Here is a 115,343-nt window from a genome sequence, read left to right as displayed (position 1 = left end):
AATCTGCTGCGTTTTGTAGTTCGGTTCTAGTCACATAAAGGTGACCTAGATCTAACACCAAACCCAGCATCCCTACGAGCAACACTAAGCAGATTGCAACGATTAACGCTACTGCACCTCGCTGGCGTTGCATGCCATGCGGATTACATTTTATATGCTTGCTCATGTGGCTCTCCTTCGCTGCCCAGTGGGCGTCAAAGCCTTACCTTGTCCCACTACTACTTGTACTACCACTTCCAGCACCACCACCAGTGTTACCAACCCCAATATTAAATACGTTGGTGGTAGCAGGTGGCTGCGTAAAGGATTTATGGTACCTATCTACCGCTGCATCTGCAGCCGCACCGTCTATGCCATAGACAGCTTCATTAGTCATTGACGCATCTGGGTTGATTGTCTGCTGCGCTTTCGCCGCATTTACCGCCTCACCAAAATGCTCATCCAGTACTGGCGTTTTACTGGTGGCGCAACCCACCATCGTGGCAGATGCGATCAAGGCAGATAGAATGTATTTCAATGTTGAGGTGTGCATGACTATCTCCTTATTTCATTTCAAAGCCATCTTTAGCACCACTTTGCTCTGGCGCTGCCGTATTAGGCTGAGGTGCAGGGGCACTTTGTGCTGGGCTGTCTTCTGCTGCTGGCTCAGCTGGTTTACCTTCTAACTTACCGTTCAAGAAGAACTCTGCTTTGCTTGGTGGGGTAAAGTTATCAGTAGGTAACGCAAAGTTAGGTGGTAGTGGTTTAACCAAGCGCGGTGTCACTACGAACAACAGCTCAGTTTTATCTTCTTGGAAAGAACTACTGCGGAACAATGCCCCAATAATTGGAATATCACCCAAAATAGGGAAGCGTCTCACACTTTCAGTCACGTTATTTTTAATTAAACCGGCAATGGCAAAGCTTTGCCCATCACGGAGTTGCACCGTGGTAGATACACGTCTTACAGTAAATGACGGGAATACACTACCGCCCACTGTAGTACCACCTTGTGTAAGCTCTGAAACCTCTGGTGCTACCCTTAGGTTAATCATCCCTTCTTCAAGCACGGTTGGTGTAAATTTAAGGCCAACACCAAAATCACGCTCCTCCAAGGTAAGTACAGAAGCACCGCCGCCTGTATTGTTTTGCGGTACAGGGATAAAGATTTTACCGCCTGCCAAAAAGCTGCCTTCTTGACCACTAATAGCAATAATATTAGGCTCAGCTAAAATCTTGACGACACCATCTTTATTTTCAGCGTCAATTTTAATTGCAGTATTGCCCTTCGTAATGGTCAACAAACCACCGGGAGATAATGGATCAGCACCAGTAAGGCTTAAAAACCCTGAGGCAATCGCATAGGCCACACCACCATTCACACGAGAAGCTCCAAATGATGCGCCTAATTTATCTACCAAGCTTTTTGACACTTCAGCCATTTTCACTTCAAGCATCACCTGTTGTGGCGCTGCTATCTGTAGCATATTAATGACTTTTTTCTCTTTATCTTTGCCGCCATATGCCTCTGCCAGCGCCATGGCTTTATCTGCTTTCACCGCATCACTTACCGTGCCGCTCAGTACCAGAGACTCAGCCGCAGTGCTTACTTTAATGCCTTTTTCATTAGGCATGATTTGCTGCAATTTTGATTGTAAGGATGAGGCATCCATCGCTGTGGTCACGGCAACCACCCTTACATCCATTACTGCAGACTGACCAGACTTATCCAAGATAATCACCATGGTTGAGCCTATGGCTTTGGCGTGCAGTACCACCTCTCGAGGACTGGTGACGTCTACCTGTACAATTTTGTCATCATCTACCTTCACACGTTGCAAGTTCACCCCTGCAGGTAACCTCACCAAGTGCGATTGCCCTAAAGACAGCTCAACGCTAGGCACAATCTCCGTAGAGGATGGCGTAAGTCTAGCTACCTTTTTAGGCGTTACCGCAGCTACCAAGATATTCTGCATAGTTGCTTGAGGCTCGGCTGCATGTAGCGGTGCTATTGAAAGTAGCGTCATGCCTAGCATAGCAGCCAGAAGATTACTGACACAGAACCTTAATTGGCTGTGTAAAAACTGATCACGTTTGATCTTGTGCTTGTTCATCTCATTTCTCCCTGACAATATGCCGTTTCTCTTTCAAATTTCGATACGAGCTAGGTTTTGCTTAAGTATTGACTTAACTCATCACCACTTTCTCGATCTCACTGTGTTTTGAAACTAAGCGCTTCCATTCATAGATGTTTCATTACTTACACTGACTACATTCACAGTTTTACTGAACCGATGGTTTAAACTCCTCAACGGTTTTGGTCGCGCCACGCACCACCTCAACCTGCTCATAGCTTTGTTTCTGCATTACAGGTTTACGTACTGCAGATTTTTTCACTACATGTTTAACTGGAGTTTTAACAACAGGCTGTTCTGCCGCTGCCGCCATGAGTGGAGCGGGTGGTTCATCTACACGATTAAGCAAGTTTTTCTTGGTTGATCCCTCTGTAGTCACCACGTTCTTATCAGTCTGATTACGCAAAACCAGTGACAAAGTACCAACACTACGTGCCAAATCTAATTTCTCAGCTTGTGCTGGCGTTACCTCAAGGGTTACTGCATTCACCACTTTTGGTTTTGTTTCATCTCGGTTTTGCTCTTGCGCTACAGCCAATACCATAATGTGCTCAAGTACAATTTTTGAAATGCTCTTGTTCACGTTTTCAGCTCTCACGCTTTCATCTTCAGTATTCACTACAATGTCTACATAGTTACCAGGCAATGCAAAGCCTGCCACACCCACCACATCATTCACTCTGACGGTCATTGCACGGTTTCCCTCAGCAATCACCGCAGACAAACCACCGGTTGCACCAAGTGGAGCCAATTTAGACTCCAGCACAGGCTCGCCTTGTAATAAGCTGGTTTTTACTACCCTCGCATCTAAAGTTTTAATATCATCAGCCGCACCAAGGGGTACGCTGCCTCTTGGCCAATCTGCCAACTTAAGCATTTGCGGTGTAAGCGGTGTGCCTAAATCAATATTTATGGCAGCCACAACCACTTTGCTAGAAGCTACCGTAGCAGCTTGTTGAGAGATCCAGCGTGAGGCTAACACTACAGCGCCTAACCCTATGCCGACTGAAACCACAATCATCAAAAATGCTCTTGGATTTTTCATCTGTCATCCCCTTTATTTTCTGTTCTCATCAACATATCGTGACGCATTCATACATTAATCGTGGGCAAAATAGTTGTTCCAGGCCCAATCCAGCAACTCTCTACTCATCACTGCTGGTTTACCTTCATATCGTGCAATATCTCTAAGCTGCTCCAATATGTCTCTAGGAATACAGGCAAATAGTGGCCTGCCTGTCTTGTAGTGATGTTCATGCAACAGATAATTAAACCCCTCTTCACTGAAAGGAATATTAGTTTCCTCGCAAACCTGTTGCGCAATTACGCGATATTCGTCCTCGCTTAATGGTCCAACATAAATTTTGTAGCCAAGCCGGCGCAAAAACGCTTCATCGGTGAGCTTGCTAGGGGCTAAGTTAGTGGAGAACACCACAATCACATCAAATGGCAACATGAATTTTTTTCCGGTATGTAACGCTAAGTAATCCACATGGCGGTCTAGCGGCACAATCCAGCGATTCATAATATCGACAGCAGGTGTCAACTGGCGTCCCAAGTCGTCAATAATCAGCAACCCATTATTAGCCTTCACTTGTGGCGGTGCCTGATAAAAGCGAGCGCTCTCATCAAAATCTAAATCCAGCATGGATAGCGTCAATTCACCGCCTGTTTTAATCACGGGACGGTGACATGTCACCCAACGCTGATCAGACATCACACGACGATCTAACCCCAGCCCACCAACTTCATCGGCTGGCACAGACGGGCGATGGGTGAGCGGATCGAATACCTGTATTACCTCGTTATCCACGACAATGGCATGCGGTATTGCTACGTCACCTGATAACAATTTGGCTAGATGCTCTGCGATAAATGTTTTACCGCTGCCAGCGGGCCCGTATACAAAGATTGCCCGGCCGGAGTTCATGGCTGCGCCAAACTGTTTGAGTAATCCTTCTTTAATGACTAAGCCATCAAAAATTCTTAATAGATTCGGCCGAGTCACTTGCATATTGACAATAGACTGTTGACGCACTTGCTTGATATAGGCCAACAAACTGACGGGAGCTGCACCTACATATTGATTTTTACGTAAATAATCTTCTGCCCGTAATCTACCTAACTCCGTTAGGTTGTAGGCAATCGCAGTTTCAGCCTCACTGCTACGCACGGCCTCACACATGCGCTCTGTGCGCATAAAGGCGAGCAATGGCTCAAGTACTGCAACTGGAAGTTTTGCGTAATAAACCAGATCCATCAATCGCATCTGGCCACGTAAGAATAGTGCTTTTGTTAATAGCTCTACAATGAACTGAAAGCCTAGACCCGTTTCGTCAATAGTACTAGGCTGCATGGGAACCAGTGTCTGACGGCGCTCCTCATGCGCTTCCCTCTTATATTCTGTCATGCCTATTGTCATGATTTCATTCACTTTTTCGGTTAGTTTTATTTGTTTATTTTTGTATTATCTTTATTCTTTTGGGGTTACACCCCACTTAACCAATACGTAAACTCAGATACTTAATAGCGCTTATCCACTCTCCATGAACTTATACTCATGAACACCAACCATCATGACTACAAGCGCTGCCAAATCAAGTAAGCAAAGGTGCCTAAACTAATCGCCACTGCATAAGGCAACTTTCCTACTGAAACTGGTAAATCATTCATCAATGGTGCCTGCCCTGTACTCAACTTAACGGCACTTCCGTAAAAAATCAGTTTAATGTTTTGCAACATAGGCCTTAGCTGTTTTGACCACATCACCACCAATATCGCCATCACACCACCTGTAACCAATGTGGCTAACACAGCACCTAAAACATCATTGGGACCCAAAAAAGCGCCAACCATCCCCATCAACTTCACGTCACCGGCACCCATCGCACGTAACCAGTAGAGTGGTAGAAACAAACCCATCCCTACCGCCACCCCTTTTAATGCCGCCAACCAACCCAAAGCACCTGGAATCTGCGAATTAAAGCCCCAGCCTTCAGGTAAAATTCCGTTTAAAACCACACCGAAAAACATGCCTGCAAACACCAATTTGTTTGAGATGCGATGGCTGCTAATATCCTGCTTTGCCGCCAATAACATCAGCACCAACATGGGCACTAACGCTAACAATCCCATCAGCTTCGGTGTCATTTTTATCTCTCTTTTACTCAATAAACCTTGCAAACTGACTACAATGGTTAGCAACCGTGGTCTTGATTAATGCCTGATATCACCCTTGTACAGACCGGACAACACCTCAAGACCACAATTGCCTCCCTATACTGTTACCCACTAAGGACAAGCAGCAGGAGCACCACCGAGGGCAGTTGCAACAGACCTGAAGGTTTCGCACACACGGGTACCTGTTGTTGTTACTGCAGCGATAATCACGACTGCAATCAATGCCGCAATCAATGCATACTCAATAGCAGTAACGCCTTCTTCATCGTTAATAAAACGCTGTACACCTAAATATAGCTTTTTCATTTTAAAACTCCTTTTTATTGAAAAACACGTCATACAAAACTACCAATCGCTTACTGCTCTCTTGTGCTTTTTCACTTTAAGGGTAAATTCCCTAGTGCTTATTATTCTTTTATCAGCTTGATTCATTTGCCGATATGCGTAATCTACTGCAATTGATTAACGACTAATATACGAGCGAACCCTTAGTCTTTTAGAGGGTGTTTAAATTAAAAACCCTTCCATTTCTTTAGCTGGCTCATAAGCTTGTTCATATTTTTAATCACGCAACTCCCCTTTAAATGCAGGATGAACATGAAAAACTCATGCACACAAGAATCAACCCGTCTATACCAACATACCCACGCCAACACAGCTTCGCCCGCGGCTCTCTCTACTAAGGGCAAGCTGCTGGTGCACCGCCTAACATTGTTGCAACATCTCTGAAAGTCTCACAAACACGCGTACCTGCTGCTGTAACTGCCAGGATAATTACCAGCGCAATCAGTAAGGCAATCAAGGAATACTCGATAGAAGTAACACCTTCTTCATCGTTGATAAATCGCTGCATACCTAAATATAGCTTTTTCATTTTAAATCTCCTCTCAATCAAAAAAACAAAGCTGCGTCGATTGGCAACTGCTTCAGTTTAATTATTAAGTACTTATTATTTAGTGGCTTAGCCAGCCTGGCTGCCAAGTGTTCAATCTACTGCAATCAAATAGCGACTCATATACGAGCAAACCCTTAGTCTATTAGTGGGCATTAACAGGCACACACCCTTTTGTTTTTAATCTATAATCATTGACATAGCCGTGTTAGATGCGTCTTGTTAAAGGACTTTTCTTGGCCGATCCATTACAAAGTTTAAGTTTTCAAACGCTGTTTGATGCAGTAGCTGATGCTATGCTGCTCATTAGCGACACAGGCAAAGTGACAGAGGCCAACACAGCCGCACTCTCGCTACTGGGCTACACAGCACAAGAGATTATTGGCCTCAAAGTTGAAGTACTTGTCCCCAAGCGCTATAAAGCCCAGCATCTCAGACACCGAACAAAGTTCATACAAAACCCAGAAAAACGGCCGATGGGTAGTGGTAACGAGCTTGCTGTTTTAACAAAAGAAGGCAAAGAGTTAGAGGTAGACATCGGCCTAAGCCCGATCAACTATCAAGAAAAACCCTATACATTGGTTACCTTTTATACGGTAGCTAAACGCAAAAGCGTAGAGCAAGCCCTACGGATTAGTGAAGAAAGCTTAAGGCTTGCAAAAAAAGCAGCGGGACTCGTTGCTTTTGATTTTGACGCAGACCTTAAAATGCGTGATGCAAATGAGCAGCTAATCGCATATTGGGGAACAGAGCCAAGTAACACCGAGCAAAAATCAGAAAAAAACAACAACACTGCAACGCCAACGATTCACCCAGAGGACAGTGCGATTAGAGCATCAGCCATCCTCCATGCGATAGACCCAACAGGCGATGGTGAGTTTAAGGCGGAGTACCGCATTATTAACCCGACTACCGGTGACTTGCGTTGGATATCTGCCACAGGACGCGCCCACTTTAGAGATGGGCACGCTACTAGACTATTGGGCGTAGTAAGAGACATTACCGAGCAAAAAGTACTCGAAAAAAAACTACAAGACCAACATGCCGAAACTGAAACACTGTTCGCCAAAGAAGTGGCGACACAAACCGCATCAGCCATTGCGCACGAAATCAACCAGCCATTAACTGCCATTTCGGCTTACAGCGAAGTTGCATTACACGCGCTGAAGCAAAAGGTCATAGACTCAGCTAGTCTCAAACGCGCACTTGAAGGCTGTGTAGCACAAGCACAGCGTGCGGGTAGCAGCCTACATGAGCTGCTTTCGTTTCTGCATAAAGGCGAGATGATACGAGAGCAGTTAGACATTAACAATGTGGTCAAAGAGGCACTCTTAGTCGCAAAAAGTTATGGTTACTCTGATTTCCAACCTGTGCTGCAATTAGAAAACAACATAAGACTCGTGCTCGGTAACAAAACTCAAGTGCTCAAGATACTCGTCAACTTGCTAAGAAACGCGGTAGAAGCAATGCGCGAGGCAGAGATAGCATCCTCTGAAATCAGCATTACCGTACGCACTAATGCAAATATCAACATGGCACACGTCACGGTGCAGGATGTTGGCCCGGGCTTAAATCATGAGGTTGCCAAACATATTTTTGAGCCATTTTTCACCACAAAAGCTAAAGGAATTGGTATGGGGCTTGCCATTAGCCGAACCTTGGCGGAAGCGAATGGCGGGCAGCTCTGGTTAGATCCTGATGTTAGAGTAGGTGCAACATTTCACTTTACCCTCCCATTTTCATCATGAAAACTACTCCTCCTACCGTTTACATTATTGATGACGAGCCCGCAATTCGTGACTCATTAGCCCTCATGATTGCGCAAGAGAATATCCCTGTGATGACATTTGAAAGCGCTCAGGCATTTTTAGAGGCCTGCCCGCAAGAGTGTTCAGGCTGTGCAATTATTGATTACAGAATGCCTGAGATGGACGGGCTAGAGCTACAAGCTGAGCTGGCTAAGCGTGATATTTCCCTACCCATTATCTTTTTAACAGGCCATGGCAATATTCCAACCAGCGTTAAAGCGATGAAGGCTGGCGCCATTGACTTTTTAACCAAGCCAGTCCGCCGTGAAAAACTCATCAGCGTGGTCATCGCTGCCATGATGGAATCAGAAAAAACACTCGCAGAAAATGCTAGCTACAAAGAAGCGGTGAAATGCATAGCAAGCCTGACCGAGCGAGAGTACGATGTCATGCTACTAGCGATTCAAGGGCACCACAACAAAGACATAGCACGTCAGCTTGGCATTAGTCACCGCACTGTGGAGATCCATAAATCTAATATCATGCATAAAACCGGCGCAAATCATGTGCTTGATTTAGCACGCATCGCCCATAAAAGTGGTTTAAAAGAGTAGGCCTTTGTTACTAACCTAGGGCTAAATAACAACCATTTTTTATCATTTAAGCTTAAGCCGCTAGCGTAAGTAGAGGGTCACTTAGGCTACATGGAGCACTATCTGTAAGCATTATCTCAAAGTCATCTATTGGCAGCGGTTTACTAAAGTAATACCCTTGGTAATGATCGCAACCATAATTCCGCAGGAAAGCAAGCTGCGCGTCAGTTTCAACCCCTTCAGCAATAATGTCTAGGTTCAATGCACGAGCCATCGCGATAATCGTAAGTATGATTGTTCTATCACTACTATCACTCGTAATCTCGCGTACAAAAGACTGATCAATCTTAAGTTGTGATAACGGTAGTTTTTTTAGATATTGCAATGATGAATAGCCCGTACCAAAATCATCTAATGAAAAGCGAATTTTCATGGCATTCAGCTCATTCATTTTAGTAATGATGTCATTAATGTTATCGACCAACATGCTTTCGGTAAGCTCAATCTTTAGCATAGATGGGTTGATATGATGACGCGCGATGGATTTGCGCACTTGTTCCACAAAATTTACTTGATTGAATTGCTTTGCACTCACGTTAACAGCCAACTCAATGTGGCTGGTGACTGCGTTTTTTTGCCAAATTGCCAGTTGAGCACAAGCCGTATCTAGCACCCATGCGCCTATCGGCACGATAAGCCCTGTTTCTTCAGCCAAAGGAATAAAGTGGGCGGGAGAAATCATGCCGCGCTCTGGGTGTTTCCAGCGAATTAATGCCTCAGCACCTACTGGTAGCCCTGTGCTATCAACTTGCACTTGATAATGTAGCTGAAACTGCTTTTCATTAAGTGCTTTGCGCAGGTCTCTTTCAAGTGCTACCCGGCTATTAATCGTGTCTTGCATCACTGGATCAAAAAATCGAATCATATTCCGACCAGCTTTTTTGGCTTGATACATTGCAATATCTGCCTGTTTCAGCAAGTCCTCTTCCGTCTGTGTTTGACTATCTAACATAGCCACACCGATGCTGAGCGTGCTGATATACTCATTACCATTCAGCAGATAGGGCTGATTCAATCTATTTAATAACTTCTCGCCGACGGCTTCTGTTTGTCCTGCAGCCTCAATGAGGTCTTCATTTAGCCCTTCCAACAGCACAACAAACTCGTCCCCACCGATGCGTGCAACGGTGTCGCCTTCTCGCACAGCGCTCTTCAGGCGGCTAGCCACCTGTTGCAACAGCATATCTCCAATATGATGACCTTGCGTGTCATTAAGCGTTTTAAAGTAATCCAGATCAAGAAACAAAAGCGCACTTTTACGCCCTAAGCTCTTGCTGGCCGTAACAGCCTTGGATAATCTATCCACAAAAAAGCGTCTATTAGGCAATGTGGTAAGCGGATCATAAAAAGCCAACAGGTGATTTTTCTCATCCACCGCTTTACGCTGGGTAATATCGGTAAGAATGGAAATATAACTTTCAGGTTTACCGTTGCTATTCATAAATGGAACGATTGTCGTATCCATCCAATACAACTGCCCGCCCTTGGTGCGATTGCATATTTCATGATGCCAGGTCTCACCTTTAGCGACTGTACGGTACATTTCCTTAAAAAACCCTTTAGGATGCTGACCAGAATTCATGATGGAATGATTCTGGCCAATTAACTCATCCTGAGCATAACCACTAATCTCACAGAATTTAGCATTGGCATAGGTAATGCGCCCCTGAATATCGGTCACGACCACATGCGCGTGCTTATCTAATGCAAATTTCTGATACTTGAGTTCCGTTAATGCGGATTTCCAGTAATCCTCAGCCCGTTGGCGCAGAGAAACCTCTTTACGTAAACCTTTATGTGTCTTCAAGAAAATAGACACACCAAGCAGCAAACTGACCAACATGACAATTTCAGAAGCCAAGCCACTAAGACTGGCATACTTTTGCTGCTGCTGTGAAGATTTTTGTAGACTACTATCAAACTCACGTAATCGTTCAATCATGATGGCATATAAGTGATTAATTTCACCATCTGACACTATCGATATAGTGGGGCCTAACAAATTTAGCCCACCCTTATTGATCAATGACTTATTTGACTCCTGAATAAATGTTTCTAATGCAGTGCGTATCACCACTACTTGCCTCTGCTGAGCTGGGTTATCAGCAGTAAGCTTTTGCATCTGGATAAGATTATCTAAGATATGCTCCAGCGTATTACTCACCCCCTTTGTAGCACTTTCATTGCCAGGCAACAGACTGGGCTTAAAACTTTCATTCTGGACAATTGGTATCGTTTGAATATTTTTTGATAGATTTAGTAAGGTGTACGTTCGTTTTAGCATGGCGCTATCAGATTTACTTTTATCTATGCTATGCACCATTGCTACAATTGAGATACACACTAGCGCTAGTGGCAGTAAAGTTTTGTTCTTAAAGTTAATTATTTTATGCATCGCTGATTCAAACCTTTCAAACTTCATCACCAATTGTTTAATACTGCTCTAGCTGTATCGTGACGCTACAACTTTACTGTTACGTTCTTAGTCAGCCAGCGACTATGCAATTACGGCCTACGCTAACTAAGAGAAATACCATCAACTACCACATTCATCTCTGCTAGGCTTTGCTTAACAATAGGCACAGCCAAGATGCTATATACTATTTATTTCAATAAAATGAATGAATTAGTTTTACTTGCAAATAACTTCGACAAATAAAAAAAGGTGTCTGATAACAAACCAACGCCCAATTCATCAGGAGTTAATTTCTTATCAAGACACCTTTGCCTTGTGCTACCTATTAATACGAGCCAGCTTTGACTCTAAACTTAAACTTTATCTCACTACATTCTTAACAGTCAGATCCTTTGTTAGCCCTCTATATACAATCACCTAGCATCCGGATTAATTCACTTAACGAAAAGATAATTTTCAGAATGTAAATACATATAAGCAATCATCATGCCAGCTGGAAACTTAACGGCTATTCCAGTGAGATTACTTAATAAAACCTCAATACTGGTAGGGAATATGCGTAATTTAATCAGTTTTGCATGCACGCCCAATATGCACCTACATTACCTAAAGCACCAAAAAAGTGCGGTTTATGGAGCTGCTGCTATTAGCGATAGGCGCATTTCAGGTTTTAAGTATCACCTATAGCTGGATATCAAGAGCCAATTGGGGACTGGATCTATTGATTCTAAAGTTAGCGCCACTTCAAATATCTCATACCAAAAAATACTTCATATCCAAATTTAGCCAACTGTTGCCGCACCCATTAATATTTAAAACATTACGCAGACATAAAACAGTTTATTTATACGTGTTCGCGCGGATTACCTAATATATTTATTCTTGGTAGTGTGATCAAAACAAATACTAAAACACACTATATCCTAGTGGTAATTGGGGATCTGCAGAAATGGCCATGCTCGAAGTGGAAATGAGCCTTTATGAAGCGATATTAGCTAGGCGCTCTGTGCGTAGCTACTCAACACAAAAGCTAGAAAAAGAAACGATTCCAAGCCTGCTGGAGGCAGCAATACGTGCGCCTACAGCCATGCATGGAGAGCCTTGGGGCTTTGTCATCATACAAAATAAAAAAACACTGAAAGAACTATCTGATCAAGCCAAAGCCATGTTACTCACTAGCAAGGACTCTGACCAACCACAGCCATCAGTTAAGTTTTTTGAGCAATTAGTTAATCAGGATTTTAATATTTTCTATAACGCAGGCACGCTCATCTTAATTTGCTGCAACACCATATTAACTGCGTCTGAAGCGGACTGTTGGTTAGCAGCTGAAAACCTGATATTGGCAGCATGTGCCATGGGCTTGGGCACATGTATTATTGGCTGCGCCACCCCTATTCTAAATTTATCAGAGGTTAAAACCAAACTAGGCATTGCTAGTGAATTTACAGTAGTTGCACCGATTATTGTCGGCTATCCCAGCGATACGCCAGTGCGCAGTTCACGTAAACATCCTAGAATTTTGGCAAATATTCAAACTAATTAAATGCACAAAATTTAGTCAATCTGATGAGTAACGCAAGTTAAGCCATAAGTAATGCAAATGGAGAGGATGTAAATAAAAATGTACAAACAAATTCTCTGCCCGATAGACGGAAGCAACACTTCAAACTGCGGTATGGTAGAAGCGATTAACCTTGCCAAGGTCCATCATGCAAAACTTAGATTCTTGCATGTGGTTGATACTTATTTCCCCATTTTGGATGCCAATGGCGACCTCAATGTGTTGTACCTAGCAGATATTCAACGTAGCCAAGGTGAAAAGATACTAAAAGCCGCTGAAGATAGCGCGCTACAATCTGGCGTATCTGCCGACAGCAAAATCATAGAAAGCATAGGTGAACGTGTATCAACGCTGATTATTAAACAAGTAGAAGAATGGCCTGCAGATTTAATTGTGATGGGGACACACGGCTTACGTGGGTTTGCGCGCTTTATGATGGGCAGTGATGCCGATGCTGTTATTAAACAAAGCCATGTACCGGTACTGTTGGTTAAAACAAACACATAGTTATTCATCTCAACAAAATATTTAACGATAATTGAAGGGAAATATCATGACTATCCGCACAGTTTGTAATCACGAAGTAATCACCGTAAAAGAAGATGCAACGGTATTTGAAGCTGCACAATTAATGCGTAACCATCATGTAGGCGATGTTGTTGTCGTTAAAGAGAATCAGGGTAAATTAACGCCAGTAGGCATCGTTACTGATCGTGACTTAGTGATAGAAGTCGTCGCCACCGCATTAGATTGCAAAGTGATTACCGTTAGCGACATTATGGTTAGGCACTTATCAGTTTTAGAAGAAAGTGCTGGGGTATTTGAAACCATACAAACCATGACTTCAAAAGGCGTACGAAGACTACCCACTGTGGACGACACAGGTGTGTTAACTGGCATAATAACGCTGGATGATTTATTAGTATTGCTCTCAAAAGAAATGGGGACACTGACCAAATTAATCTCTCGCGAACTTAAAAATGAGGCCGCGACCAGACGTTAAACAGGACTAAATCTAGTAGATACTAGGCACATCTCTGTACTAGCCGCTAAAGCTGGCTTGCTACTATCCGTTTTAACGAGTTCACGCATATTTCAGGTAAAATAGCGCTTTTAAATCAAATCTATCAAAACATGTCATCGCTTCAAGACGAAATCTCCCGCCGCCGTACTTTTGCTATTATTTCTCACCCCGATGCTGGTAAAACCACACTGACCGAAAAACTACTTTGGTTTGGTGGTGCAATTCAGGTAGCCGGTGAGGTGCGCGGCCGCAAGGCAGCCCGTCACGCGACGTCAGACTGGATGGAACTTGAGAAACAACGCGGTATTTCTGTGACTTCATCAGTGATGCAGTTCCCTTACCGTGAGCACATGATTAACCTGCTCGATACCCCAGGCCATGATGACTTTTCTGAAGATACTTATCGTACATTAACCGCAGTGGACTCTGCGGTGATGGTGATTGACTCTGTAAACGGCGTGGAAGCGCAAACCATTAAACTGTTAAATGTGTGTCGCATGCGTGACACACCGATTATCACGTTTATCAACAAACTAGACCGTGAAAGCCGCCCACCCATTGAGTTGCTCGATGAAATTGAAACCACGCTCGGTATGGAATGTGCACCGATGACATGGCCAATCGGCATGGGTAAAGGCTTCCGCGGTGTTTATCATTTGTATAACGACGAAATCTCGTTCTTTGATCCACGTGCGGAAAAAGGCACCTCTGAAACCATTAAAGGCTTAGATAACCCACGCGTAGATGAGTTATTAGGTCGTCAAGCTGAGGAATTGCGTATTGATATTGAGCTTGTGCGTGGTGCATCCCATGAGTTTAATAAAGAGCGTTATCTAAACGGCAAACAAACACCAGTGTTCTTTGGCTCTGCCATTAACAACTTTGGCGTGCAATCATTGCTGGATGCCGTAGTAGATTTATCTCCACCGCCACAATCTCGCAACACGGCAAGCCGCCCTGTAGAAGCCAATGAAGGTAAGTTCTCAGGCTTTGTGTTTAAGATTCAAGCCAACATGGACCCGAAACACCGTGACCGTATTGCGTTCTTGCGTGTATGTTCCGGCCGTTTTGAGCGTGGCATGAAGGTGAAGCAAGTTGCCACAGGCAAAACATTGAGCGTAAACAATGCCATCACATTTATGGCGCAAGACCGTACCACCATGGATGAGGCGTACTCTGGCGACATTATTGGTATTCCAAACCACGGCACCGTGAAGTTAGGCGACACCTTCAGTGAAGGCGAAAACCTTAAGTTCACGGGTATTCCATCATTTGCCCCAGAGTTTTTCCGCCGTGCGCGCATTAAGAACCCGATGAAAATGAAGCAACTGCAAATTGGCCTAAAACAGTTAGCTGAAGAAGGTGCTGCACAACTGTTCCGACCTCTGCTTTCAAACGACTTGATTTTAGGTGCGGTTGGTATGTTGCAGTTTGAGGTGGTCGCCCATCGTTTGGAGCATGAATACAGTGTAGACATGGTGTTTGAACCATACGATTGCTACACCGCACGCTGGTTACGCGGCTCTGACGCAGATTTAAAAACCATTGCAGATAAATATGGCTTTAACGTGGCGTTAGATGGTGCCGATGATTATGTGTACTTAGCGCCTAACCGCGTTAACCTGCAAATGGCACAAGAACGCTATCCGGATATTCAATTTTTGGAAACACGTGAAATTGCCTAACTCTAGCTCCAAAGCAGCCTCAAAATAGCCTTGATCATGATGAGATGGTGCACAAACATCTTCTCATCACGGCTGAAGCTATATTGGAAAGCGTAACATCATGACACTGTGCCCATGCGATAGCGGTAAACCTTACCATCTATGCTGTGAGGTTTACCATCTTGGCACCCCTGCCCCCACTGCAGAAGCACTTATGCGCTCACGTTATAGTGCCTATGCGCTTGTAAGCAGCAAGCCTGATTTAAAAGATTACCTACTGCGCACTTGGCACCCAGACTCACGCCCGCAAGACCTGAATCTAGAGGGTGACGAGACAATCAAATGGCTAGGCTTGCAAGTGAAGCGCCATCAAAACTTAGATGCTGAAAATGCAACTGTCTCGTTTGTTGCGCGTTACAAATATGCCAACAACTTGGGTGGAAAAGCTGAAAGACTACAGGAAACCAGTCGTTTCAAACGGATTGATCATTGCTGGTTTTACCTAGATGGTGATTATCAGTAATCAACACGTATCCGCGATATTGGGGAGTCACCACTTACCTAAACCCTGCAGAGGCTAGAAGGTAGCAGCTTTAATTCACACAATCGTCATCAATGTGAAATAAAAACATCACCTTAACTTCACATTCAAATACTATGATGCACCTTATTACGCGCTTATCCCATTGTATGTCGATGGCGGCGCTCACATGAGATCATCATCATGGTGTATGAAAAATCCACGCGTGGTTTTAATGAGTTTGCAAGCAACCAACGTACATTAAGTGTGCGGGAGCGCCAAGTATTATTACTGGTGAATGGTGTACGTAATCTGGATGATCTGAACAAGTTTTTTAAGCAGGAGCAACTGCTAGACACGATTAAAAAACTGGAATCTGAAGGTTATATTCAACGTCCGCAGGATCAGCAAGCACAGCAAGCCATGCCTGTCGCTCCGCACACATCTACAATTACACTTTCTTTACTTGAAGCAGCAGACCAAGCCGCGCCAATCTGTCCGACAAAGCTGACTGCAGTAAAAAGCATACTGATAGAAGCCACCGATGATTATCTCGGCATGATGGGGCGAGCGATTAAGACTAAAATTGAAAATTGCGAGAATGAAACCAGCTTAAGACAATGTATCTCAAGCTGGCATATGGCAATGCGAGAATCTAAACTTGGGCGAGAATCTGCCAGCTTTTTAATGGAGCAAATTCACCAAACTCTAGAGGGAAATATCATTGACGCAACAAGTAGCGCACAACCCCAGCATTAAATCTGCGAGGGTTCGCTATCCACTCAGTAAGCGCTATGACTTAAGCGATCATTAAGCGTTTTCAAATGCCTCACACAACTGGCTTAGCAACTGACCAAAAATTGGCAATACGTCTTCTACACCATGTGGGCTATCATCATCTGTGCCAGCCACCACCAGTGCAATCACCAATTTATCGACATTCTCTCTAAATTGCGTCCAGTGCTCAGCCTCTGCATCCGCGATTAATTGGAATTTACTTAAACCTGACTCTACAATTTCAATTAACTCGGCATCTGGCAAACCTGCAAACAGGGTTTTTGCAATGGTAATTTGTGCTGTTGAAAAATCTGGTGTTATATTTTCTTGCGCTAATGGCACGGTAAAGAATGCATAGCTTAGTAACGCAAATGCTTGATATACACTCAACATATCAAAATTGTCACTACGCTCAGCTAGGGGTGAGCGGTCAGCAGATTGAATCGCCTTAAACGTCACATAGCAGCTCAAGTAATCGGCTGCATTCAATGCATCGTATTCATCTAAATTGGTATTAGGTGTTTCGTCATCGCGATGCGTGGCCGCCAAGCACAATGCATGCATAAGCTTTAAGCGTTGTGAATACGTCATTTCCATTTGGGGTCCTTATTAATCTTAAACAAAATAAACTGCTATTAATACTGCTGTTAATCAAGTGCAGGTATTGCTTCTAGCATTTCATGCAATACCAACCATCGTTCTTCTGCGGTTTCTAATTGCTGCGTTAAAGCTGCTTGCGTTTTTAACAGTGCTTGCAAAGCTGATTTATCTGCACTGGTGTAGAGCTCAGTATCATTCAACTGCTCGTCACACACTTTTTTATCGGTTTGCCACTGTGCCATATTGCGCTCAATTTGCTCAAGCTCTTTCAGCAAGGGGCGGCGCTCAGCGATTCTGGCCTGACGCTCGGCTTTGTTCAGTGCGCGGTCATTTTTATTAGGTTTATCTGTGGCAACTGCTTGAGTGGCTTGCTTTTCTTTTAAGCGCTGCTCATTTAACCATTGGCTGTAATCTTCTAAATCACCATCAAATGGCGCTGCCTTGCCATCTGCCACCAAGACAAATTCGTCGCATGTCGCACGTAGCAAGGCGCGATCATGTGACACCAGTATCACGCCACCTTCAAAGTCTTGCAAGGCAAGCGTTAGCGCATGGCGCATTTCAAGGTCTAAATGGTTGGTCGGCTCATCAAGTAATAGTAAGTTCGGGCGAGTCCAAATCAACAATGCCAATGCTAGGCGTGACTTTTCACCGCCAGAAAAATTAGCACAGGGCGACCTTGCCATATCACCTTTAAAGTCAAAACCACCTAAATAATTCAGGTGCTCCTGCTCGCGCGTGAGCGGGTCTAGCTTCATCATGTGCTGTAACGGTGAATCATCCGGACGCAATTGTTCCAGTTGATGCTGTGCAAAGTAGCCAATATTCAGGTCTTTGCCTTCTACACGCTTACCGTTTAATGGCGCTAACTCATGCGCCAATAATTTAATCAGCGTAGTTTTACCTGCGCCATTTTTGCCAAGTAAGCCAATACGCTCGCCCGGTCTGATGGCTAACTCTATATTGCTAATCAAAGGCTTATCGTGATAGCCCACACTCATACCATCCAGCACGAGCAAAGGGTCTGGCGCGGCGACGGGCGCTCTAAACTCAAAACCAAATTGTGAGTCTACATGCGCAGCAGAAATCATTTCCATACGCTCAAGTGCTTTAATGCGGCTTTGTGCCTGACGCGCCTTGGTGGCCTGCACGCGGAAACGGTCAATATAGCTTTGTAAATGGGCAACTTTGCGCTGCTGCTTTTCAAACATGGCTTGTTGCAACGCAAGCTTCTCTGCACGTTGACGCTCAAAATCCGAGTACCCACCACGGTACAGTGTCAATGTTTGCTGCTCAATATGTGCAATATGGTTCACAATCGCATCTAAGAAATCTCTATCATGCGAAATCAATAACAACGTGCCACGATAGCTCTGCAACCAGCCTTCTAGCCAAATCACCGCATCCAAGTCCAAGTGATTGGTAGGCTCATCTAGCAATAGCAGGTCTGAGCGACACATCAATGCACGCGCTAGATTCAAACGCACACGCCAACCACCAGAAAACGTAGATACAGGCTGCTGTAGTGCTGCCTGACTAAAGCCCAAGCCATTTAACAGTTCCGAGGCGCGCGCCTTTGCACTGTAGCCTTCAATATCGGTTAGGCGTTGATGTAACTCAGCAATCAGTTCGCCTTGATGGTTAGCCTCTGCTGCAACCAAGGCAACTTCAATTTCACGCAACTCAACATCGCCATCCAGCACAAACTCAATAGCAGGCATAGCTAACGCGGGAGTTTCCTGTGCAACATGCGCCACCACCCAGCTTGCTGGCATTTCCAAATCACCCAGCTCAGGATGCACCTCACCACGTAGCATAGCAAATAGAGAGGATTTCCCAGCGCCATTGGCGCCAGTTAAACCAACCTTATGACCCGGGTGCAGCTGCATGGATGCGCCTTGAATTAAAACTTTAAGGCCGCGTGTTAATGTAAGTTGTTTAAATTGAATCAAGTGATAACCATATGAATTAAATTGAGCCAAACAGGTCAACATGCGTTTGGCTTAATGCATGCATTTAAGGTAGCGAGAATGTGACTATTCACAATCTCTAACCGACTAAACCAGTTATTCTAAATGATTAACGTGCATAGTCTTAAACACTCTTTTATTTTTAAGCCATATTTGTAGGGATTTACCTAGTTTTACAACTGCATCACCTTGAATATCAATCAATACTGTCAATATTCAAGTAAAATGTGCGGTCTAAACATTTAACAATAAAACCCACATAATCAATGGTTAAAAAATCTCTACTTTGGGTTTACCGGGCGCTACTCTGGCTAGTTGGCATTTCAGCCGTTATCGTGCTGGCTATTGCACTAACGATTCATTTCTGGCTGATGCCAAATATCGGCCAGCATAAAGATGAAATCGCCGGTTTTGCCAGTAAATCTGCCAAGCAAAAAATCACTATTGGCGATATTAAAGCTGACTGGCAAGGAATCAATCCGCACTTACTGCTGAGTCACATTGATATTTTCGACACACAAAATCGCATCGCCTTACAATTAAAAACGATTGATGTGCGTTTGTCTTGGCTAAGCGTACCACTACTAGAGCCGCATTTAGCCGAGCTTATTATCCGCGAGCCAGCACTCACAGTACGCCGCAATACCGAAGGTGAAATCTTTGTAGCGGGCATCAGCATGGCTGGAGAATCCAACCCCGACTTAACCAACTGGCTATTAAGGCAGAATAAATTAGCCATCACTAATGCCAAAGTACTATGGCTGGACGAACTTAGACACGCACCTGAGCTAAGCCTAAACCAACTGAACGTAGAAGTCCTCAGCCCACCTTGGAGGAGCTTGATTCGGAACCATAGCTTCACAGTGAGCGCATTGCCATCCATAGGTAGCCGCTACCCGTTGCAAGTCACTGGTAGTTTTTATGGCAGCGATGTTCGCCAAACGCAAAACTGGCATGGCAATTTACACGTACAACTCAAAAATGCAGATTTAGCTGCTTACAAAACTTGGGTTGACTACCCTGTTGACCTTAAATCTGGCATCGGCAGCACCAATGTTGTGATTGATTTCTCACACCATCAGGTGCAATCCATCAACAGCCATGTTGCATTAGCAAACATTCAGTTACAAACTAAGCATCACCTTGCGCCACTGGTGTTAGACAAACTATCTGGCAATATCATTTGGAAAAATCTAAGCAAAAGCCCACTACTCGGCATATCGACTAAATTTGGCCAGTCGTTAAATGTGAGTGTACTCAACGCCAGTGCGGTTAACGGCCTTAATCTGAAAGACGTTACAGCAAACTACACGCAGACGGCAGACGGCAAACAAGACTTTAATTTAGCTATGCCTAACCTAGCGTTGGCTAATATTCAAGCAAACTTGTCGCAATTACCACTCCCTGAGCAACTCATTGCGCCGATCAGCGCTATTAACCCACAAGGTGAGCTTACAGACCTGAATCTGGTGTGGCAGGCACAAAACAACATCACCAAAAGTTACCAAGTAACTACCAAGTTTAATCATTTAACAACAAATGCCTACCTGCAGATACCAGGCTTTGGCAATTTGTCTGGTGAATTTAAGGCTAATCAAAAATCAGGGTCACTACTAATAGATAGCAAACAAGCGCATGTGGATGCAAAAGGCACATTACGCTGGCCTATCCCATTCGATACGCTTGAGGGAAAGATCACATGGAACATCAACCCTAATAACACCAAAATTGACGTTAATGCATTAACCATGAGTAGCCCGCATTTATCAGGCACCCTGAATGCAAGCTATCTCATGGACGGTAAAAAAGGTGGCTACCTAGACTTAAAAGGTAAGTTCAATAACGGCAATGCCAAATATGCCAAATTTTATTACCCTAACATGCTGGGGGAAGCCACCATTAACTGGTTAGATACTTCCATACTAGAGGGCAAGGCTAACGATATTAATGTAACCGTTAAAGGCAGGTTAGCTGACTTCCCTTTTGTGGATAGTAAAAACCACCAAGACCCGAAACTGGGGATATTCCGCGTTACCGCCAAGGTGACCGATGCGCTTTTAGAGTACGGTACAGGCTGGCCCGTGATTGAGAAACTAGGCCTAGACCTGCTGTTTGAAGGCAACCGCATGGAACTCAATGCACACACTGGGCACATATTCGGTAATCAAATTATTAAGAACAAAACCACCATCGCCCAATTGGATGCTGACTACCCTATTCTCAATGTGCAATCCGAGTTACAAGGCCCTGTAAGTGAAGGCATTGTTTTTGTAAATAAAAGCCCGGTACACACGCTCACTGAAGGCTTTACCGACACGCTTAAAACCAGCGGCAACGGCAAACTTGGCTTAGGCTTAAGCATCCCGCTTGCTGACGTGGATGCATCTAAATATAAAGGCATTTACCAAATTACCAACGGCAAAATGGAAAGTGAAGACATTCCAACACTGACACAAATTAACGGTAATTTAGAGTTCACAGAAGCTAGCCTAAGCGCTAAAAACATTAAGGCCTACGCGTTCGGCTCCCCACTTGCTTTTAATTTAAGCTCAGGTAAAGACAAATCCGTACGTGTGCAGGTAAAAGGCAAACTAAGTGACAGTAGCGTCAAACAGATGCTAACAGACCACTCATTGGCAAAAGCGAATGATTACATCAGCGGCAGCACCGAATGGCTAGGCGATATATTGATCCAGAAGCCGCGTGTCAGCATTGGCATCCGCTCTGATTTAGTTGGCATTGCCTCAGGTTTGCCTGCTCCATTTGATAAAAATGCCAATCAGCCACTCAGTTTACGTGTCGATAAAAAAATAGACACCAACAGCAGTTCTCTTTTTGTCAATATTGGCAATAAAGCTGGCGCAAAAATCACCAGCATTTTGAAAGACGGCAAGTTTGAGCTTAACAATGCCAATATCCAGCTTGGCGGCGACGTTAAAGTGGAATCTCCCGTCAGTAATGAATCAGGCAAACCAGCAGGCATTGCACTAAGCGGTAATTTAGATTATCTGAACGCAGATGCATGGCGTTATGTAGCAAAAAATCTTGCAGACTCGTCTAGTCAATCGGTGAAGTTGCCTATTCAAAAGGTAGCAGTCTCGATTAAGGCGCTCGATATTTTTAACCGTCGCCTTAACCAAGTCAATATTACCGAACTGAATACCGAAGATAATTTACGCATTACGCTGCAAAGCAAAGAAATTACTGGCAACTTACAATGGATTGACCAGAAAAATGGCAAGCTAATTGCGCGATTAAGTAACTTCACTATCCCAGAAACTGCGCCAGACCAACTATCTGCAGCAAGTAATGTGACGGACAATAAAAACTTAAAACAATTTACCAAGTTAGAACAGGACTACCCTGCGCTAGACATTACTGCCGATAACTTTGTGTTTCAGAAAAAGAATCTGGGTAGTTTAGAGCTGATTGCTTACCCTGAGAATGACAACTGGGATATCCAAAAAATCAAATTTAACACGCCAGAAGGCACGATAAGCGCAGAGGGGCAATGGAACAATTGGGTAAGAAACGCCAACACATCCCTCAATGTCCGCTGGGACATTAAAGATCTTGGGAAAACGCTGGCGAGACTGGGTTATGCAGAAACGATTATGGACGGCGAAGGCAAGCTCACTGGGCAACTGCGTTGGCCAGGTAGCCCACACCAATTTGATACTACGCGCCTCAGCGGCGAACTGAAGTTTGACGTGCGTAAAGGCCAGATTTTACAAGTGCAGCCAGGCGTGGGTAGACTGCTAGGCTTACTCAGCCTGCAAAGTTTGCCACGGCGCCTGACATTAGATTTTAGAGACTTATTTAGCAATGGCTTTGCTTTTGACAAAATCAATGCAACCGTTAAAATTGACCAAGGCATGATGCGCAGCGACAACTTTAAAATGGCTGGCCCGGCGGCAGATGTGCGCATTAAAGGTGAAATCAGCATCCCGAAGGAGACGCAACATCTTTTTGTTAACGTTTCGCCGAGGATTAGTGATAGCATTTCGCTTGCTGCATTGGCTGGTGGGCCACTAGTAGGGGCCGTAGCGTTTTTAGCCCAAAAGGTGTTGAAAGACCCTTTGAATAAAATTGCATCGACTGATTACGAAATCATTGGCACTTGGGATACCCCACAGGAAGTGAAGCCTGAAGATGAGTCGAAAAAGAGCCAGAACAACCCGCTCATTAATTAGTTAATAAACAAGCCAGTGCATCGGCTTTAAGAAGAATTTAAAACTATTTGGATATTACATGGCTATCACCTCTCGCGTTACCACAACCAAAGCAAAACTCAGCAGCCAAAATTCCGCCAAAGGCATTATCAAAATGGCAGCGATTCAAATGGCGTCTGGCCCTCATGTCAGTGCCAACTTAAGCGAAGCTGAACGTCTGATTGAAATTGCCGCTAACCAAGGGGCTAAATTAATTGTACTGCCTGAGTACTTTGCCATCATGGGCTTGAAAGAATCTGACAAAGTCACCGCTCGTGAAGAAGAAGGCAAAGGCCCGATTCAAGACTTTTTAAGCAAAATTGCAAAAAAACATAAAATCTGGTTAATTGGCGGCTCAGTGCCTTTAGTCTGCAATGTTCCCAATAAAGTACGCAATAGCTGCTTGGTTTATGACGACAAAGGCAAACAAGTTGCGCGCTACGATAAAATCCATCTGTTTGGCCTAAAACTAGGCAATGAGCATTACACAGAAGAAAAAACGATTGAAGCCGGCGATACGGTTAAAGTGATTGATAGCCCATTTGGCAAAATTGGCCTATCAATCTGCTACGACCTACGCTTCCCTGAGCTCTATAGAGCCATGGGCGAGGTAAACATTATTGTGGTGCCTTCTGCATTTACCGACACTACAGGTAAAGCCCACTGGGAAAGCTTAATCCGTGCGCGTGCGATTGAAAACTTAAGCTACGTGATTGCGCCGGCACAAGGTGGCTACCATATATCAGGTCGTGAAACTCACGGTAATAGCATGATTGTAGACCCATGGGGTGTGGTGCTGGATAGATTGCCGCGCGGTTCAGGGGTTGTCATGGCAACCATGAACCCAACTTACCAAGAAAGTTTAAGAAAAAGTTTGCCTGCGCTGAAACATCGCACCATTAAGGTTGTCGGACAACAATAGCTTCAAGCATCAAATTTACCCGTTACGTTGCAAATGAATACCTCTGCAACGTAACGCTAGGTATTAAAATAACTAGACCATGAACACCCTGCCCCATTTGCGATAGTGGTTGCATGATAGATATTCATTAGATAGCCAACCTAATAGCTTATTGCCTTATAAACTCAAGTATTTACCGAATTCTTTTTGAAAAGAAACCCATGAAAACGCAAGAACCACAAACTAACGCCAATCTCATTAAAGGTTCACATTTTGATGCAGCAACAGAGGCGTTGCTTGCACCGGCTAACCTTGATGTAGCGAAACTGCAAAACGTCCTCGCTGATATGATGTCGCATCAAATCGACTATGCCGACTTGTACTTTCAATATAGCCGTAGCGAAAGCTGGGGGCTGGAAGAAGGACAGGTTAAATCGGGTAACTTTTCCATAGACCAAGGCGTAGGCGTGCGTGCAGTGAGCGGTGAAAAAACCGCTTTTGCTTACTCAGATGATATTAATTTAAAAGCGTTGCTAGAAGCCGCTAAAGCGACTAAATCCATCTCTAGCTTAGGTAATGAACAAACTGCCAGCGCGATTATCAAGCCACAATCGCCACAGTTATATTTACCGCACGACCCGATTGCATCACTCTCCGCAGATGCAAAGGTAAAGTTATTAGAGCATTTAGAATCAATCGCAAGAAAGTTAGACCCACGCATTACACAAGTGACGGCATCAATTGCCGGTGAATATGAAGTGGTCATGGTGGCACGCCATGATGGCGTGATGGCGGCAGACATTCGCCCTTTAGTACGGGTTGGCATTAACGTGATTGCCGAAAGCAATGGCCGTCGCGAGCAAGGCTCCGCAGGCGGTGGTGGCCGCTTTGATTACAGCTACTTCACCGATGAAATTTTGCAAGAGTATGCGCAAAAAGCTGTGCATCAAGCAATAGTTAACTTAGATGCACGCCCTGCACCCGCTGGCAGCATGACCGTAGTTTTAGGTGCAGGCTGGCCAGGGATTTTATTACATGAGGCGATCGGTCACGGTTTGGAAGGCGACTTTAACCGCAAAGGCAGCTCTGCATTTAGCAATATGATTGGGCAGCAAGTGGCGGCAAAAGGCATCACAATTGTGGATGATGGCACGATTGCAGACCGCCGTGGCTCACTAAGTGTGGATGATGAAGGCAACCCTACCAATAAAACCGTATTGATTGAAGACGGCATCTTGCGTGGCTATATTCAAGATACACTCAATGCACGCCTGATGAATATGCCGCTAACAGGCAATGCGCGCCGCGAAAGTTATGCACATGTACCAATGCCACGCATGACCAACACTTATATGCTTAATGGCACAATACCACCTGAAGAAATCATTAAATCAGTGAAAAAAGGTTTGTACGCAGCTAATTTTGGCGGCGGTCAAGTAGACATTACCAGCGGCAAGTTTGTTTTTAGCGCGGCAGAAGCCTACATGATTGAGGATGGCAAAATCACTTACCCAGTGAAAGGCGCAACCCTGATTGGCAATGGCCCCGAGGTGCTAAAGCGCGTTTCCATGATTGGTAACGACATGGCACTGGATTCAGGCGTTGGCACTTGTGGTAAAGAGGGGCAAAGCGTACCGGTTGGCGTTGGGCAGCCTACCCTTAAAATTGACGGCTTAACGGTCGGCGGTACTGCCTAAATTAACGCAGATTTAATAACGCAGAATTTATATCGATTACGCCCTAACAGCCGTTATAATCTGCCCTTTTTCATCGCAATAAAATCATAAGCTCATGACGCAGAACACCCTGCCAATTCCCAATAAAGGCCAAGCCAATCGGCTAACACTTGCAAACAGTGGCGAGGATGCGTTTGCACTGGCGATGTTAGCAACAGCATCAAAAGCGCAAAAACCGCACCAGCCATTAGTGATTATCACGGCTGGCGGCTTTGATGCGCAAAGGCTGTTAGAAGAGATTCCGTATTTTGCGCCAGATTTAGCCGTGCACTTATTGCCGGATTGGGAAACACTGCCTTATGACCAATTTTCACCGCACCCTGACTTAATTTCAGACCGCCTCACTACGCTTTATCACATTGCACAGAACGCTTTTGATGTTGTGATTGTGCCGCTGGCAACCGCGCTGATTCGCTTAAGCCCCAAGGCTTATTTAAGTGCCAATACCTTTATGCTCAAAAAAGGGCAGACACTGGATATTGAAGCACTGAGATTACAATGCGCAGAAGCGGGCTATCATCATGTGACACAAGTGATCTCACATGGGGAGTTTAGTGTACGTGGTGGCTTGGTAGATTTATTCCCAATGGGCTCAGCGCTACCCTACCGTATTGATCTGTTTGACGATGAAATTGAAACCATCCGCACTTTTGATGTGGACACACAGCGCAGCCTATATCCAGTACCAGAAATCAGGCTACTGCCTGCACGTGAATTTCCACTAGATGAAGCAGGCATCGCCTTGTTCCGCAGTCAGTTCCGCGAAACGTTTGAAGGTGACCCGCAACGTGCAAAAATCTATAAAGACGTAAGTAAAGGTATCGCCTCAGGTGGCATTGAGTGGTATTTACCTTTGTTCTTTGAACAAACAGCCACCTTGCTAGATTATTTAGCGCCAGACAGCCTGCTATGTCTGCATGGTGATTTAGATTTAAGTGCGCAACAGTTCTGGCGCGAGGCACAATCGCGCTACCGCACTTTGGCACACGATGCCGAGCGCCCGTTACTACCGCCAGAAAATCTGCTGATTAAAACTGAAGACTTTTTCAGTACTACGCATACATTTGCCAGAGTGGTGCTCACTACAGGTAATACCGACACCAGCAAACCCACAAGCGCCCTACCAGCTCTCGATATTGAACGCCGCGCAGAACGACCTTTACATAAGCTGACCGAATTCATCAGTCAATTTAAGGGCCGCATCCTCATTGTGGCTGAAAGCCTGGGGCGTCGTGAAACCATGGCGCAATTGTTTGCAGAGCATGGTTTAAAAATCGCCATCTGTGAAACTTGGGCTGAATTTCAAGCCAGCGATGCACATGTGATGCTAGGTGTCAGCACCCTGCATCGTGGTGTGGTGTTTAGTGATAACCATGCACAGTCAATTGCCGTTATCACCGAAGCCGAGCTCTATGCTGCCACCGTGCGCCAACAGCGCCGCCGTGAAAAAGAAAAAGCCCGCAGCACAGAAGGCATGCTCAAAGATTTATCCGAGCTGCGCATCAACGACCCGGTAGTGCACGAACAGCACGGTGTAGGCCGCTATAAAGGTTTAATGAACCTTGACCTAGGCGAAGGTGAAACTGAGTTCTTGCTACTAGAGTATTACGGTGACGATAAACTGTATGTGCCGGTCTCGCAGCTATTTCTTATCTCGCGTTACTCTGGTGGCCCACCGGAATCTGCACCATTACACCGCTTAGGCAGCGGCAGCTGGGAAAAAGCCAAGAAAAAAGCGCTTAAACAAATCCGTGATACGGCGGCAGAGTTACTTAATCTGTACGCACAACGTGCGGCCAGACGTGGCCATGCATTTACCTTAAGCCTGCAAGATTACGAAGCATTCTGCGAAGGCTTTCCGTTTGAAGAAACTGCAGACCAGCTTGAAGCCATTGAAAATGTGATTAAAGACATGCAATCCGGTCGCCCGATGGATAGGCTGGTATGTGGTGACGTTGGCTTTGGTAAAACTGAGGTTGCATTACGCGCAGCATTTGTTGCGGTGATGGGTGGGCGTCAGGTGGCGGTATTGGTACCAACTACTCTGCTAGCCGAGCAGCACTTTAATAACTTTAGTGACCGCTTTGCCGAGTGGCCTATCAAAATTGCAGAAATTTCACGTTTCAGAACCGCAAAAGAGCAAGCTGAAGCCTTACGTGGGCTAGAAGCTGGTGAAATTGATATTATTATCGGTACCCACCGCTTGATTCAAAAAGACGTGAAGTTCAAAAACTTAGGTTTGGCGATTCTTGATGAAGAGCACCGTTTTGGCGTACGCCAAAAAGAGCAACTCAAAGCATTGCGTGCTGAGGTAGACGTGCTGACACTCACAGCAACCCCGATTCCGCGTACCTTAAGCATGGCGATGGAAGGCTTGCGTGAGTTTAGTGTGATTGCCACCCCACCGCAAAAACGCTTAAGTATTAAAACATTCCATACCGAATACTCAGAAGGCATTATCCGTGAAGCGGTAACCCGTGAGTTTAAACGCGGCGGTCAGGTTTACTTCCTGCATAATGAAGTAGATACGATACACTCCATGCGCGAAAAACTTGAGCGTATTCTGCCCGATGCACGCATTGCCGTTGCACACGGGCAGCTACGCGAGCGCGAGCTAGAGCATGTCATGCGTGATTTCTATCATCAACGCTACAACCTACTACTTTGCACCACCATTATTGAAACCGGTATTGATGTGCCAACCGCCAACACCATTATCATGAATAAAGCTGATATGTTTGGTTTGGCGCAAATGCACCAATTACGTGGCCGTGTTGGGCGCTCACACCATCAGGCTTATGCTTACCTGCTAACAGAAGCCGGACGTAAAATTACGGTACAGGCGCAAAAACGCTTAGATGCAATTCAGCTAATGGAAGACCTGGGCGCGGGTTTCCACCTAGCGATGCACGATTTAGAGATTCGCGGTGCAGGTGAATTGCTAGGTGATTCACAAAGCGGTGAAATGCAGGAAATCGGCTTTAATTTATATGCCGATATGTTAAACCATGCGGTGAAGCAACTAAAAGCCGGCAAAGAACCAGACTTAAATGCGCCACTAGGCGTCACCACAGAAATCAACCTGCACACCCCTGCACTACTCACTAATGAATATTGCCCTGATGTGCATGAACGGTTGGTCATCTATAAACGCCTAGCCAACTGTAACGATGACGATAGCTTAGACAACCTGCAAGAAGAGCTAATTGACCGCTTTGGCTTACTGCCTGAGCAAGGTGAGGCTTTGATGGCATGCCACCGCCTACGTATCGCCGCAAAACCGCTGGGGATTATTAAAATTGATGCATCGGATGCGGCAATTCAATTACAGTTTAATCCTAGAGCCGATATAGACCCGTTAAAACTGGTTAACTTGCTGCAGCGCGATAAAAGATGCCGTATGAACGGGCCAGATAAACTGAGAGTTTCTATCGCCTTAGAAGCCATTAACCTACGTGCCGACTTTGTGAAAAGCCTGCTCAAGGAATTTGTATAAAACACTTGGCGCGCTTATTTAGAAACACCTAAGCGTGCCAACGCCTTAACTACAAAGCATACTAGCCTCAGCCACTACGCCTCCATCAGCTTAACTGTCATATAAACTTCATTTAATATGGCTTGATTCTGATTATGATAGCGACTAAAAATCGCCATAAAAACATACAACTAAACCTTGTATCTATATCAAATCGCTTTACAATACTTGCATATGTAGGCAAAGGCTTAGTGTAGTGAATCAGTTTTTCCGAAAAAAATCCTCCAGATTAGATTTAATTGTATTACGCATTGTCGGCATTTACCTTGCATTCGGCTTGGCGTGGATATTTGCAACAGACTCTGCGCTGTTTAGTCTGATTTCAAGTTATGAAGAGTTTTCGATACTGAACACCTATAAAGGTGTCGCCTTTATTTTTATCACCGCGCTGCTTCTTTATTCACTTTTCCGCAGAACCTTAAAACAACAACAATCCATAGAGCAATCACTGCAAGCAAGTGAAGAACGCTGGAAGTTTGCACTGGAAGGTTCAGGTGATGGCGTATGGGATTGGGACTTACCAAGTGACCATGTGTTTCGCTCTGCACGCTGGAGCCAAATTTACGGCTATGCCGAGAATGAAATCACCCCCACTGCAGCCGCGGGTAGAGAGCTAGTTCACCCTGACGACTTAGCAATCCTTATTAGTGATGTTCAAAATTACTTCTCAGGCAAGAGTGACGTCTATATTTCTGAGTTCCGCCTACGCTGCAAAGATGGCTCTTGGAAATGGACATTGGCCCGCGGCATGACGGTGAGCAGTTCTGCAGATGGCAAACCACTAAGAATGATTGGTACTCACTCCGACATTACCAACCGCAAAAACTCAGAAGCACAAGTTACCCATTTAGCCCACTATGACCAATTAACCGGTTTACCTAATCGCGTGCTGTTTCTTGATCGATTTAAACAAGATATTAAAAAAGCACAGCGCACCGGGCAAATTGTGACGCTCATGTTTTTAGATTTAGACAAGTTCAAAGAAGTAAACGACTCTCTTGGGCACGATATTGGCGATATGCTGCTAAAAGACGTAGCGCTACGTTTGGAAAGCTGCGTGCGTGAATCTGACACCGTAGCACGCATGGGGGGCGATGAGTTCACCATTATTCTTAACGATATTAGCAGCCAAGTGAATATCGAGCGCATCGCACAAGACATTTTAAATAAACTGACAACACCATTTCACTTAGGTGACGAAGTTATCCATGTGAGCACTAGTATTGGCATTAGCAACTATCCAAAAGATGGCACCGAGGTAGAACTGCTGCTCAAAAATGCAGACCAAGCCATGTACGTGGCAAAAGAGCAAGGACGTAATCGCTACCAATACTTCACACCTATCATGCAAGAAGAAGCACTAAAACGTATGCGCTTAATCAGCGACTTATGGGGTGCTTTAAATGACAATCAGTTCAGAGTGTACTACCAACCAATTGTGGACCTTGCAACCGGCGCTGTTTATAAAGCAGAAGCACTGATCCGCTGGCAACACCCAACGCGTGGTTTAGTGAGCCCTGATGAGTTTATCCCAGTGGCTGAAGATACTGGCTTAATTGTAGATATTGGTGATTGGCTGTTTAATGAGGTTGCCACCCAAACTATAAAATGGAAGCAACGTTATCCTAACCTGCAAGTGAGCGTCAATAAATCACCGGTGCAATTTAGAAGCGTGCACGACAATTGCACCAATTGGATTGAGCAGTTAAAACTTTTGGGATTGTCTGGCGAAAGTTTTATTGTCGAGATTACAGAGGGCTTGCTACTAGATGCCAGAGACTCTGTGATTAACCAGTTGAACGCATTTAGAGAAGCAGGTATGAAAATCGCCATTGATGACTTTGGCACAGGCTATTCATCACTCGCTTATCTACGAAAGTTCGATATTGATTTCGTCAAGATTGATCGATCTTTCACCTCAAACATCACCCCGAATTCAAGTGACATGGTGTTATGCGAGGCAATTATAGAAATGTCGCACAAACTTGGCATGCAAGTCATTGCCGAAGGCGTTGAAACCGATGAGCAACGTGACTTGCTACGCAACGCTGGCTGTGATTTTGCCCAAGGCTATTTATACTCAAAACCAGTGACGGCCGACCAATTTGAAAGTCTTTTGGAAGCTACGCAATCCAATTTCTCATTAAACTGATTTAACGCTTTCAGTCAGCTTATTAATCGCATCAGGCTCTCCGCGCACTTTAAAAAACGCACCTTCATGGTCGGAAGTTTCGGCTAACACTTGGCAAGTTGCATAAATATCTTTGCGTAGCTGCTGTGCTTCCCAAGGCAAGAATAGTTCAGCCTCGATTTGACCCTGCTGATAAAACGCGACAATCTTTTTATGTAACTGCGCTACATCATCAGGCCGTTTTGCACTCATCACTACGCAATCTGGGTAACGGCTTTGCAAAGTAAGCGTTAATGCTGCCTGTGCCGCATCATCACCCACAAAATCAATTTTATTGAACACTTTAATACGTGGCACTTCATCTGCGCCAATCTCGGCAAGCACATGATTGGTCACTTCAAGTTGGCGCTCAAACCCTGGGTCACTGGCATCAATTACATGCAGTAATAACGATGCATCTAGTGCTTCATCTAGCGTTGACTTAAACGAAGCCACCAAGCCATGCGGCAAGTTTTTAATAAAGCCAACCGTATCGCTCACCAGAATACGCGGGATGCTCTCTGGGTAAAGTGCGCGCACTGTGGTATCCAGTGTGGCAAATAGCTTATTAGCGACCAGTACCTCACTGCCTGTCAGCGCTCGCATCATGGTAGATTTACCAGCATTGGTGTAGCCAACCAGTGCCACGCCTGCCATCCCTTGGCGCCCTTGCCTGCGCGCACGCTGCGTTTTACGCTCTGCTTCCATCGCTAGAATATCTTGCTGCAACTCAGCAATACGGTCGCGGATTTTACGTCTATCCAATTCAGTATGTGATTCACCAGCACCGCGGCCGCCTTCACCACTACGCTGCCTACCTTGTGGACCTGCTAGTTTTGCCGCCTCACGCAAGCGTGGTGCCATATAGCCCAAACGCGCAATTTCAACTTGCGCACGCGCTGCGCGTGAGCGGGCATTGCGATGAAAAATCTCCAGAATCACCATGGTGCGGTCCATCACCTCACAGCCCACTTCTTTTTCAAGATTACGCGCTTGTGACGGCGAGATTTCGTGGTCAACCAGTACGGTGTCGATTTCCCAATCGTTGATATTAGGCGGCGCTTTATCAAACTCCACATCATATGACTCATGGTTCACAAAAGCGCGTACCTCTTCGCGCTTGCCTTCACCAAGATAGGCCTTGATATCAAATCCGGCACGCTTCTGCACAAAGGTTTTCACTACATCATAGCCTAAGGTTTTTGCAAGCTCGCGCAGCTCGGTTAACGAGGCTTCAAACTCTGCATCACTTACATTAGGTAATTGAACAGCGGCGACCAGCGCGAGATTTGAGCGCTCTTTAACTTCTTTTTGCATTAGGTGATTGGGGTATAAATTAATTGAGGACAGATAGTACCTTAAAAGTGCGATCTAACCTTGTGGAGTTTACAGTTAAGTGCCAAAAAACTTCATTAAAACAAAGCCATTAAGTGCATGTTGCACTCACATGGTTAGCGCATATCTAAGGCATCTATCGGCTCATGAAAGGCAAAGCCTAAGGCACTGGCCACTGGTAGATTGGTTACTTTGCCTTGATGGATATTCAAGCCATTTCTCAAGTCCTCATCATCACGCAGCGCCTGCAAACCATTATCTGCCAGTGCAATCACATAAGGCAATGTGGCATTGTTAAGCGCATAAGCTGAGGTACGCGGCACTGAGCCTGGCATGTTTGCCACACAATAATGAATCACACCATCCACAACATAAGTCGGGGCGTCATGTGTGGTGGGGTGGGCTGTTTCACAGCAACCGCCCTGATCAATCGCTACATCCACAATCACACTGCCGGGTTTCATCCGTGCCACCATTTCATGCGTAATCAACTTAGGCGCTGATGCACCTGGAATCAACACCGCACCAATCACTAGGTCTGCCATGATGCAGTGTTGTTCAATCGCAGCGGCTGTTGAGCATACGGTATGCAAGCGATGGCCGAATTGCTTTTGCAGTTTGCGCAGCACATCAATATTACGGTCTAGCACTGTCACATTAGCCCCCATGCCAAGTGCCACATCTATTGCATGCAGCCCCACTACGCCGCCACCAAGTACGGTGACTTGCGCTGGCGCCACCCCGGGTATGCCGCCTAACAATACGCCTAAGCCACCATGCGTTTTTTCAAGGAAATAAGCACCCGCCTGCACCGCAAGCCTGCCTGCCACCTCAGACATTGGTGCTAATAATGGTAACCCTCCCTTGCCGGTTACCGTTTCATAAGCAATACAGGTTGCACCAGAATCGATGAGGTCACTCGCCTGTTGCGGATCTGGCGCGAGATGTAAATAAGTAAAAAGCATCTGCCCAGCTTGCAACCATTGCCGCTCTATGGTTTGCGGCTCTTTGACTTTAACAATCAGTTCAGCACTTTTAAATACATCTTGCGCGGCTTGTATGATGGTTGCGCCAGCTGCCGCATAATGCGCGTCTGAGGCACTGATACCGATACCGGCGCCCGCCTCCACTACTACTTCATGACCACGAGAGACGAGCTCGCGTACATTTTCTGGCACTAGGCCTACACGATACTCTTGTGCTTTTATTTCTTTAGGTACGCCAATCAACATGAGCTTACACTCCCAATCATTTTTTGATGATACGGCCAACAGTCACAACGCACGTGCTAAGTGCTAAGTGCTAATGAACCGATTATGGGTGATTATTTATATAATAACCAGCTTACCTATACTTAAAAACAAAATTGCTTTCTTAATCGGGTAAGTTTCATGAGCAAATAACACGGCGTAGTTTTCCAACTGAGTACGATACTGCGCAGCTATCTCGTTAAGTTCACTTTCTGTCATATTAGGCACTAAACTCACCGACTTGTAATCAACAATCCAGCGAGTGTCATCCTCTACAAAGGTACGGTCTATCACATAGCTTTTCACTGCATCTTGCTGACGGCGTGTAATGGCTAGCTCAGACGCAGCTCCCGACCTTGCCTGTAGCACCCACTGGCCATCCGTACTGTTAAGCGTTTGCAGCAGTATACGTTGCACCGCTGCTGCCCCATCAGTAGCCGCTTGTGTAGCATGCCCTTGCTGGCGTAGCCAATGCTGCATCGCAGGTTCAAGTGTTGCAAGGCGAGCTGTCGTCCAGTTTGATACGCCTTGTTGTGCCATCATCTCCATGTAACGATGCGCTAAAGTACCCATGTCTGCATCCAAACTACTATGGTAGCTAGGCTTTACATTAGGTTTAGCATAGGTAGGCGGTGCCTTGCCTGTTTGTAGCAGTAAAGGCACAGCTGGCTGTACAAGCCTTACCAATTGCGGCGTAAAGTTTGCAATATCATCTGGCACCTGCTGCTCAGATGCCAATTGCGGGTCAGACTCAAATATCGGGGCAACGCTAGCCCATAACAAATCCAAATACGTATTTTTAGTGGGGCTAATCTCACCCTTGGCATTCTGGTTGGCGATACCAAACAGGTGCAGCTTGCGCTCTACCCGCGTTGCTGCCACGTAGAGCACACGTGCTGACTCATTAGCGTCACGCGCCTTCTCACGCGACTCTAAATAATCATACGGGCTCACTTTATCTTTATCGCGCGCACCTTTAGGGATATAAGGTGCAGCGAGCAACTCATGGCTGTCATCTGTTTTTACCTCTTCCCACAGCACTAACGGCTTGTCAGTATTATTGCCACCGGTTGGTGCGCCTAATCCTAAAAGAATCACGGTATCAAATTCCAACCCTTTGGACTTATGTATCGTCATCATTTGCAGATGCTCACCGTGACTATCTGGCGCGGCAAACAGCTTGGTGATTTCACTTTCCATGCGCTCTGGTGAAAATTGATTGCTACGGTCCAGGCCATCTAAACATGCAAAAAATGCCTGCACATCCACTACATCTGCCGCATCCCACAAGCAATCCGTACCGTTTAGCATCAGCCACACGCCTCTAATCCAGCGGCTCACACTCATGCGGCCTTGGCTTGCATAGGCCTCAGCCAATACCTCACGTATATGCAGCAGGCGCGCTTGCCCATCTGCAGATAAGCCGCTGACAACGTCATTATCTTGCATCAGCGACCAAATCGTACGGTGATGGTCACGCCCAGCCAGCTCATATAAATCATGCAAAGTTAAACCACACCAAGGCGCACGCAAAATAGCCAGCCAATGCACTCGATCTGCGCGATGATGCAATGCATGCATCAGAGAGAGCAAGTCCTGCACAATCTGCCGACCCTCCAACGCCTCAATATCTACTGCCTGAAACGGAATATCCTGGTGATCACGCCTTAATCGGCTTACTAAATGCGACAAGTGTTTTTTGGACCTGACCAGCACTGCAATTTTTTGCTCTGGGTGATGGCTACGTACCTGCTGAATAATACGAATCACTGCTTCTGCCTCGCGCTGCGCGGCGGCTTCGTAGTTTTCGTCCACCTGCTTAATCAGTGGATGCACCACCACGCCAGCTTCAGGCATTTCCTGTTTGGTCGCGATAAATGGCCGGTAATGAATCGCACCCTGCGTCACTTCATCTTGCATGGGGAATATCGGCGCAAAGGTCTGGTTGATCCAATCAATTATGGCAGGGCAAGAGCGATTGTTACGATATAACTGCAAACGCTCTAAGTAAATATTGCCAATACCGTTCACCGCGGCATCAATAAACAGGCCTACATTGGCTTTACGAAAGCGGTAGATAGACTGCATCGGGTCACCCACTGCAAACAAAGTACGTCCATCGTCAAATTGCCAGCCCAGCGTTAACTGCTCTATCAATGCCACTTGGCTAGGGCTTGTGTCCTGAAACTCATCCACTAACAAATGCTGAATTTGATAATCCAGCTTTAACGCCAGCTCAGTTGGCTCACCCAGATGATCAGATAACGCATGGGTCGCACGCTGTGCAATCTCTACAAAATCGACCTCGCCCGCACGCTGAAACACCAGCCACAACTCTGCAACCGCCAGCGTGAGTAATTTGGAGAGCGTAGTAATAATTTGCCAGCTTGCGTTCTCGTTACTTAAATCAGGCAAAGATTTAACACGATATAAAGCTGGCACATCCTCAACCGCATAAATAATTTCCATCAATGCGCTTTTTTGCGCACGGCCTTCATCAGTGGCCGGAAACCCAACTTTCACATTTAAACCGCCCTCTTTACGAGGCTCGCCGGTCGCGGTCAGCAATAGCTCAGCTAACGCACACCACATGGGCAATGCTTCTTGCTTTTGTGCCAGCGGTGTTTCCCAATCCACCAGTAAGGCGATGGGATGATCACAAGGCAAGTTTGACGCAGCAAAACGTGCTGTCGGCATTAATAAATGCTGCAATCTAAATGGCACGGCTTGTGCCGCCACTTCCAGCTCCTGCTCTACCAAGTAGCGTAAAGTTTGCTGCAATTGCTCGGCATCCACTTCATGTTGGGCATGATGTAGCCATTGATCGCGTTTTTCCAGCATTTTAATCAGCAGATTTTTAAGCTGATTCATATCATTATCGACATAACGTAACGCTGTTTTCACTAAATCGCCATGTTCGGTGCCGTTAACCAAGGCAAGTGCCTGCTCAGCAGCTTGCGCATACAGCACGCCGGCATCTGTGGTCACCTGAGGCTGTGCCCCAAAGCGGCTCATCAGTGGCATCTGCCGCGCTAAATGCGCACATAGGCTATCAATGGTAAAAATGCGTAAGCGAGATGGGTTTTCAATCAACTGCCAGTTTTTTTGGCTAGATTGCTGCAGCGCCTTTAGGCTCAGGTCATAAGTAATTTGCTTATGTGCCTGCGTGGGCATTTCTTTGCTATCAGCTTTTAACAAGCTATCCAGAATACGCAAGCGCATTTCCGCCGCAGCCTTGTTGGTAAAAGTAATTGCAATAATCTCTTCCGGCGCATTGACTGTTTGCAATAGCTTTAAATAGCGCTGGGTGAGTAGTTCCGTCTTCCCCGCACCGGCTGGCGCTTCTACAATAAAAGAAGATAAATCCAGTGCGCGTAAGCGGTTTTGTGCGTCAAGTTCCAGCACTTCTGCCGCGGTATTGTTGGCTTGGCCTACATTCATTAAGCACCACCCTGTGTATCCGCAGCCTGAAACCGCTCAAATTGCAATTGACGCTCAGGCAGCCTGAGCAGGGTTGTCACTTCACAATACATCAGATCCGATGCATCGCTAAAACGCGTTGCCGCTTCACCGGCTTTGAGTTCCAGCGCGATGTCTTCAATAGACGCTTTCCAATGATTTAACAAATGTGGCCAATCTACAAAATTTTGGGTAAAAGCCGGTTTACGCTTGGCTTGCTCAGTTTCAAAATTAACCTCGCCTACTCCGGTAAATGCATGATCGGCAGTTTTCACCATGCCAAAATAGATACCGGCAACAGGGTTGGTATTGTCAGCGTAAAAACTGGCATAGATGGGTAGTTGCGGCTCTGTAATGCGGTCTTCACCCCAGTTTTTGGTTTTAGGTGTTTGCCCGGTTTTATAGTCAATAAATTCTAAACCGCCATTTTCCAGCTGATGCACCCGGTCAATTTTCAAGGTCACTTCAATCCCGCAAATTTGTACGATTTTAGTCACTTCACACCCTACGATTTTAAACACTACACCACGCTCTTTTTCAAACTGCAGCCAATCGCCAACCAGACTCAAAAGCCGCTCATGCTCCAGCTCAAGTATCGCAGCAGATGCAACGTCAGTCTTAGCCGCAAAATCTTCTAAAGTTAAGCTCACCGCCTGCTTTAACGCTAAGGTGAAATCATCTGCGCTCATATCGCGTAAATCGGCAAAGTGGCGTTTATTCCAAAATCGCTCCAGTACGTCATGCACTAATGAACCGCGCATGATGCTATCTAAACCGTTAGTTGGTATTTTGAGCGCCTTCGCGCCTAAGCGATATTGATAAAACGCCCATGCAGGGCAAATTGCTTGTGCTTTCAGCAAGCCAGTACCGCCCGAAACATGGTCACCCTCTTGCACAATCGGCGCCATGTGGTCATCCATATGCACTAAAGTTTCATGTGCTTTAAGACTTAACTGCTCAGCTAGCGTTTCAGCTAGGCTGACATCAGCATCCAGCATCGGAATATTTTGCATCAATGGTGACGCACGGAGCTGGCTCTCCCCTGCCGTACGGCTGCTGGAGAAAACAATCTGCCGCGCAGAATACAATAAGCGGTGATGTATCGTGGCCGCAAACGTTGCCTGAATACTGTCATCCGCATTGGGTAAACCTGCTAAGCGCTGAATAAACGCTGGTAACAATGGATTAGGGCGTGCCGGAGGCGGCCAGATATGGTCATTCATATGCATGCACCAAATAGCATCGACTGGTGCACTCAGCCCCTCCATAATCCCCAATATCTGAATCGCAGGCGTTTGCTCAGTTTCTGGCTGAAACACTTGGTTAGTACATATTTGCTGCAAATATGCCACCGCCTGATTCGCAGAAATACGCCGTCCCAATACATCCAACTGCGCCAGTTGCTGCAATGCCTTTTGCCATGCATTAATCGCCTGATACTCCAAACTGCTAATTGTGCGCTCACCCGGCCAACCTAAATGCTCAAGTAGCGTATCTAACACTTCACCCCATTGCGCAGCGTGCGCCAGCTTGCTTGGCACTGCTGCCATCACCGCGTTAAGGTCATGCAACAGCTGCGTTAAGTTCAGGCCATCGTCATGCTGCTTCTGTGCAAACGTAATAAAATTAGCCATCGTAAACTGCGCAGGAAGTTTCTCACGCATCCTTGCGTCAAGCAGTGCGCGCGCATCGGCTTCTTGCTGGCTTGCAGACCAAAATGGAGAAAGTAACATGGCAGAAACATCTGCATAGGCTAACTGATAAGCCGTCACCATCCGCAATAGATGCAATGCGGCCTGCACCACAGGCTGCTGTGCCAGCGGCGTACCTAAAGAAAAATTATAGCGACGTGGTATCGCGGCCAAACTTGAGCGCACACTCTCAGGGTAAAGCACGTCATCCAGTAAGTCTGCCAGCTGGTTTCTCACCTCACTCAAGCGTGGCGTCACAATGGCAATAACAGCATCAGGTTGTGCGGCCAAATATTGTGCTGCCCATGCCACCGCGGCACGGCACTCCGCGTCGTCATGCTCTAAGCACACATACTGTGCTTGCGCGGCCTCACTGGCGGTGGTCACGTAATCTTCAATCAACACTCCACGCTGCATTAAAATCTCACGCAAGTGCTTTTCCTGCGGCGCAGTTTGGTCAAAACCAGCAAACGCGATGCTAGATGGCAACACACTGCTCGCGTTAGCTAACTGAGATAGTTGCCAATCTAAATAACGCACACTTTCCAGTGCATTTAGCTCACTGCAACGCGCCTGAAACGCCTGCTGCCACAATAAAAACTGGCGACACTCTTCCGCCTGATGCTCAGTTGGCACATGCAAATGCCAAGCCACCACGTAGCGGTTGGCCTCGATCGCGGCCTTAGCTAAGCCTGACACATCAAACAACTCACCAAAGGCATTTCTTTTCAGTGACTGCGTAATCACCTCTTCCCACAACAGTTGCTCATTAAATCCACTTAACGCATAAGGCGAGCGCTGGGCTGTAATCCCGCCGGTGAGCAAACTTTCTTCAATGATATGCTCCAGCCATTGCGATAAAGTCTGCACCTCGGGGCTATGCCACTGGCTTTGCTCTGCCTGTAGATGCTGCTGTGCGATGTCGGTTTGAATACTGCGCGCCAATCGGGCAGATGGGCAAAGGATGAGCGTCTTTAAAGTCATTTCACAATTCTATTGGATTATTTGTAATAGGCAAATAAAATAGGTGCACTCTCAACCTAAAGCCTAAAACGGACTATGTTAACTCGACTTCAAAAAATATTGACGTATTTCACCTTGCTGATACTGGTTCCTTTTGCGCTCTTCGCGCTTTACACCTGGGCATCATTAAGCTGGGTTTACTCCTCTGGAGAACGCGCAGGCTATGTACAAAAGCTCTCGCAAAAGGGTTGGGTTTGCAAAACTTATGAAGGTGAGCTTATTTTAGTTTCCATGCCGGGCACGCAGGCGGAGAAGTTCTTTTTTACCGTCAGGGATGCCAGTGTTGCAAAAAAAATCAACACAACTGTTGGCGAACGTGTGCGTCTAATCTATGAAGAGCACAAAGGTGTCCCCACCACCTGCTTTGGTGAAACCAGTTTTTATGTCAAAGATGTGCAATTACTAGACGAAACTAAAGCGAGCAAATAGTTACCTCATGGCCGCTACCGACGAAAAGAACTACATCACCCCTGAAGGCTTTGAAGCACTAAAGGCAGAGTTTCATCAGCTGTATAAAATAGAGCGCCCAGAAGTGGTACGCACCGTTTCATGGGCTGCCGGCAATGGCGACCGCAGTGAAAATGGCGACTACATTTACGGCAAACGGCGTCTACGCCAAATTGACAGCCGCTGCCGTCATTTAATGCGGCGCATGGACTTAGCTGAAATCGTAAATGCCAGCCAACAGCAACATCTGGAAAAAGTATATTTTGGCGCTTGGGTCAGCTTATACAACTTGGACGATGACACAGAACATACTTATCGCATTGTAGGTAAAGACGAGCTGGAACCAAGCAAAGGTTATATCAGCTGGGTATCGCCCCTAGCAAAATCCTTATTGGGTAAATCTATCGGTGACACCGTGCGCGCCACCACGCCCAAAGGTGAAGCAACCTTCGAAATCATTGAGATTAAATACTAACAGCCATGAGCTACCTCATCATTAAATATCTACTGACGGCATTAGCGATTGTTGTTATTTCAGAAGCAGCCAAACTGAGCGACAAACTTGGCGGCTTGGTTGCTGCATTGCCTTTAATTACCATCATTAGCCTCATTTGGCTTTACATTGAGCAGCAGCCCACGGCAAAAATTGCCAATCATGCCTATTACACGTTTTGGTATGTCATCCCTACCCTGCCTATGTTCCCAGTATTTGCATGGATGCTACCAAGGTTTGGGTTTTGGCCCACGCTACTCACCTACATATTGATCACCGCAGTGCTGTTTTACGGCTACGCGCAATTACTAAAAATCTTCAATATTCATTTGCTGTAGATCCGCATGGCAATAGATAAAACTTGGGATATATTCTGCAAAATAGTCGATAACTTCGGTGACATCGGTGTTTGCTGGCGCTTAGCCCAACAACTACACAGCGAGCACCAGTTAACAATCCGTCTATATATTGACGACCTGCATGTTGCTAAACAGCTGATTCCAACCATCGACACCTCGCTTGAACAACAATCAATTCAAGGCATCAGCATCATTGCATGGCATGCAGATACTAAATTTCCGAATGCTGCTCCTATAGTTATCGAAAGCTTTGCCTGTGAATTACCACAAGCCTACCTCGCCACCATGCAGCCCAGCACGGTCTGGGTTAACTTAGAATATTTATCGGCTGAAAGCTGGGTGGATGACTTTCATGCAAACAGCTCAAAACGCGGCACTTTAACCCGCCACTTCTTCTTCCCCGGCTTTACCTCCAGCACCGGCGGTTTGTTACGAGAGCATGACCTTATTAAGCAGCATCAAGAGCTGGATAAAACTCCAAGCCAGCAACAGGACTTTTGGCAAAGTTTAGGGCTAGTCGCCAGCCCTCACTTAAAAGTATCTTTATTCTGCTACCCACATGCGCCAATTTCTGACTTATTATCGGCAATGGCACAATCCAACCAGCCAATTAATTGCTATGTGCCGGCTGGCAGCATTTTACCTAGCGTGGCTGATTTTTTTGGATGCCCCACACTGCACATTGGCGATACGCTCACCCAGCAAAATCTTACGCTGCATGTGATTCCCTTTTTAAGTCAACGTGACTACGACAATCTACTCAGTAACTGTGACATTAACTTTGTGCGCGGCGAAGATAGCTGGGTACGTGCTATTTGGGCAGGTAAACCTTTTATCTGGCAACCATACCTGCAAACAGAACAAACCCACATTAAAAAACTACATGCATTTTTAGATTTATTTTATGCAGAATGTGCAGACGCTACCAAAGTGGCTGTTCTTAACATGCACAATGCATGGCTAGCAGAGCAAATACCAGTCGCAACTTGGCAGGATTATTTAGACCAGCTCCCTGCACTCAAAAGCTATAGCACACAACAAACAAATACGCTTGCACAGCAAACTGACTTAGCCACTAAGTTGGTGATTTTTAGTGAAAAGATGATAAAAAATATCTTAAAAAATAAGGTATAATGCGCGATTTTACGCATTTAGAATCTAAGGCACCCTATGAAAACAGCACAAGAACTCCGCGCCGGTAACGTGATTATGGTGGATAACGTTCCACTGGTCGTAGTAAAAGCAGAATACAACAAATCAGGCCGCAGCACTGCCGTTGTAAAAATGAAATTCAAAAACTTACTGACAGAAGCACCTAGCGAAAGCATCTACGGCGCTGGCGATAAGTTTGATGTGATCGTACTTGAGAAAAAAGAAGTGACTTACTCATACTTTGCTGATCCAACTTATGTATTCATGGATGCAGATTACAACCAGTACGATGTAGACGCAGAGTTCATGGAAGATGCATTACCGTACATCGAAGACGGCATGCCAGCTGACTTACGTTTCTACGATGGCAAAGCAATTACCGTTGAATTACCAACAACAGTGGTACGTGAAATCACCTACACTGAGCCAGCAGTTAAAGGCGACACATCAGGTAAAGTAATGAAACCAGCTAAAATCGCATCAGGTTTTGAATTGCCAGTGCCATTATTCTGTGCGCAAGGCGACAAAATTGAGATCGACACACGTACTGGTGAATACAGAAACCGTGTAATGAAATAATTTTCCAGCTATCACCAGATAGCAAAAAAATTTGAAAAGGGAGCAACTCGCTCCCTTTTTTTATGACTAAGCAAAGTAAATAGCGTTAATATAGTAATCACAATAAGTAAAAAAGTCATGGGGATGCAAAATGAATGACAAACAATTAGTCGCACTACGTGCTGCTCAGTATGTACAAAATGGCATGCTGGTTGGCTTAGGCACCGGTTCAACTGCAAACTACTTCATTGAAGAACTCGCCAGACTAACACGTGAGCAAGGCTTACGATGTACAACCATTGCCAGCTCCACTATCAGTGCACAAAAAGCGCAGTCATTGCAGTTGCCTATCGTGGCATTAGAACACGTGGCTAGCATAGACCTCTATGTTGATGGAGCAGATGAAATCACGTCCGACAAAACCTTGCTAAAAGGCCGCGGTAGTGATTTAGTTAAAGAAAAGCTCCTTGCCAAAGCTGCCACACAGTTTATTGTGGTGGCCGATGCAAGCAAGCTGGTGAACCATATTGGACAAAATTTCACCATCCCGATTGAAGTCATCCCCTTTGCCTGGCAAATGGCAAAAAAGAGCCTAGAAGCGCTCGTCGGTGTGGGTGACCTGCGCCCTAATGCCGCCAAAGATGGCTTTTGGATCACCTCTCACGGTAGCTATGTGCTTGATATGAAATTTGATGCCAGCATCGACGCTAGCACCCTTAATGCCCTGCTTAACAATACGCCGGGTGTTGTGGAACATGGCATTTTCCACCAGTTAGCCGATGTTATTTTAATCGCCCAAGATGGCGTGGTGAGTGAGCGCTAAGTTTGATAGCCCTCTTACAAAATAAACAGTGGATACGTTTACTCACACTGGCATTGCTATGTGTGTGCTTTGTTGGCTGTAAACCTAAGAGTGATGTTGATCGAACGCCAGCGATTGATGCCAAGAAAAAAGAAATTGTCTTTGTTACGCACAATGGCCCAACCACTTATTATTTAAACAATGACAACCAACCCGCAGGGATTGAGTACGACTTAGCTACGCAGTTTGTGAATGACTACTACCCAGACTATGAAATCCGTTTTGTACTGGTCAACAGCATTAGTGAAGTGATTCCAAGCTTGCTAAAAGGTAAAGCGCACATTGCAGCGGCCAGCCTCAGCGTCACGCATTTACGCGAGCATCTGGTGTTATTTTCAACCCCTTACCAAGAAACACAGCAACAGCTCATTTTTAACAATGAAATCAACAAAGAGCCGGACAACATCACAGACATTATTGGCAAAACACTGGCCGTACCAGAAGGCACCAGCTACGAAGAGCACTTAGCCGTTTTACAAAAAAAGAATAACGCGCTCAAATGGCAAAGTATCAAACGCACCAATACTGAATCGTTAATAGAAGAGGTCGCCGATGGCCTACTTGATTACACCATCGCAGATAACCACCTAGCGGCGTTAATGCAAAACTACCATCCTAATCTGAGTATCGCCATGCCAATTGGTCCTGCCGAAAAAATTGCTTGGGCTATGTCTAAAAACTCTGACCGGCAAATGTTAGCTAACATTAATAAATTTTTTGCAAAAATCAAAAATGACGGCACATTACGCAATTTGCTAGATCGCTACTACGGCCATAATAAACGTCTCAACTCATCAGATATCACCACGTTCCTTGAGCGCAGTAATAGCTTGCTGCCAAAATACGTACACCTATTTAAACAGGCGCAGGATATTACGGGCATAGATTGGCGTTTGCTAGCCGCAGTGAGCTACAGAGAATCACACTGGGATACCTACAACACCTCCCCCACCAATGTACGTGGACTGATGATGCTAACTGAAGGCACGGCAGACCTGATGGGCGTTACCGATAGGCTAGACCCTAAGCAAAGCATACCGGCGGGCGCTAAGTATTTGCTTAAACTCATTGATACGGTGCCTGAGCGTATTCCGGAACCGGATAGAACATATATGGCGCTTGCCTCTTACAATATTGGCTACGCACATGTTGAAGATGCCCGTGTGCTCGCTAAGAGATTAAAACTGAATCCTGATAGCTGGGCGGATATTAAAAAAACGCTGGTGTTACTCAAAAACCCCGATTACTACACTACCCTAAAATATGGCTATGCCAGTGGCGGTGCACCTGTTATTTTTGTGGAGTCGGTGCGCAGTTATCAACGCATATTAGAAAAACACCAACCTAGCCATAATCCAGAGTTTGATGCATTTAAGATTGCACGCAATTAATCTAACGTTGAATAACGTGTGGCGCAAGCAGCTGCAATTGCAATACAGCGGTACATAATTGGCAATGAAACCTTATGTAGGCAATGGCTATATTTACAGAGATATAATCAAAGCCACTTAAAAGCTAGTGCATTAAAACCAAAAGGCTGCCTGCCATCATCACTAAACTTGCCAGCAACTTTCTGGCGATATCTTTCTCGTTAAATACACGATAACCAATCAGCACCTGCAGCACCATGCCCAATTGAAACAGCGCCAGTGCATACGCCACCAGCATATTAGCAAGCAACAGCAAGGTAAAATACTGCATGGCGAACACCATCGCGCCGATCAGACTAATACTGTACAGATGCTGCTTAGTCGCCTTCATTTGCTCCTGAATACTATTGGGCAGAAAGAAATAGTTGCTCAATAATACCAATGGCAGCCCGATTAGCGACCAAAACACCATCGTTTCCAGCACCCCGCCAGCCACTGATTTTTTAAGGAAAACCGTACCAACAGAAAACAGGAAAATAGATAAAAAACGCGCCTGCACGCCTTTATCGCGTAGTAACCCAGCCACCGTGCCAGCTTGAGATGTAGCAGCTGGTGGCATCAAAAAGAAGCTGCCTACAATGATAAACAGCACACCTAGCAAGCCCTGTGCACTGGGGACCTCATTCAGAAACAAAATGGCTAACAACATGGACGCCACTACTTTGTAGGCGTTTAATGGCCCAAACACGGACAAATCAGTTTTAGAAAGTGACAGGACTAGAAACATCCAGCCAGCAACGTCAAATAACGAGGCTAGCCATACATTTAACCAAAAATCATGGCTCAGGCTGCCAAAGTCAATCGCGTACAGTAAAGGTGCAGCTAGAACACCAAGTACAAGATAGGTAGCTGCAACGATATAAAATGGGTGCAAACCATGTTGCGCCAATTTTTTTTGATAGACAGTGGACGCCAGAGAAAACATTAGGCGTCCAAATACATAGACGAGTTCCACTAAACTACAAAGACTGAAATATCAAGAATAGCTGAAAAATCTAGGCAGTAATCACCGCCAGATTGTTCATATATGGCCTTAACACTTCTGGCACGGTTACGCTGCCATCTGCATTTTGGTAGTTTTCCAGCACTGCAACTAGTGTACGCCCTACCGCCAAACCAGAGCCATTTAAGGTGTGCACCAGTTCAGGCTTGCCAATCTCGTTACGGAAACGTGCTTGTAATCTACGTGCCTGAAATGACTCACAGTTGGATACAGAGGAAATCTCACGATAAGTATTTTGCGCTGGCAACCAAACCTCTAAATCATAAGTTTTAGCGGCGCCAAAGCCCATGTCGCCTGTGCATAGTGAAACTACACGGTAAGGCAAACCTAATGCTTTAAGGATGTTCTCAGCGTGGCCTACCATTTCTTCTAATGCTTGGTAGCTTTTCTCAGGGTGCACAATCTGCACCATTTCAACTTTATCAAACTGGTGCTGGCGTATCATGCCTTTGGTATCGCGCCCATAAGAACCAGCCTCAGAGCGGAAGCATGGCGTATGTGCGGTGAGTTTAATCGGCAGAGACTCTAAGGGGACAATTTCATCACGCACAGTATTAGTGAGGGTCACCTCAGACGTAGGGATTAAATATAACTTGCTGTCGTTGTGCGCTAATGAGAACAGGTCCTCTTCAAACTTAGGCAACTGGCCTGTGCCGGTTAATGTCTCTGCATTAACCAAATATGGGGTATAGCATTCTTCGTAGCCATGCTGTTCGGTTTGTGTATCCAACATAAACTGTGCAAGAGCACGATGCATTTTTGCAATCTGCCCGCGCATTAGCGTAAAACGTGTGCCAGATAGTTTGGTGCCTGTATCAAAATCCAAACCCAGTGGCATACCAACATCGGTATGGTCTTTCACTTCAAAATCAAACGTGCGTGGTGTACCTACTTTACGCACTTCTACGTTATCTGCTTCAGACTTACCCTGAGGCACGCTAGCGTGCGGTAAGTTTGGCACGTTGAGCAATAGGCTTTGCAAGTCAGCCTGCAACTCAGCCAAACGCACTTCACCCGCTTTTAACTGCTCACCTAGGCCAGCTACTTCCGCCATAATGGCGCTCACGTCTTCACCTTTAGACTTTGCAATACCAATTTGCTTAGATGCATTATTACGCTTAGCCTGTAAATCCTGCGTGTTAGTTTGCACGGTTTTACGCTCTTGCTCTAGGGCGCTGAACTTAGCCGCATCAAACTCAAAACCACGTGCCTGTAATTGGCTCACTACGCCATCTAAATCATTTCTTAATGCTTGAATGTCTAACATTTAAATCCCTTAATTTTATTCTGTTGCATGCTCGCCATCACCATCATTGCCCAACTTAGCAGCCAGCCCTGCAAGGGTTAGGCTTAGAGAAAGCGGCTGACTGCTTATTTTTTTGCTTTTTTATCTATTTCACGTTTATCTAGCTCACGCAAATACGCTAATTTTTCCGCTATTTTACCCTCAAGACCACGTGGCGTGGGGGAGTAAAATTGTTGCGGCGGCAAATCATCAGGGAAGTAGCTCTCGCCTGCAGCATACGCATCTGGCTCATTGTGCGCATAACGATACTCTTTACCGTAATCCAACGCCTTCATCAGTTTAGTTGGCGCGTTGCGCAAATGTAATGGCACGGTACGTGACTTATCTTGCGCCACGAAAGCTTTAGCCTGATTGTAAGCCATATAGGCCGCATTACTTTTAGCTGCTACTGCCAAATAAATCACTGCATTGGATAACGCAAGCTCGCCTTCAGGAGAGCCAAGCCGCTCATAAATCTGGCAGGCCTCTAATGCCATGGTCTGCGCACGCGGGTCTGCAATGCCGATATCCTCAACCGCCATCCGCACAATACGACGCCCTAGGTAAAGCGGATCGGCCCCACCATCTATCATGCGTAAAAACCAGTACAAAGCAGCATCAGGGTTAGAGCCACGCACTGATTTATGCAAGGCAGATATTTGATCGTAAAATGCTTCGCCGCCTTTATCAAAACGACGTAGCTTACTCGCCATGGTGGTCTGTAAGAACGCCTCATCAATTTCAGAGATAGCTGCACCCTGTGCCGCGTTAAACAATCCTTCAGCAAAGTTGAGCAAGCGTCTTGCGTCGCCATCAGCATAAGCCAAAACCTGCTCACGTACTTCTGGGGTAATGGTTAACTCGGCGGCCACCAACTGCTGCGCGCGATCAAGCAATAACGATAGTTCAGCCTCTGACAATGAGTTAAGCACAAACACCTGCGCACGGCTTAACAGCGCACTGTTCACCTCAAACGAGGGGTTTTCGGTGGTGGCGCCAATAAAGGTAATTAAGCCACTTTCTACAAATGGCAAAAATGCATCTTGCTGGCCTTTATTAAAGCGGTGCACCTCATCCACAAACAGTATGGTTTTACGCCCATGCTGCTGCAAAGTATGCTCCGCGCGCTCTACGGCCTCACGGATATCTTTAATACCAGAAAGTACCGCAGAAATAGGGATAAACTCAGCATCGGCCGTATTGGCAATAAGGCGTGCCAAGGTGGTTTTACCTACGCCGGGCGGCCCCCATAAAATCATGGAAGGTAACTTGCCCGACTGAAAAGCCAAGCGTAGCGGCTTGCCAACCCCTAGCAGATGTGACTGACCGACGACCTCGTCTAACGCTTTAGGGCGTAATCGCTCAGCGAGTGGTGCTTGTGGGGTATTGGGTTCAAATAGACTGTTCAAAATAAATAGGTATCTTTCGCCACTTTTTACTCGCCCACCACATCTACACCTTTTGGTGGTTTAAATAAAAATGACTTTTCATCCAGCGCAGGGTTTACCTCCACCTTGCTAAATACAATTTTTGTGTTGTGCCCAAAGCTATCTAACAATGCCATTTCCTGAATCTGATTATCTTTGAAACCCAGCAATATTTTTTCAAAACCAGACTCTTTATCTTTAGGCTGCGCACTCACCCAATTTAAACCATCGCGATTGCTGGCATTAGCCAGCGTAAAAGTCTCCTCTATGGCCTTACCGCCAGCCAGCAATGCAGCAGGGCTAGAACCCAACGCTTTGCCGATATCACGCACGGTCACCTGTGCTAGCTCAGTGTCATACAGCCATACCTGTTTGCCATCACTAATGATTTGTTGCTCATATGGCTTGTTGTAATCCCACCTAAACTTATTAGGGCGTTTGAGCTGCATAGTGCCCTGCACTTCTTGCACCTTGCGCCCTTGTTTATCGGTGACCACTTGATGAAAATTGGCGCGCACTGCCTGCGTTTTTTCATAGAACGCCTTTACGCTATCCATGCCATCTGCATGTGCAACTTGCGCTACGAAAAGTACAGGCAACACCAATAAACCATTGATGAAATGCAAACCAGTATTTTGCAGTTTTTTAATAATATTCATTAAATTAGTATGTTCTTCTTTAAAAATTAAGGCTCATGATGCGGTGCTAATACTTCGCGGTTACCGTTGCTTTGCATCGCAGAAACCAAACCTGCGCGTTCCATATCCTCAATCAAACGAGCGGCACGGTTGTAACCAATGCGCAGCTGGCGTTGTACTGATGAAATACTGGCGCGACGTGATTTAAGCACGATACCCACTGCCTCGTCATAAAGCGGATCAACCTCTGAGCCGCCATTGCCTGAGCTGCCAGCCACGAAATCTGCGCCACCGGCTTCTTCGGTTTCGTTGGTTAGAATACCGTCGATGTAATTCGGTTCACCTTGGGCTTTAAGATAATCGACCACTTTGTGCACTTCTTGGTCTGATACAAACGCCCCGTGAATACGTAGCGGGTAACCGGTACCTGGCGGCATATAAAGCATATCACCCTGCCCTAGCAAGGCTTCAGCACCCATTTGGTCCAAAATGGTACGTGAGTCGATTTTGCTGGAAACCTGAAAAGAAATACGTGTCGGCACGTTAGCTTTAATCAAACCAGTAATCACATCTACTGAAGGTCGCTGCGTTGCCAATACCAAGTGTATGCCAGAAGCGCGCGCCTTTTGGGCTAAACGTGCAATCAACTCTTCCACTTTTTTACCCACTACCATCATCAAATCAGCCAACTCGTCTATCACTACAACGATCAATGGCATTTCTTCCAACGGCTCGGGCTCGTCTGGGGTCAAGCTAAATGGATGCGGAATTTTCTCTCCGGCTTTATCTGCATCCTTAATTTTTTGGTTATAGCCTGCAAGGTTACGTACACCTAACATAGACATCAATTTATAGCGACGCTCCATCTCCGCCACACACCAATTTAAGGCGTTTGCGGCATGGCGCATATCAGTTACCACTGGCGCTAACAGATGTGGAATACCCTCGTAAACTGACAACTCCAACATTTTGGGGTCAATTAAAATCATGCGCACTTGGCTCGCATCTGCTTTATACAGCAAGCTTAAAATCAGCGCATTAATAGCCACAGACTTACCAGAGCCGGTCGTACCGGCAACCAGCACGTGTGGCATTTTCGCTAAATCAGCCACCGCAGGTTTTCCGCCGATATCTTTACCTAAAGAAATAGCCAGTGGTGAATGTATATCTGCGTACGCCTGACTGCCCATGATTTCTGATAAATAAACAATTTGGCGTTTAGGGTTAGGAATCTCTAAACCCATGCAGGTTTTTCCAGGAATCGTTTCTACTACACGCACACTCACCACAGATAAAGCGCGCGCTAAGTCTTTTACTAGGTTCGTGACCTGACTGCCTTTAACGCCGGCCGCTGGTTCAAGCTCGTAACGCGTAATCACAGGGCCTGGCAATGCAGTTAACACTTTAACCTCAATGCCAAAATCCATCAGCTTACGTTCAATCAAACGCGAGGTGAAGTCTAGGGTTTCGGCAGAAGGCAATTCCACCGTGCCTGAAGGTTCATCCAACAGGTGTATAGGCGGCAATGGGGTGTCAGGGTGCGTATCAAACAATGGCACTTGCTTTTCTTTTTGTACGCGCACACTTTGTGCGATTTCAAGCACTGGCGTTTCAATTTGTACCGGCTCACGATCCACCACGCGCTTACGTTCGCTTTTAACGTATTCGATACGCTCCTGCTCCACAGCTTTACCGGCTTTTCTGTCTTGCCAGTCTTGCCACTTCAGCGTAATGAACGCATAGCTAGAAATCAAGAACGCGCCAAATTTTTCGGTGATCATGATCCATGACCAACCTGTAAACAAGCTAAAACCAACCACAAACATTAACAGCAGCAGCATGCTAGAGCCTGTATAACCAAACAAGCTACGCAAGCCTGTATCTACAGCGCTACCTAACATACCGCCTGCGCTATCAGGCAACAAGGCTGGCAAATTAATCAGGTGCCCTGCTTCCAAGGCGCTTGAAGCTACCAGCAGCAAAGCAAAGCCAAAAAAGTTAAAAAGTAAGAATGGCTTCTCGCTCTGATTCACAGTTTCTAACGTTAAATACACAAACCACATGGCATAAAAAGCTAATACAGCCCACCACCAGGCAGAAAAGCCAAATACATACAGTAATAAATCAGAAATCCAGGCACCGACACTACCGCCGCCGTTCTGAATAACTGCACTATCAGGTGCAATATGTGACCAAGAAGAGTCGTTAGGATTATAAGTAAAAAGAATGACGGTAATATAAAGCCCGATGAGCACTAAACCCAGCCACCAAGCTTCTTTAATGAGCGTATTAGCGAGGGCATTAGATTTAATTACTTCAGCTTCACGGCGAGCATTAACTGGTTTAGATTTTTTGAAAAACAAGATAAACCTTTAACGTATTTTAAGTGTCGGATTTAATTATAGCAGTATCAAAGTCGCTGCGTAGCGATTAGAATATCATTCTCAATTCGAATCATAAAACGTTGTAATCCCTTAACCAGAGTCTTACTAAGGAGTTCAAATGGATATTGGCATTAAAGAAGAAGATAGAAAAAATATTGCTCAGGGTCTTTCACATCTATTAGCGGATACCTACACTTTATATTTGAAAACGCATTACTTTCATTGGAACGTCACGGGTCCGATGTTCAACACATTGCACTTGATGTTCGAAACACAATACAACGAACTGGCATTAGCCGTTGATTTGGTGGCTGAGCGCATTCGTGCTTTAGATGTTTATGCACCAGGCACTTATCGCGATTTTGCCAAGTTAAGTTCAATTAAAGAATCAGAGTCAGTGCCTAAAGCACAAGACATGATTGCCGAACTGGTAGCCGGCCATGAAGCAGTGTGCCGCACGGCTCGTGCGGTGTTTCCTAGTGCGGATGCTGCCTCAGATGAAGCAACTGCCGATTTACTCACGCAACGTTTACAAACCCATGAAAAAACTGCATGGATGCTCCGGAGTCTGCTAGAAAAATAATACGATAACTTCTCAAGCTAAGTTGGCAGCACAGCGCGATACCTAAAACGCATTAGGGTGTAGCTTGCACAGTACAGCGCTCAGGAAAAAGCTGCTTCCATGCCACCACTTACTTGAAAAATCAAACATCACACCCAACGTATAAAATTCAATATTAATCAAGAAAGTAATACATTATGGCAACACGTCACGCCAAACTACTTATTTTAGGCTCAGGTCCTGCAGGCTATTCAGCCGCGGTTTACGCTGCACGCGCAAATCTCAAACCTGTATTAATTACTGGTATTGCACAAGGTGGTCAGTTGATGACGACAACCGAGGTTGATAACTGGCCAGCAGATGCAGACGGCGTGCAAGGCCCGGAATTGATGGAGCGCTTCCAAAAACATGCAGAGCGTTTTAACACTGAAATGATTTTTGACCACATTCATACCACGCACCTCACAGAAAAACCGATTCGTTTAGTGGGCGATAGTGGCGAATACACATGTGATGCCTTGATTATTGCAACGGGCGCCTCTGCAAAATACTTAGGCCTGCCAAGTGAAGAGGCATTCTCAGGCAAAGGTGTATCTGCATGTGCCACTTGCGATGGCTTCTTCTACAGAAACCAAGAAGTCGCTGTGATTGGTGGCGGTAACACTGCGGTTGAAGAGGCTTTATACCTAGCCAATATCGCAAGTAAAGTAACGCTGGTACACCGCCGTGATAAGTTTAAAGCAGAAGCAATTCTGGTCGACAAACTGATGGCGCGCGTGGCTGAAGGCAAAATCGTACTGGAAACATTCGCCACCTTGGACGAAGTGCTTGGTGATAACACTGGTGTGACTGGTATGCGCATTAAAAATGTGAGCGATGGCACGACTAAAGATATTGCATTACAAGGCGTGTTTATTGCCATTGGCCACAAACCAAACACAGATATCTTTGAAGGCCAACTCGAGATGGAAGGCGGCTACATTGTGACGCAAATGGGCCGCGTAGGTAATGCCACAGCCACTAGCGTACCGGGTGTATTTGCGGCAGGCGATGTGCAAGATCATATTTACCGCCAAGCGGTCACTAGTGCAGGCACAGGCTGTATGGCCGCACTAGATGCTGAGCGTTATTTAGATCATTTGAAATAAGTAAGAATGAGGGCAATGTCCGCATCGCCCTCGCTTACCACTTAAACCTAGGCATCAACATTGTGGAAGACGCAAAAGACAATGAATCTGAACTGTTTTTAGAAGCAGTTAAAGACGCGCGTCCACTCAAACCCAAGCGTGTGCATCACGCACCGCTACGCCCGAAACCTATCCCCAAACAGTTTATTCGTGATGAGCAACAAGCCCTAGCTGACTCCTTAAGCGATCACTATATACCGGCACATGAATTAGAAACTGGCGAAGAACTGCTTTACCTGCGTGAAGGTCACTCCCCTGATATTTTAAGTAAACTACGCCGCGGTAACTGGGTAATACAGGCAGCAATTGATCTGCATGGCTTAGTCAGTGATGAGGCTAGACTTTACGTGGCAACCTTTTTAAACGACTGTAAAAAACGGGGCATACGCTGCGTACGCATTGTGCATGGCAAAGGGTTAGGCTCACGTAACCGCGAGCCGGTACTTAAACACAAATTACGTGGCTGGTTAATACAGCGTGATGAAGTGATTGCCTATGCAGAAGCACGCAGGCAAGACGGCGGCAGCGGCGCAGTGATTGTGCTACTAAAAGCCTAAGTAACGCAGCCAACAGTATAGATTAAGCCATTACATAAACACTGCCTGTATAAACTAAGAGGCGCACTAGGCGCCTCTTGATACAACCCTTACCTCTCTCGATATAGACTAGCGGGACATATAAAAGATAGATTTTTGAGTAATACGTTCTTTAGTCCCCAACGCCTCCACTTCAAACATAATCGGGTGTGTACCGCTACGTATTGCACCATCGGCAATTTGCAGGCTTACAGCCACCAATCGTTCATTAGCAGGCTCTACCGTGAACTGAGTTTGAGAGGCCATCGACAAACCATCAATGCCAGACACTGATACGCGATACGTCTCTTTAGCTTCGGTCACATTGGTGATTTGCAACTGATAGACATTCTCTACTTTACCGCCGGAAACCAATCTGGACATTACACCTCGGTCACGATTAACATCCACTTTAAATGCGGGGCGCATCGCCAAAGAAACAACCAAACCCAGAGAAAGCAACAACAACAGCGCACTATAAATAAGCACTCGCGGACGCAATATTTTTTGAATCACTTGATGCTTAGTCCAGTGCTGGGCCAGGCCATTTTGCGTTGTGAATCGGATTAAGCCGCGTGGATAATTCATTTTATCCATAATGCTGTTACATGCGTCCACACACAAACCGCAACTAATACATTCATATTGCAAGCCATTGCGGATATCAATACCAACCGGGCACACTTGCACACAGAAATTACAATCAATACAGTCGCCTAAACCCTCCTGCTTTGCGTCTATTTTTCTGGAGCGGCCACTACGTGGCTCGCCTCGCTCTTGATCGTAAGTCACAATCAGTGTGTCGTTATCAAACATTGCACTTTGGAATCGTGCATAAGGACACATGTGTTTGCAAACCTGCTCACGCAGGAAGCCAGCATTACCATAAGTCGCTAGGCCATAAAAACAAATCCAGAATGTTTCCCAAGGGCTGAGTCTAACCTGAATAATGCTATCCAATAGCTCACGTATCGGTGAAAAATAACCTAAGAAGGTGAACCCTGTGAAAATTGAAAAGCTAATCCAAGCCAGATGTTTCATCGATTTGGTGTATAGCTTTTTAACTCCAAATTTAGACTCATCCAGACGAATACGCGCGGCTCTATCCCCTTCTATTTTTCGTTCCATCCATAAAAATATTTCGGTATACACCGATTGTGGGCAAGAGAAGCCACACCACAGTCTGCCGGCAACCGCAGTAAACAGGAACAAAGCTAGCGCTGCGATGATAAGGATAATCACCAGATAAATTAAGTCTTGCGGGTATAGAACCAAGCCAAAGATATAAAAACGGTGGGTGCTGATATCTAACAACATTGCCTGACGCTCACCCCACTGTAGCCACGGCACACCGTAAAACACAATTTGCGTGATCCATATCATGACCCAGCGCCAGTTTTTGAAAAAACCGAAGGTATTGCGTGGGTATATCTTGGCCTGCGCTTCATACATCGGCATAAAGCCGCCCGGTGCAGGGGCGATTGGAATAACTTTCTTCGATGTAGTTTTAACATCTTTCATTTGCAGTCCTTGCTTACAATAAAATAGCTCAAGTTAAACTGATGTAAATCTATGGTTTTCAATTGCGATTAATGGTTATGGCGTATTACTTTTAATCGGCTGTCGATAAGACTTTTGGTAGGTATCACTAAAGGTATGCAAAGCGTCTAATGCCAACTGCGCATCGTGGCCTGATTTAATCAGAAAGCTATCAAACCCACATCTGGCTAAGTAGTACACGGTATCTATCATCACATCTCCCACGGCCCTTAACTCTCCAGACCACTGGTAAACATTTATTAATAACTGCGCCAATGAATAACCTCGCCCATCGGTATAACTTGGAAAATCTATCGCAATCAATGCAATGTCTGCTTGGCATAGCCCGCGTATTTGATGGCTAATTCCATCGTCAAAATCAGTATCAGAAGGCATCAATACTGCCACTGGAAACTGCCTGCCCTCTAATAACAACTGATGCTCCACCCAAGTATCAAAAGTCACCATCCAAGTTGCATCATCTGGGGGAACCAACAGTGCTTGTTCGTTATTAACGTCAAAGCATTGCAGCGCATTCACTGTAAGCTGGCCACCACGAATTAAGTTTTGCTTAGATTCAGACATTGGATTCCCTCACTAAGTTTGAAGTCTTTGCTAGTAATGGATCCATATAAACATCCTTTTTGAATGGCTCAATTCCTACACGGTCAACCACATCAATAAACCGCTCCACATCACTCTCTCGGATAGATAAATAAGTTTGAATTAAACGTGCAATGACATCAGGCACTTGCTCACGCGCAAACGAAGGGCCTATCACTCGGCCAATCGCTGCGCTGGCGTTGCTATCTGCGTTTGATTTAGCATCTACCTTGAGCGCGCCAGACTGCCTGCCGCCTAATGTGATTTGGTACCACTCTTCACCTGCTTTATCCACGCCCAAAATACCGATATGGCCTACATGATGATGGCCGCAAGAGTTCATGCAACCAGATAAGTTAAGATCAAGCTCACCAATTTCATGCACATAATCTAAATCATGAAATTTTTGCTGGATAGCTTCTGCTACCGGGATGGAAACTGCATTCGCCAAGCTACAGTAATCTCCGCCTGGGCAAGCAATTATGTTAGTAATTAACCCAATATTAGGCGTTGCCAGATTAAGCACATTAAGTTCTTGCCATAGTGCATATAGCGACTTGGTTTTAACATCAGGCAAAATGATATTTTGCTCGTGCGAAACACGTAGCTCACCGAACCCATAGTTGTCAGACATTTCAGCAAGTACATCCATCTGGTCTGCAGTAATATCGCCTGGGGGAGAGCCCGTCGCCTTAAGTGATACGGTCACGGATGAATAGCCGCTAACTTTATGCTGGTGAATATTGGTACGGAACCATCGTGCAAAGGCAGGGCTGGCTTCTAAATGATGTGCAATGGCAGCACTGCCATTTTCATGCAAGACGCGATAGCTGGGCCATGTAAACTTGTCAGCAATCGCACTGACAAATTCGGCGGTTACGGTGTCAGCACCACCTTTAATGCGCGCCCATTGTTCATTTACCTGCTGGGAAAACACCTCTGGCGTGAGGTCTTTGACCAAGATCTTGATGCGTGCCTTATATTTGTTATCTCGCCTACCATGTAGATTATAAACACGCAGTGTTGCCTGCAAATAAGTCAGCAAGTCATACCAGGCCACGAAAGGGTTAATCAGCTTACCCACAAGTGGTGTTCTACCCAAACCACCACCCACAAACACTCTAAAGCCAAACACACCGCTGTGTTCAACCGCCTGCAATCCGATGTCATGTACACCAATCGCCGCTCTATCTGTTACAGAGCCACTCACAGCGATTTTGAATTTACGTGGTAAGAATGCAAACTCAGGGTGCAGCATAGACCACTGCCTAATAATTTCACACCAGACCAAGGGGTTAATGATTTCGTCGTGCGCCACCCCAGCAAAATGGTCTGTGGTGGTGTTACGTATGCAATTACCACTGGTTTGGATGGCATGCATTTGCACGGTAGCAAGCTTCGCTAAAATATCAGGCGCGTCTTCCAAGCGCGGCCAATTGAACTGAATATTCTGCCTGGTAGTAAGGTGGGCGTAACCTTTATCCCAACGCCGCGCAACATAAGCTAAAGTACGCAATTGATTAGAGGTCAACATCCCGTAAGGAATTGCCACGCGCAACATTGGGGCATGCCGCTGAATGTACAATCCATTTTGTAAACGCAACACTCGGAACTCATCTTCAGAGAGCTGCCCATTGAGAAAGCGCTGCGTCTGCCCCCTAAACTGGGCAACGCGCTGTTCCACCAAGTTTTGATCTATTTCATCATAGATATACATTTAATCACCTTAAAAATTGGCGTTGATACAACAGCCAAGTTATTTTTTACAGTGACTAAAGCTTAAGGCTTGGTGCTAATGAAGAACAGAGACAGATGCTTACAAAAAAAGCATAACAGATGATAAAAACCTTACGGCAATGGCTGGGACATTAATCCCAATACTAGCGTACCTAGCGTTGCCAGTGCAGCCTCAATACGCGCATCCCAAATATGCCCGTAATTCAAACGAACATAACTGCTGAAGTGGCGCTGCGCAGAAAATATAGGGCCAGGTGCAATGCTAATGCCATTATTGAGCGCAAGCTTGTGTAGCTCAAGTGCATTAACACCATCTGGTAACTTAACCCATAAAAAGTAGCCGCCCTGCGGTAACGTTAAACAAGTGCCGGCAGGGAAGTAGCGCTCAATGGCTTCGACAAACTTAATTTGATTCATTAATAAGGCATGGCGCAAACTGCGCAAATGCTTGTCATAGCCACCTTTTTGCAGATACTTGGCAATGGCTACCTGCGCTGGCACCGACGCTGAGATAGTGGTAGTTAGCTTAAGCCGCGCCACCATTTTTGCAAATCGCCCCGGTGCCACCCAGCCCACCCGATAGCCAGGCGCAAGACATTTAGAAAATGACGAACAATGCATCACCAAGCCTTCAGTATCAAAAGCCTTGGCTGGCACTGGCCGCTTATCACCAAAATATAGCTCGCCGTATACATCATCTTCAATCAACGGCAGTTGATACTTGGTGATGAGTGCCACTAACGCCTGCTTCTTTTCATTGGAAAGCAAACTGCCCAATGGATTTTGAAAGTTAGTCATTAGCCAGCAAGCTTTTGGTTGGTGCTGCAAAATGGCACGCTCCATTGCCGCCAAATCAATCCCGTCTTTAGGGTGACTCGGAATCTCAACTGCTCGCAAACCAATACGCTCTATGGATTGTAATGCCGCATAAAAGGTTGGCGACTCAATTAGAACGGTATCTCCAGGGCGGGCAACCGCCATTAAGCATAAGTTCAATGCCTCCAACGCACCATTTGTCACTACGATTTCATCCGCCGTCACATGTAAACCATCAATCATGTAACGTAAGGCAATCTGACGTCTAAGGTTAATATCCCCTGCGCTTAGGTTATCTACACTAGCCCAAGGGTCCATAATCTGCACACTGGAAGCCATGGTCTTAGCTAGATTCGCCCGCGGGAACAGCAAAGGGCTGGGAAATGCCGAGCCCAAAGGCACTACACTTCTGAGTCGAATCGACTCCAGTACTTCAAACACCAGCTCACTCACATCTACTTCTGTGGACTCTAATTGGCTCTCTATAACCGGCGCAGGCGAGGATGGAATATTCACCGCACCGCCAGTCACAAAATAACCGGAGCGCTCACGCGCAGTAATCAGGCCTCTCGCTTCCAGCAGATAATATGCCTCTAATACAGTAGCTGCGCTCACATCACGGCTAACACTGGCTTGACGTACAGAGGGCAGCTTGTCTCCACGGCACAGTACTCCTTCTTGGATAGATTGGGCAATAGAATTAGCAAGCTGCTCGTAAAGCTTCATAGCTTTCCTGTGATATCAAATGTGTACAAATAGCATGCTACCTTATACACAAGAAATTACTACCTAAGCCACGGGACTGGTCTATATAAAACAAGATAAACAAACCCTAGCTACTGAGCATATTTTTATAAAAATAATGCTGGTTACAAGCGTTAAAAATATCAAAACCATACAAAATAATTAGCTTTTTTACAGTGAAATCGTGGAAATAACATAAAAACATGTGCCAAACAAAAAATATTTTTATCTATAACCATATGAATATATTAACAATTATATAAATATTGAAATTATTTTAAATATTTTCTACTTTTACCCTAAATTATCTAAATTTGCTGCCGTTAAAGAGTCATAAGATGCGGCAAAATTTAACTTAATTTTTAACCAATAACAATTTAAGACACGATTTTAAGGGCTAACATGTTTAATTCTTCAATAGATGGTTACGGCGGCATTAAAATGCCAATCAGCACGCAACAAACGACAGATGCGAGAGCTACCGCCCAAGCTAACAACGCGAATCGCGCTGCTTTAAAATCAGTGGATACGTCTGAAAATAGAACATCAACTGAAGCCAACAAAGACATGTTGACGGCTGCTGTGAATAAATTGAATGAGTTGGTAGCGCCTGCCTTGCAAACTGTACAGTTCTCGATGGATGAAGAAGCTGGTCGCATGATTGTAAAAGTGATCGACACGGCAACGCAAAAAACCGTTAGGCAAATCCCAAATGAGGAGGTGCTAGCCTTTTCAAAAACGCTGAGCAGACTACAAGGCTTAGTGATAAGAGAGCGCGCTTAACCAAGCTACAGCTATCAGCCAAAGCTACTTTGGCTGTATCATTGATGAAATAAGCATTTGTGGTTTTCATGTTGCCGCAAATGCTTAACCCAAAATGCTTTACCGCAGATCCCAATCCCAAACCAACGCATCAGGCACTCTAGCTAGTAGCAGTTAAACGCTACAAACCCAACTCGCTTAAACTAGCGTATTCATCTGGTCTGCGCCCTATCGGCCATAAAAACTTACGCTCAGCCTCTTTAATGGGTAAGTCGTTAATACTGGCATAACGTAACTCCATTAAACCATTGGCATCAAACTGCCAGTTCTCATTGCCATAAGAACGGTACCACTGCCCAGAATCATCATGCCACTCATAAGCAAACCGCACCGCGATGCGGTTATGATCATGCGCCCACAATTCTTTAATTAAACGATACTCTAACTCACGCGCCCATTTGCGAGTTAAGAACGCAACAATTTGCTCACGCCCAGTTAAAAACTCTGCACGATTACGCCACTGGCTATCCGGCGTATATACAAGTGATATCCGTTGTGGATCTCGGCTATTCCAACCATCTTCAGCCAACCGTACTTTCTGCATCGCAGTTTCACGTGTAAATGGGGGTAATGGTGGCCTTGCTTCATGAGTTGTAGACATCTCTTCACTCCTAAAATATAAACATATTTAACACAGATGAACCGAGAAAATGTAAGTGCGCTACTCTCCCAAAAAGCCGCCGCTTTGGTGCGCCCATAACGTTGCGTATATACCACCTTGCTTAATCAATGCCTGATGGTCACCCTCTTCAACAATTCTGCCATCATCCAGCACAATTAAACGATCCATTGCAGCAATAGTGGAGAGACGGTGCGCAATAGCCACCACCGTTTTACCCTGCATCAAGTCATACAAACTAGCTTGAATCGCTTGCTCCACTTCCGAATCCAGCGCACTGGTGGCTTCATCTAGCAGTAAAATGGGGGCGTCTTTTAAAATCACGCGCGCAATCGCAATACGCTGACGCTGGCCACCAGACAATTTCACACCACGCTCGCCCACATGCGCATCATAACTGGTACGGCCTTTAGCATCGCGCAAGCCTAAGATAAAGTCATGGGCCTCTGCACGCTTTGCAGCGTCTATCATCTCTTGTTCTGTGGCGTTTGGCCGCCCGTACAGAATATTGTCGCGCACGCTGCGGTGCAGTAGCGATGTGTCTTGCGTCACCATCGCAATTTGGCTGCGTAAACTGTTTTGCGTCACATCGCGCACATCTTGACCGTCAATCAAGACGCGGCCACTCTCTACATCATAAAAACGTAGCAGCAAATTCACGATGGTAGATTTTCCTGCGCCAGAGCGCCCTACCAAGCCCACCTTTTCACCCGGCCGTATATTTAAACTCAGCGCTCTTAATACTGAGGTCTGCATGCCATACGCAAAATCCACCTGATCAAATATGATTTCACCTGTGCTGATTTTTAATGCTGGCGCGTCAGGTTTGTCGATAATCTGCTGGGTTAAAGAGAGGGTGTTCACCCCATCTTGCGCGGTGCCAATGTGCTCATAAAGTGAGGTAAGCTCCCACATCACCCAATGCGAAATACCATTAAGACGCAATGCCATGGCGGTGGCGGCAGCAACACCACCCACACTCACCTCGTTATGAGTCCATAACCACAGCGCCACACCAGAGGTTGCAATTACCAGCAGCATGTTAAGAATATGGTTGGTAAATTCCACACCTGACACATAGCGCATCTGCTTATGCACAGTCCCTAAGAACTCACTCATGGCTGATTTCGCATAATAAGCTTCACGCCCCGCATGTGAAAACAATTTAACCGTGCTGATATTGGTGTAGGCATCTGTAATACGCCCAGTCATTAACGAGCGGGCATCTGCCTGATTTTGTGAAACCTTAGCTAGCCTAGGTACAAAGTAGCTGAGTGAAATCACATAACATACGACCCACACCAAAAAAGGCACGACCACCATGGCATTAAAATGCCCAACCACAGCCACCATGGTGACGAAGTAAATCACCACAAACACCAATATATCCGCGACAATAAACCATACATCTCGCACGGCTAGCGCTGTTTGCATCACCTTTGCAGAAACGCGCCCAGCAAACTCATCCTGATAAAAGCTCATGCTTTGCCCAAGCATTAAACGGTGAAAGTTCCAGCGCAAACGCATAGGGAAATTACCCGCTAAGGTTTGATGTTTAATCAGAGTTTGCACCGCAATCAGGACTGCACTGAAAATCAATAGTCCAGCCAACATCAGCAAATGATTCTTTTCTGTCTGCCACAGCAGCGCTGGTGAGCTTTTACTCAACCAATCAACCACCTTGCCCATCACTGCAAATAGCATAGCTTCAAAGCCGCCGATCATGGCGGTAAAGAATGTCATCACCAGAATAAATAAGCGCGAACCTTTGGTGCAAGACCATAAAAATGGCCATAACGCATTAGGTGGAGGAGCGATTTCTTTTGCAGGAAAAGGGTTTAACAGGTTTTCAAACCAGCGCAGCATAGTGACCTTTGGTAGATGCGTTTAGATAGGTTGCAACAAGCATACAGCTTCTGCTGCAATACCTTCACCGCGACCGGTAAAGCCAAGTTTCTCAGTGGTGGTTGCTTTCACGTTGATTTGCGTGACCTCAACACCACAATCTGCGGCAATATGTACACACATGGCAGCCGTATGTGGCCCTAACTTAGGCGCCTCACACATCACGGTGGCATCAATATTGCCCACAACATAGCCATGCTCTCGCACCAAGCTCACCACATGCCTTAGCAATTGGCGAGAGTCGATGCCCTTGTAGCGCATATCGCTTGGAGGAAAATGTTTACCGATATCACCTAGTGCCACAGCACCTAGCAATGCATCGCAAATTGCATGTAGCAATACATCAGCATCTGAATGACCATCCAATCCTTTGTCATACGGAATATCCACTCCGCCAATAATGCACTTGCGACCAACCACTAAAGCATGCACATCAAAGCCATGACCAATTCTCATTATGCGATTTCCTTTTGTATTAACACTTCCATCAATGTCATATCTTGTGGGTAGGTAATTTTCATGTTTCTTAGTGAACCCACCACCAGTTTTGGTTCCAAGCCGAGTGCTTCAATGGCTTGTGCTTCATCCGTAGGTGCACCGTCAAAGCTCTCTAAAGCACGTTTCAATAGGCTATAGCGGAACATTTGCGGGGTTTGTGCTTGCCACAAACCATCACGTGGAATCGTATTTTTAACACGAGAATCCGCATTGGATTGTTTTAATGTATCAGCCAACGGCAGCGCCAGCAAGCCACCAACCGCATCATGCTCTAGGCTATCTAACAAGGTATTGAGTAAAGCTAATGTTAGCCCTGGCCGTGCGGCATCATGCACCAATATCCAGTCGTCTTCATCTATCTGCGACTGCAAAGCCAGCAAAGTGTTTAACACGGTCTGTGCGCGTGTTTCACCGCCGGTGTAATGCAACTGCAATCGGCTATTGGCATCCAGCTCGAGATTACGCCAGAAATAATCCTCAGGGCTTAATGCTAAGTTAATACTGGCAATGCGTGGAGAAGCAAAAAACGTCTGGATGCTGTAAGAGATCATCGGCTTGCCAGACAAAGGCAAATACTGTTTGGGAATAGCGGTTTCCATCCGATTACCGATGCCAGCTGCAGGGATAACAATGTGAAAACGTGCCATACTAAGCCATTAATAAATTAAAAATCATGCTTGGATTCTAACATAGCCACCCTACTGATTTTAAAAATAACGCCGTGGCATCCATGTGCTTGGGACAGCATAACACCCGCACTATAAGTGGCTAGCTTGGCGTTTTTACATCTACCTGCCGTTTTAAGAAATCAAAGATTCTATCGTCATCGCAATGTGCAACATTAAAACGCAGCCATGATGACGGCTCTTGGTAGGGGCGGAACAAGTTGCCAGGTGCCAACATGATACTTTCTCGTGTTGCTAATGTGGCAACTTCTGCTGCGTTCTTCCCTGCCGGAAGCTCAGCCCACACAAACATGCCGCCGACAGGGTCTGCATGTAATGTGAGGCCACTTTGCTCTAACTGCCCAATTACCTGACCGCGCACCTCCTGCAAACGCGAGCGTACACGCTCTACATGTTTGCGATAACGCCCTTCGATTAAAATCTGGTACATAATTCTCTGGTTAATCTCAGAGGTAGTCAGGCCAGAAAGCAGCTTTAAATCCAGCAACCTAGCAGCAAGCTCTGGGGCACAGGCGATAAAACCTACGCGCAGGCTAGCCGAGATAGTCTTAGAAAAACTACTAATGTAGATTACCCGTTTAAGTTGATCTAAGGTTGCCAGCCTAGGTGCGTTACTTGGGTGTAAATCTCCATAGATATCATCTTCCACTATGTACAGTTGATGCTTTTCTGCCAACTGTAAAATCTGGTGCGCCACCGCTAAGCTAGTGCTGGTACCGGTTGGGTTATGCAGCACTGTATTGGTAAAAAATAATTTAGGTTGAAACTCCTGAATTAATTGCTCCATGCGCCCTACATCTGGCCCGTCTATATTGCGCGGAACACCAATTAATTTGGCACCCAGCGTTTTCAAATAACCAAACAGTGTGTAATAGCCAGGATCATCAATCAAAACAGCATCTCCGGGCCTAATCAATAGGCGCGCGGCTAAGTCTAGACCATGCGTAGCACCGTTGGTCATGATCACTTGATTCACTTCGGCACTAATGCCAATATCTGACAGATGCTTTTGCAACAGATGCTGACGTAACGGCAGGTAGCCACTCACATCACCATATCCCGTTAAAAATTCGCCTGGCTTGCGTGAAAGCTCATGCAAGCTTTTCTGTATCACATTCGCGCTTAACCAATCACTTGGCAGCCAGCCACAACCGGGCCTGACTGCGCCAGATATATCCTGAAAGGTATTATGCAACAGCCACAGCACATCATCGGCCTGCTCTAAGCGGCAAGTGCTGGCAGTGGAAATTTCAATCTGCTGCCGTGCCGCAACATAAAAACCAGAGCCTCGACGAGACGCCAAATACCCTAACGCGACTAAGCGATCATAAGCATCAACCACAGTAAACCGACTGACATTATGTTCGGTGGCAAAGTTACGTATAGAAGGCAGGCGCGTGCCAGCCCGTAGCACACGTTCTTCAGTTAAGCGCTTCACACCTAAAACTATTTGCTCAACTAGTGGCACGGAGTCTTCAGGGTTTAATGTAAGTAAAGGCGATGCATCTGGCATGGTGTTTTGACCTGTACAGTTCTATCTGGTGAATAACAAATTGTACATGTAGTGTCATGGTATAGAAAGTTATAGTGTTGTCAGTCAACACACGGAAAAACCTCATCATGAAACGCATCATGCTACTAACCAGCTTAATTTTATTAGCGATAACCGGCTGTCAGTCTAAAGTGGAACAAGCAAGCATCTCAACCAATACAGTTGCACATCCACTACTAACAGCTAAAAATGAGAAAGCATGCCTGACCAATTTTTCCGGAAGCCTAGCCGGATGCGAACATAACACCTCTAAGCAAAAGCGCTTTGTATTAGTGCGCTCGGTAGCAATTCCAGAAAATTAAACAGCTGTTACTTAAAAAATATTTTCAATAACCGGCACACCATAGCTATGTATATTCCGCCACACTTTGCAGAGAATCGCCCAGAGGCACTTTTTGATATCATTGCATCCCACCCGCTAGGTACATTGGTAACAAAAAGCGCCAATGGACTAGAGGCCAACCACTTCCCTTTTGAGCTTGATACAAATACGGGTGAATTTGGCACACTGCGTACGCATGCAGCAAAAGCCAATCCAATTTGGCGAGAAACCGCTAGCAACGATGAGGCACTGGTAATATTTAAAGGCTTAGATGCGTATGTCTCGCCTAACTGGTACCCAAGCAAACAAGAAACTCACCAGCAAGTCCCCACTTGGAACTACCAGGCAGTACATGTGTATGGAAAAATAAAATTTACAGAAGATGCTGGCCACCTGCGCGTAATGCTTGAGCTTCTCACGCATGCTCACGAACATAAAGTACAGCAAGCATCGCCTTGGCAGATGGCAGATGCACCGCCAGACTATATAGATGCTATGTTAAAAGCGATTGTTGGCATTGAAATTACCATCACCAAAATTTTAGGTAAATCAAAGCTTAGCCAAAACAAGCATGTGCAAGACAGAACCAACCTAGCAGCAGAACTAGTGCGCCACGGACACACAGCAATCGCAGAGGCCACACTCAAAAGCATACTAACTAAAGAGTAAGCTAATAATGAACCAAGCAGACCAACAAATGAACGCTTAAAATATAAAAGCTCGCCTAAGCGAGCTTTTATACAATCCAACTTCCAATTAACTGTCAGCAGATTTCATCTGCACTTAATCTTGCACGATATAGTGATTTAAGATAATTAAGTCTGTCTGGCTCTTTTAAGAGAGTTTCACACTAAGAGTTACAATTTGTATTTGAGGACTCTCTGAGAAGTCCAGCCTTTAATAAAATTGATTGATCGAAGTTATTAATTCCATTTTTATTAAATTGATTAAGAAGTATGATTGTCGTTGATACGTGCTGCCCATAAGGCTAACATTGCAGCAAGAACGAGTATTATTGAACTCATCCAAAAAGTCGCTTGATATCCACTTAGATCGAATAAAATGCCACCAAAAGTTGCTCCTGCTGTGATCGCAAGTTGAACAATTGCGACGATTAAGCCTCCACCTGCTTCTGCATCGTTAGGTAGTGTTTTAGCAAGCCACGTCCACCAAGCTACGGGTGCAGCAGTGCCAACCAAGCCCCAAATCCCCAGTAGCAATGTCGTTACTATAGGTGTAGAGCCAAATTGTGTAAGTGCGGCAGCTATTACTGCCATCAACAATGGAATGATGATTAAAGTTCGATATAAATATTCCTTCAAATACCTACCAATTAAAAGCGTACCGATAAAGCCTGAGACCCCCATTACCAAAAGGATTAAGGAAAGCCTAGTGATATCAACATGCGTTACCGTTTCAAGAAATGGACGCAAATATGTGAACAGCGTAAATTGGCCCATAAAAAATAGACTAACCGCTATCATCCCTAGCGCTACCTCAGGCCTCTTCATAAGCTTAAAGATATTTCCAGCACTGGAATCATTCGCTGGCTTCATAGAAGGCAAACTATTCCATAACCAAACAAAAGTAATAATTGCCACCGGAACGACACAGAAGAATGCACCTCGCCAGCCAATGAGGCTACCTAGATAGCTTCCCATTGGTGCAGCAATGACAGTAGCCAAAGCGTTACCACCGTTCACAATCGCTAATGCCTTGGGAATTTTATCTTCCGAAACGAGCCGCATCGCGGTTGCAGCTGACAACGACCAGAAGCCACCGATAGCGATACCTATCAATGCCCGACCGAGCATGAACACCCCGTAATTAGGTGCAAAAGCAACGATTGTTCCTGAAACAATGACCAATACTGTTAATAGTAAAAGCAGAATTCTGCGATCCAGCTTTCCTGCTAGTGAGGTAATGAACAAACTCGTCATCAAAGCAAATGCGCCTGATATCGCAATCGCTTGACCGGCATGACCTTCAGTACTGTGAAGGTCGGTGGCTATTGGTGTCAACAAGCTGACTGGCATGAACTCTGATGCAACAAGTGCAAAAGCCCCCAGTGACATCGCAAGTACTCCACCCCAATTCTGATTGTAGGGTGCATTATTTACAGCTGTTATACTCATTTAAAACTCAATCCTTATCTGTTCATAAATGAATCGACTCAAATATTTATCGATGTCTTTCTTTGTAGGTTCATAGCCAGCATCCCCTATCCACTGACTCTTCATTTTTGTAGGATACAGCAGTAATACCAATAACTTTTTTGGAGTTATCTACCCACCATTTTTTGAAGATGCTCAGGGTAGCGGTCGCCTTTGAACTGCATCACAGACATCACTTCATCAATCCTTTGAAGTTCGGCAACGCTCAATTCAACATTAACTGAATCTACATTCTCATTCAGCCTATGAGTTTTAGTGGTGCCTGGAATTGGGGCTATCCATGGTTGTTGTGCTAACAACCATGCAAGTGCAATCTGCGCGGGTGTTACACCTTTAAGTTCAGCAAGATGAGTAAGCAGCTCAACAATCAAAATATTGGCTTTACGATTTTCCGCTGAAAATCTAGGAACAATATTTCGGAAGTCACCTTCACCAAACTGAGTGTGTTCATCGATTTTCCCAGTTAAAAATCCTTTACCTAATGGACTAAAAGGCACAAATCCAATACCTAGTTCCTCTAAGGTAGGGATAATTTCTTTTTCAGGCTCACGCCAGAATAATGAATATTCACTTTGTAAGGCCGTTACCGGTTGTACTGCGTGCGCACGACGTATGGTGTTAACACCAGCTTCTGATAAACCAAAATGCTTAACCTTGCCTTGCTGAATAAGGTCTTTGACCGCCCCAGCTACTTCTTCAATAGGCACGGCATCATCAACGCGATGTTGATAAAGTAGATCAATTGCATCAATGTTGAGACGCTTCAGCGATTCTTCAGCTACTCTTTTGATGGTTTCTGGGCGGCTATCCAAGCCTACCTGCTTGCCATTCTCAATCCTGAAACCAAATTTGGTAGCAATCACCACCTCATTTTTAAATGGTGCAATTGCTTCGCCTAGCATTTCTTCATTAGCAAACGGCCCGTATACTTCGGCGGTGTCAAAGAAAGTTATTCCTTTACTAAACGCCTCACGAATAAGAGTTACGCCATCAGCTTTTTCTACGGCAGCTCCATATCCAAAACTCAAGCCCATACAACCTAAACCTAGCGCTGATACCTCTAGGCCGCTATTGCCTAATTTACGTTTCTGCATGACTCAATCTCCATATTCATTAAAATCAAAGTGCGCTTCTTAAGATGGTGCTAACCACATCTTTTGTATAAGTGTCTGGAATACCGAACCACTTTGCATTGACCAGTACGTTATCAATAGTGGCGGGTAGGTTTGCTTCGGTAATACTCAATTGAGATAAACGGGTAGGTGTGCCAATTTTGTTAAACCAACTTTCTAGTGCTGCAATGCCCTCTGTGCCAGTTTGTAAACCAAATATATTCTGTGCAAAGCGATCAAACTGCGCAGGGTTGCGGCTTTGGTACCACTTCATCCAGGCTGGAATCACCACAGACAGGCCAGCACCATGCGGGACGTTAAACAAAGCTGACAAGGCATGCTCGATCATATGGTTAGGATAGCTATAACCAGCAGTGCCGGAATAAATCAAACCATTAAGAGCTTGCGTAGAGGCCCAGGCAAATTCTGCACGCGCTGCATAATCATCAGGATTGGCGAGCAGTGTTTCCGTTGATTCAATCACCGTATTGATAATTGCTTCAACCATACGAGAGTGAAATTTAGGCTGATCGGTGGCTGTAAAGTAACCTTCAATAGAATGCGCAATCACATCTGCAGCAGAGTAGACCAGATAATCTCGTGTAACCGTTCTCATTAGGGCTGGGTTCACAATAGACACTTTTGGGAAAGTTAGTGGCGATTGAATCGCAAACTTCTCTTTGGTTTCCTCATTGGTCACGACTGCACCACTGTTCATCTCACTACCGGTGGCTGCTAATGTCAAAATATCGAAAACAGGTAATGCGCTATCAATGTTGGCTTTGCCAATAAACAAATCCCAAACGTCACCTGCATAAGGCACACCGGCAGCAATGGCTTTGGCGCTATCTAGTACCGAGCCACCGCCCACACTCAAAATCGCATCTACGTTATGGGTACGAGCTGTAGTAATCGCTTCACGTACTTTTGAAATTACAGGATTGCTGACAATACCGCCACACTCCACGTATTCAATGTTTTTTGCAGCCAGACTGTTAACTACAATCTGGAATAATCCATCGCGCTTGATGCGGTCGCTGCCATAGCAGAGCAATACTTTTTTGACTGCATGCTCAGCTAAATGCTGGCCGATGAGTTGCTCTTTGCCAGTACCAAAATCGACTTTTGTTGGGTTGAAGTATGTAAAGTTATCCACGTTGTTTCCTTAATAAATTCAGTTAAAACTTGATGGGGTGAACTTTACGCTGCTGATATGAATTAAACTAGCGCACTATTGGTTGAATTATTTACAACCAAATGATGTAAATAGAAAGGCAAGCATATGGACACCTTGCGCTCAATGACTACATTTATACGTACGGTAGAGCTAGGAAGTTTAAGCAAAGCCGCGTCTGTGCAGCAAATAACGCCACAAGCGGCGAGCAAGGCTTTAGGGCAACTAGAAGCCCATATAGGGGCAAGGCTTTTTCATAGAACCACGCGCAGCATGTCTCTCACTGAAGAAGGGCAGCGCCTGTATGATTCTGCCAAGCCCTCCTTATTTGGATTGGAGCAAGCGTTGGATGCCGCCCGCCAAACCCGAGAAGGATTAGCCGGTCCATTACGCATTGTGGGGCCGCGCACGGTTTTACTCTCAGTGCTTGGTCCGGTTTTAGATGAGTACTCACGATTGTATCCAGAAGTGCAACCAGATATTCAGCTGGATGACCGCATTGGCAATTGGGTTGATGATAGAGTAGATGTGGGATTTAGGTTAGGTAACCCACCGCAAGATGGTTTGGTGACAAGAAAGTTGTTTTCTATGCAACTTATAGTCTGTGCGGCACCTAGTTACTTAAGAAAGTATGGAACCCCACAAACACTAAGCCAACTTGACACTCATCGATGCAGTGCATTTCGCCGGCCTAGTGATGGAAAAGTGGTGCCGTGGCACGTTAAGATTGGCGAAAATGTAGTAGAAAAACATATTAACCCGGCTTTTTCAACCAATGATGAAGGATTCGAACTTAGAGCAGTTTTAGCAGGTGAAGTGATTGGTCATTTAGCAGTTCCTACTGCTGCAAAGTACATTCGTGAAGGCAGCTTAGTACCATTACTAATAGAGCATATGGTCGATAATCTTGCTTTGTATGTCTATTACGGAAGCCGGGCCTCTCAACCAGCGAGAGTACGTTGCTTCATTGATCTTGTTATTGAAAGACTAGCTAATAGTAAAGAGTTTGTTTTGAGCGATAACGAGTTAACAAAAGCACATACTAAAGTATTTAAGTTGTAATTGAGACTATCTGCGAATGACTGCTTTGGGCCGAATCGAGACATTAGTTTTTTAATTCCTGCTCTTAAAGTTTATGTTTGCATATATTAAATATACTGACATTCAAGAAATATCCAATATTCATTAATAGGCTTGCGACAAAATTTTCTTAGTAGTATCAAAAAAGGCTCTTAGTAAGAGCCTTTTTAGTTTCAATACTCGACTGACTTTAACTCTATCGACAGACTTTATTACCTTCTGACAGACTTTATTAATTTCTATCAATAGTTAACTAAAGATTAATCATTGGTTGTAGACGGGATTTTATGAATGGTCAAATCTGCGCCATCATATTCCTCTTCTGCAGTTAACCTAATACCAACCAATTGCTTCAGTGCGCCATACACAACAAACCCACCCACTAACGCAACCGTTACACCCACTGCCGTGCCAAGTAATTGCGATGTAAAGCTCACACCACCCATACCACCCAAGGCTTTCAGCCCAAAAATACCAGCAGCAATACCACCCCAAGCACCACATAGACCGTGTAATGGCCACACACCTAGCACATCGTCAATTTTCCAGCGCTGCTGCGTCAAGGTAAATGTCAGCACAAATAATACGCCTGCAATCGCACCAGTGGCTAGTGCACCTAGCGGATGCATTACATCAGAGCCAGCACATACCGCAACTAAACCAGCTAAAGGGCCATTGTGTACAAAACCCGGGTCATTTTTCCCCATGACCAAGGCAGCTAAAGTGCCACCTACCATTGCCATCAGTGAGTTCACTGCAACCAAGCCGCTGATACCCTGAACCGACTGTGCAGACATCACGTTAAAGCCAAACCAGCCTACTGTCAGTATCCATGCACCCAGCGCCAGAAACGGAATATTTGACGGTGGATACGCATGCAAACGGCCATCTTTACTATAACGGCCATTGCGCGCGCCCAGTAAAATAACAGCCGCTAGCGCGATCCAGCCACCCATTGCATGCACAACTACCGAGCCTGCAAAATCATGAAATGACGCACCAGTTGCGGTCTTTAGCCACTCTTGCAATCCGTAGTGATTATTCCATGCAATACCCTCAAAAAACGGATATACAAAACCAACCAAGGTGAATGTAGCAATCATTTGCGGATTAAATTTCGCACGTTCTGCAATGCCGCCAGAAATAATCGCTGGAATCGCAGCTGCAAATGTGAGCAAAAAGAAAAATTTAACTAAACCGAAACCATTTTTAGCCGCTAATACCTCAGCGCCACTAAAAAAATCTACGCCATACGCAATGCTGTAGCCAATAAAAAAGTATGCAATGGTAGAAACAGAGAAATCCACCATGATTTTAACCAGTGCATTAACCTGATTTTTATGTCTAACTGTACCGACCTCTAAAAAGGCAAAACCTGCGTGCATTGCAAGCACCATAATGGCGCCAAGCAATACAAATAAAACATCATTTGCTGAGACTAATGCTTCCATTTCAATCACCTATTAACATTTTAAGCCCCGCAAAATAAGCAAATATCACGCCAAAACATAACTTATTGTTTTGTATAGACCTTACCTAATGAAGCATGGAAATATTGCACTATAATTGTGCTATTGACAGTGCATTGCACTAAATGTGTGCAATTGGACTTAAGGGGATTACTTTCAACCTAGATTAATGCGTTGCCGGCACCCTCTTTTAGGACCATGCTGGCAGCATCTGGATTACCAGACCAAAAGTGATAAAACTCACGTACCACGACTAAAAACAAACGGCGGCTATGCTTAATGCTAAATAATGGCAAGGTCAGATCTACCGCAGCGCGGTACGCCTTACTATCTTTATCTGGCGCTGTGCGCAGACGAATGAGTATAATTTTTGCTAACTTAACACGCGTATCAACTAAGGCTTGCTCTGCACCTTCAAAACGCAGGGCTTGGGTATATGCTTTTAAAGGCCAATTTTCAGCAGCCTCAAACTTCTCTGTTTCCAAGCTATCGGATAGCAACTTGAGTGTTACTTGCACTGGCCGCCAATCAATAGGCTTAACATCAAAGCCAGGATTAATATTTAACGCGGCAATCGCTTTAAAATCCTGCATCCAGAACGGGTAGAACTCACGCGCTGTGGTAAGGCTGTCATGCCAAGCCTCTACCGGAACCGAGTCCATTACAGTTTCTATAATATCGCGATAGATTTCACCGTTAGACACTTGCCCCGCTAGCTTCTGAGCTAAAAGGTCTAAAAATAACGAGCGCCTATGCAGCACGGCGCTGTTTGCGCCTTTAGCCTGCAACAACTTTAAATAAGCATCGATGGCTTCTTTTTCACGTATTTCATTCATGCGGTAATGACTCTTATCAATAATCCTATGAAACAATAACTGATGATGCGAATGTTCGCTTACAATTAAATTAAGTACAATTGCGGCAACAAGCTTGCTAGTGACGACTTGTTAATTATGGATTAACTCGTGCCATATTGTAACCCCAATAGATAAGGTTTCTTGAATGACAAACGAACAAGCACTTAATTACATGCATAATCTATTACGTGGCATGCTTGATAAAAAGGCCTCGGATTTATTCATTTCGGCAGACTTTCCTCCCGCCATGAAAATTGACGGGAAAATGACGCCCGTTACCCAACAGAAGCTGACCGGAGAGCACACCAAAGCCTTTGCTGAGGCGCTGATGAATGAAAAACAGCGTACTGACTTTGCAACGGAAAAAGAGTGTAACTTTGCCATCTGGCCTAAAAGCATTGGCCGCTTTCGTGTGAATGTATTTGTACAGCAAGAAAAAGTAGGGATGGTACTGCGCACGATTACCACAGACATCCCTAAATTTGATGATTTGGGCTTACCAGACACCCTGCAAGACGTGATGCTAACCAAGCGCGGCTTAGTCATTTTAGTAGGCGGCACTGGCTCAGGTAAATCAACCACGTTAGCAGCGCTGATTGATTACCGCAATGAAAACACTTACGGACACATCATCACAGTAGAAGACCCTGTGGAGTATGTGCATCAAAGTAAAAACTGCCTAGTGACGCATCGAGAAGTAGGTAGAGATACCAACGGGTGGTTTAACGCTCTTAAAAACACACTGCGCCAAGCACCTGATGTGATTTTAATTGGCGAGATTCGCGATAGAGAAACCATGGAATTTGCACTGGCGTTTGCAGAAACCGGTCATCTTTGCATGGCAACCTTACATGCCAACAGTGCCAACCAAGCAATTGACCGCATCATTAACTTCTTCCCGGAAGAGCGCCACGCGCAGTTGCATATGGATTTATCGCTCAATCTAAAGGCTTTTATCTCACAGCGCCTCGTTTCCAGAACGGGTGGTGGCCGTTGTGCTGCCATTGAAATCTTGCTCAACTCACCGCTGATTTCTGACCTGATTTTAAAGGGTGAGACCAACATGATTAAAGAGGTGATGGCTAAATCTACCGAGCTAGGCATGCAAACATTTGATCAAGCCCTCTTTAATTTATGCGAAGAAGGCCGCATTACTGAAGATGATGCCCTACGTAATGCAGACTCCATCAATGAGTTGCGTTTACGCTTTAAATTGCATGGTAAAAACGCAGGCAACGCAAAAAGCTCATCCAGCTTTGATAACCTATCGCTACATGAAGATGAGCCTGATGAGTCCGAACTAGACCCTTTATAAAAATGAGTATGCATTAATGGAAATGATTTTAATTATTATCCTATTGGCCATCGGCTGGTTTTGGATAGACAGTTTAAACAAACGTGAACGCGCAATTCTGCTCGGCAGCGAGCTTGCGGCTAGATTCAACCTGCAGCTACTGGATGAATCTGTCGCCTGCAGCAGAATATGGCTGGGACGGAATCGCCGTGGCCACGTGCAGTTTTTACGTACTTACGAGTTTGATGTCAGCGCCAGCGGCAATGACCGCCTGCATTGCCAACTCATGCTATTAGGTAACCAGCTAGGCTATTGGCATATTCCGCCATACCTGCAACCTGTTAACTAAGCTTTACCAGCATGTACGTAGGCCGCTTTGCCCCCTCCCCCACAGGCCCCTTGCACTTTGGCTCTCTGGTGGCTGCCGTCGCCAGCTTTTGTGAAGCAAGAGCCAACCAAGGGCGATGGTTAGTACGCATGGAAGATTTAGACAAGCCGCGCGAAATCGAAGGTGCGGCAGATACAATTTTGCATCAACTGGAAGCGTTTGGATTTGAGTGGGACGATACAGTCGTTTACCAAAGCCAACGAAGCGCACTGTATGCTGATGCACTTGATCAACTCAATCGCAAGCAGCTGATTTACCCATGCACTTGTACCCGCAAGGAAATTGCCGACTCCAGCACCACTTTCGGCATTGATGGGCGCATCTATCCAAAAACTTGCCTGCACCACCCAATCAAACCTGACACCGCGATGGCCTGGCGCATCCAGACTCACAACAATGTAATTAGCTTTGATGACGGCATTCAGCAATTGATTCAACAAAACATTGGCCTTGATGTAGGCGACTTTATCTTAAAGCGCGCGGACGGTTTATTTGCTTATCAGCTGGCAGTAGTGGTAGATGATGCCGCGCAAGGCATCACACACATTGTGCGTGGTGCCGACTTATTAGATTCCACACCGCGCCAGATATATTTGCAGCTACAGTTAGACTTTTCCACGCCAAAATATGCACACGTGCCGGTTGCAGCTAATGCCAACAATGAAAAACTCAGCAAACAAACACTGGCAAAACCCATAGAAGTAAGCACTGCCAGCGAACTACTCTATGATGCTTTATGCTTTTTAGGCCAGCAGCCACCTGCTACCATCAAAAATGCACCATTAAATACCATATGGCTGTGGGCTATCGAACATTGGGCAATGTCTGCCATTCCACAAACCAAGCAGATTATTATTGCCAACTAACACCCTAGCCTACTCCACATATATTAAGCGGCCAACTATGGCGACTTTTAAAATACTCCATGCAAACATTTTGAATGCTGCACGCTAATGTTAAAATGCTAGGATGAATAAATTACCAGACACCCTACAACGTTTTGTTTTTGAAAACACGCCCATACGCGGCAACCTTGTTAACCTGACAAGCACACTACAACTAGCGCTGAATAAGCAGCACTTACCTGCTGGCTTAAAGCGCGCACTTGGTGAGTTAATGGCAGCCAGCGCACTACTAACCGCCACCCTTAAAATGAGCGGCTCTCTGGTATTGCAGATTCAAAGTAAAGGCGCTCTAAAATTACTAGTGGTAGAGTGCAACTCAGAATTTGGCATTCGCGCCACCGCCAAGTGGAAAGGTGAAGTGTCCGACGAGCAAGGTTTATTTGACCTTATTTCTCACGGTCAATTTATGATTACGCTAGACCCTAAAGATGGCCGTCAGGCTTATCAGGGCATCGTCTCGCTTGAGGGTGACAGCATCAGCACCATTTTAGAGAACTACATGCTGCGCTCGGAGCAAATTGACACCAGAATCTGGCTACATTGCGATGGCAACGCCGCAGCAGGCATGCTGTTACAAAAGCTGCCAGACACCATGAATCAGGTAACAAAAACTGAAGACCTCAGCACTCAAGATTTAGATGCATGGAACCGTATCGGGCATTTAGCCGGCACCATTACAGACGACGAACTACTTAATTTGCCGACAGAAACCATACTGACGCGCTTATTTCATGAAGAAGATGTACGGCTGTTTGAGGCAAGTAATACTAAATTTTATTGCAGCTGTTCACGTGACAGTGTTTCCAGCATGTTGCGCATGCTAGGCAACGATGAAATTACCAGCATCATTGAAGAGCAAGGCAAAATTGAAGTGAATTGCGACTTTTGTAATGCTCACTACAGCTTTGATAAAGTGGACGCAACACAATTAATGGTGAGTGAAGTGACAACAAAAGCGCATCCAGAGGTGCATTAAACTTTTGCTAGTATATGGGCTAGACTATGCGGTAGCTACAGCTACCGCACCCCATTACCCCCCAAGCAGTCAGCGCAGCATCAACCAGCCACACACAAACTCAACTGTTAGCTACACTGCACCTTTACTCTCACATCCATCTGGGACATACCTACCTACATAAGCGTGGTAAATACTCATCTGGTATATTCGTTTTGTTTTCACCCTTTACCGTCATATTGTCTGGGGCTTTTGCATTTCCGCACACCCATGCCACAGGCACAACTTTTGATTCTTCAATCACCGCTGGCCTCAGGCTCAGTATTTTGTCTTTAATTTTTGGGTGTGCTTTATTACCAAAGGTCATATGAATAGCACCATTTTCAATTTTCGTATCGGTAATAAAGTTACTCACCACTTTATTACTGCTAGGTAAATCTGCAGCGGCATTATCAGGCAACATTTCTTGAGAGAGCGACCATGCGGTAGCAATTGGTGTCTTAGCAATATCCGCTAACGGTAATGCCGCGGTAATTTGCTCTTTAATAATACGGCTCATACTGGATGGAATCGCCACCATTGCCAAAATACCCATAATCACAACGATTGCCATCATTTCTATCAAACTAAAGCCACGCTGTGCCGGTCGAGCAGTATCCCCAACGGTTTGATTGTCTGTCTGGTATTTAGCTGCTTGGTATCTGCGCATCAATATAGATCCTTATGTTTCAACGTTTATTTCAATGATGCCTGACGCATGCGTTCAAATAAACAAACGGCAGCAGCGGCACCCGCATTAAGAGATTCCACCGAGCCCAGTGCAGTAACGGCCATGGGGATGGTAATCCGTTTGGTTGCTGCTGCCATGGTTTGGTGGCGCAGCCCTGCCCCTTCATTACCAATCACAAAGGCGGTAGGTGTAGATAGGTCTTGCATATACAGTGAATCACCTTGCATAGCGGTAGCATAACTATTACCGTCAAACTCCTGCAATGCTTTAATTAAATCTACACGCTCCACAATCGGCAATACAAACTGTGCACCCTGCCCGCCACGCAACGCCTTAGGCGACCATGCATCGGTACAGCTAGTGCTCAGGTAAACCACATCAACACCAGATGCAGCCGCTGTGCGTAGCATGCTGCCAATATTACCCGGGTCTTGTATATCTTCTAGCATTAATGCAAATACTGGCTTCTCTGGAACAGGCAATTGCGGTATTTTTACTAGGGCTAAAATACCGGTAGCATTGGTCACCGGAGTAAGCTCTGCGAACATCAAAGTAGGTAGCATGATGGTTGGAATATCCACCAACGCCTGTATCAAGCCAGTGGCTTCTACGCTGCTTTTACCTTCTGGAATAATGATTAAATCCGGCTCACCAAATGTGTCTATATAGGACTCAATCAAATGAACGCCATCCAATAGCGTTTTGCCCTCAGCTCTGCGCTCGCGCGCATTATCTGCAAATTTCTTAAGTTGCTTAAAAACTGGATTGTCGCGAGAGATGATGTGCTTAAAAGACATATAACCGTGGTGTATAAATTAAAGGCCTAGTTTAACCCAAACTCGCTTGTAGTCACATCATGATTGCAGTAAATTAGCGATGCAATTGATATAAATGAAGTCCATGTAGATTCTAATAATCATTATAAGATTGGAGTAATTATGTCATTATCAAAACGTGCACTTGCTGAGCTAATCGGCACATTCTGGTTAGTATTAGGCGGCTGTGGCAGTGCCGTACTCGCTGCCGGTATTCCAGATTTAGGCCTAGGTTATTTAGGTGTTTCTTTCGCGTTCGGCTTAACCGTGGTGACTATGGCTTACGCAATCGGCCATATCTCGGGCTGCCATCTCAACCCTGCAGTTTCGATTGGCCTAGTTGCAGGCGGCCGCTTTAGCGCTAAAGAACTCCCTCACTATATTATTGCGCAAGTGCTAGGCGCTATTTTAGCTGCCGTGCTGATTCGTACCATTGCCAGCGGCATGGAGGGCTATACAGGCGGTTTAGCATCAAACGGCTTTGCAGAACACTCACCGCACGGTTACAGCATGGTGGCAGGTTTAATCACCGAAATCGTGATGACCGCGATGTTCTTATTTATCATCATGGGCGCTACTGATAAACGTGCACCTGCAGGGTTAGCACCATTAGCTATCGGCTTTACATTGGTGCTCATTCACTTGATTAGCATCCCTGTCACCAACACCTCAGTCAACCCGGCACGCAGCACTGGCCCTGCCTTGATTGAAGGTGGCATTGCATTGCAACAGCTATGGCTATTTTGGCTTGCTCCTATTGTTGGTGCTGTAATCGGTGCATTTGCTTACAAAACCATCAGTCAAGACTAAGCTGTAATTAAGCGCAACATCACAATGCCCGCACTGAAACATGCGGGCGTTTTTATTTGTGCCTTATAATACTGGCTATGGCTAAAAAACTATCTATCGAACGCATATTACACAACCAAGGCTTTGGCGCACGCAAACTATGCCGCATTCTTGTTATTAACGAAGAAGTGACGGTCAATGGCGAGTTATGCAATGACCCTGACGCCACTTTTGAGCTAGAAAACCTGCACTTCACCATTAAAGGTGAAGCATGGGATTATCGTGAGAAGTCTTACCTCATGATGCACAAACCCAGTAATTACGAATGCTCACATAAAACCCAGCATCACCCAACCATCTACAGCCTACTGCCACATCCGTTAGTTGAGCGCGGCGTGCAATGCATAGGCAGGCTGGATGAAGACACCACTGGGCTGATTTTAATCTCTGACGACGGACAATTCATTCATCGCATGAGCTCACCTAAACACAAAGTGCCCAAAGTATATGAGGTCACTTGCAAACATGCCGTCAGCGATGAGCAAATCGCCCATATTTTAAAAGGCGTACAACTGATAGATGAAGATGCGCCGATTGCAGCCCTCGCCTGCACCAAAATCAATGACCATGTGATTCACATGACGCTTGCAGAGGGTAAGTATCATCAAGTTAAACGCATGGTTGCCGCTATTAGCAACCGTGTAGAGGCGTTAAAACGCATAAAAATCGGGCGCTTGGAGTTACCGCAAGATTTAAAGCTTGGAGAGTGGCGCTGGCTAAGTGAAGCGGACCTTAACGCATTAAAGGCAGAGAACCAGTAACCAATACATTGATAGCCATCACGCTGCACCCGCAATTAACAGCATGCTATATGCCATTTAGAACGGAAGCCCTATGAAACGCATTTACCAATATTTCTTTCGCGGCCTGCTTACAGCCTTGCCATTAGGGCTTACCGTATATTTGCTGTATACGTTTTTAACATGGGCAGAACATATCGCCATGTGGTGGGTGCGCCCCATCATCGGTGACTTCTACATCCCAGGCTTGGGCCTAATACTGGGGTTAGGCGGCATCGTGCTGCTGGGCTACCTCGTCTCCCACAAATACATATACAAAGTACTGTCACTCATTGAGTTTCCATTTACAAACCTGCCGGTTGTAAAAAGTATCTATTCATCGCTAAAAAGTTTTGCAGATTACTTTGCACCGCATAAAAAAGGCAGTTCACAACAGGCTGTGACCTTAAAGGTTCCGGGGCACCAGCTTGAAATAGTGGGATTAATCACCAGAAAAAATACAGATGGCCTGCCAGAGGGGTTTATTCAGGGTGACCGTGTTGCCGTGTATTTACCCATGGGCTATATGATTGGTGGCTATACTGTTTTTGTGCCACGTGACTGGTTAACTCCGATTGACATGTCGGTCGAAGAAGTCATGAGTGCATCATTATTTGCGTGGATGTCTAAACCAGACTAATGTCAGTCAATGATTTAAATAGCTAGCGATAGAATTTTTAAACCGCTTAACAGTCAGACGGCTAACTATAAAAAGATTAAACTTGCTCACCATGACACAGTTCAACATACGCTACTTACTTATATCCATCTGCTTGCTGCTCTCTTCATGCATGGGCGTACCCGATAAGGTAAAAGTGATAGAAAGCTTTGATGCAAACCAATACCTAGGCACATGGTATGAAATTGCAAGGCTGGATCATAGTTTTGAGCGTGGTTTAGACAACGTAACCGCCACCTACAGCCTGCGCGATGATGGCGGGATTAAAGTGATTAATCGTGGATTCAATGCAGAGAAAAAAACATGGAAAGAAGCAGAGGGTAAAGCCTACTTTATTGACCCGGCTAACGCAGACAAAACTCATACAGGTAAACTGAAAGTATCGTTCTTTGGCCCATTTTACGGCGCGTACAATATTATTGAACTGGATAAACCGTACTACAACTACGTAATGATTTGCGGCCCGGATAAATCTTACTTCTGGATACTTTCGCGTACACCTCAATTATCATACCCAATTAAGCAACACTTAATTGCGCAGGCCAAAGAGCTTGGCTTTGCTACAGACAAACTCATCTACGTGAACCAATCGCCAGAAGTGGTCAATTACGAGGCTGGGCGCCACGTTACACATTAGGCGCCAGTTTCACTTTACTTCACAACAGTCAGTTTATATCCAGCTTGTTTAAGGCTAGCAATCAGCCCAGTTGACCCAGCCAAGTGTGAAGCACCCACGACTACAAATACGCTTTTATCTTGTGCTTTAGCAAGTACTCGTTCGGCCATCACCGCATTGCGCTCATCTAGCAGCTTAACGCGCATTTTTTCCCAAAGGGGCGTAGGCAGCATACTGCCAGTAATTTGCGCGTTCAGCGCAGCCAGTTTGTTAGCATCGCCTTTTAAATAAGCTTTGATTAAGCGTTCGTAATCACGCTCTTTGGCTTGATGGCTGCGCTTTAACACCTGGCGTAAAAAAGCCAACTGCTCATCAGGGGTCAAGCTATCCATCACTGCAAAATGCTCAGCCGCAGATTCTATGCCCTGCACTTCCTTACCATTGTCTTCAGCGAGGCGCATCAGCAAATTATCTTGCGCATATGGGGTGAGTGGTCTTGGCGAATCAAACACAACCGCCAGCAACCACGGTTTAGTTCGTAGCGCAGTTTCTCTATGCATCACATGAAAATCAGCTAAGGCATACAACTGCTCAAGCTCTTTAGGGCTCAAGTTTGTCTTAAGATCAGTATCTTGCGACTGCAAAATGCGTGGATCTTGCGGGGCATCAGCCTCCATCATAAAAGCGTCAACAGATTTTAAAGCCGCCAGCACGCTGGGAGAGAAGTCTGTTACTCGGTTGTCATCAGTATGAATCGACCCAAACAGATAAATCGGATGTGAAGTTTTAGACTCTGCTTTCCAAAACAGGCCCTGTTCTGCAAAGGCAGGATTACTGAGCCCAACGAACAACAACAGAGGAATGAGGGCTTTGTTTAAATTAGACATCAATGAACTTAACATCACATTGCCCTCATACAAAATGCTTAAGTTAAGAGTACTTACGCTTTTTCTCTGTGGTGCGTCTAGGCCGCACAGTTCGCTCTAATTGCTCACCGCGTACCGTCGTTACCGGTTTAGTTGAAAGCGGCTGCCAAGCAGGGATCAAACAATGCTTGCCACTGCCAATTAAATCGTCACGCCCCATCTTTTTCAGTGCTTCACGTAACATCGGCCAGTTATTTGGGTCATGATAACGAATAAAGGCTTTATGTAATTTACGCACATTGCCCGCTTTAGGGATGGGCACATCATCAGAGTCTACCGTCACTTTACGCAACGGATTTTTACCTGAGTGATACATCGCAGTTGCCATCGCCATTGGCGTAGGCGTAAAGGTTTGCACTTGGTCTAATTTGAAATCGTACTTCTTCAACCATAATGCCAAGTTCAGCATGTCATCATCTGTGGTGCCAGGATGTGCCGCAATAAAGTATGGAATCAAATATTGCTTCTTACCCGCCTCAGCACTGAACTTCTCAAACATGACTTTAAATTCGTCATAAGCACCCATACCAGGCTTCATCATTTTGCTCAGCACATTTTCTTCTGAGTGCTCTGGCGCAATTTTCAAATAGCCGCCCACATGATGCTGCACCAATTCTTTGACATATTCTGGTGACTTCACTGCCAAGTCATAACGCAAACCAGAGCCGATAAGAATTTTCTTCACACCTTTAATAGCACGTGCTTTGCGATACAACTGTATCAAAGCACTATGATCAGTATTTAAGTTTTCACAAATACCTGGGTAAACGCAGCTTAGCTTACGGCAATTTTTTTCTATAGTTTCAGATTTACATGCAATACGATACATATTGGCAGTAGGGCCGCCTAAGTCTGAAATCACGCCGGTAAAGCCATCTACTTTATCGCGGATTTCTTCAACCTCTTTCAAGATAGATGCTTCACTACGGCTTTGAATAATACGGCCTTCATGCTCGGTAATACTGCAGAAGGTACATCCGCCAAAGCAGCCGCGCATGATGTTCACGCTAAAACGTATCATCTCCCAAGCTGGGATTTTTGCATCTTTATACGCGGGGTGTGGCTTACGTGCATAAGGCATGTCATACACGTAATCCATTTCTTTAGTAGTAAGCGGGATTGGCGGCGGGTTGAGCCACACTTCACGGTCACCATGCTTTTGCACTAAAGCACGTGCATTGCCCGGGTTAGCTTCCAAATGCAGCACCCTTGAGGCGTGGGCATATAACACAGGGTCACTCGCCACCTCTTCAAACGCAGGCAAACGTACGACCTGTTTAGTTCTATCTGCTTTAGGTGCTTTTAACCTGAGGTTAGGGACAATTTCAATGGCTTTTGCACCATCCGGTAATTCTGTTTTGGCCTTTGCTTCATCCGTGGCACAGCTCGCATCAGATTTACCCATTTTCATTTCATATGGGTCAACTGGCTTATCTACAGCACCAGGGCGGTCCAGCTTAGTACTTTCAATCTCACTCCAGCCTTCTGGAATCTTCTTACGTAAAAAGGCGGTACCGCGAATATCTTGAATATCGGCAACTTTCTCGCCTTTCGCAATTCTGTGGCTAAGCTCAACCAATGCGCGCTCTGCGTTACCATACAATAAAATATCGGCTTTAGAATCCACTAAAATACTACGACGCACTTTATCTGACCAATAGTCATAATGCGCAATACGGCGCAAGCTCGCCTCAATACTACCCACCACTAACGGCACATCAGAGTAAGCCTCACGGCAGCGCTGGCTATACACTAGCACCGCACGATCCGGGCGTTTGTTAGGTGCAGCATCTGGCGTGTAAGCATCATCACTACGGATTTTTCTATCCGCAGTATAGCGATTCACCATACTATCCATATTGCCAGCGGTCACACCAAAATAAAGATTAGGCTTACCTAAAACTTTAAACGCATTGGCGTTTTGCCAATCAGGTTGCGCAATAATGCCAACTCTAAAACCCTGAGCCTCTAATAAACGGCCCACCAAAGCCATACCAAAGCTAGGATGGTCAATATAAGCATCCCCAGTAATCAAAATAATGTCGCAACTATCCCAGCCAAGAGCGTCCATCTCGGCACGTGACATTGGTAAAATTGGCGCAGGCCCAAACCGCTTCGCCCAATAAGGGCGATAGCTAGGAATAGGCTTTGCTAACATTGTTGAGTATTGTTCCAAGGTATCTACTATAAATCGATAAAAGTGCGCGCATTTTACGCGCTAATCATATGATTAAGAAGCTTTTTTATAGTTCAATTACACCAAAACTAAAACCGGGCAAATTAAATGCGGTTTTTTTGATAACAGTCACCCGCAATATTGCATACAATACAGGCATGATCCGCCCATGAGAACATACTAAAAACTATGTGTGACTACGCAAATTTAGTAAAAACTTTGCATCAATTTGCAGAAAAAGCCAAAGACAAACCACTAACTGTGGGCGAAGCACTAGACTCACTAGATGAAGCAGGCTACGCATTTATCTGCATCATACTGGTTTTACCGTTTTTGCAACCCATCCCACTAGGCCCATTCACAGTACTGGGCGGAGTCGCCTTTGCCACACTGGGCTGGCAATTACTACATGGACACGAATCGCCGGTACTGCCAAAACAAATATTGGCGATTGAGTTTAACGAGAGCACATGGAGAATGCTAGTTAAAGTCTGCCTGGAGATTTTGGGCTTATGCAGAAAAATCAGCAAACCACGCTACCCCTTTATTGCAGAGGGAGTACGTGGGCAAAAAATAGGGGGCTTTATCTTATTGGCAGCTGGCGGATTGATGGCAATCCCATTTGGGGTATTACCATTCAATAACTTTCTACCTGGCTTGGCCATCTTGTTTTACTGCATTGGTGAGCTTGAAGATGATGGGCTAATGTACCTTATCGCATTTTTTTGGCTTATTGTTACAGTGATATATTTCAGCGCATTCTTCTTTGCACTCTGGTACTTTGGTGAAAAGGCATTAGCGTTTTTTAAAATATTTTAAAATTTGAATGCGCCTGTTACTAACATTTGCACAAAACAAAATTAGTACAGCAAATACTAAATGGTCGGCATATTCTCAAGATTTGTAAGTTCTTAATTAATTATTTAATATCGAGACTCAGGACAACAAAAATAAGAAAGGGCAATAGGTTCCAGCCATGTATATCCATTTTCAAGTTGTTCATAATATATGAAACCCGTCGGCCGCTATAATCACTGTTAAAGCGCATGAGAATGAGCAAACTTATTACATTGGTTCTTGCAGTATCTTGCTCAGCAGCATTTGCCGCAGAGCCTGAGTGCAAAGCCAAACGTTCAGTTCAATATGAACCCACACAAATTAAACTCTCGGGCTTAGTACATATTGCTCATTCAAAACACCCTAACGGCACTAAACTCACTTATCCGGTTCTTTTTCTAAAAAGCCCAATTAGGGTTTCAGGTGAAGTTGGTGCTATAAACCCAATTAACCAAACTGAACAATGTGTTAGTCAAATACAACTTTATTCACCAAACAATAAACTCAACACGCAGCTGTTGGCCGCAGAGTCAAATATGGTATCTGTCACAGGTACGCTTTTCCACTCACATACAGCTTGGCACATGCGTAAAATTGTCATGTCGGTAAAAGAGGTTAGGGGTAAAAGTGCGCTCTAACCCATCAGTCAAGTGGCACTGGCTAAAGCCAGCTCCTTAACTCAAACGTTAGGCACATCAAATACAGCATTCAATGGGGGAGTTATGCGTAAAACACAAATTGTTATTTTCTTGGCATTCCTAAGTATCGCTCTTTTCGACAATGCCTATGCTCAACCAACTGAAAACACTGATGCCACAAGCTCTGTTGGACTAACGCCTGAAAGTGTACCCGCACCAACACCCAAATTAACTGACATCGTGGATTTCACAGAACTACGCGAAACATTCGCAAAACGTGCGGATTATGAAACGCTCTGTGAAGCCGTCGGACCTGCAAATGAGTGGAAAAAAGCAATGGATGCCAGGAATTACAGTGGAGCCTACAATATTGTTACCAAATTACTATCTCGATGTCCTGTTGATGCAAGATTTCATTTACGTGGTATTGATTCCCTAAAAGAATTGGGGAGAACAGATAAGATAACCGAGCATAAACGGTGGTGGATTGGTTTAACGGACTCAGTGCTTAAATCAGGTGACGGCAAAACCCCTCAAACAGCACTAGTGACTATCTCTATCGGGGAGGAGTACGCAACATTGATACGTTTGGGTCTCAAACGTGGGAAACAATCTTTAGTAAATGGTCCGCCACTAGTGGATATGCATATTGTACAGCCGGTAAACGACAGCACTAAACGAGTTACAATTTACTTTAATCCCCATTGGCATTTTATTCGACTCACCCATAGAGTGAATTAAGTACCAGGAAAATACCCAACCCACCATTCAAGCGGGACTGTCTAAAGCCAGTCCCTTAACTCAAACGTGAGAGCTTTAACAAAATAAGGGAGAAAGTTTTGAAAAAACAAATTACAAATATTTCACCAGTTCAAACAGCTAAGGTCTTTGCTGTGCTTTATTTCATCATGAGCATACCTTTTGTAGCTCTTATGGCAATTAGCTTTGCTTTTGCGCCAGCACCAAGACCTCCTATGGGGTTCCTACTAGCTTTCCCTTTTATTTATCTAATTTTTGGGTTTATTTTCACAGCTCTCGGTGCTTGGGTTTACAACAAGGTCGCTGGTTGGGTTGGTGGCATTGAGTACACATCAAATGAGCAACCCTAACCCATCGGACGCCTAATGGTGCCCCTTAATTCAAACGTTAGGCCTCTATGCGCACTCAAGCCGCACTAGACGAATTTGCACAACATTTGACAGATGTTTTTCGATTGTTCGGACCAATTTCTTTACGCCGAATGTTCTCTGGCTATGGCGTCTTTCACGATGGAATTATGTTCGGTTTAGTTTCGCAAGAAACACTGTACTTAAAGGCCGATGCCGAAAACTCTGCGGATTTCCGAAACCAAGGGCTTAGTCAATTCGAGTATGTCCGTCAGGGAAAAATCATTGGACTATCCTACTATCAGGCACCAGAAATAGTGCTAGAAGACGTCAATGAGGCTGCACTCTGGGCGCGCCGCTCGTTTGAAGCTGCACTACGTGCAGACGCATCTAAAACAAAGGCTGTTCGGAACCGTCATAGACATGAAGTCTAACCCATCATTCAACATGGAAGCCCTATCACTTGAACTATGTGTCGCTTGCGAAGCCGACGCTAAAGAAATTGCAACCCTCGTGAACAGGGCCTACCGGCCTTCCCCGCAAAATGCTGGCTGGACACATGAAGCAAATCTCATTGCTGGTGAGAGAACCTCCACCGAGCAAGTGCTTTCTCTATTTCACGAACAATCTACGATTTTACTCTTGCGTCTTGGGCAAGAAATCGTCGCTTGTGTACATGTGCAAGGTGGTCACTACTGCGCGTACATTGGCATGCTGGCCACCAATCCGGTAATGCAAGCACAAGGTCTTGGCAAGCAAATGTTATTTCACGCAGAGGCGTATGCCAGTGAACACTTCAATGCTTCGGTACTGAAAATGTCGGTTTTATCTTCACGACCAGAGCTGTTAGCTTTCTACGAACGGCGCGGCTATGTACTTACCGGGCAGGCAGAGGAATATCCGTTGTCGGCCGATGTCGGTCAGCCAATAGTCACTGGCATTCAAGTTTTGTCGTTGGAAAAAGCATCGGCTCACCCATCACTCGAGCAAGAATCGTAAAAATGTAGCCTAAACAGTTTCATCAATCTGCGTTATTACTTTATATTTAAAACTTACATTTAAATAACGCTTCTAAGGGATGATGTGCCACATGCTGCATGTTCAGCGCAATATGGTAGAAGCCAGCAAATCAAGACTAAGTTTATGAGCCACGGTTATTATCAACTTTCTAATGGTCGGGTTGCCAGTATAGATGGTGAGTGTGACTTTCCACCGTTAACTGAAGCACTCAGCGAACCTAATGGTTTAATCGCGATTGGCGGCGACTTATCCCTGCCCCGCTTATTACTTGCTTATCACCAAGGTATTTTCCCTTGGTTTAGCGAGGGTGAACCTATTCTGTGGTGGAGCCCTAGCCCGCGCATGGTACTGTTCCCCGACGAGTTAAAAATATCAAACTCACTACAAAAAACGCTAAAGAAAAAAACGTTTGAGGTAAGGTTTAACACTCAGTTTCATGCAGTCATTACTGCGTGCAGTAGCACCTTGCGCAGCCAGCAGGCAGGCACTTGGATTACTGAGGACATTATTGATGCTTACTGCAGATTGCATGATGCTGGCTTTGCGATTTCAGCCGAATCTTACTTAGATGGTGAATTGGTCGGCGGCTGCTACGGAGTACGCATAGGGCAGATGTTTTATGGTGAAAGTATGTTTCATCACAAAACTGATGCCTCCAAGGTGGCTTTTGTAAGCTTGGTACAGCACCTAACAGCGCAGGGCATTGGCCTCATTGATTGCCAAATGAAAACAGCGCATTTAGCCAGCTTAGGTGCGCGCGAAATTGACCGTACAGAATTTGCATCGCAACTATCTACACTTACGCAGACCAGGCCGAGCAACAGAGAATAAAAATAGGGTTATACTTTTGCCATGAGCTTACCTAGCGATACACCACTACACAAACTGCAATTTTACGTCACCACGGGCTACACTTGCGGCTACCTGCCCAATAGAATGGCGCAAAGCTTGATCGCAGCACCGCAACATCTGGTGGACGCAAATGTATACAGTGGCCTAATTCAACAAGGTTTTAGACGTAGTGGAAAGTTCTCTTACAGACCGCATTGCGAGAATTGCCAAGAGTGCGTGCCGGTAAGAGTTGTTTTAGAAACATTCAGCCCCAACCGCAGCCAGAAGCGTGCGTTTAAACAGCACCAAAACCTCACTACCACAATACTGCCGATAGGCTTTCATGAAGAACACTATGCGCTGTACGCCAGCTATCAACGCGCACGCCATACTGATGACAAAACGGCAGATCAAATGGAGCCTGACTCAGACTCGCAAGAAAATGATGTGGAGCAGTACCAAAGCTTTTTATGCCAATCTAACGTAGAAAGCGTCCTCGTTGAGTTTAGAGAAGGAGACCAGCTAAAAATGGTCAGTGTTATCGATATTGTGCGCGATGGCGTATCCGCGGTTTACACCTTTTATGACACCAGCGATAGTACAACCAGCTATGGCACCTACAACGTTCTATGGCAAGCGTTATGGGCGCAAACCTTAGGCTTACCTTACCTATATTTAGGCTACTGGATTAAAGACAGCAGAAAAATGGCCTATAAGCAAAATTACAAACCGCTGGAAAAACTGATAGACGGTGAATGGCGTTAAATATCTGATAAATACCCAATACAATCATACAGTTACACTATCTCATTAGCAGGCTTACCAATGAAGTAACCTTGTGCGTAATCAACACCATAGCTTCGCAGCAGCGTCAGGCAGCGCTGATCACCCACAAACTCTGCCACCGTACGCTTACCAAAACCACGCGCCACCTCTGTTAGCGCCCTTACAAATATTTGGTCATCTGTACTATCGGCAAGATTACGGATAAAAGAGCCGTCAATCTTCACATAGTCCACAGGGAAGTGCTTCACGTAATAAAAGGAGGAGAAGCCAACGCCAAAATCATCCAACGAGAAAGCGCAGCCTAACGCTCGTATCGTTTCAATAAATGCTTGTGCCGTAGCAAAATCAGCCACCGCCGCGGTTTCTGTAATTTCAAAAATAATATGCGAAGGCAATTCCGGGTGCTGTAAAAACAAACTTTGCAATAAGGTCAGCATGTTTTCATCATTCATGCTGTGGCCTGAGAGGTTAATGGCAACTTTGCGATCCTTACCTTCTGCCAATAGCTCTGCCCAACGTTTGATGACAGTGCGCACTACATAATGGTCAATTTGTTTAATCAATCCTGAACGCTCGGCAAACTCGATAAATTCACCAGGCGGCACCATTTCACCATTCTCATCAACCATGCGCACCAGTGCTTCGTAGTGACTAATGACATTTTGATGAATGTCCAGAATTGGCTGGTACTGCATGATAAAGCTTTGCTCACGCAGTGCCTGTTTGATACGGTCTTCCCACAGCACTTTTTGCTCAAGCTTTTGCTGCAAATGTTCACCTTCAGAAAACACGTGCATACGTGCGCTACCGGTTAATTTAGCCTGATACATGGCAATATCGGCATTAGCCAGTAAGCGCTTAGCATCACGATTATTAGCATTCACCGCCACAATACCAATACTTGCTGTGATGTGGTGCTCACCTGCCAGCCCCGGATATTTAATCTCACCCAACTGGCGGTTAATCTCTTCAGCAAGCTTGATTGCCCTTGGCAAATCACAATCCAGCATCAAGATACCCATCTCATCACCGCCCAGCCGCGCGAGAATATCCTGTGTGCTGCAGATATTGGACAAGATGTCCGCCACTGTACGCAACACCATGTCACCAGCCGTATGCCCTGAAATATCATTAATATACTTAAAGCCATCCAAATCCAGATAAAGCAAAGCATCGCAGGCATCCGTTCCGTCCAGCCTCACGATTGCCGCTTCTATTTCCTGCATAAAGCGCTGACGATTGATCAAACCGGTCAACTGATCATGCTCGGCCAAATAAAGACTTTTCTCCTCACTTCTTTTACGTAGGGTAATATCAACCCCTACCGACAAAATCTGCACCTGCTCTCCATCCATCCGCGAATGATGCCATGCTATCTCACGCTTCACATCATGGTTACACAGCACGGCACACTCGTGATAATGATAGTCAATGTTATTTGAAATAATGCCTTGGTACACTTGATGCAGTTGCCCACGTGCGTCCGGCTTTTCAAATGCATTGATTAAGGATTTCCCTTGCAAACTACGCTCGTCCCAGCCTAGCAACTGTTCACCATAATGATTGATGCTGGTTACTTTTCCATCCGCATCCTGAGTCACAATCACCACTTGCGCAGTATCTAGAATACGCTCTGAAAACTCGTTCGCCTGTGTGATACGGCCCAACATGTCCAAAATTTCAGACTGATGCAGAGTCGCATCCCGCTCAAGCGACTGCAAACGATCGGTCAGTTTCAGTGCTGCCTCAGCTAGCTGATCCACCTCATCAACAAGTACTGGGTTTTTACGTATTTTAATTTGGGCACGTACAGCCTCAAACTGCCGCTGCCCTAAAAACGGAATCGCTTTAACTGCATTAGTAATACGTTTTAATGGGTTATTCAGTAAAAGATAAATCGCCAGCAGCATGAACACCGCAAAAATAAAGCCAAACTTTAAGCGCTGCAATGTGGACTCATGCGTCTCCAGCACTTGTGTCGTTACATTCTCAATCACCACCACCATGGCTGGCACATTTACTAACTTATGCTCAATCGGAAAAAAAACAACATCGTAATATTTGTCAGTAAAAGCCAAGCGCTGCCAAATATGTTTACCCTTCTCCAGGGCAATACTTTCCAACTGCTGTAACAAAGGTAAATTGATATTGGCATTGGATAGGCCGGCAATACGCAAACCTAGCTTAGGCAAGGCATTTTGGTAATGATTGGCTTCACTTTTTAGTACAAAGCCAACATCCGCGCCAGAAAAGCGATTAAACGATAAGATTAGATCCGCCATGGAGGATGCGACTACAACCGCACCGCTCACCTTGCCATTGGCAAGCATAGGCGTTGTAGCATACTGCAAACAAACTTCAGTACAATCTATCCATGTGAGGCTAGACTCTTGCCGAATCGCCTCGGCAACCTGCTGTGCTTCCAAGGCATTTTGCTGCCGCAACCCAGCCCACTCAGCCAGCATGTGCTGGTGTTGATCGTAAATGCGGATTGACTCTAAGCCATAATCTAATTGCAACGAAGCCAACGCCGAGCTCACTCGAGGCCCCAGCCATTTTGAATTAGTAGTGCCCTTTGTTGCCAGCGTAGCATCCACACTCACCATGGTTGCCACTAATGAAGAAACCTGTGAAGTTTTTAACGAAAAATCTGCCAGCATCGCCTTAAACTGTACTAGGTAGCGCGCATGCACAACATCACGTTCATGCTTCAAACGTTCTGCTTGGCTTAAATAAGCCCAACTGATTAATAATAAGGTCAGCGTCACGAAAACCAGACCTAACAAGGTCATGATTTTCCATTTCAGGCTCACAAAAACTTCTGGTATTTTGCTCAGGAATAACATGTTTGATTTAGCCCAAGCACTTAGAAGCGATAAGAAGCAAGCAATATCAACATATCCCAGTCTTTTTCTAGTGCGGCAGGATTTGAGTTTTCCAGCGGTGATAGCCAGCCAGCACCATTGATACGATGTGCTTCGGCACGTAAGCTAAAACTTTCGTTCACGTCATAGCGCACGCCAGCAGACCAGTCTTTACTATAGAGCATAAAGGCCGGAAGCCCTGTCGTTGCTTGCCACTCCTTACCATGACGATCTGAACGGTCTCTATAAAAAGCATCATAGCGGGTAAAAACTTCCCACTTGGATGCCGGACGGTAGGCTGCCTGCACATAAAAGCCATCTGCGCTTGTTTTACTATCCATGAGTGGGCCAAACCCTTTAAACTCAAGAAATTCAAGTAAGTACTCGGCGGTTAGGCTCCATTTCTCAGCATTATATTGTGCTGACAACAGGTAAGGCACTAAGCTAATATCACCACTAGATAAGAAATCAGTGGCTTTTCTGTCGTATTCTAACTTGACGTTGGCTGCTGTAAATCCAAGCCGCCACTGACCGTTATTACTATCAAATGAGAAGTTCACCAACTGCGTCAATTTAGAGTCTAACCGACCGGGCATGTCCCTGCCTAAAAACGTAGCCTCTGTCGATTTGCCGTCTGCCTGTGGGTAGCCCAAGTAATATTTGATGCCAAAATTACCGTAGTCAGAAACCGCGTTATGATAAAGCGATAAACCATCGGCTGACTTTTGTAACCGACGCGTCACATCAAAATAAATAGGTTGCGGCAAAATAGCTGAATCACGGGTAAATGCAACATCACCAGTTTCAGCATAAAGACCATAAGGCACCCTGACTCTACCAAATCGCACACCAGAGCTACCCCAATCACCGGAAGCTGCAGTCCAGTCAACAAAGGCATGCCCAACTCGTAGCTCCCCATTGTCATTCTCACCAGCCTTACGAGAAATTAATTGTGTTGAGAACTGTAATTGAGGTAACGCACGATAAGTAGCATTTAAGCCAACCTCACGAAAATCATAACTAATATCATCGCGGCTTTTACCCAAGAAGTTGTTACCGGTGGTATTCACCATCCCTTGTGTAATAAACCCATGCAGTTGTAGCTTGCCATCCAGCATATCAACCGCGTAAGCTGCATTGCACGTAAATACAGAGAGCGCCAGCACCCATCTCGCAAACAATTGCTTGAGGCGAGGTTGATTAAATCTAAGTCTATTGTGATATTTGAAGTATACGTACATCTTGATTCACCTCTTGCAACAATAGATAACCTACGCTACCAGGCGTAGCTTTCACTTTCGCGAGCATCTCTTGTGCAGATGATACTTGCTCAGGATATTGCCCTAAGCCTGCGAATACCTGCCTGTCCCAAGCACGCCTGAGCTGACGTGGGAAAAATCTCAACACTTCTTTGCTAAAAACTTCATGTGTGGGATTTGAATCTGAGAAAACATAGACTTTTACGGGAGTGCCATCACTCCACTTGGTTTGGTTCATCACAAAAATAGCGCGCAACGTATTGGCACTAATGACACCGGGGTTAAATGATGAGGAAGAAATGACTGCGACTCTTGAGCCAACATTAGCATCAACGCTCGCAGCAAGCGCTGGTGGATGCAAGAGTACTACAATTTGAATAAATATTATTAGCTGCCAAATTCTCATTATTATTTACTTTGTGCAGAATATTTGTACCAATTATCACTGAGATATTTAAATAATGCTACAAAAAAATAATGGGGCAATTTTAGTGATTCAAACTTATTTTTCAGCAGTAACAAAAACAAAAAATAGCACCATGATTTTTGGCAATTACAACAATGCTACAATTGCGATTATTGATTGTTGTAAATTATCTTAAAAAATTGAAAAAAATCGTTATCTTTGGTGTGGGCCTGATTGGTGGCTCGGTTGCACTCGCTTTAAAAAAAGCAGGGAGTGCGGCACAAATTATAGGGGTGGGTCGCTCCACTGAAAGTTTACAGTCCGCATTGGATTTAGGGGTGATAGACGTTGCCTGTAGCGACGCCAGCCAAGCAGTGCACAATGCCGACATTGTGCTGATTGCCGCGCCAGTAGCGCAAACAGCCAGCATACTTAATGCCATCAAACCAGTTTTAACATCAAACACTGTAATTACAGATGCAGGCAGCACTAAAAGTGATGTACTTGCCTGTGCACAAGAAATATTAGGCGAGCAATTTAATCAGTTTGTGGGCGGCCACCCAATTGCAGGCGCTGAAAAAAGTGGCGTGACTGCGGCCACTACAGACTTGTACCGCAATAAAAATGTGGTGCTAACGCCAACCGATACAACCAATGCTGATGCAGTTCAACGTGTGCGTGAGTTATGGCAACATTGCGGCGCAAACGTCACCGAAATGCCAGCAGCAACGCACGACAGTATTTTTGCCGCAGTCAGCCATCTGCCTCATTTACTGGCCTTTGCGCTGGTAGATGACATCGCATCGCGCAACAACGCAGAACAACTGTTTGGTTTTGCCGCCAGTGGCTTTAGAGACTTTACCCGTATTGCAGGCAGCCACCCTGAAATGTGGCGCGATATTAGCCTAGCCAATAGAACTGCACTATTGAGTGAAATTACGGCATACCAAGATGAACTGTCGCGATTAAAACAAATGCTGGAACTCAGTGACGGCGATGCTTTGCATGCGCTATTCGAGCGTGCCAGTACAGCGCGTAACAACTGGGCAAAGCTTAAAGAGCAATAACCAACAATAAAGAATTAATTATGGAACAACTCACACTGGCCGCAGGCCATCAGGCACAAGGCACGCTTACCCTACCCGGCTCAAAAAGCATTTCCAATCGCACACTGCTGCTGGCAGCACTCGCCAATGGCACAACAGAAATACGTGATGTATTGGCGTCAGACGACACCTCCCGCATGCTGGAGGCGCTAGCAACCTTAGGCGTACAGTTAGAGAACTTTGCTGAAAACGCTTGGCGTGTCACAGGCTGCGGTGGCAACTTCCCTAATAAGGAAGCTGATTTGTTTTTAGGTAATGCAGGTACAGCGTTCAGACCGCTTACCGCTGCCTTAGCCTTGGCTGGCGGCAACTACCAACTGTCTGGGGTTGCTCGCATGCATGAGCGTCCGATTGGCGATTTGGTCGATGCGTTAAAGCAGGCCGGTGCTGATATTCAATATTTAGGTAACGATGGCTTTCCACCGCTAAAAATTGCTGCACCTCAAGTAGATTTATCCAAACCGATTAAAATTCGCGGTGATGTTTCTAGTCAGTTCCTTACCGCACTGCTGATGGCACTGCCATTAACCAAACAGCAAGCCACGATTGAAGTGGTTGGTGAATTAATATCCAAGCCATATATTGAAATTACCCTCAATCTAATGGCAAAATTTGGCGTGCAAGTAGTACGTAACGGCTGGCAAAGCTTCACTATTCCAGCCAACAGCAACTATATTGCCCCACGAGAAATTTTTGTAGAAGGCGATGCCTCCAGTGCCTCATACTTCTTGGCTGCCGGTGCTATTGCAGGCAATATCACGGTTGCGGGTCTAGGCAAAGACAGTATTCAAGGTGACGTACGTTTCGCAGATGCACTATCGCTGATGGGCGGCAATATCAGCTATGGCGATAACCATATCACCGCAACTAAAGCAGCCAATATCAACACCATAGATATTGATTGCAACCACATTCCGGATGCAGCGATGACACTCGCAATTGTGGCCTTATTTGCAAAAGGCACCAGCACTTTGCGCAACATCGCAAGCTGGCGCGTCAAGGAAACTGACCGCATTGCGGCTATGGCAACTGAGCTACGCAAGGTAGGCGCGATTGTAGAAGAAGGTGCGGACTACATCACCATTACACCGCCGGCAGCCTTAATACCGAACGCAGTCATTGACACCTACGACGATCACCGCATGGCTATGTGTTTTTCACTGGTTAGTCTAGGCGGTGTGCCTATCATTATTAATGACCCTAATTGTGTAGCTAAAACATTCCCTAACTATTTCACTGAGTTTAAAAAACTGGTGTCATAGCCTCATACTGGCCCCCTGCTGCTACATTGTTATTAACACTACGATAAACTTTATAAATGAACAATAAGCAAGAACATCCAATACCTGTCATTGCCATTGATGGCCCTTCTGCTTCTGGTAAAGGTACCGTAGCACAATTGGTTGCCGACAAACTAGGCTTTGCCTATCTGGACTCTGGTGCACTGTATCGCGTTGTTGCATTCGCGGCACATCAAAACAACATCGCCTGGGATGACGCTGACGCAGTAGCAGAATGCGCAAAGTCATTACAAATCAGATTCATACATGACCAAGTGTTGTTAAATGGGCAAGATATCTCCAATGAGATTCGTACCGAGCTCATGGGTAAAGGCGCATCACAAGTTGCTGTGCATGCGCCAGTGAGGGCGGCTTTGGTAGATTTGCAGCACAGCTTTCTGCAGGCCCCGGGCTTGGTTGCCGATGGCCGTGACATGGGTACGGTCATTTTCCCATCCGCCCCACTCAAAATCTTTCTTACTGCATCAACTGAAATTAGAGCAGAACGCCGCTACAAGCAGCTATTAGGCAAAAACCAAGCTGCAAACTATGAAAATATCTTGCAAGACCTGCAAGAGCGCGATGCTAGAGACAAAGGACGTGCGAGTGCGCCGTTAGTGATGGCAGAACATGCCGTCCTGCTCGAAACTGACAACTTAAGTATCGTAGACGCAGTAAACACCGTGCTAGATGCTTTTGAAAATTGCAACAGCTAAGCTAACACTCATCTATAAAGTAAGGCCTTAGGCTGTATAACTGAAAATTAAAACGACGAACATTTCGAAATAAAATCAAGATTACATTGCAAGCTATTGATTTCACCAAAAATAGTGCTTAAAAACTTTTTTTATACGAAAAAAGTATGAAAAATATTAGTAAAAATTCATTAATAGTCTTTTATTTTTCAATGTTTTAGTTATAATTCCATCTTTGGGCTGCATAAGCTTGGTATCGTCCTACGCATCATCACCGATGCGTAGCTTTTTAACTACCCCACTGCTAGGTGGGATATTTTAGGTAATTTTATTTAATGGCTTCTACTTCTAATTCTACTGCTTCATCTATGGAATCCTTTGCTGCGCTTTTTGAAGAAAGCTTAGCTCGCCAAGAAATGCGTTCTGGCGAAGTGATCACTGCTGAAGTTGTTTCTGTTGATAATGATCATGTGATCGTTAACGCAGGTCTTAAATCTGAAAGCGTAATCAACGCTGACGAATTCCGTAACGCTCAAGGCGAACTTGAAGTTCAAGTGGGCGACTTTGTTAAAGTAGCAATTGAGAAGCTAGAAGACGGCTTCGGTTCAACTGTACTTTCACGCGAAAAAGCTAAACGCATGGAAACATGGTTAGACCTAGAAGATGCAATGAACGAAGGCCGCATCATTAAAGGTTTCGTAAGCGGTAAAGTTAAAGGCGGTTTACGCGTATCTGTAAACGGCATCATGGCATTCTTGCCAGGTTCATTGGTTGACGTACGTCCAGTAAAAGACACTACTCCATTCGAAAACAAAGAATGTGATTTGAAAGTGATCAAACTAGACCGTAAACGTAACAACATCGTTGTTTCACGCCGTGCTGTAATGGAAGTTTCTGCTGGTGCTGACCGCGAAGCTTTACTAGGTACATTGGCTGAAGGTGCTGTTGTTAAAGGTATCGTTAAAAATATTACTGACTACGGCGCGTTCGTAGACTTAGGTGGCATCGATGGCTTGCTACACATTACTGACTTAGCATGGCGTCGTGTAAAACACCCATCAGAAGTATTAACAGTGGGTGAAGAAGTTGAAGCTAAAGTATTGAAATTCGATCAAGAGAAAAACCGCGTTTCATTGGGTATCAAACAATTGGGCGACGACCCATGGGTTGCATTAACACGCCGTTACCCAGTAAGCACACGCTTGTTCGGTAAAGTGTCTAACTTGACTGACTACGGTGCTTTCGTTGAAATCGAACCAGGTATCGAAGGTTTAGTTCACGTTTCAGAAATGGACTGGACAAACAAAAACATTCACCCAGGCAAAATCGCTCAATTAGGCGACGAAGTTGAAGTAATGATTCTTGAAATCGACGAAGCACGTCGTCGTTTATCATTAGGTATGAAACAATGCCAAGCTAACCCTTGGGATGATTTCTCTGCAACTCACGCTAAAGGCGACAAAGTTTCAGGCCAAATCAAATCAATCACAGACTTCGGTGTGTTCATTGGTTTGCCAGGCGGCATTGATGGTTTAGTTCACTTATCTGATTTGTCATGGGCACAATCAGGTGAAGAAGCAATTCGTAACTTCAAAAAAGGTGACGAATTACAAGCTGTGATCTTAGCTATTGACGTTGAAAAAGAGCGCATTTCTTTAGGCGTAAAACAATTAACTGCTGATCCTTCAGGTGCTACTTCTGAAGAAAAATCAGATGCTAAACCTAAAGCTAAATCTGCTAAATCAAAAGAACCTGCTCAATTGCCAGATGATGGCGCGGCTGCTGGTACAACTAACCTTGGTGCGCTATTAAAAGCCAAGTTAGACAGCAAGAAATAATTAGCCCGTTATTTAGTATCAAGAAAAAAAGGCATATAAGCATGACAAAATCTGAGCTAATCACACTTCTTGCAGAACGTTTTCCGCAATTAGTGATGAAAGATGCAGAGCTTTCAGTGAAGGCAATATTGGACGCGATGTCTGATAACCTGGCGACAGGCGAACGCATTGAAATAAGAGGCTTTGGCAGCTTTAGCTTGAACTACCGTCCACCGCGTTTGGGTCGCAACCCAAAAACCGGCAGCAAGGTTGAGGTACCTGAGAAACATGTACCTCACTTTAAAGCGGGTAAAGAACTACGTGAACGTGTGGATTTAAGCTAGCATTTGCTTTTAAGTTCCAGTCTAAACGGCAACCATCTGGTTGCCGTTTTTTTTATGATGCCATTTCTTATAATGCCATAGTCAAATAAGGTAAAATGATAACAAGCTTGGGTTATCTACCTTAGTCAGGTTAAGTAACGTATTACCATAACTTTGCACACACTCAGCACCTAAGCGCACAACCTTAATCAATTAATAAAGTAGAATAAAATGGAATTTGAGTTCTGGTGGCTATTGGCATTACCTTTATTCTTTAGCTTGGGCTGGATAGCCGCACGAGTTGACCTTAAGCAGCTTCTGGCTGAATCAACCGCCCTGCCTGCCGCATATTTTAAAGGCCTGAACTTCCTGATCACCAATCAGCATGACAAAGCGATTGAAGCTTTTTCAGAGGCAGTACAAGCCAATACAGACTCGCTCGAGCTACATTTTGCACTAGGTAGCCTATTTAGAAGACGCGGTGAGGTGGATCGCGCCATTCACTTACACCTGAACTTACTTACAAAAAAAGAACTAGAACCACAACAAAAACTTGCCGTTACCGCAGAGCTTGCGCAGGACTATCTAAAAGCAGGCCTATTTGACCGAGCTGAAGAACTATTTGAGACTTTAGATGATGACCGCTATCGTCAACCGGCACTACGTGCATTACTTGAAATCTATGTACGTGAACGTGAATGGGAACGTGCAATTAAAGCAGCTACCGAGTTGGAGCGCCTTTCAGGTGTGCCGTTCCGTGTTGAAATCTCACACTACTATTGCGAAATGGCGGTTAAATCTAAACTTGCAAACGATACTCATAGTGCAAGGTTTGAGTTAGACCTAGCGCTCAGCGCCAATAAAAACTGCGTACGTGCCAATGTATTACTTGGCGACTTAGAAGCAGAGTCTGGTGAACACAAAGCCGCTATCTCTACTTGGAAGCGCGTAGAGTTTCAAAAACCTGAATACCTAGGCTTAATCGCCCCTAAGTTACTCGCCAGTTACCGCAGTTTAAATGCAACCGCTGAGGGGCTTGCCTTACTCAATACATATTTACAAACCTACCAGCTAAACTCATTGCTCAATGTACTCTATGAGGCAACCTTAGCAGAAGAAGGCGCAGAAAGCGCGGCTAAACTGGCACGCACAGAACTGATTAAAAAACCTAGCTTAAACACGCTAGACTTGTTACTACAGGCACGTGCCATTGTAGAAACTAATCAACCCAAACAAAGCAACTTACAAGACACACAACTGATGCAGCAGGCGGTGCGTCATGCAATTGGTAACAAAACTGCCTACCATTGTGAACAATGCGGCTTTAAAGCTAAATACCACCACTGGCAATGCCCAGCTTGTAACGCATGGGAAGCACTCCCATCAGAACCTACCGCTGTTTAATTAAACGATACATACTATGACTACTTCATTACAAACCACTCAACAAGTTGACCCAAAAATCATTGTTGCACTCGATTATGCTGACAGCGCAAGCGCGCTAAAACTAGTAGCGCAGCTAGACCCTGCCCTTTGCCGCCTAAAAGTAGGTAAAGAGCTATTCACCAGTGCAGGCCCACAATTTGTTGAAACCCTAGCGCGCTCGAATTTTGGTGTATTTTTAGATTTAAAATTCCACGACATCCCTAACACCGTTGCTAAAGCTTGTTCCGCAGCGAGTAACCTCGGCATTTGGATGCTCAATGTGCACGCAAGTGGCGGCACAGAGATGATGCAGGCAGCAAAGCAAGCGGTTGACTCTAGCACCACCAAGCCTCTACTGATTGCGGTCACTGTGCTGACCAGCATGAACCAGCAAACCTTAAATCAAATTGGCATCCAAACAGATATCGCCACCCATGTACTGAACCTGGCAACGCTCACTAAACAAGCTGGTCTGGATGGTGTGGTTTGTTCAGCATTAGAAGCCGAAATATTGCGCGCTAAATTAGGCCAAGACTTTTGTTTGGTAACCCCAGGCATTCGCCCTGCCAATGTCAACAAAGATGATCAGTCGCGCGTTGTCACTCCTGCAGATGCACTAAACATGGGATCTAGCTATCTAGTGATAGGCCGACCTATCACGCAGGCAGCGAATCCGCTAAAAGCATTAGAAGCGATTCATGCTGAGTGCGTATCTTAATCTATCGTTGTATCGAGCTTGTTTGATATTAACTGTTTAAGCTATGATGGGCATCGCATTGTTTAGTTTTTAAAACAATATTAACGAATAGTCTGAGAACCTAACGGAGAATTAAAATGAAAAAAATGTTACTAGCATTATTTGTTTTCTTAAGCTTTAGTATCAGTGCGCTAGCCGCGGTGAACATCAACACCGCAACCCAAGCTGAATTGGAATCCCTCAACGGTATTGGCCCAGTAAAAGCACAAGCAATTATTGATTACCGCAAAAAGAATGGTAATTTCAAATCAGTAGATGATCTCGAAAAAGTAGATGGCGTTGGCGCAGCCACCCTGCAAAGCGTGCGTAAAGATGTGTCAATCAGCGGAAAATCAGCAGCTGTAGTAGACGCTAAAGCAAATGACAGCAAGCCAGCCAAAGCCCCTAAAGCAGTTGGTACAGAGAAGGCAGCTGCCGCAGGCAAAACTACCGATACGAAAGAAGTAAAAGCAACAACTGAGAAAAAAGCGACTAAAGCTGACAAACCAGCTAAAGAGCCCAAAGCGGCAAAAGAGGCCCAAGCAGTAGGTACAGATAAAGCTGCTACTTCAGGCAAAACTGCTGACGCAAAAGAAACCAAGCCTGCAAAAGAAGAGAAACCAGCGAAGGCTGATAAAAAAGCAACTGAGAAAAAAGATACAAAAACTACAGATACAAAAACAGAGAGCAAGGCAAAGAAATCCACAAAAACCGATAAAAAAGCTACTGCTGACAAAAAAGAGTAGTGTTCAATCGATAATAGAAAAGCCGCTAATCGCGGCTTTTTTATTATACTATCTGACCTAATTAATTAGTCATCATGGCCTTGATGTCTATGTTTGTAGTGACCCTTGCCATGTTTGTGCTTACGTTTGTAATCACCACCACCGGTTCTAGGCGCAGGTTCATCAATCACTTTACCTACAACCGCACCACCTGCACCGCCAGCAGCAGCGCCCACTACAGCACCAGCCGTGCTACCACTCACTTGGCGGCCGACATAAGCACCACCTGCACCACCTGCTGCGCCACCAATTACTGCACCAGCCTGGCCTTTACCTTTAGTGGTTACTGCACCACCAAGACCGCCGCCAACAGCGCCGCCAACAATCTCACCCGTACTACCACCAACCACGCTGCCAATAGCAGTACCTGCAGCAGCGCCTAAGCCGCCGCCAATGGCCGTTTTAGCATTGCTATCTGCAGCCATAGATTGCCCTGAGAGCAGTAACATTGCCAACAACGTAGCATTAATATATTTCATTTAAGACCCTTTCTTAAGTTAGATAAACTTGTACGATTCTCACTACACAAGCCTAAACTTTAATTTAAAACAATCAGATTATTCCAACTTTCCTGTAGATTACTTACAAGAAAATAAGTTTAATAAATCTTATTTAACACGCATGCCAGCTTGCGCGCCGCTATCCGGACTTAATATGTATGGGCCACCGCGCTCATCACTAGCTGCCAGCACCATGCCCTCACTCATGCCAAACTTCATTTTACGTGGCGCCAAATTAGCCACCATCACTGTCAGACGCCCCACCAAACTAGCAGGGTCATAAGCGGATTTAATACCAGCAAACACTTGACGTGGTTTATCCTCACCAATATCGAGACTAAGCTTAAGCAACTTCTCGGCGCCCTCTACATGTTCTGCGTTCACGATTTTGGCAATACGCAAATCCACCTTAGTGAAGTCATCTATACTAATATACTCAGCTTCTGCTGCATCTGCACTAGCGGCTTGCTGATGCTCAGCATGGCGCTGTTGAGAATGCGGCGCTGGTGTTGGCGTTGCTTGTAAGTTCTCTTTATTCGCCTCGGTCATCGCTTCAATTTGCTTACCTTCAACACGAGTGATCAAATGCTCATAAGCATTAATATGATGTTGCGGCGATAAGGATGTAGCCACAGCATTCCAGCTTAGTGGCGCAATATTCAAGAACTGCTCAATCTCACCAGCCAGTTTTGGTAACACTGGTTTCAAGTACAGTGTTAATAAACGGAACATTTCCAAAGCATCTGAACATACCTCTTGTAAAACTGCATCCTGACCTTCTTGCTTTGCCAGCACCCATGGCGCTTTTTCAGCCACAAAGCCATTGGCAACGTCTGCTAAACGCATGATTTCACGCAACGCTTTACCATACTCACGCTCGGCATAACTCTCGGCAATCGCATCGGCTGATGCTTTGATTTCTGCTACCACAGCATTATTAGCAGATGGATTTAATTGCCCTTCAAAACGCTTATTAATAAAACCAGCGGTTCTGCTGGCGATATTGATGTATTTACCCACCAAATCACTATTCACACGTGCCACAAAGTCTTCTAGATTAAGGTCGATGTCTTCCATTGTGCTGTTTAATTTAGCCGCATAGTAATAGCGCAAATACTCTGGATTCTTAATATGGTCTAAATAGCTGCGCGCAGTAATAAACGTACCGCGTGACTTACTCATTTTTTCGCCGTTTACGGTTAAGAAACCATGCGCAAAAATTTGGGTAGGTTTACGATGCCCAGAGAACTCTAACGTAGCTGGCCAAAATAAAGCGTGGAAATATAAAATATCTTTGCCGATAAAGTGATAAAGCTCAGTCTTGCTATCTTTGGCCCAGTACTCATCAAAATCCAACCCAGACTTTTGATTTTCTGCACACAGCTTTTTAAAGCTAGCCATGTAACCAATTGGCGCGTCTAACCACACATAAAAATACTTACCTGGCGCATCAGGGATTTCAAAGCCAAAATAAGGCGCATCGCGTGAAATATCCCAATCGTTCAGACCATTTTCAAACCACTCACCCATCTTGTTAGCAGCTTCACCTTGCAATGTGCCAGAGCGTGTCCAATTTTTTAAAAACTGCTCGCATTCAGATAGTTTAAAGAAATAATGCTCGGTCTCTTTACGCACTGGTGCCGCACCAGACACAGCAGAATAGGCATTAATCAGCTCGGTCGGGTTATACGTTGCACCGCACACTTCACAGCTATCACCGTATTGATCTTTAGCATGGCACTTAGGGCACTCACCTTTAATAAAGCGATCTGGCAAGAACATGTTTTTGACTGGGTCATAAAACTGTTCGATAGTTTTAGTTGAAATCTTGCCCGCTGCTTTTAGTTTTTTATAAATACTTTGTGAGAGCTCTTTGTTCTCAGGCGCATTGGTAGAGTAGTAGTTATCAAACTGCACTAGGAACTCTGAAAAGTCTGCAGAATGTTCTTTGTGTACATTGGCAATCAATGTTTCAGGGGTAATGCCTTCTTTTTCAGCACGTAGCATGATAGGCGTACCGTGTGTGTCATCTGCACATACATAATGCACATGATGACCTTGCATTTTATGAAAACGTACCCAAATATCAGTTTGGATATACTCTACTAAGTGGCCTAAATGAATACTGCCGTTAGCATAAGGCAGTGCTGAAGTAACAAGAATTTTACGAGGATTATTTGCTGTTGCCATGAGATAAATGAATCTATTGAGCTAAAAACCACATTCTAACAAATGCGGCATCGTTCACACAGCAATGATTACTGTTTTTAGGAATGCATATCAAATTAACCAATAATGGTGTGCTGTTTACGCAAAAGTTTGATGCAAAACATACAAGGCAACACCACAATCAGTTAAAATAACCCATTAATTTACTCAAGTTATAAACACTTGTAGCACTATCCAATATAAATCAGGCCAATATTAAATCAGGAATTCACGACATGGCAATTTCAGAACTACTCATTCAAAGCACCTTAAAACTATGTATAGACCCTAACACGGGCAAAGACTTTGTGAGCGGTAAATCAGCAAGAAACATCAAGGTAGATGGCAATGATGTCAGTTTAGATATCGTATTAGGCTACCCAGCAAAATCTGTCATGGCAGACATACAAAACCACGTAGCACAAGCCTTATTGGGCATTGAAGGCATAGGCCGAGTTACAGTGAATGTCAGCAGTAAAATCGTCGCGCATAAAGCGCAACAAGGCGTGAGCTTGTTGCCAAACGTTAAAAACATTATTGCGGTAGCTTCAGGTAAAGGCGGCGTGGGTAAATCAACCACATCTGTTAACTTAGCGTTAGCACTGGCGGCAGAAGGCGCAAGCGTAGGCTTGCTAGATGCAGATATCTACGGCCCAAGCCAACCGCAAATGTTAGGCATTAGCGGCCGACCAGAAAGCCTAGACGGCAAAAGCATGGAACCAATGGAAGCACACGGCATACAGGCAATGTCTATCGGCTTTTTAATCGACACGGACACCCCAATGGTATGGCGCGGCCCAATGGTGACAGGCGCGTTAGAGCAGCTATTACGTGATACTAAATGGCGCGACCTAGATTACCTAGTGATTGACCTACCGCCAGGCACTGGCGACATTCAACTGACATTGTCACAAAAAATTCCTGTCACTGGCGCAATCATCGTTACCACACCGCAAGATATTGCGCTGCTAGACGCACGTAAGGGTCTTAAAATGTTTGAGAAAGTCAGCATCCCTATTTTAGGCATTGTTGAAAACATGAGCACGCACATCTGCTCTAACTGTGGTCACGAAGAGCATATCTTCGGTGCTGGTGGTGGTGAGTTGATGGCAAAAGACTACAACGTAGATTTATTAGGCGCATTACCGCTGGATATTAATATCCGCATGCAAGCTGATAGCGGCAAGCCAACTGTGATTGCAAATCCAGATTCTAAAGTAGCCAATATCTACAAAGAAATTGCACGCAAGGCAGCGATTAAGATTGCCAACGCAAGCTTGGATCACAGCGGAAAATTCCCTAACATCGTAATCCAAAACACCTAAATTAAACTAAAAAAAACACTTTAAGTGACTGCTTAAAGTGTTTTGATGTTTTGAATCTAGATTTGAAGGATGGCGCGCGATGACCTCGTGCGCCATCCTTCAATTACTTTAGCCTTCAATTATTTCAGGTACATTTAGATAGCTTGAATTAAAACTCAACGCCAAAACTGTACACATCAACACCGCAAGCTGGCGCAATCAAGGTTGCTGGAATTGCAACGCCATTTAACCAGTTATTCACTGCATCTTGCTTACCTGCACCGGTCACCAGAAAAATCACACCATGTGTATTATCAAGACGGTTTTGGCTAATGGTCACGCGCTCAGCAGGTGGTTTAGGTGAGTTAAACACAGGCACAGCATCCGCACTATTATCAACCGCCTGATTCGGGAACAAGCTAGCAGTGTGGCCATCTTCACCCAAGCCTAAAATTACTAAGTCAAACGTACGAACGCCAGCCAAAGTTTGCGCATAGGCTTTTGCACCTTCAACATTGCCCAACTCCGCAGGGATATCATGAATCTGATTTTGCGGAATCGCCACATGGTTTAACCAAGCATCACGCGCCATTTTGCTATTACGCTCTACGTGGTCCACAGGCAAACAGCGGTCATCATTATGGTAAACGTGCCAATTAGCCCAGTCTGCGTTTTCTTTAGCAAGTAACTGATACACGCTTTTTGGCGTACTGCCACCAGCTAGCACAATTAAAAAGCTACCGTGTTTTTGAATCGCCTCATCTGCAGCCTGCAGAATACGTTTTAATGTCGCCTGATTGATTTCATCTTGCGAATTAAACCGGTACCAACGTGTATGCTGATTATTAGCCAAAGTAAGAGATTTAACTTCAAGTGTTTGTGTGGTTTGCATAAAACAGTGCTGCCTTTTTCGGTATAATTACGTTAATTCATTTAAAGGCGCTATTTTAACCTGAGTGATTCATAAAGTTGCGAAATTATGAATCAATCTAGCGAATGTAAAATAGCCGCAGTATTTACAAAAACCTATTTAAGAAAGTTTGAAATAATGGCAAAAAAAATAGATCCTTGTACCTTGGTGCTGTTTGGCGCGAGTGGTAACTTATCTCGCATCAAATTAATGCCTGGTTTGTTTCGCCTAGATGCAGCTGGTCGCCTACCGGAACACATGGTGATTCTTTCAGTTGGCCGCGGTGAAGTAAGTCGCGAAGACTGGCAAGCCGATGTTAAAGGTATGTTGGATGCCAAATTCAAAAACGGTTACGACCAAAAAGTGTTCGAGCGTTTTATCGCACGTAACCACTATCACTCAAACCCGCCAACTGACCCGAATGCAATGAACAAACTGCGCGAAAGATTGGCAGATGAGTCTGTATATCCACAAAACCTAGCTTACTTCTTATCAGTACGCCCTACTGACTTTGCACCGATTGTTGCGCAACTGGCAGAGCTTGGCTTGGTTGACGAGAGCAAATACTGGCGCCGTGTGTTGATTGAGAAACCATTTGGTACAGACTTGCCAAGCGCACAAGCACTGCAAGCTGAACTGACCAAATACCTAAAAGAAAGCCAAATCTACCGTATTGACCACTACTTAGGTAAATCTGCTTTACAAAACGTAATGCTGACACGCTTTGCCAATGCAATGTTCGAGCCATTATGGAACAACGAGCACATCGATCACGTACAAATCACCAACAATGAAACTTTAGGCGTTGGCGACCGCACCACATTCTACGATGCAACAGGTGCACTACGCGACATGGTACAAAGCCACTTGCTACAAACACTAGCACTAGTTGCGATGGAAAAACCATCAGACCTTAGCCCAGAGAGCATTCGTGCTGAAAAAATCAAGCTGCTAGAGTCTATTCGCCCAATTCCTGTGAGCGAGCTAAACAAGCACGCCTTCCGCGCACAATACAAAGCTGGCCGCGTACAAGCCGGTGACGGTCATGGTGAGAACGTAACTGGCTACTTGGAAGAGTTAGCACGTGACGGCGTAACAGAAAGCGTGACAGAAACTTATGCAGCATTAAAGCTGTTCATTGATAATCCACGCTGGAAAGGCGTGCCATTCTACGTGCGTACTGCTAAACGCATGCACGAAGGCAACACCGCTATTTCTATCCGCTTCAAAAAAGCACCGATGCAATTGGTAGAAGGCCAACATCAAAACTGGTTAACACTGAACATTCAGCCACGTGAATGTATCAAAATGGAAATCGAATCTAAGATTCCAGGTTTAGACATTGCAACGCGCACATTAAGCATCGATGCGCCACAACGCCAACAAGGTGATGAGACTATCGACTCTTACGAATCTTTAATGCTTAATTTGATGGAAGGCGACCCATCACTTTACCTTCACATCAGTGAAGTTGAAGCACAATGGCGCTTGGTAGACCCTGTGGTAAAAGCATGGATGGCTGACAAATCACCAGTACATCAGTACCCAGCTGGCAGCCGTGACCCACAAGAGTCTAGCGTGATTTTTGAATCTGAAGATCAGTTCTGGCGCTATAGTATTGAATTAGGCGGCGACAAGCACTAAGCTGCAATTTCATCTATAAAAGCGCTTTAAGAAGCCTCACAACTTATTCAATAAGTGTGAGGCTTTTTTCCAGCTGAATCTTAATAAATTTTCATTGTAATTCAGCGGTTAGGCCTTATAATTCGATTCACTTTAAACCTCTATAAATTTAAACACTTATGAGCATTAAATCAGACAAATGGATTCGCCGTATGGCAGAACAACACGGCATGATAGAGCCATTTGAGCCTAATCAAGTCAAAATGAATGCGGCGGGCGAGCGCATGGTGTCTTACGGCACCTCTAGCTATGGCTACGACATTCGCTGCTCAAGAGAATTTAAGTTGTTTACCAACCTCAACAGCACTATTGTTGATCCAAAAAACTTTGATCCAAATTCATTTGTTGAAGTAAACGCAGACTACTGCATTATTCCACCAAACTCATTTGCGCTGGCACGTACAGTGGAGTACTTCCGTATCCCGCGTAACGTGCTTACCGTGTGCTTAGGTAAATCAACCTACGCACGCTGCGGCATTATCGTAAACGTAACCCCGTTTGAACCAGAGTGGGAAGGCTATGTCACACTAGAGTTCAGCAATACCACACCGTTACCAGCTAAGATTTACGCAAATGAAGGTTGCGCGCAAGTGCTGTTCTTTGAAGCAGACGCAGACGATATTTGCGAAACCAGCTATAAAGACCGTGGCGGCAAGTATCAAGGTCAAGTTGGCGTGACTTTACCAAAAATCTAACCTTAGCCGTATTTGGCCGTTGTAATCTAATCGATCAGACGGAAGCTAAGCGTATTACAAAGATAGATGTAAGAGTAAGCGACTACACCACAATAAAAACGTGTGCAAAGTCGCTCTCACCATAAAATTTAAAGGCATTTGAATGAAATTTCGTTTCCCTGTCATTATCATCGATGAAGACTTCCGCTCAGAGAACTCATCCGGCTTAGGTATTCGCGTACTGGCTAAAGCTATTGAAGAAGAAGGCACAGAAGTACTGGGCGTTACCAGCTATGGTGACCTGACTTCATTTGCACAACAGCAAAGCCGTGCATCAGCGTTCATTTTGTCGATTGATGATGAAGAGTTTATCGAAGAGAAACCAGAGGCGATTGAGCAGTTACGTAAGTTTGTAACGGAAATACGCCACCGCAACGAAGAAATCCCAATTTTCCTACACGGTGAAACACGCACCTCGCGCCACATCCCTAACGATGTACTACGCGAGCTGCATGGCTTTATTCATATGAATGAAGATACGCCAGAGTTCGTGGCACGTTTGATTATCCGTGAAGCTAAAGCCTATTTAGACAGCCTGCCACCGCCATTCTTTAAAGCGCTGACACATTATGCGGCGGATGGCTCTTACTCATGGCACTGCCCTGGCCACTCAGGTGGTGTAGCATTCTTGAAATCACCGGTTGGACAAATGTTCCATCAGTTCTTTGGTGAGAACATGCTGCGTGCAGACGTATGTAACGCGGTAGATGAACTTGGTCAACTGCTTGACCATACTGGCCCGGTAGCGGCTTCTGAGCGTAATGCAGCGCGTATTTACAATTGCGACCACTTGTACTTTGTGACTAACGGTACATCAACATCCAACAAAATGGTGTGGAACTCTACCGTAGCGCCAGGTGATGTGGTGGTGGTAGACCGTAACTGCCATAAATCAGTATTGCACTCCATCATTATGACAGGCGCAATCCCGGTATTCCTGATGCCTACGCGTAACCATTTCGGCATTATCGGCCCGATTCCAAAAAGCGAATTTGCTTGGGAAAACATTCAGAAGAAAATTGACCGCAACCCGTTTGCAACCGACAAAACGGTGAAACCTCGTGTATTGACTATCACGCAATCTACCTATGACGGCGTGTTATACAACGTAGAAGAAATCAAAGAGATGCTAGATGGCAAGATTGATACCCTGCACTTTGACGAGGCTTGGTTGCCACACGCTACATTCCATGATTTCTATGGCGATTACCACGCAATTGGCGCAGATCGCCCGCGCTGTAAAGAATCCATGGTGTTTTCAACGCAATCAACCCACAAACTGCTAGCAGGCTTGTCACAAGCCTCGCAGATTCTGGTGCAAGATGCAGAAAACAACCAACTGGACCGTGACGTATTCAACGAAGCGTACCTCATGCATACCTCTACCAGCCCACAGTATTCAATTGTGGCGAGTATTGACGTTGCTGCGGCCATGATGGAAGCACCAGGCGGCACAGCATTGGTAGAAGAATCTATCATGGAAGCCCTAGATTTCCGCCGCGCCATGCGTAAAGTGGATGAAGAATGGGGTACCGACTGGTGGTTCAAGGTTTGGGGTCCAAACGACCTTTCAGAAGAAGGTATTGAAGAGCGCGATGCATGGATGCTAAAAGCCAACGAAGGCTGGCATGGCTTTGGTAACCTAGCAGAAGGCTTTAATATGCTAGACCCAATCAAAGCCACCATCATCACCCCAGGCCTAGATATTCATGGAGATTTCTCAGATGAGTTCGGAATTCCAGCTGCAATCGTCACCAAGTATCTTGCTGAGCATGGCGTGATTGTTGAAAAAACTGGTTTATATTCGTTCTTTATCATGTTCACCATCGGCATTACCAAAGGCCGCTGGAACACCATGGTAGCTGCGTTACAACAGTTCAAAGACGATTACGACAAGAACCAGCCATTATGGAAAGTATTACCTGAATTTGTACAGAAAAACCCACGTTACGAACGCCTAGGCTTGCGCGATTTATGCGCACAGATTCACGGTGTATATAAAGCCAACGACGTGGCACGCTTAACGACAGAAATGTACCTGTCAGACATGGTACCGGCAATGAAGCCAACCGATGCGTTTGCAAAAATGGCACATCGCAAGATTGACCGCGTAGCGATTGATGAACTTGAAGGCCGCATTACTGCAGTGTTGCTAACACCTTACCCACCAGGCATTCCGTTATTGATTCCAGGCGAGCGCTTTAACAAAATCATTGTGAATTACCTGAAATTCGCACGTGAGTTTAATGAACGCTTCCCAGGCTTTGAAACTGATGTACACGGCTTAGTGAAACAAGTGGTTGATGGTAAAGCGACTTACTACGTAGATTGCGTGGCGCAGTAATAAGCTACTAGCCCAAGTTTTTCTTTTATCAGGGTGAGCCCACTTAATGGTGAACTCACCCACTTTAAATGGTTCACATGGCGCATCAGTACATCATTGTTGTTGCATTGCAAAGAATGACCGTAAAAAACATCCCCATCTAGAGACTATGCACAACGTTAACCTTTTACGTTTACTTAACTTAATATACTCATGCAAGTTACTTCGGTAGATCAACAAAAAGCTTTTCTATCCAGCCCTGCTTATTCTTTACACAAGCCCACGTTTTAGATGCAAATTTAGCTTGTTCAATTGTGCTTAATTTACGAGGGTTTTCTAATACAGCTTTATCTTTAGCGCTTGCAGTACATTCAGTTACAAACTGCGGCACTCTTAACAGTGCCCATGAATATATGCATGCATAAGTAATTGCAGCAAAAATTGCTATAAATATCAACTTCTTCATAAGCCTCAACTTCTCTATTAATAACCATTTGCTTAGCCCATGCAGGGCACGCTAGCTAGCAATACGCCACCCTGCGTGGTAATTGATCTATTGTTCGTTGATTTTCTGGGAGTTGGCGTGCATGGATAGTATGCTCAGAGGTGGTATTGAGATAAGTACATAAGGCGTTTTCAAAGGTTTGGCTAAGCTGTGGTTTCATCTGTGATGCCCTCCGTTTCTAGCCTGAAAAATATTCAGCAAGGAAAGCCTGATTAAGTGCACAAAAGGCAGCGACTAATCGGAATAAAAAACTCTAGCTATAGTGCTTAATAAACTGATTACTTGCGTATATAAGTAGCATAACTGAAGTTCAACCCTTTTTCAGAAGTATGTGCTTCACGTTCAGTTTCTTGCCATTCGGTAGAGTCTAATTTGGGGAAAAATGCATCGCCCGCTACGTCTAGTTCGATTTCAGTGATATACAGCTTATGTGCGAGCTTAAGGCCGGCTTGATACAGCTCTGCGCCGCCAATTAAGAACACTTCATCATCGTTTTCACATAAAGCGATGGCGGCTTCTAGTGAATTAGCAACCAGCGCACCTTCTATTTTGTAGTTTTCATTACGCGTCACTATCACAGTGGTACGACCTGGCAATAGGCGTCCAAGCGAATCGTAGGTCTTGCGGCCCATAATGATATGATGTCCCATGGTTAGGGCTCTAAAACGCTTTAAATCCTCAGGCAGGTGCCAAGGCAAGGTGTTGTTGACACCGATAACGCCATCATGCGCAACCGCAACAATAATTGATAATTGCGTCATTAAACAGCCACCAGACCTTTAATTGCAGGGTGCGGGTCATAGCCTTCCAATGTGAAGTCTTCAAATTTAAAACCAAAGATATCCTTCACTTCAGGGTTGATACGCATCGTTGGCAATGGACGCGGATCACGCTTTAGCTGCTCGTGCATTTGCTCAAAATGATTCGAATAAATGTGCGCATCGCCTAGGGTATGCACAAAGTCACCTAACCTTAAATTACATACCTGTGCCACCATCATAGTAAGCAATGCATAGGAGGCAATATTAAACGGCACGCCAAGGAAGATATCGGCACTGCGCTGATAAAGCTGGCAGCTGAGTTTGGAGCGTTGGTCAGTGTCATCTGGCGCAGCCGGCGCTACATAAAATTGAAAGAAAGCATGACAAGGCGGCAACTTCATCTGGTCAACATCTGCTACGTTCCATGCTGAAACGATTAGGCGACGTGAATCTGGGTTGGTCTTAATTGCATTCACCACCTGCGTAATCTGGTCAATGTGCGTACCGTCAGGTTTAGGCCAATTGCGCCATTGGTAGCCATACACTGGGCCTAGGTTGCCATTTTCATCAGCCCACTCATCCCAGATACGTACGCCATTTTCTTTTAAATACGCAATATTGGTGCTGCCTTGCAAAAACCACAGCAGCTCATGAATGATAGATTTTAAATGTACTTTTTTGGTGGTAAGTAAGGGAAAGCCCTCCGCCAAATTAAAGCGCATTTGGTAGCCAAATACAGAAACTGTACCGGTGCCGGTGCGGTCTTCTTTTTTGTTGCCATGGTTGAGCACGTGCTGCACTAAGTCGATGTATTGTTTCATTCTTAACTTACCATCCAAGCTATCGTCATGTTTGTCCCAATTAAAAATTTATTACTTTTATTGC

At 45.2% G+C, this 115,343-nt stretch carries 102 protein-coding genes (1 of these 102 cut by a window edge); 55 read left to right on the top strand and 47 right to left on the bottom strand.

The features are described 5' to 3' along the window. The 8 genes from ACSSU7_RS02065 to ACSSU7_RS02030 form a co-directional block, all read right to left on the bottom strand. Positions 1-166: the beginning of a pilus assembly protein TadG-related protein gene (locus tag ACSSU7_RS02065; RefSeq protein WP_492517089.1), read on the bottom strand. Its footprint begins 1,229 nt before the window's first position; only the first 166 of its 1,395 coding nucleotides appear in the window; the start codon lies at positions 164-166; the stop codon falls past the left edge of the window. A gap of 36 nt (positions 167-202) precedes the next feature. After that, positions 203-532: a hypothetical protein gene (locus ACSSU7_RS02060; RefSeq protein WP_492517088.1), complete on the bottom strand. Its 330-nt coding sequence runs from the start codon at positions 530-532 to the stop codon at positions 203-205. Between the two features lie 10 nt (positions 533-542). Beyond that, the gene (locus tag ACSSU7_RS02055; RefSeq protein ID WP_492517087.1) at positions 543-2,093 is read right to left on the bottom strand and encodes a type II and III secretion system protein family protein; all 1,551 of its coding nucleotides are present in this window, start codon (positions 2,091-2,093) and stop codon (positions 543-545) included. A gap of 169 nt (positions 2,094-2,262) precedes the next feature. Continuing rightward, a complete protein-coding gene (cpaB, locus tag ACSSU7_RS02050) occupies positions 2,263-3,159 on the bottom strand; it encodes a Flp pilus assembly protein CpaB (protein WP_492517086.1) in 897 nt (298 codons plus the stop codon). 54 nt (positions 3,160-3,213) lie between these two features. Then, on the bottom strand, positions 3,214-4,524 hold the full coding sequence (locus ACSSU7_RS02045; protein ID WP_492517085.1) for an ATP-binding protein: 1,311 nt from the start codon (positions 4,522-4,524) through the stop codon (positions 3,214-3,216). 170 nt (positions 4,525-4,694) lie between these two features. Beyond that, entirely contained in the window at positions 4,695-5,264 is a 570-nt protein-coding gene (locus tag ACSSU7_RS02040; protein ID WP_492517084.1) for an A24 family peptidase, read from the bottom strand. Positions 5,265-5,405: 141 nt separating this feature from the next. Next, a complete protein-coding gene (locus tag ACSSU7_RS02035; RefSeq protein WP_294838455.1) occupies positions 5,406-5,600 on the bottom strand; it encodes a Flp family type IVb pilin in 195 nt (64 codons plus the stop codon). A 373-nt stretch (positions 5,601-5,973) separates the two neighbouring features. After that, positions 5,974-6,168, bottom strand: a complete 195-nt coding sequence (locus tag ACSSU7_RS02030; protein WP_492517083.1) for a Flp family type IVb pilin — start codon at positions 6,166-6,168, stop codon at positions 5,974-5,976. Positions 6,169-6,422: 254 nt separating this feature from the next. On the opposite strand from ACSSU7_RS02030, the gene ACSSU7_RS02025 reads away from it, so the two are divergent. Together ACSSU7_RS02025 and ACSSU7_RS02020 are read left to right on the top strand one after the other, a co-directional pair. Then, complete coding sequence (locus ACSSU7_RS02025) at positions 6,423-7,934, top strand: PAS domain-containing sensor histidine kinase (RefSeq protein WP_492517082.1); 1,512 nt, start codon at positions 6,423-6,425, stop codon at positions 7,932-7,934. Further along, complete coding sequence (locus tag ACSSU7_RS02020; protein ID WP_492517081.1) at positions 7,931-8,548, top strand: response regulator transcription factor; 618 nt, start codon at positions 7,931-7,933, stop codon at positions 8,546-8,548. Before ACSSU7_RS02025 ends, ACSSU7_RS02020 begins: the two co-directional genes overlap by 4 nt. Before the next feature lie 52 nt (positions 8,549-8,600). Here the strand turns inward: ACSSU7_RS02020 and ACSSU7_RS02015 are convergent, their stop codons facing one another. Then, on the bottom strand, positions 8,601-10,982 hold the full coding sequence (locus tag ACSSU7_RS02015; protein WP_492517080.1) for an EAL domain-containing protein: 2,382 nt from the start codon (positions 10,980-10,982) through the stop codon (positions 8,601-8,603). 970 nt (positions 10,983-11,952) lie between these two features. On the opposite strand from ACSSU7_RS02015, the gene ACSSU7_RS02010 reads away from it, so the two are divergent. The 6 genes from ACSSU7_RS02010 (at position 11,953) to ACSSU7_RS01985 (ending at position 16,534) form a co-directional block, all read left to right on the top strand. Beyond that, positions 11,953-12,549, top strand: coding sequence for a nitroreductase family protein (locus ACSSU7_RS02010; protein ID WP_492517079.1), 597 nt, complete (start codon positions 11,953-11,955; stop codon positions 12,547-12,549). Between the two features lie 78 nt (positions 12,550-12,627). Beyond that, positions 12,628-13,074 carry a universal stress protein gene (locus ACSSU7_RS02005; protein ID WP_492517078.1) on the top strand — a complete coding sequence of 149 codons (447 nt, stop codon included), beginning with the start codon at positions 12,628-12,630 and terminating at the stop codon, positions 13,072-13,074. Positions 13,075-13,120: 46 nt separating this feature from the next. Beyond that, positions 13,121-13,570 carry a CBS domain-containing protein gene (locus tag ACSSU7_RS02000; protein ID WP_492517077.1) on the top strand — a complete coding sequence of 150 codons (450 nt, stop codon included), beginning with the start codon at positions 13,121-13,123 and terminating at the stop codon, positions 13,568-13,570. Between the two features lie 131 nt (positions 13,571-13,701). Continuing rightward, a complete protein-coding gene (locus tag ACSSU7_RS01995; RefSeq protein ID WP_019898077.1) occupies positions 13,702-15,276 on the top strand; it encodes a peptide chain release factor 3 in 1,575 nt (524 codons plus the stop codon). 100 nt (positions 15,277-15,376) lie between these two features. Next, the gene (locus tag ACSSU7_RS01990; RefSeq protein WP_492517076.1) at positions 15,377-15,778 is read left to right on the top strand and encodes a YchJ family protein; all 402 of its coding nucleotides are present in this window, start codon (positions 15,377-15,379) and stop codon (positions 15,776-15,778) included. A gap of 201 nt (positions 15,779-15,979) precedes the next feature. Then, the gene (locus ACSSU7_RS01985; protein WP_492517075.1) at positions 15,980-16,534 is read left to right on the top strand and encodes a hypothetical protein; all 555 of its coding nucleotides are present in this window, start codon (positions 15,980-15,982) and stop codon (positions 16,532-16,534) included. 51 nt (positions 16,535-16,585) lie between these two features. Here the strand turns inward: ACSSU7_RS01985 and ACSSU7_RS01980 are convergent, their stop codons facing one another. Together ACSSU7_RS01980 and ACSSU7_RS01975 are read right to left on the bottom strand one after the other, a co-directional pair. Further along, positions 16,586-17,149, bottom strand: coding sequence for a hypothetical protein (locus tag ACSSU7_RS01980; protein WP_492517074.1), 564 nt, complete (start codon positions 17,147-17,149; stop codon positions 16,586-16,588). Positions 17,150-17,199: 50 nt separating this feature from the next. Beyond that, complete coding sequence (locus ACSSU7_RS01975; protein WP_492517073.1) at positions 17,200-19,104, bottom strand: ATP-binding cassette domain-containing protein; 1,905 nt, start codon at positions 19,102-19,104, stop codon at positions 17,200-17,202. A gap of 284 nt (positions 19,105-19,388) precedes the next feature. Between ACSSU7_RS01975 and ACSSU7_RS01970 the strand changes: the two genes are divergently transcribed. The 5 genes from ACSSU7_RS01970 to ACSSU7_RS01950 all read left to right on the top strand — a co-directional run bounded on the left by ACSSU7_RS01970 (position 19,389) and on the right by ACSSU7_RS01950 (position 31,657). Beyond that, positions 19,389-23,315 carry a YhdP family protein gene (locus ACSSU7_RS01970; RefSeq protein WP_492517072.1) on the top strand — a complete coding sequence of 1,309 codons (3,927 nt, stop codon included), beginning with the start codon at positions 19,389-19,391 and terminating at the stop codon, positions 23,313-23,315. A 58-nt stretch (positions 23,316-23,373) separates the two neighbouring features. After that, positions 23,374-24,255 carry a carbon-nitrogen hydrolase family protein gene (locus ACSSU7_RS01965; RefSeq protein WP_492517071.1) on the top strand — a complete coding sequence of 294 codons (882 nt, stop codon included), beginning with the start codon at positions 23,374-23,376 and terminating at the stop codon, positions 24,253-24,255. 200 nt (positions 24,256-24,455) lie between these two features. Then, the gene (gene tldD / locus ACSSU7_RS01960; protein ID WP_492517070.1) at positions 24,456-25,931 is read left to right on the top strand and encodes a metalloprotease TldD; all 1,476 of its coding nucleotides are present in this window, start codon (positions 24,456-24,458) and stop codon (positions 25,929-25,931) included. A gap of 94 nt (positions 25,932-26,025) precedes the next feature. Next, positions 26,026-29,466, top strand: coding sequence for a transcription-repair coupling factor (mfd, locus tag ACSSU7_RS01955; protein WP_492517069.1), 3,441 nt, complete (start codon positions 26,026-26,028; stop codon positions 29,464-29,466). 235 nt (positions 29,467-29,701) lie between these two features. Further along, on the top strand, positions 29,702-31,657 hold the full coding sequence (locus ACSSU7_RS01950) for a putative bifunctional diguanylate cyclase/phosphodiesterase (RefSeq protein ID WP_492517068.1): 1,956 nt from the start codon (positions 29,702-29,704) through the stop codon (positions 31,655-31,657). Here the strand turns inward: ACSSU7_RS01950 and hflX are convergent. The 4 genes from hflX to ACSSU7_RS01930 all read right to left on the bottom strand — a co-directional run bounded on the left by hflX (position 31,649) and on the right by ACSSU7_RS01930 (position 40,394). Further along, positions 31,649-32,992 carry a GTPase HflX gene (hflX, locus tag ACSSU7_RS01945; RefSeq protein ID WP_492517067.1) on the bottom strand — a complete coding sequence of 448 codons (1,344 nt, stop codon included), beginning with the start codon at positions 32,990-32,992 and terminating at the stop codon, positions 31,649-31,651. The genes ACSSU7_RS01950 and hflX overlap by 9 nt on opposite strands. Positions 32,993-33,126: 134 nt before the next feature. Beyond that, on the bottom strand, positions 33,127-34,242 hold the full coding sequence (gene ald, locus ACSSU7_RS01940) for an alanine dehydrogenase (protein ID WP_492517066.1): 1,116 nt from the start codon (positions 34,240-34,242) through the stop codon (positions 33,127-33,129). A 96-nt stretch (positions 34,243-34,338) separates the two neighbouring features. Further along, positions 34,339-37,701: a UvrD-helicase domain-containing protein gene (locus ACSSU7_RS01935; RefSeq protein WP_492517065.1), complete on the bottom strand. Its 3,363-nt coding sequence runs from the start codon at positions 37,699-37,701 to the stop codon at positions 34,339-34,341. Beyond that, on the bottom strand, positions 37,701-40,394 hold the full coding sequence (locus ACSSU7_RS01930) for a PD-(D/E)XK nuclease family protein (RefSeq protein ID WP_492517064.1): 2,694 nt from the start codon (positions 40,392-40,394) through the stop codon (positions 37,701-37,703). Before ACSSU7_RS01930 ends, ACSSU7_RS01935 begins: the two co-directional genes overlap by 1 nt. Before the next feature lie 75 nt (positions 40,395-40,469). On the opposite strand from ACSSU7_RS01930, the gene ACSSU7_RS01925 reads away from it, so the two are divergent. The 7 genes from ACSSU7_RS01925 (at position 40,470) to mltF (ending at position 45,695) form a co-directional block, all read left to right on the top strand. After that, positions 40,470-40,862, top strand: a complete 393-nt coding sequence (locus ACSSU7_RS01925) for a hypothetical protein (protein ID WP_492517063.1) — start codon at positions 40,470-40,472, stop codon at positions 40,860-40,862. Between the two features lie 7 nt (positions 40,863-40,869). Next, complete coding sequence (gene greB / locus ACSSU7_RS01920) at positions 40,870-41,355, top strand: transcription elongation factor GreB (protein WP_492517062.1); 486 nt, start codon at positions 40,870-40,872, stop codon at positions 41,353-41,355. A 5-nt stretch (positions 41,356-41,360) separates the two neighbouring features. After that, positions 41,361-41,711 (top strand): DUF3147 family protein, encoded by a 351-nt coding sequence (locus tag ACSSU7_RS01915; protein ID WP_492517061.1) that lies wholly within the window; start codon positions 41,361-41,363, stop codon positions 41,709-41,711. Between the two features lie 6 nt (positions 41,712-41,717). Beyond that, positions 41,718-42,866 carry an elongation factor P maturation arginine rhamnosyltransferase EarP gene (gene earP / locus ACSSU7_RS01910; RefSeq protein ID WP_492517060.1) on the top strand — a complete coding sequence of 383 codons (1,149 nt, stop codon included), beginning with the start codon at positions 41,718-41,720 and terminating at the stop codon, positions 42,864-42,866. 36 nt (positions 42,867-42,902) lie between these two features. After that, entirely contained in the window at positions 42,903-43,463 is a 561-nt protein-coding gene (gene efp, locus ACSSU7_RS01905; RefSeq protein ID WP_492517059.1) for an elongation factor P, read from the top strand. Positions 43,464-43,593: 130 nt separating this feature from the next. Further along, the gene (gene rpiA, locus ACSSU7_RS01900; RefSeq protein ID WP_492517058.1) at positions 43,594-44,265 is read left to right on the top strand and encodes a ribose-5-phosphate isomerase RpiA; all 672 of its coding nucleotides are present in this window, start codon (positions 43,594-43,596) and stop codon (positions 44,263-44,265) included. 2 nt (positions 44,266-44,267) lie between these two features. Beyond that, positions 44,268-45,695, top strand: coding sequence for a membrane-bound lytic murein transglycosylase MltF (gene mltF, locus ACSSU7_RS01895; RefSeq protein WP_492517057.1), 1,428 nt, complete (start codon positions 44,268-44,270; stop codon positions 45,693-45,695). Positions 45,696-45,819: 124 nt separating this feature from the next. On the opposite strand, the gene ACSSU7_RS01890 is transcribed toward mltF, so the two are convergent. From ACSSU7_RS01890 to ACSSU7_RS01870, 5 genes are all read right to left on the bottom strand, one after another. After that, on the bottom strand, positions 45,820-46,659 hold the full coding sequence (locus tag ACSSU7_RS01890; RefSeq protein ID WP_492517056.1) for an EamA family transporter: 840 nt from the start codon (positions 46,657-46,659) through the stop codon (positions 45,820-45,822). Between the two features lie 70 nt (positions 46,660-46,729). Next, positions 46,730-48,004 carry a serine--tRNA ligase gene (gene serS / locus ACSSU7_RS01885; protein ID WP_492517055.1) on the bottom strand — a complete coding sequence of 425 codons (1,275 nt, stop codon included), beginning with the start codon at positions 48,002-48,004 and terminating at the stop codon, positions 46,730-46,732. Positions 48,005-48,108: 104 nt separating this feature from the next. Beyond that, positions 48,109-49,431, bottom strand: a complete 1,323-nt coding sequence (locus tag ACSSU7_RS01880) for a replication-associated recombination protein A (protein ID WP_492517054.1) — start codon at positions 49,429-49,431, stop codon at positions 48,109-48,111. Between the two features lie 26 nt (positions 49,432-49,457). Continuing rightward, positions 49,458-50,108 (bottom strand): outer membrane lipoprotein periplasmic chaperone LolA, encoded by a 651-nt coding sequence (gene lolA / locus ACSSU7_RS01875; RefSeq protein ID WP_492517053.1) that lies wholly within the window; start codon positions 50,106-50,108, stop codon positions 49,458-49,460. A gap of 26 nt (positions 50,109-50,134) precedes the next feature. Then, positions 50,135-52,450 carry a DNA translocase FtsK gene (locus ACSSU7_RS01870; RefSeq protein ID WP_492517052.1) on the bottom strand — a complete coding sequence of 772 codons (2,316 nt, stop codon included), beginning with the start codon at positions 52,448-52,450 and terminating at the stop codon, positions 50,135-50,137. 139 nt (positions 52,451-52,589) lie between these two features. Here ACSSU7_RS01870 and ACSSU7_RS01865 point away from each other — a divergent pair, with 139 nt between their 5' ends. From ACSSU7_RS01865 to ACSSU7_RS01855, 3 genes are all read left to right on the top strand, one after another. Beyond that, entirely contained in the window at positions 52,590-53,054 is a 465-nt protein-coding gene (locus ACSSU7_RS01865; RefSeq protein WP_492517051.1) for a Dps family protein, read from the top strand. Positions 53,055-53,230: 176 nt separating this feature from the next. Continuing rightward, a complete protein-coding gene (gene trxB / locus ACSSU7_RS01860) occupies positions 53,231-54,181 on the top strand; it encodes a thioredoxin-disulfide reductase (protein ID WP_492517050.1) in 951 nt (316 codons plus the stop codon). Between the two features lie 62 nt (positions 54,182-54,243). Continuing rightward, positions 54,244-54,777 carry a Smr/MutS family protein gene (locus tag ACSSU7_RS01855; RefSeq protein WP_492517049.1) on the top strand — a complete coding sequence of 178 codons (534 nt, stop codon included), beginning with the start codon at positions 54,244-54,246 and terminating at the stop codon, positions 54,775-54,777. A 108-nt stretch (positions 54,778-54,885) separates the two neighbouring features. Here ACSSU7_RS01855 and ccoG read toward each other — a convergent pair whose 3' ends face one another. The 4 genes from ccoG to ACSSU7_RS01835 form a co-directional block, all read right to left on the bottom strand. Then, positions 54,886-56,316, bottom strand: a complete 1,431-nt coding sequence (ccoG, locus tag ACSSU7_RS01850) for a cytochrome c oxidase accessory protein CcoG (protein WP_492517048.1) — start codon at positions 56,314-56,316, stop codon at positions 54,886-54,888. A 75-nt stretch (positions 56,317-56,391) separates the two neighbouring features. After that, positions 56,392-56,919 carry a DUF934 domain-containing protein gene (locus ACSSU7_RS01845; protein WP_492517047.1) on the bottom strand — a complete coding sequence of 176 codons (528 nt, stop codon included), beginning with the start codon at positions 56,917-56,919 and terminating at the stop codon, positions 56,392-56,394. Continuing rightward, entirely contained in the window at positions 56,912-58,654 is a 1,743-nt protein-coding gene (locus ACSSU7_RS01840; protein ID WP_492517046.1) for a nitrite/sulfite reductase, read from the bottom strand. Before ACSSU7_RS01840 ends, ACSSU7_RS01845 begins: the two co-directional genes overlap by 8 nt. Positions 58,655-58,785: 131 nt before the next feature. Next, complete coding sequence (locus ACSSU7_RS01835; RefSeq protein ID WP_492517045.1) at positions 58,786-60,216, bottom strand: aminotransferase-like domain-containing protein; 1,431 nt, start codon at positions 60,214-60,216, stop codon at positions 58,786-58,788. A gap of 420 nt (positions 60,217-60,636) precedes the next feature. Between ACSSU7_RS01835 and ACSSU7_RS01830 the strand changes: the two genes are divergently transcribed. Then, positions 60,637-61,017, top strand: a complete 381-nt coding sequence (locus ACSSU7_RS01830; RefSeq protein WP_492517044.1) for a flagellar protein FlaG — start codon at positions 60,637-60,639, stop codon at positions 61,015-61,017. 160 nt (positions 61,018-61,177) lie between these two features. Here ACSSU7_RS01830 and ACSSU7_RS01825 read toward each other — a convergent pair whose 3' ends face one another. The 5 genes from ACSSU7_RS01825 to ACSSU7_RS01805 form a co-directional block, all read right to left on the bottom strand. Then, positions 61,178-61,657: a nuclear transport factor 2 family protein gene (locus tag ACSSU7_RS01825; RefSeq protein WP_492517043.1), complete on the bottom strand. Its 480-nt coding sequence runs from the start codon at positions 61,655-61,657 to the stop codon at positions 61,178-61,180. 60 nt (positions 61,658-61,717) lie between these two features. Next, positions 61,718-63,541 (bottom strand): ABC transporter ATP-binding protein, encoded by a 1,824-nt coding sequence (locus ACSSU7_RS01820; RefSeq protein ID WP_492517042.1) that lies wholly within the window; start codon positions 63,539-63,541, stop codon positions 61,718-61,720. Between the two features lie 21 nt (positions 63,542-63,562). Next, on the bottom strand, positions 63,563-64,036 hold the full coding sequence (gene ispF, locus ACSSU7_RS01815; protein WP_492517041.1) for a 2-C-methyl-D-erythritol 2,4-cyclodiphosphate synthase: 474 nt from the start codon (positions 64,034-64,036) through the stop codon (positions 63,563-63,565). Next, complete coding sequence (gene ispD, locus ACSSU7_RS01810) at positions 64,036-64,725, bottom strand: 2-C-methyl-D-erythritol 4-phosphate cytidylyltransferase (protein WP_492517040.1); 690 nt, start codon at positions 64,723-64,725, stop codon at positions 64,036-64,038. The genes ispF and ispD overlap by 1 nt, the downstream gene beginning before the upstream one ends. A 121-nt stretch (positions 64,726-64,846) precedes the next feature. Next, entirely contained in the window at positions 64,847-66,277 is a 1,431-nt protein-coding gene (locus tag ACSSU7_RS01805) for an aminotransferase-like domain-containing protein (RefSeq protein WP_492517039.1), read from the bottom strand. 107 nt (positions 66,278-66,384) lie between these two features. Here ACSSU7_RS01805 and ACSSU7_RS01800 point away from each other — a divergent pair, with 107 nt between their 5' ends. Beyond that, on the top strand, positions 66,385-66,618 hold the full coding sequence (locus ACSSU7_RS01800) for a hypothetical protein (RefSeq protein WP_492517038.1): 234 nt from the start codon (positions 66,385-66,387) through the stop codon (positions 66,616-66,618). A gap of 47 nt (positions 66,619-66,665) precedes the next feature. After that, the gene (locus ACSSU7_RS01795) at positions 66,666-67,307 is read left to right on the top strand and encodes an FMN-binding negative transcriptional regulator (protein ID WP_492517037.1); all 642 of its coding nucleotides are present in this window, start codon (positions 66,666-66,668) and stop codon (positions 67,305-67,307) included. Positions 67,308-67,585: 278 nt separating this feature from the next. Here the strand turns inward: ACSSU7_RS01795 and ACSSU7_RS01790 are convergent, their stop codons facing one another. From ACSSU7_RS01790 to ACSSU7_RS01780, 3 genes are all read right to left on the bottom strand, one after another. Next, positions 67,586-68,773, bottom strand: a complete 1,188-nt coding sequence (locus ACSSU7_RS01790; RefSeq protein WP_492517036.1) for an MFS transporter — start codon at positions 68,771-68,773, stop codon at positions 67,586-67,588. Between the two features lie 146 nt (positions 68,774-68,919). Beyond that, entirely contained in the window at positions 68,920-69,906 is a 987-nt protein-coding gene (locus tag ACSSU7_RS01785; protein ID WP_492517035.1) for an aldo/keto reductase, read from the bottom strand. Positions 69,907-69,931: 25 nt separating this feature from the next. Then, complete coding sequence (locus ACSSU7_RS01780; RefSeq protein WP_492517034.1) at positions 69,932-71,080, bottom strand: iron-containing alcohol dehydrogenase; 1,149 nt, start codon at positions 71,078-71,080, stop codon at positions 69,932-69,934. 144 nt (positions 71,081-71,224) lie between these two features. Here ACSSU7_RS01780 and ACSSU7_RS01775 point away from each other — a divergent pair, with 144 nt between their 5' ends. Next, entirely contained in the window at positions 71,225-72,160 is a 936-nt protein-coding gene (locus tag ACSSU7_RS01775) for a LysR family transcriptional regulator (protein ID WP_492517033.1), read from the top strand. Between the two features lie 278 nt (positions 72,161-72,438). Here the strand turns inward: ACSSU7_RS01775 and ACSSU7_RS01770 are convergent, their stop codons facing one another. Both ACSSU7_RS01770 and ACSSU7_RS01765 read right to left on the bottom strand, forming a co-directional pair. Beyond that, the gene (locus ACSSU7_RS01770) at positions 72,439-73,629 is read right to left on the bottom strand and encodes an ammonium transporter (protein ID WP_492517032.1); all 1,191 of its coding nucleotides are present in this window, start codon (positions 73,627-73,629) and stop codon (positions 72,439-72,441) included. 179 nt (positions 73,630-73,808) lie between these two features. After that, positions 73,809-74,483 (bottom strand): hypothetical protein, encoded by a 675-nt coding sequence (locus ACSSU7_RS01765; protein ID WP_492517031.1) that lies wholly within the window; start codon positions 74,481-74,483, stop codon positions 73,809-73,811. Between the two features lie 166 nt (positions 74,484-74,649). Here ACSSU7_RS01765 and ACSSU7_RS01760 point away from each other — a divergent pair, with 166 nt between their 5' ends. The 4 genes from ACSSU7_RS01760 (at position 74,650) to hslO (ending at position 78,067) form a co-directional block, all read left to right on the top strand. Beyond that, on the top strand, positions 74,650-75,819 hold the full coding sequence (locus ACSSU7_RS01760) for a PilT/PilU family type 4a pilus ATPase (protein ID WP_492517030.1): 1,170 nt from the start codon (positions 74,650-74,652) through the stop codon (positions 75,817-75,819). Between the two features lie 16 nt (positions 75,820-75,835). Next, on the top strand, positions 75,836-76,147 hold the full coding sequence (locus ACSSU7_RS01755; RefSeq protein ID WP_492517029.1) for a DUF3301 domain-containing protein: 312 nt from the start codon (positions 75,836-75,838) through the stop codon (positions 76,145-76,147). A gap of 11 nt (positions 76,148-76,158) precedes the next feature. After that, positions 76,159-77,052 carry a tRNA glutamyl-Q(34) synthetase GluQRS gene (gene gluQRS / locus ACSSU7_RS01750; protein ID WP_492517028.1) on the top strand — a complete coding sequence of 298 codons (894 nt, stop codon included), beginning with the start codon at positions 76,159-76,161 and terminating at the stop codon, positions 77,050-77,052. 103 nt (positions 77,053-77,155) lie between these two features. Beyond that, the gene (hslO, locus tag ACSSU7_RS01745; RefSeq protein WP_492517027.1) at positions 77,156-78,067 is read left to right on the top strand and encodes an Hsp33 family molecular chaperone HslO; all 912 of its coding nucleotides are present in this window, start codon (positions 77,156-77,158) and stop codon (positions 78,065-78,067) included. A gap of 151 nt (positions 78,068-78,218) precedes the next feature. On the opposite strand, the gene ACSSU7_RS01740 is transcribed toward hslO, so the two are convergent. Both ACSSU7_RS01740 and ACSSU7_RS01735 read right to left on the bottom strand, forming a co-directional pair. Next, complete coding sequence (locus ACSSU7_RS01740) at positions 78,219-78,755, bottom strand: pilin (RefSeq protein WP_492517026.1); 537 nt, start codon at positions 78,753-78,755, stop codon at positions 78,219-78,221. Positions 78,756-78,781: 26 nt separating this feature from the next. Further along, positions 78,782-79,573, bottom strand: a complete 792-nt coding sequence (locus tag ACSSU7_RS01735; protein WP_492517025.1) for a TrmH family RNA methyltransferase — start codon at positions 79,571-79,573, stop codon at positions 78,782-78,784. Between the two features lie 141 nt (positions 79,574-79,714). Between ACSSU7_RS01735 and aqpZ the strand changes: the two genes are divergently transcribed. The 4 genes from aqpZ to ACSSU7_RS01715 all read left to right on the top strand — a co-directional run bounded on the left by aqpZ (position 79,715) and on the right by ACSSU7_RS01715 (position 82,535). Next, positions 79,715-80,401 (top strand): aquaporin Z, encoded by a 687-nt coding sequence (gene aqpZ, locus ACSSU7_RS01730; RefSeq protein WP_492517024.1) that lies wholly within the window; start codon positions 79,715-79,717, stop codon positions 80,399-80,401. Positions 80,402-80,478: 77 nt separating this feature from the next. Beyond that, complete coding sequence (locus ACSSU7_RS01725; protein ID WP_492517023.1) at positions 80,479-81,201, top strand: 16S rRNA pseudouridine(516) synthase; 723 nt, start codon at positions 80,479-80,481, stop codon at positions 81,199-81,201. A 73-nt stretch (positions 81,202-81,274) separates the two neighbouring features. Further along, positions 81,275-81,859: a DUF502 domain-containing protein gene (locus tag ACSSU7_RS01720; RefSeq protein WP_492517022.1), complete on the top strand. Its 585-nt coding sequence runs from the start codon at positions 81,275-81,277 to the stop codon at positions 81,857-81,859. Positions 81,860-81,950: 91 nt separating this feature from the next. Beyond that, positions 81,951-82,535: a lipocalin family protein gene (locus ACSSU7_RS01715; RefSeq protein WP_492517021.1), complete on the top strand. Its 585-nt coding sequence runs from the start codon at positions 81,951-81,953 to the stop codon at positions 82,533-82,535. Between the two features lie 14 nt (positions 82,536-82,549). On the opposite strand, the gene ACSSU7_RS01710 is transcribed toward ACSSU7_RS01715, so the two are convergent. Next, the gene (locus ACSSU7_RS01710) at positions 82,550-83,401 is read right to left on the bottom strand and encodes a TraB/GumN family protein (RefSeq protein WP_492517020.1); all 852 of its coding nucleotides are present in this window, start codon (positions 83,399-83,401) and stop codon (positions 82,550-82,552) included. Positions 83,402-83,444: 43 nt separating this feature from the next. Then, positions 83,445-85,598 carry a YgiQ family radical SAM protein gene (locus tag ACSSU7_RS01705; protein ID WP_492517019.1) on the bottom strand — a complete coding sequence of 718 codons (2,154 nt, stop codon included), beginning with the start codon at positions 85,596-85,598 and terminating at the stop codon, positions 83,445-83,447. A 237-nt stretch (positions 85,599-85,835) separates the two neighbouring features. Here ACSSU7_RS01705 and ACSSU7_RS01700 point away from each other — a divergent pair, with 237 nt between their 5' ends. The 8 genes from ACSSU7_RS01700 (at position 85,836) to ACSSU7_RS01665 (ending at position 90,813) form a co-directional block, all read left to right on the top strand. After that, complete coding sequence (locus ACSSU7_RS01700; protein WP_492517018.1) at positions 85,836-86,435, top strand: exopolysaccharide biosynthesis protein; 600 nt, start codon at positions 85,836-85,838, stop codon at positions 86,433-86,435. 233 nt (positions 86,436-86,668) lie between these two features. Further along, positions 86,669-87,091: a DUF4431 domain-containing protein gene (locus tag ACSSU7_RS01695; protein WP_492517017.1), complete on the top strand. Its 423-nt coding sequence runs from the start codon at positions 86,669-86,671 to the stop codon at positions 87,089-87,091. An 84-nt stretch (positions 87,092-87,175) separates the two neighbouring features. Further along, a complete protein-coding gene (locus tag ACSSU7_RS01690) occupies positions 87,176-87,832 on the top strand; it encodes a DUF4919 domain-containing protein (RefSeq protein WP_492517016.1) in 657 nt (218 codons plus the stop codon). Positions 87,833-87,930: 98 nt separating this feature from the next. Then, a complete protein-coding gene (locus tag ACSSU7_RS01685) occupies positions 87,931-88,200 on the top strand; it encodes a hypothetical protein (RefSeq protein WP_492517015.1) in 270 nt (89 codons plus the stop codon). A gap of 47 nt (positions 88,201-88,247) precedes the next feature. Further along, positions 88,248-88,631, top strand: a complete 384-nt coding sequence (locus ACSSU7_RS01680) for a TfoX/Sxy family protein (protein ID WP_492517014.1) — start codon at positions 88,248-88,250, stop codon at positions 88,629-88,631. Next, positions 88,621-89,196 (top strand): GNAT family N-acetyltransferase, encoded by a 576-nt coding sequence (locus ACSSU7_RS01675; RefSeq protein WP_492517013.1) that lies wholly within the window; start codon positions 88,621-88,623, stop codon positions 89,194-89,196. Before ACSSU7_RS01680 ends, ACSSU7_RS01675 begins: the two co-directional genes overlap by 11 nt. Before the next feature lie 144 nt (positions 89,197-89,340). Further along, positions 89,341-90,048: a leucyl/phenylalanyl-tRNA--protein transferase gene (gene aat, locus ACSSU7_RS01670; RefSeq protein WP_492517012.1), complete on the top strand. Its 708-nt coding sequence runs from the start codon at positions 89,341-89,343 to the stop codon at positions 90,046-90,048. Between the two features lie 21 nt (positions 90,049-90,069). Next, on the top strand, positions 90,070-90,813 hold the full coding sequence (locus ACSSU7_RS01665; protein ID WP_492517011.1) for an arginyltransferase: 744 nt from the start codon (positions 90,070-90,072) through the stop codon (positions 90,811-90,813). A 32-nt stretch (positions 90,814-90,845) separates the two neighbouring features. Here ACSSU7_RS01665 and ACSSU7_RS01660 read toward each other — a convergent pair whose 3' ends face one another. Genes ACSSU7_RS01660 through ACSSU7_RS01650 form a run of 3 tightly spaced genes read right to left on the bottom strand, consistent with a single transcriptional unit; the run spans position 90,846 to position 95,363 of the window. Beyond that, positions 90,846-93,680, bottom strand: coding sequence for a bifunctional diguanylate cyclase/phosphodiesterase (locus ACSSU7_RS01660; RefSeq protein ID WP_492517010.1), 2,835 nt, complete (start codon positions 93,678-93,680; stop codon positions 90,846-90,848). 20 nt (positions 93,681-93,700) lie between these two features. Beyond that, positions 93,701-94,939 (bottom strand): TonB-dependent receptor, encoded by a 1,239-nt coding sequence (locus ACSSU7_RS01655; protein ID WP_492517009.1) that lies wholly within the window; start codon positions 94,937-94,939, stop codon positions 93,701-93,703. Further along, complete coding sequence (locus ACSSU7_RS01650) at positions 94,911-95,363, bottom strand: substrate-binding domain-containing protein (RefSeq protein ID WP_492517008.1); 453 nt, start codon at positions 95,361-95,363, stop codon at positions 94,911-94,913. Before ACSSU7_RS01650 ends, ACSSU7_RS01655 begins: the two co-directional genes overlap by 29 nt. Positions 95,364-95,563: 200 nt before the next feature. Here ACSSU7_RS01650 and ACSSU7_RS01645 point away from each other — a divergent pair, with 200 nt between their 5' ends. The 8 genes from ACSSU7_RS01645 to ACSSU7_RS01610 all read left to right on the top strand — a co-directional run bounded on the left by ACSSU7_RS01645 (position 95,564) and on the right by ACSSU7_RS01610 (position 103,491). After that, the gene (locus tag ACSSU7_RS01645) at positions 95,564-96,430 is read left to right on the top strand and encodes a prephenate dehydrogenase (RefSeq protein ID WP_492517007.1); all 867 of its coding nucleotides are present in this window, start codon (positions 95,564-95,566) and stop codon (positions 96,428-96,430) included. 20 nt (positions 96,431-96,450) lie between these two features. Beyond that, positions 96,451-97,731: a 3-phosphoshikimate 1-carboxyvinyltransferase gene (gene aroA / locus ACSSU7_RS01640; RefSeq protein WP_492517006.1), complete on the top strand. Its 1,281-nt coding sequence runs from the start codon at positions 96,451-96,453 to the stop codon at positions 97,729-97,731. Positions 97,732-97,787: 56 nt separating this feature from the next. Then, positions 97,788-98,465 carry a (d)CMP kinase gene (gene cmk / locus ACSSU7_RS01635; RefSeq protein ID WP_492517005.1) on the top strand — a complete coding sequence of 226 codons (678 nt, stop codon included), beginning with the start codon at positions 97,788-97,790 and terminating at the stop codon, positions 98,463-98,465. 314 nt (positions 98,466-98,779) lie between these two features. Next, positions 98,780-100,282 (top strand): 30S ribosomal protein S1, encoded by a 1,503-nt coding sequence (rpsA, locus tag ACSSU7_RS01630; protein WP_209308718.1) that lies wholly within the window; start codon positions 98,780-98,782, stop codon positions 100,280-100,282. 41 nt (positions 100,283-100,323) lie between these two features. Beyond that, positions 100,324-100,605 carry an integration host factor subunit beta gene (locus ACSSU7_RS01625; protein ID WP_015832458.1) on the top strand — a complete coding sequence of 94 codons (282 nt, stop codon included), beginning with the start codon at positions 100,324-100,326 and terminating at the stop codon, positions 100,603-100,605. 210 nt (positions 100,606-100,815) lie between these two features. Then, a complete protein-coding gene (gene lapB / locus ACSSU7_RS01620; RefSeq protein WP_492517004.1) occupies positions 100,816-101,988 on the top strand; it encodes a lipopolysaccharide assembly protein LapB in 1,173 nt (390 codons plus the stop codon). A gap of 16 nt (positions 101,989-102,004) precedes the next feature. Beyond that, the gene (gene pyrF / locus ACSSU7_RS01615) at positions 102,005-102,727 is read left to right on the top strand and encodes an orotidine-5'-phosphate decarboxylase (protein WP_492517003.1); all 723 of its coding nucleotides are present in this window, start codon (positions 102,005-102,007) and stop codon (positions 102,725-102,727) included. 116 nt (positions 102,728-102,843) lie between these two features. Beyond that, entirely contained in the window at positions 102,844-103,491 is a 648-nt protein-coding gene (locus tag ACSSU7_RS01610; RefSeq protein WP_492517002.1) for a ComEA family DNA-binding protein, read from the top strand. A gap of 65 nt (positions 103,492-103,556) precedes the next feature. On the opposite strand, the gene ACSSU7_RS01605 is transcribed toward ACSSU7_RS01610, so the two are convergent. Continuing rightward, entirely contained in the window at positions 103,557-104,009 is a 453-nt protein-coding gene (locus ACSSU7_RS01605; RefSeq protein ID WP_492517001.1) for a YMGG-like glycine zipper-containing protein, read from the bottom strand. Between the two features lie 129 nt (positions 104,010-104,138). Then, complete coding sequence (metG, locus tag ACSSU7_RS01600) at positions 104,139-106,220, bottom strand: methionine--tRNA ligase (protein ID WP_492517000.1); 2,082 nt, start codon at positions 106,218-106,220, stop codon at positions 104,139-104,141. A 254-nt stretch (positions 106,221-106,474) separates the two neighbouring features. Here metG and apbC point away from each other — a divergent pair, with 254 nt between their 5' ends. Next, positions 106,475-107,563, top strand: a complete 1,089-nt coding sequence (gene apbC, locus ACSSU7_RS01595) for an iron-sulfur cluster carrier protein ApbC (protein ID WP_492516999.1) — start codon at positions 106,475-106,477, stop codon at positions 107,561-107,563. A 148-nt stretch (positions 107,564-107,711) separates the two neighbouring features. Here apbC and pgl read toward each other — a convergent pair whose 3' ends face one another. Continuing rightward, entirely contained in the window at positions 107,712-108,434 is a 723-nt protein-coding gene (gene pgl, locus ACSSU7_RS01590) for a 6-phosphogluconolactonase (protein ID WP_492516998.1), read from the bottom strand. Positions 108,435-108,590: 156 nt separating this feature from the next. Between pgl and zwf the strand changes: the two genes are divergently transcribed. The 3 genes from zwf to ACSSU7_RS01575 all read left to right on the top strand — a co-directional run bounded on the left by zwf (position 108,591) and on the right by ACSSU7_RS01575 (position 113,213). Then, positions 108,591-110,096: a glucose-6-phosphate dehydrogenase gene (zwf, locus tag ACSSU7_RS01585; protein ID WP_492516997.1), complete on the top strand. Its 1,506-nt coding sequence runs from the start codon at positions 108,591-108,593 to the stop codon at positions 110,094-110,096. 158 nt (positions 110,097-110,254) lie between these two features. Beyond that, on the top strand, positions 110,255-110,830 hold the full coding sequence (gene dcd, locus ACSSU7_RS01580) for a dCTP deaminase (RefSeq protein WP_331020618.1): 576 nt from the start codon (positions 110,255-110,257) through the stop codon (positions 110,828-110,830). 142 nt (positions 110,831-110,972) lie between these two features. Next, positions 110,973-113,213: an Orn/Lys/Arg family decarboxylase gene (locus ACSSU7_RS01575; protein ID WP_492516996.1), complete on the top strand. Its 2,241-nt coding sequence runs from the start codon at positions 110,973-110,975 to the stop codon at positions 113,211-113,213. Between the two features lie 199 nt (positions 113,214-113,412). Here ACSSU7_RS01575 and ACSSU7_RS01570 read toward each other — a convergent pair whose 3' ends face one another. The 3 genes from ACSSU7_RS01570 to ACSSU7_RS01560 form a co-directional block, all read right to left on the bottom strand. Continuing rightward, a complete protein-coding gene (locus ACSSU7_RS01570) occupies positions 113,413-113,658 on the bottom strand; it encodes a hypothetical protein (protein WP_492516995.1) in 246 nt (81 codons plus the stop codon). Positions 113,659-113,975: 317 nt separating this feature from the next. Next, a complete protein-coding gene (locus ACSSU7_RS01565) occupies positions 113,976-114,458 on the bottom strand; it encodes a dihydrofolate reductase (RefSeq protein ID WP_492516994.1) in 483 nt (160 codons plus the stop codon). Further along, positions 114,458-115,279, bottom strand: a complete 822-nt coding sequence (locus tag ACSSU7_RS01560; RefSeq protein ID WP_492516993.1) for a thymidylate synthase — start codon at positions 115,277-115,279, stop codon at positions 114,458-114,460. The genes ACSSU7_RS01565 and ACSSU7_RS01560 overlap by 1 nt, the downstream gene beginning before the upstream one ends. Positions 115,280-115,343: the final 64 nt, after the last annotated feature.

This window comes from Methylotenera sp. E1MeOHC1 (assembly GCF_058745595.1).
Note: the sequence above shows the minus strand (reverse complement) of the source record. Positions and strands in the feature narration are given on the sequence as shown.

Bases quoted from the DNA above. Each gene is read 5' to 3' on its own strand.
- trxB (WP_492517050.1), top strand. From the start codon at position 53,231: ATGGCAACACGTCACGCCAAACTACTTATTTTAGGCTCAGGTCCTGCA.
- ACSSU7_RS01675 (WP_492517013.1), top strand. From the start codon at position 88,621: ATGAAGTCTAACCCATCATTCAACATGGAAGCCCTATCACTTGAACTA.
- ACSSU7_RS01665 (WP_492517011.1), top strand. From the start codon at position 90,070: ATGAGCTTACCTAGCGATACACCACTACACAAACTGCAATTTTACGTC.
- ccoG (WP_492517048.1), bottom strand. From the start codon at position 56,316: ATGAAAGATGTTAAAACTACATCGAAGAAAGTTATTCCAATCGCCCCT.
- lolA (WP_492517053.1), bottom strand. From the start codon at position 50,108: ATGAATATTATTAAAAAACTGCAAAATACTGGTTTGCATTTCATCAAT.
- ACSSU7_RS02035 (WP_294838455.1), bottom strand. From the start codon at position 5,600: ATGAAAAAGCTATATTTAGGTGTACAGCGTTTTATTAACGATGAAGAA.
- ACSSU7_RS01800 (WP_492517038.1), top strand. From the start codon at position 66,385: ATGAAACGCATCATGCTACTAACCAGCTTAATTTTATTAGCGATAACC.
- ACSSU7_RS01915 (WP_492517061.1), top strand. From the start codon at position 41,361: ATGAGCTACCTCATCATTAAATATCTACTGACGGCATTAGCGATTGTT.
- ACSSU7_RS01805 (WP_492517039.1), bottom strand. From the start codon at position 66,277: ATGCCAGATGCATCGCCTTTACTTACATTAAACCCTGAAGACTCCGTG.
- ACSSU7_RS01765 (WP_492517031.1), bottom strand. From the start codon at position 74,483: ATGAATGAAATACGTGAAAAAGAAGCCATCGATGCTTATTTAAAGTTG.
- ACSSU7_RS01650 (WP_492517008.1), bottom strand. From the start codon at position 95,363: ATGAGAATTTGGCAGCTAATAATATTTATTCAAATTGTAGTACTCTTG.
- ACSSU7_RS01790 (WP_492517036.1), bottom strand. From the start codon at position 68,773: ATGAGTATAACAGCTGTAAATAATGCACCCTACAATCAGAATTGGGGT.
- ACSSU7_RS01830 (WP_492517044.1), top strand. From the start codon at position 60,637: ATGTTTAATTCTTCAATAGATGGTTACGGCGGCATTAAAATGCCAATC.
- gluQRS (WP_492517028.1), top strand. From the start codon at position 76,159: ATGTACGTAGGCCGCTTTGCCCCCTCCCCCACAGGCCCCTTGCACTTT.
- ACSSU7_RS02045 (WP_492517085.1), bottom strand. From the start codon at position 4,524: ATGACAGAATATAAGAGGGAAGCGCATGAGGAGCGCCGTCAGACACTG.
- ispF (WP_492517041.1), bottom strand. From the start codon at position 64,036: ATGAGAATTGGTCATGGCTTTGATGTGCATGCTTTAGTGGTTGGTCGC.
- cmk (WP_492517005.1), top strand. From the start codon at position 97,788: ATGAACAATAAGCAAGAACATCCAATACCTGTCATTGCCATTGATGGC.
- ACSSU7_RS01565 (WP_492516994.1), bottom strand. From the start codon at position 114,458: ATGACGCAATTATCAATTATTGTTGCGGTTGCGCATGATGGCGTTATC.
- ACSSU7_RS01980 (WP_492517074.1), bottom strand. From the start codon at position 17,149: ATGGAAATGACGTATTCACAACGCTTAAAGCTTATGCATGCATTGTGC.
- ACSSU7_RS01605 (WP_492517001.1), bottom strand. From the start codon at position 104,009: ATGAAATATATTAATGCTACGTTGTTGGCAATGTTACTGCTCTCAGGG.
- ACSSU7_RS01865 (WP_492517051.1), top strand. From the start codon at position 52,590: ATGGATATTGGCATTAAAGAAGAAGATAGAAAAAATATTGCTCAGGGT.
- ACSSU7_RS01995 (WP_019898077.1), top strand. From the start codon at position 13,702: ATGTCATCGCTTCAAGACGAAATCTCCCGCCGCCGTACTTTTGCTATT.
- dcd (WP_331020618.1), top strand. From the start codon at position 110,255: ATGAGCATTAAATCAGACAAATGGATTCGCCGTATGGCAGAACAACAC.
- ACSSU7_RS01820 (WP_492517042.1), bottom strand. From the start codon at position 63,541: ATGCTGCGCTGGTTTGAAAACCTGTTAAACCCTTTTCCTGCAAAAGAA.
- ACSSU7_RS01770 (WP_492517032.1), bottom strand. From the start codon at position 73,629: ATGGAAGCATTAGTCTCAGCAAATGATGTTTTATTTGTATTGCTTGGC.
- ACSSU7_RS01835 (WP_492517045.1), bottom strand. From the start codon at position 60,216: ATGAAGCTTTACGAGCAGCTTGCTAATTCTATTGCCCAATCTATCCAA.
- mfd (WP_492517069.1), top strand. From the start codon at position 26,026: ATGACGCAGAACACCCTGCCAATTCCCAATAAAGGCCAAGCCAATCGG.
- ACSSU7_RS02055 (WP_492517087.1), bottom strand. From the start codon at position 2,093: ATGAACAAGCACAAGATCAAACGTGATCAGTTTTTACACAGCCAATTA.
- ACSSU7_RS01775 (WP_492517033.1), top strand. From the start codon at position 71,225: ATGACTACATTTATACGTACGGTAGAGCTAGGAAGTTTAAGCAAAGCC.
- ACSSU7_RS01720 (WP_492517022.1), top strand. From the start codon at position 81,275: ATGAAACGCATTTACCAATATTTCTTTCGCGGCCTGCTTACAGCCTTG.
- hflX (WP_492517067.1), bottom strand. From the start codon at position 32,992: ATGCAAAAAGAAGTTAAAGAGCGCTCAAATCTCGCGCTGGTCGCCGCT.
- efp (WP_492517059.1), top strand. From the start codon at position 42,903: ATGAAAACAGCACAAGAACTCCGCGCCGGTAACGTGATTATGGTGGAT.
- rpsA (WP_209308718.1), top strand. From the start codon at position 98,780: ATGGCTTCTACTTCTAATTCTACTGCTTCATCTATGGAATCCTTTGCT.
- tldD (WP_492517070.1), top strand. From the start codon at position 24,456: ATGAAAACGCAAGAACCACAAACTAACGCCAATCTCATTAAAGGTTCA.
- ACSSU7_RS01925 (WP_492517063.1), top strand. From the start codon at position 40,470: ATGTTAACTCGACTTCAAAAAATATTGACGTATTTCACCTTGCTGATA.
- ACSSU7_RS02020 (WP_492517081.1), top strand. From the start codon at position 7,931: ATGAAAACTACTCCTCCTACCGTTTACATTATTGATGACGAGCCCGCA.
- ACSSU7_RS02000 (WP_492517077.1), top strand. From the start codon at position 13,121: ATGACTATCCGCACAGTTTGTAATCACGAAGTAATCACCGTAAAAGAA.
- ACSSU7_RS01795 (WP_492517037.1), top strand. From the start codon at position 66,666: ATGTATATTCCGCCACACTTTGCAGAGAATCGCCCAGAGGCACTTTTT.
- ACSSU7_RS01985 (WP_492517075.1), top strand. From the start codon at position 15,980: ATGGTGTATGAAAAATCCACGCGTGGTTTTAATGAGTTTGCAAGCAAC.
- ispD (WP_492517040.1), bottom strand. From the start codon at position 64,725: ATGGCACGTTTTCACATTGTTATCCCTGCAGCTGGCATCGGTAATCGG.
- ACSSU7_RS01570 (WP_492516995.1), bottom strand. From the start codon at position 113,658: ATGAAGAAGTTGATATTTATAGCAATTTTTGCTGCAATTACTTATGCA.
- ACSSU7_RS01845 (WP_492517047.1), bottom strand. From the start codon at position 56,919: ATGTCTGAATCTAAGCAAAACTTAATTCGTGGTGGCCAGCTTACAGTG.
- aqpZ (WP_492517024.1), top strand. From the start codon at position 79,715: ATGTCATTATCAAAACGTGCACTTGCTGAGCTAATCGGCACATTCTGG.
- ACSSU7_RS01625 (WP_015832458.1), top strand. From the start codon at position 100,324: ATGACAAAATCTGAGCTAATCACACTTCTTGCAGAACGTTTTCCGCAA.
- ACSSU7_RS01785 (WP_492517035.1), bottom strand. From the start codon at position 69,906: ATGCAGAAACGTAAATTAGGCAATAGCGGCCTAGAGGTATCAGCGCTA.
- ACSSU7_RS01715 (WP_492517021.1), top strand. From the start codon at position 81,951: ATGACACAGTTCAACATACGCTACTTACTTATATCCATCTGCTTGCTG.
- ACSSU7_RS01935 (WP_492517065.1), bottom strand. From the start codon at position 37,701: ATGAATGTAGGCCAAGCCAACAATACCGCGGCAGAAGTGCTGGAACTT.
- ACSSU7_RS01735 (WP_492517025.1), bottom strand. From the start codon at position 79,573: ATGTCTTTTAAGCACATCATCTCTCGCGACAATCCAGTTTTTAAGCAA.
- ACSSU7_RS01680 (WP_492517014.1), top strand. From the start codon at position 88,248: ATGCGCACTCAAGCCGCACTAGACGAATTTGCACAACATTTGACAGAT.
- greB (WP_492517062.1), top strand. From the start codon at position 40,870: ATGGCCGCTACCGACGAAAAGAACTACATCACCCCTGAAGGCTTTGAA.
- ACSSU7_RS01740 (WP_492517026.1), bottom strand. From the start codon at position 78,755: ATGCGCAGATACCAAGCAGCTAAATACCAGACAGACAATCAAACCGTT.
- ACSSU7_RS01560 (WP_492516993.1), bottom strand. From the start codon at position 115,279: ATGAAACAATACATCGACTTAGTGCAGCACGTGCTCAACCATGGCAAC.
- zwf (WP_492516997.1), top strand. From the start codon at position 108,591: ATGGCAAAAAAAATAGATCCTTGTACCTTGGTGCTGTTTGGCGCGAGT.
- lapB (WP_492517004.1), top strand. From the start codon at position 100,816: ATGGAATTTGAGTTCTGGTGGCTATTGGCATTACCTTTATTCTTTAGC.
- ACSSU7_RS01825 (WP_492517043.1), bottom strand. From the start codon at position 61,657: ATGTCTACAACTCATGAAGCAAGGCCACCATTACCCCCATTTACACGT.
- ACSSU7_RS01760 (WP_492517030.1), top strand. From the start codon at position 74,650: ATGACAAACGAACAAGCACTTAATTACATGCATAATCTATTACGTGGC.
- rpiA (WP_492517058.1), top strand. From the start codon at position 43,594: ATGAATGACAAACAATTAGTCGCACTACGTGCTGCTCAGTATGTACAA.
- ACSSU7_RS01840 (WP_492517046.1), bottom strand. From the start codon at position 58,654: ATGTATATCTATGATGAAATAGATCAAAACTTGGTGGAACAGCGCGTT.
- ACSSU7_RS01695 (WP_492517017.1), top strand. From the start codon at position 86,669: ATGAGCAAACTTATTACATTGGTTCTTGCAGTATCTTGCTCAGCAGCA.
- earP (WP_492517060.1), top strand. From the start codon at position 41,718: ATGGCAATAGATAAAACTTGGGATATATTCTGCAAAATAGTCGATAAC.
- ACSSU7_RS01755 (WP_492517029.1), top strand. From the start codon at position 75,836: ATGGAAATGATTTTAATTATTATCCTATTGGCCATCGGCTGGTTTTGG.
- ACSSU7_RS01575 (WP_492516996.1), top strand. From the start codon at position 110,973: ATGAAATTTCGTTTCCCTGTCATTATCATCGATGAAGACTTCCGCTCA.
- ACSSU7_RS01660 (WP_492517010.1), bottom strand. From the start codon at position 93,680: ATGTTATTCCTGAGCAAAATACCAGAAGTTTTTGTGAGCCTGAAATGG.
- hslO (WP_492517027.1), top strand. From the start codon at position 77,156: ATGAATAAATTACCAGACACCCTACAACGTTTTGTTTTTGAAAACACG.
- metG (WP_492517000.1), bottom strand. From the start codon at position 106,220: ATGGCAACAGCAAATAATCCTCGTAAAATTCTTGTTACTTCAGCACTG.
- ACSSU7_RS01655 (WP_492517009.1), bottom strand. From the start codon at position 94,939: ATGTACGTATACTTCAAATATCACAATAGACTTAGATTTAATCAACCT.
- ACSSU7_RS02060 (WP_492517088.1), bottom strand. From the start codon at position 532: ATGCACACCTCAACATTGAAATACATTCTATCTGCCTTGATCGCATCT.
- ACSSU7_RS01725 (WP_492517023.1), top strand. From the start codon at position 80,479: ATGGCTAAAAAACTATCTATCGAACGCATATTACACAACCAAGGCTTT.
- ACSSU7_RS01930 (WP_492517064.1), bottom strand. From the start codon at position 40,394: ATGACTTTAAAGACGCTCATCCTTTGCCCATCTGCCCGATTGGCGCGC.
- ACSSU7_RS02030 (WP_492517083.1), bottom strand. From the start codon at position 6,168: ATGAAAAAGCTATATTTAGGTATGCAGCGATTTATCAACGATGAAGAA.
- aroA (WP_492517006.1), top strand. From the start codon at position 96,451: ATGGAACAACTCACACTGGCCGCAGGCCATCAGGCACAAGGCACGCTT.
- ald (WP_492517066.1), bottom strand. From the start codon at position 34,242: ATGTTGATTGGCGTACCTAAAGAAATAAAAGCACAAGAGTATCGTGTA.
- apbC (WP_492516999.1), top strand. From the start codon at position 106,475: ATGGCAATTTCAGAACTACTCATTCAAAGCACCTTAAAACTATGTATA.
- ACSSU7_RS01710 (WP_492517020.1), bottom strand. From the start codon at position 83,401: ATGTCTAATTTAAACAAAGCCCTCATTCCTCTGTTGTTGTTCGTTGGG.
- ACSSU7_RS01610 (WP_492517002.1), top strand. From the start codon at position 102,844: ATGAAAAAAATGTTACTAGCATTATTTGTTTTCTTAAGCTTTAGTATC.
- cpaB (WP_492517086.1), bottom strand. From the start codon at position 3,159: ATGAAAAATCCAAGAGCATTTTTGATGATTGTGGTTTCAGTCGGCATA.
- ACSSU7_RS02010 (WP_492517079.1), top strand. From the start codon at position 11,953: ATGGCCATGCTCGAAGTGGAAATGAGCCTTTATGAAGCGATATTAGCT.
- ACSSU7_RS02040 (WP_492517084.1), bottom strand. From the start codon at position 5,264: ATGACACCGAAGCTGATGGGATTGTTAGCGTTAGTGCCCATGTTGGTG.
- ACSSU7_RS01890 (WP_492517056.1), bottom strand. From the start codon at position 46,659: ATGTTTTCTCTGGCGTCCACTGTCTATCAAAAAAAATTGGCGCAACAT.
- serS (WP_492517055.1), bottom strand. From the start codon at position 48,004: ATGTTAGACATTCAAGCATTAAGAAATGATTTAGATGGCGTAGTGAGC.
- pgl (WP_492516998.1), bottom strand. From the start codon at position 108,434: ATGCAAACCACACAAACACTTGAAGTTAAATCTCTTACTTTGGCTAAT.
- ACSSU7_RS02005 (WP_492517078.1), top strand. From the start codon at position 12,628: ATGTACAAACAAATTCTCTGCCCGATAGACGGAAGCAACACTTCAAAC.
- ACSSU7_RS01990 (WP_492517076.1), top strand. From the start codon at position 15,377: ATGACACTGTGCCCATGCGATAGCGGTAAACCTTACCATCTATGCTGT.
- pyrF (WP_492517003.1), top strand. From the start codon at position 102,005: ATGACTACTTCATTACAAACCACTCAACAAGTTGACCCAAAAATCATT.
- aat (WP_492517012.1), top strand. From the start codon at position 89,341: ATGAGCCACGGTTATTATCAACTTTCTAATGGTCGGGTTGCCAGTATA.
- ACSSU7_RS01705 (WP_492517019.1), bottom strand. From the start codon at position 85,598: ATGTTAGCAAAGCCTATTCCTAGCTATCGCCCTTATTGGGCGAAGCGG.
- ACSSU7_RS01970 (WP_492517072.1), top strand. From the start codon at position 19,389: ATGGTTAAAAAATCTCTACTTTGGGTTTACCGGGCGCTACTCTGGCTA.
- ACSSU7_RS01965 (WP_492517071.1), top strand. From the start codon at position 23,374: ATGGCTATCACCTCTCGCGTTACCACAACCAAAGCAAAACTCAGCAGC.
- ACSSU7_RS01690 (WP_492517016.1), top strand. From the start codon at position 87,176: ATGCGTAAAACACAAATTGTTATTTTCTTGGCATTCCTAAGTATCGCT.
- ACSSU7_RS02015 (WP_492517080.1), bottom strand. From the start codon at position 10,982: ATGCATAAAATAATTAACTTTAAGAACAAAACTTTACTGCCACTAGCG.